This is a genomic window from Paenibacillus sp. VCA1 (assembly GCF_031583795.1).
In the GTDB taxonomy this organism is placed as follows: Bacteria; Bacillota; Bacilli; order Paenibacillales; family Paenibacillaceae; genus Paenibacillus_AQ; species Paenibacillus_AQ albilobatus.
Genome location: NZ_JAVLSX010000012.1, coordinates 1 through 115,343, shown reverse-complemented (window position 1 = coordinate 115,343; position 115,343 = coordinate 1). Strand labels below are relative to the sequence as shown.

Sequence of the window (115,343 nt, the reverse complement as noted above, 5' to 3'; positions counted from 1 at the left end):
TCGGCTTCGTAGACGGCGCCTTCCGTCAGCAGCCCGACGGTGCCCGCGCCCGAAAATTTCATTTTGATCGCATCTTTCGTGATCAGCATGTTTTTGATATGCAAAATCCGCGACTGCATTTCGATCCCCGAGCTGTAAAAGAAAATATTGCGGAAGTCGTACAGCAAATCGCTGCCTTCCCGAAGCTCCACGGTTTTGACGGCAAACCCGGAAGGCAGGGCGGCGGTAAACTCGCATGGTCCGCAGAAATCCGCCTGAATCAGCTTCTTTTTGCGGTACATGCCCTTCATGTTCATCAAACGGTCGCTGCGGCCGTCGGAAGGCCCCCGGTACGTAATGATTTGCTCGGGATGAAGAAAATGCGCGGTCTCGCCCGGGTTTAGGGAAAAATCGACGGCTTGGCCGATTCCGCCTCCGGACTCCCGAATGTCGATATTCAAAAACCTTTCCCCTTTCTGGCTCGAAAATAACGCTAACGCCGCAATTTGCGGTTGGAGCGCCGCATGAAAAACCGCAGCACGCGGATCCCGATAAAATAACCGGCCACCAGCAAAACGACGGTGATCAGCATATTTTTGAATTTGCGGGCTTTGGCGTCCTTGCGGTCGCTTTCATCCTTCAATTGGTTTACCGTTTGGGCCAGCTCGCGGTTTTGCTCCAAAAGCTTCGCATTCTGTTCCTCGTACGCTTTTGCGCTTTGCTTGGCCCGGTCGAGCTCGTCCAACGTCTGCTCGTAGCTTTTCTTCAGCTCGTTCACTTCGCCGGGCAGCCCGGAAAACTTCTCCACGCCATTATAAAAGTCCTCAAAATAGTTTGCGCTTGCGGCGGACCCGGCCGGAAACGGGGCGCAGGCAAGGCAAAAAAAGATTACGGCCGTACGCAGCAAAGCGGCGTCCATCCGCCACTGTCGTTTTTTCATCATTACACCACCTGATGCATAAAATGGAACGAGCCCGGTTGTTTCGCTTTCGCCTCCGGACGTTTATATCGTTTCTAGGGGTTCTGCTCATCTCCGCGATTACGGCTGTACGAAGCTTGTACATGTTTGCACATAGACAGCGGACGTCCTCCAAGGAGCGCAGGCGCTGCGAGAATGCCGGGACGAAAGATTACGCAAAACGTTAAGGAGTGGATTAGCTATGGAAAAAGAACATCAATACAAAAAAATGCTCATCACGGTCAACGGAAAACCGGTCGGCAGGGAACTGTGGATCGACAAAATCACCTACGCGAAGGCAACGATGCACGAACAACCCGAAAAACCTTGCAGTCAGGGGCCTGAGACAGCCTGAGCGCCGCGTCATGCGACAGCCTGATCCGACCTTTTTTTCATCATATCATATCCGTACGTAAAAGTCCGAAATCCGGTGGGTTTCGGGCTTTTTTGCCGTTTTTGCGGAATTGGGCCGAAAGTGTGAAGTTTGCTGCGCATCCGCTAAAATTATATTTTTATTTCAACCCATAATTACACATTTCGACATTTATTTTTGTGTAGTTCTTATATACTATAATGGGTATTGGGTAGGTCTTTTTGCGCATTTGAGCAAGGATGGGGGGGAATTAAAAAATCGCCAAAAATGTTCGCCGGCTGTTGAAATTATGCTAACATGAAAGAAATATATCGCACGAACATACGTTCCATGACATCTTAATGTCAACCAAACTTGGTACGATATAAAGATGACATGTAAAGGGGTGAAATCCATGCATTCAGGTATTCAGGAAAATTTCACATGGAACCGCGGTCATATTCTTGCAAGCGGCTCCAATAAAGTCACTTTGTTGGTTGAATGGTTCGGGGGATCCTTCCGCCAATCAAGAAGAAGAAATACGCCCAAACTGATCGCCCAAGACGTGCAGCTGCACTTATGGCTTGAACCGCAAGTTACCTTGGTCCGGATCCACGGAGCGAAGGCTATGACAAACCTGGGTCAATCACTAATGATTCCTCTTGGTGATCTGTATGATGGCGTGAAGCAGTTTCTGGCCATCGAGCTTGCTCTTCAGCCCCAAGGTGCCGGCATGCATGGCGTTTTGTCTGCTCAATGGAAATTCAAAGAAAGAAACAAGGAGCGCATTAAGGAACTTCCTGTGAAGGAATTATATATGAACTACACGTACCATACCGGATTGTTACAGGAGCCGGAAAGCTTTCATGTCAGAAAACACGTCATGCTGCTGGAAACCCAGAGCATTTTGAAGGAAGCGATCCGCTTGTTCGAGCATGGTGACATTGAACGCGGAGAATGGCTGCTGCGCCGGAAAGGAGACGAGATGCTGATCGAAGCGGCGCGCCATACGGACGAACGGTTGCTGGAGGAGGCGGACATGCTTTACCAGCTCAGCGAACATTACGTCGGGACTTACCGGAGCCAAAAGGTTCTTATCGTTAAAAATGGCTAGTCCCGGTTTTGAAGGAGCCGGCCTGCGGTTCATGTCAGTGGCCGCAAGCGGATCTAGGTTTTTCTGGCAGGATTCACTCGCTGCAAGTCGAATGGACTACATTACGCAAATGGATATGAGTCTAATTTACTATACGAGCTAGGAGAATCCAGATGACAGACAGATTGATTCGATTAATGCGCATCATCACTCTCGTCCAAGCCAAACCGGGTATTTTGGCCAGGGAGCTGGCGGAACGATGCAGCACCACCGAACGGACCATTTATCGCGATATGGAAGCGTTAAGCGCCATGCATATACCTATCACGCATCTCGGATACGGAAAAGGATATCGGTTTATCGGCAGTTTTGCCTTATATCCATTCGATTGGACCGCGGAGGAAGTTCAAGCTTTTACGGCCTTGGGCAAGGCGATGCCTCAGGTCAAGCCTTTGCTCCCCGACGGTTTTGAAGGGGCCTACGAAAAGGTGATGGCGGCCCATAACAAGCAACGGACGGAACACCTGGAAACCGAACTTCAGGAAAGGGAAAATCCATGGATCAAATGGGCCGAAAAAGCGGAAGCGGAGGAACAGTCGGAGTACCTGATCCCGATTTTGCTGGCGACGCTGTCGCAGCAAATCATTCAGGCGGAATATTATGTTCCGGAGCGGAACGAGCTCTTGTTCGGCAAAATCGATCCGTATATCCTTGTCCCTTGGCAGCACCGATTTTACTTGGTCGGACGCAACCATAATACCGGAAAACTGTATACCTACAGGTTAAAATATTTTGCGAGGGTCGTCGTGCTGGATGACGTCTTTATTAAAGTACATACCAACATGCAGCAAGAAAATCATCAACATTTCCGAGGAAATGAAGAAAAGGAACCGGTTGAATTTAAGATAAGGCTTACCCCTGCGGCGATCCCAAAATATAAGGAGAAGGAATCGATCAATCCTCTTGCGCAGACGAAGGATCGGGACGGGAGCGTCGTGATGGATGTCACCGTCGAGGACGTTCCGTGTTTTATGAGCTGGCTGTCCCAATTCGGAGCCGACGCGGAGATTATCGAGCCCGAGCATTATCGGGATGTGATGAAACGTGAATTAATCAAATGGCTTGCGGTATATAGCTGAATGACGATGATTGGCTTTTTCGTTCCCTTAAATCGGAGACATGCCGGCATATAACCGGTAACCGGCTGACATGCTGGCCGTGTCTCTGGCTGACTCCCTCCATCCCCATGCTCCTGCAAGGGCCTGCTCAATGCCCCCGATCGTCTTTTTCGCATCTTCTCCCTAACATGTAGAATGAGTCGATATGAAGAAATACGGTTTGTTTTTTTGAAAATGCGTCGATTGGATTGAGGTTGTATTTTATAGCCCGGGAAATGATCGTTTTGTCCTTTAGCATCATGCAGCGTTGACTTGGGAAAAGTTGCTGCCTTGTTTTCCTTTTAATGGTTGTATATGTTAATATTTATAAAGGGAAGCGAGCAATACATTGGAGTACATAACTACTTTATATATCGTTAAACCAGGGAGGGAGAAATTTGCGTTTTTTCAGTTCCGGAAAATCGCCGGAGGAGATGGAAGCTGAAAGCAAACAAAGCTTGAATTTGCGCATCAACATGTTTTTTTTCAGCACGTTTATCATTTTTTGCGTCGTCATCGTCCGGCTGGCCGTCATTCAATTCGTGGAAGCGCCGACGTTGACCGAAAAAGAAGCGAACCAAAACACGAAAAACATTCCGCTTCCGCCGGACCGAGGGAACATCCGCGATGTCTCCGGGGTCAAGCTGGCTTATTCCAAGCCGGTTCAATCACTGTATATCACGCTGATGAAGGATTACAACAACAACACGGACAAAGGGAAGAAAAACCGTCCGGAAATCGAGGATATCGCCAAACGGATGGCGGCGGCGTTCAAGCAGTTCGGAAATCCCGGCGACAAGCCGATGACCGCGGGGGACGTGATCGAGGCGATGGACCTCGAATCCAAACGGGACAGCGGCTATACGCCGCGGCGCATTAAAATGGACCTCAATAAAAAAGAGATTCAATATTTTATGGAGCATAAATCGGAGTTTCCGGGCATCGAAATCATCGAAGAAACGATGCGCCTGTACGATCCGGATACGGTGGCCGTGCAAACCGTGGGTTACGTCAAATCGTTCAAGCGGACGGAAAGCCTGAAGGCCTATGATAAAGCGCGGCAGGAGAGCAAGGACGGCACGAAGCCGGACGAAACGTATACGAAGGATGAGCTTGTCGGCTTCGACGGCATCGAGTTTTCCTTTCAGGACGAGTTGAGAGGGAAAAACGGCTACAAGGTGGTGTCGGTCAGCTCCGCCAACATTCCGGAAGAGGTGGTCGACATCGTGCCGCCGGTCAAAGGAAACGACGTGTGGCTAACGATTAATAAAGAGGTTCAGCTGAAAACGGAACAGGCGATCAAGGACCAGCTGGAATGGCTGCATACCCATTCGGTGTCCGGCAAAACGCATCCCGAAGCCGTGACCGGCTATGCGGTGGCCATGGAGGTTGACACCGGCAACGTTGTGGCGATGGCCAGCATTCCCGATTACGACACGAATATATGGAAAACCGGGGCGGCATCTACTGCGGACTTTAATAAATTGAACAATAATTATCAAAATGGGGCCATTACTCCACTGGACTCCGGTAAGTCGAAGCATAAATTCGATTCGGCCGTGCTTCTCGGTTCCACCATCAAACCGCTGAGCGTGCTGGTCGGGTTAAACGAAAAGCTGTTTACCACGACGACCCCTTACAACGACACGGGAGAAGCCTTTTTCGGAAAAGAGGGCCATCAGGCGCGGGTGCAAAATTCCCAAGGGCACGCCTACGGCTATTTGCGTACGCCTGCCGAAGCCATCGAGCATTCCTCCAACGTGTTTATGGTCGATATGGTGGGCAATGCCCTGTATAAAAAATACGGCAAAAAAGGCATCGACGTATGGAACGGGTATATGGAGGATTTCGGGCTGGGCGTCGCGACGGGCATCGATCTACCCAAAGAATATCTGGGAAAAAAAGAATACGGCACTTCGGAAAACATCCCCAAGACCGTCGGCAGCGCCCAAGCCGCGCTTGTCTATGCTTCTTTCGGTCAAGGCGGAAAATATACGCCGCTGCAGCTGGCGCAATATACCGTGATGCTGGCGAACGACGGGGAGCGCATCAAGCCGCAAATCGTCAGCAAAATTACGGACGCAAACGGCAAAGTCGTGAAACAGAGTAAACGCGAAGTGCTTAGTCGGGTGCAGTTCAATCCTTCGTATTGGAAGCTGGTCCGCAGAGGGATGAACACGAACGTCAGCGAAGCTTTTGCCGGATTCCCGTACGATTTTGCCCGAAAAACCGGCACCTCGCAGCAGGATTCGAAAGACGGGCTTTTAGACAACGGTGTGTTTATCGCCTATGCCCCGCGCAACAATCCGAAGCTGGCGGTAGCAGTCGTCGTTCCGGAGGGCGGATTCGGCTCGCAAAGCGCCGCGCCGATCGCCCGCAAAATATTCGATGCGTATGACGAGGAGTACGGCCTCGACGGCGTGCCGAAAAAGCAGCTCAAAAACCAGGCGGGCACGGATTCCGCGGATAACGTGGGTATTGGGCAAAATAACAAAAAACAGCAATAAGCCCGAAAGAACGGCAGCTTGGATGAAAACTCCAGGCTGCTTTTTTTCGTAAAGGCGCACTTGATCCCAAAAAGCAACCCTTGCCGGATAAGCAACCCGGCTTTGAATCGTCCATTTCCGCCCTTTGGAAGACGCCGTGTCGCCTGACGTACCGGCCCGTTTCTGTCGAACGATAGGGAAAGATGCCGAGCACCCTCGATCTGTGCTAAAATATGAAATGTCATTTTCATAGAAGGACGTTTCGAAGTCCGTACCGATCATGTTTTAGAGAGAGGAGGGAGGCCGGTGACCGAATTTGCACCGGACAATCCGGAACAGGAGGAGACAAAAAAGAAAGGGAATTTGAACTTAAGGATCAACCTGTTTTTCTTCAGCACGTTTATCATTTTTTGCGTCATCATCATCAGGCTTGCCATCCTGCAGTTCGTCGAAGGGCCGACGTTGACGGAGAAGGAGTCCAGCAACATCGTCAAGGACGTACCGCTTCCGCCGATCCGGGGCACCATTTACGATGCGGCAGGCGTGCCGCTGGCCTACTCGACTCCGACGCAGTCGCTTTATATTACGCTGATGAAGGATTACAGCCAAAAGAACGGCAGCAAAAACCGTCCCGAAGCGGAGCAGCTTGCGCAGCGCCTTTTGGACGTATTCGATAAATACGGCGATTCCGACAAAAAGATGACCAAGCAGGAGATCATCGAAGCGATGGACCTCGATTACAAAAAGTATGCGGGGTATTCGCCGCGCCGGATCAAAATGGATTTGAGCCAAAAGGAAATCGCCTACTTCAGCGAACATAAATCCGAATTTCCGGGGATTTCGATCGAGGAAGAAAGCGTCCGCCACTACGACCCGGACACGGTTGCGGTTCAAACCGTCGGATACATTCGTACGTTCAGCGGTTCGAAAACCTTGAGCAAGTACAAGGGGATCGACGAAGAGCAGCGCAGCGGCGACGTTACGACCGATCCGGGCCTGATTTATACGGAGCCCGAATTCGTCGGCTTCGACGGGCTGGAGCTGATGTACCAGGACGAGCTCCGCGGCAAAAACGGCTACAAAAAAGTACCGATCAATCCGCGCAACATGCCGGAAGGCGTCGACGAAGTCGTTCCGCCGGTCAAAGGGAACAACGTTTACAGCACGATCAACAAGCAGGTCCAGATTGCCACGGAGCAGGCGATCATGGATCAGTTGAGCTGGCTGCATACCCATCCGGTTTCCGGAAGAACCCATCCGGATGCGACGACAGGATTTGCCGTCGCAATGGAAGTGAAGACGGGGAACGTCGTCGCCATGGCAAGCATGCCGGATTACGATCCAAACATCTGGCAGACGGGAAGCGTTACGCCGGATAATTGGAAGAAAATCCAAAACATTTACCAGAACGGCACGATCCGTTCGTTTAACCCGGGAAAAAAGGGCGACCATCCGGAATCGGTCGTCCTGCTCGGTTCGACCCAGAAGCCGCTCAGCGTGCTGCTTGGCTTGAACGAGGGTTTGATTACGACAAATACGTATTATCAGGATAAAGGTGCGGCCTACTTCGGCAAGGAAGGCCATCAGACGCGCGTGCAAAATGCCGGAGGCCACGTGTACGGCGGGATGGACCCGGCGCGCGCGATCGAAAAGTCCTCCAACGCCTTTATGGTCGATATGATCGGCAAAAGGCTTTACGACAAATACAAGGACAAGAGTATCGGAGTTTGGGACGAGTATATGACCAAATTCGGGCTTGGCGTCTTGACGGGGAGCGGCCTGCCGGGCGAATGGAAAGGGCGCAAGGAGTATACGAACGTCAAACAGGCGGGAAGTACCCAGTCCGCGATGGCGTATGCGTCGTTCGGGCAGCAGGGGAAATATACGACCTTGCAGCTGGCGCAATACACGGTAATGCTGGCGAACGAAGGCAAACGGCTGAAACCGCAGCTGGTCAGCAAAATTACCGACGAGAAGGGCAATGTCGTCAAAACCTTCAAGCCCGAAGTGCTGAATACGGTAAACTTCCCGAAATCCTACTGGAATGAAATCCGCCGCGGCATGAAGAGTGACGTCTCAGCCTTCGGTGATTTCCCTTACGATTTTGCCCGGAAGACGGGTACCTCGACGCAGCAAGTCGGACACAAGCTCGTCGATAACGGCGTATTTATCGCTTATGCACCACGCGATAATCCGGTTTTGGCGGTCGCCGTCATGATTCCGGAAGGCGGCTTCGGCTCGCAGAGCGCCGCGCCGATCGCACGGAAAATATTCGACGCGTACGACCAGGTTTACGGCCTCGACGGCGTGCCGAAAGGAAATGCCAACAACCAGTCGGCAAACGGAACGACCGGAACGAACGGCAGCAACTGATTCACGGTTCTGATCTTTATGCAATCATCGTATCATTGATCTCTTTTAAGGACAGGTTCGGGGCAGCCCGGGCCTGTCCTTTTACGTGCCTGGCCCGCGCAGCCCTTCGACCGGCACTACAACAGAGCCTGAAGCTCCCGGATAGGCGGTCCAAAAAACTCTTTTGTGGCCCTCCGCTGCTTTATGGTAAAATGTCCGTATGTGTGTGAATCGTGAAAATGCGTACAAGAAGGAGGAGCGATATGGACACGAAATATAAGATGCTTGCGCTCGATATGGACGGGACGCTGTTGACAAGCAATCAGACCATTTCCCCGGACACGTCCAAATGGATCCAGCGGGCGAAAGACGAAGGGGTTCACGTATGCCTTTCCACGGGAAGAGGCTTCGAAAGCGCGCTTCCGTACGGCGAGGAGCTGGGGCTTTCGACGCCCATGATCACGGTTAACGGCAGCGAAGTTTGGCGCGCCCCGCATGAGCTGCACCAGCGCTCGCTGATGGATCCGCAGCTTATTTCCGACATGCGCGCCATCGCGCTTGCCGAGGATTGCTGGTATTGGGCTTACTCCGTGGACAAAGTCTATAACAAAGACGTCTGGACGGATTCCATCGAAGAAAAGGAATGGCTCAAATTCGGCTTCCATACGGAGGACGACGAAGCGCGGCACCGGATTTTGATGCAGCTGCAGGAAATGGGCGGCCTGGAAATCACGAACTCATCCCCCCATAATCTCGAAATAAACCCGCAGGGGATCAACAAAGCTTCGGGGATTCGAACCGTATGCGGTCTGCTGGGCCTGGAGATGAACGAAGTGATCGCCGTCGGGGACAGCATGAACGATCTGGCCGCGATTCAGGCGGCAGGCGTTGGCGTCGCCATGGGAAATGCACAGGAGGTCGTCCGTGAAGCCGCCGATTATGTCACGTCAAGCAATGATCGGGACGGCATTGCGGAAGTAATCCGGAAATTTATCTTTCAAATGTAACCATATATATTGTACCCGGAAGCGGCCGGAATCGAATTTTGCAAAATCCTGATTTAAAAAGGAGATCAAGTCATGGCTGTACTCGGATGGATTCTCATCATCGCGTTGTTCGCCGTCGGGATGGCCGGGACGATCGTTCCCGTGCTGCCCGGCGCCATCGCCATTTTCGCAGCCTTTTTCGTTTACGGATGGTTTTTTACGTTCGGGCATTTTGGCGCGTGGTTCTGGATTATCGAAACGCTGATTATCGTCGTGCTGTTTGTCGCCGACTATGCCGTTGGCGCCTGGGGGACGAAAAAATACGGGGGCGGGAAGCTGTCCGTTATTCTAAGCACGATCGGCGCCATCATCGGACCGTTTGTCATTCCGGCGTTCGGCCTTGTCATCGGGCCGTTTCTCGGCGCGTTCGTAGGCGAGCTGATCGACGGATCTTCGGTATCGAAATCGGCCAAGGTCGGGTTCGGCACGCTGGTGGGGTTGTTCAGCAGCATGGTCATGAAAATCATTTTGCAGATCGTCATGATCATCGTGTTTTTTATTTGGATTGCGTGGAACTAAACCCGGAAGCGAACGGTTTCGTTCGCCGAGAGTCCGATCATGCCTAATTTACACCGGGATATGGCGAATCCCGTTACATCTGCTCCATGGGGAATGCTCGCTGGGGGAAAGAAGGGGAAAGAAGTTTGGCTAAAAAGGAATCGTTTATCAAAGGTACGCTGATCCTTGCCGCCGCCGCATTGGTGGCGAGGGTATTGGGGCTTGTGCAAAGGGTGCCCCTGGATCATCTGTTTGACGATGTCGGCAAAGCATCATTCACCATTGCGAACAACGTCTATCTGATGCTGCTCACCGTGGCGACGGCGGGAATTCCGAGCACGTTGAGCAAAATGGTGTCGGAACGTTACGCCTTGAAACGGCCGGGCGAAGCCCGCCAGGTATACCATGCCGCGCTGCTCTTCGCAGGTTTCGCCGGCGTGATCATAACGGTGCTGCTTTACATTTTAGCTCCGTATTACGCAACGTACGTATCCAAAGTGCCGGATGCGGCGCTGTCGATCCGCGCTCTTGCGCCTGCGCTGCTTCTGTTTCCGGCCATCGCCATGATGCGCGGCTATTTTCAGGGGCGGAACAATATGACCGCAGGGGGCATCTCGCAGATCGTCGAGCAGTTTGCCCGCGTCGGCGCAGCGATCATCATCGCCTATATTTTGCTGAAATCGGGCTATGACGGAAGTTGGGTGGCCGCAGGGGCCTCCTTCGGGGGCGTGCTCGGAAGCATCGGGGCGTTTGCCATCATGCTCTATTACACGGTAAAAACGCGCCAGCAGGACAAAGCGCTTATGCTTCAGGAGGGCGACGGCGTCAAGCTGCCGCTGATGAGGATTTATAAAGATATTTTCACGTTATCCATTCCGATCGTTTTATCGTCGCTTACGGTGCCTGCCGTGAACTTCATCGACTCGTCGATCGTGAACCCGCTCTTGATCGGGCAAATCGGGGAAGCCAAAGCGACGCAGGTGCTCGGGATTCTCGGGCAGCGCGCCCAAAGCATCGCCGGCATCCCGCCGATTTTGGCGATCGCGCTCAGCACGTCGCTGATTCCGGTCATCTCGGCGGCGTTCGCCCGGAAAGACCAGGAGCATTTGCAGCAGCAAATGACGCTGGCACTACGCATTTCCATTTTGACGGGAATGCCGATCGTCATCGCGCTTTGCGTTGCCGCCTATTCCATTAACGGGCTTCTTTTCAGCAGCCTTGACGGCAGCTGGATCATCATGCTGCTGACGTTCGGGACGATTTTCCAAATTACGATGATGACCACCAACTCGATCCTGCTTGGCGTCAACAAAGCGAAGCTGTCGATGGTCAACGTCATGATCGGGATCTTGGTGAAGCTGGCCGGAAGCTTCGCGCTTGCGTTCGTGTTCGGGATCTACGGCATCATCGCCGCCACCGGGCTTTGTTTCCTGGTGATTACGCTGCTCAACCTTCGGTATCTGAAAGTGATCGTGCCGTTCTCCATTCTCGGCAAACGTTGGACGGGCTTCCTGATCGCCGTCATCCTGACCGCCGCGGTCGGCTACGGCCTGAACGAAGCGGGAATTCAGCTGACCCGCATCCTGCCGGACCGCCTGGCGTTTCTGATTACATGCATCATCGTCGGGGGAGCGGTCGTCGTTTTATACCTCGTGCTGCTGATCATGCTCGGCGTGCTGCGCCAACACGAGCTGGCAAGCTATCCGCGCAAATTGCAGCGGCTGCTCCGGCCGCTGATGCGCCTGCAGCCCGCCAAGTACAAATCCGCCGATTCAGAGAGACAATAAAAGCGGCGGAGTCCATGCGCCTCGGTTAAGGCTGCCGCGGAGCGGCGTCGGAAACCGCCGCATGGACCGCACGATTCGCATCATGCGTCAGCGCCGCCTTTTGAACGGCAAACCGGTGCGCATGGGACATTTCGATGAGCACCGGCCTTTTGGGCCGGTTCAGGTGATCGAGGGCGTCTTTCGTTTTGAACCAGTCGTAACGCGTGATCGGCTCGTAGGGCATATCCTGCCATACCTCGTTCAGGGTCGGGCTGTACAGCCGCTTGTCCGGGGGAAGCCATTCCCGCTTCAGCAGCTCTGCACTTTCCTCCGGAGAGTTCAGGGCTGTTTTTTTGTCGTTCGTAAACAGTCTCGGCCAATATTCCTGCCTGGAACCAAGGTGCTCCGTCCGGGCCGCAAACGCCTCGACCCCCGCGAGCACGTCCTTGTAACCGAACAGCATGGCGTATAACGCTTTGCCGAATTCGATCCGTTCGTCAAGATCGGCAAAATGCTCCAAAACGAGGCCGACCATGCCGCGGCAGCCCGCTTCGCCGCCCTTTGCCGCCTCTTCCGTGCATGACCCCGCAGGAGGGGGAACCGCCGCCACATTCCCGTCCTCCGTACCCGCTTGGAATTCGCCCAGCAGCGGAAAAACGACCTGATTCATTTGAAAGAAGCTGTTCATCGCAAAAAAGGGATGATTCAAAACCCGTTTCTGAAAGTAACTGTTTTGGACAACCCTGCCTTCGATGTAGTTTTGCTCGTTGATAATGAGGCCTACGGCCAAAAGCGCGCTGTCGCGCTCGATCCAAAACCGTTCCCAGATCGGGCGCATGAAAACCGAAACGCGGAATTCGGGCAGCAGGTAAAACAAGCTTCTCCCGAGCTTGCGGCTGTGGACGTACAGCAGCAGCTGCGGATAAGCATCAAGAAAGATAAGGGCGTTGCTGCGTTCGAGCATCTGGTAAATATCCTCTTGAAGCTGCGCCGGGGCCACGTCCGAAAACAGCCCGCCCTTCAGATCGGTCATATTCCACCCGGCATTGCGGGATACCATGTGGGCAAGGAAAGACCAATGCAGTTCCGGATTGTCCCGGTAGCAATCGTAATACGCCTTCGTCCGGGTAATGTTGCTGAGGCTTGCTTCGAGGGCGGCTTCCCGGATCGTCCGGACGATTTCCCGGTCTTCCGGCGATAGCGGGACAGGGCCTTCTTCCTTCCCGAAAGCGCCGCCGTGCATCCGGTTCCGGTCCGCGAGCAGCCGCTTGAGCTGATCGCGGATGCTGTGGGCCGCCGACTCCCGCCAGCCAAGCGGTCTGCGTTCTTTAATCAGATCCTGCGACGCCTTCCAGCAGACGTATTTTCCTTTTACCGCTTCGGCGGCCGTTTGCGGCAGCGTTTTGGCCAGGCGGATGAATCCGCGGAACGTATGCCCTTCCTCTTTTTCCGACACGCTTGCATCCTCCTTTCTTTATGAAATGGGCTTATTTTCAGTATGGCTCAAAAATTTGACTTCCACTCCATATTTTGATTCACTAAGGGTAGGATTTTGCAAAATCCGGAAGAATAAACGAACCAACGTTCAGAGAGGACTGATTATAGATGCAAAAAATTACGTCCGAAGCCGAATTTCAGGTGGCCATCCAATCCCCGCGTTTGACGGTTGCCGTGTTCAAAGCCGATTGGTGCGTGGACTGCAAATTCATGGACCCGTTTATGCCCGACGTAGAGAAAAAATTCGAAGGCGATATAACGCTGGTCGAAGTGGATGTCGATAAAGTCGAAGACGTCAGCCAAGAGCTGAACATTCTCGGCATTCCGAGCTTCGTCGCGTTTACCGACGGCCGCGAGCTCGTGCGCCTTGTCAACAAGCTGCGCAAATCCCGCGAGGAAATCGAAGGTTTCCTGCAGCGGGCGCTGGACGTATACCGCACGATCCATAAGTAACCTCGTCCATGGCACCGCTTTTGCACTTTAAGCAGAAGCGGTGCAGATTTTTCTGGAGCGCGCCCGGAATACGATTACTTTTGCGTTTTGTCACAAAATGGCTATATTTCGCGTCGCTTTATCAGGTATAATAGACGAGATTGGTAATATACGGGCGCTTCTGAAACAAGATGGAGCGTTTTTACTTTGATCTGCAGGTGAGAATTTTGAATACAAAACAATTAAAATGGCTTAGCTACCTGACCTTTGTCGTCATGTTTTTCGCAACGTTCGGCGGGACGGTTGTCACCAAAACCGACTCTGGGCTGGGATGCGGCCACGAATGGCCATTATGCCGCGGGCAATTTATTCCCGCCCATACGATCGCTTCGTTGATCGAATATTCCCACCGTCTGGTCAGCGGCTTGGCAGGACTTACAGCGGTGGCGGTCGTCGTGGCGTTTTGGCTTTACGCCAAAAATCGCAAGGATCTGCGCGTCTACTCCGTGCTGACGCTCGTTTTTGTCATCGTTCAAGCGCTGATGGGGGCGCTCGCGGTCATTTATGACCAATCGTCCGCCGTGTTAGCGCTTCATTTCGGATTTTCGCTGATCGCATTCGCCGGCTCGCTGATGCTTGCGCTTGGGGCCCGAAAGATGGACCGGGAAAAACAAACGAGCTTCCGCGAGAATCAGCCCTCGGTTTCGCCGGGATTCCGCAGTTTCGTATGGTCGGTCACCATTTATTCCTATATCGTGGTTTACATAGGGGCTTACGTAAGCCATACCAGTTCGGCCGGCGGCTGTTCCGGTTGGCCGCTTTGCAACGGGCAGCTGATTCCGTCCATGACGGGCAGCATAGCCATCGCGTTTATCCACCGGCTGGCGGCATTGGTGCTGCTGATCGCCGTCGTGACGATGGCCGTTTTTGCGTATAAGCTGCACCGCGGCAGCAAGGAGCTGCGTTCGCTTGGGGTCGCCGCCGCCGTTCTGTGCGTCCTGCAGGTGTTCAGCGGGGCGGGCATCGTATATACGCTCAGCAAACCCGAGGTGTATATTTTTGCGGCGCTGCTTCACAACCTGCTCATTTCCTCTTTGTTTGGCGTCCTTTGTTACTTGAGCGTTCGGGTGTGGCAGCTTGGGAAAGAACCCGTCGAACAGCTGCAGCCTGCCTCAAACGTGTAAATCATAAGCTTAAAGCAAAGTCCGCGAACGGGGGTTCGGGGACTTTGTTTGATCCTGTGATGGAGACATGCCGTTTAACGAAATTTTTTGCGGGGAGAGAAGCCCATGCTGCGAACACTGCTTGGAGAAATGCCGCGCCAAAATAGCGGTCTGCTTGGGGAAGCCATGGATGCGATGCACCGGACGATCGGGCGTCTTCAAAGGGAAATGGATAAAAACGATGACCCGAGCCATGATTTCCGCAAGCTGGACATCTGGACACGCGGACTTGTTTCCTCGCTGGACGAGCTGGAACAAAGCTGGTTTGCGGCCTCCTTTTTCCGCAGGTCGGTCAAGGCCGGATACGTGGATGACATGAGCGCCGAGGAGCAGACGGAATACGCAAGGTACGTTTATTTTTACAAAAACGGCTTTATCCGCGTCTTTTCGGTTTTGGATAAGCTCGGCACGGTATTAAACGAGCTGTTTGAGCTGGATACGGCAAAAGTTAAAGAGCATTATTCTTATTTCACCGTCCTTCGGCGGCTGCGGGAGCTGGGGCGGCATCCCGAGCTTGAAGGCGAGCTGGCCGCCGTCAAAAACGATTACCGGGATTGCTTGAACGTTTTGCGCAAGCGCCGGAACGCCGAAATTCATTATATGAACGCCGAGATGCAGGACGACCTGTGGCAAAGGCATCAAGGCCTGCACGCCAAGGTGGAGCTGGAGGATTTGGACCAGCATCTGAACGATCTGAAGCAGGGGCTCGACATGGTATGCAAATCTTTGATCGCCGTCTACCGGTATGCGGGGAGACTGAAGTCCTAAAATCCAACAAATTTCCTTTTGACAAGCAGCGGAAAAGTGATTATACTGAAACACGTGAAAAAATAATATTGTTTGCATACATTTTTTTCTTATCGAGAGAGGCGGAGGGACAGGCCCGATGAAGCCCGGCAACCGATTTGAGAAGCGGCCGTAAGGCCCATTTTCGAATGACATGGTGCTAATTCCTACAACTGCAGGCATTCGCTGCAGGTTGGCAGATGAGAAGAGGAAGCGACTTCGAATAGAAGAGCCCTTTTTGATTCGGTCAAGAGGGCTTTTTATTTTGTCTATTTATGTCAGAACGGCAGTTCATGATAGATACGAAACAAGGTTCAAGCTTCAAGAAAGCAAGGAAGGAGAGCTTCGGATTGATAGAATTGAAACAAGTAACCAAAAGATACGGCAAGGGCGCAAAAACGACGGAAGCTCTATCCGGTTTGAACCTCTCCATTAAAAAAGGAGAGATATACGGTGTCATCGGCCACTCTGGCGCCGGCAAAAGCACGCTGATCCGCTGCATGAACCTGCTGGAACGCCCTACCTCCGGCGAAGTATGGGTCGACGGCGTCGATTTGACGAAGCTCGGCAAACAGCAGCTGCAGACGAAGCGCCGGGAGATCGGCATGATTTTTCAGCATTTCAACCTGCTGAGCTCGGCGACCGTATACGACAACATCGCGTTTCCGCTGCGGCTGGCCCATGTGGATAAAGCGAAAATCGCAAGCAAGGTAGGCGAGCTTCTCCAACTGGTCGGGCTGGAAGCCCACCGCGACAAATATCCGGCGCAGCTGTCCGGCGGCCAGAAGCAGCGGGTCGGCATTGCGCGCGCGCTGGCCAGCGATCCCCAAGTGCTGCTGTGCGACGAAGCGACATCTGCCCTGGACCCGCAGACGACGGATTCGATCCTGAAGCTGCTGCTCGACATCAACCAAAAATTCAACCTGACCATCGTCCTGATCACGCATGAAATGCATGTGATCCAAAGCATCTGCGACCGGGTCGCCGTCATCCACCAGGGAGGCATCGTGGAAGAGGGAGCCGTGGCCGAAGTGTTCCTGAAGCCGCAGCATCCCGTGACCCGCGAGTTTATTCTCGGCGAGGCGGGAGAATCCGCGCAGCTTGCGCTGCAGGCGCCGCATGACGGGTCGTCCAAGCTTTGCAAGCTCACGTTCCTCGGCGAAAAGACGTATGATTCGATTTTATCCCGGACGGCAAGGGAAACCGGCGTCGATTTCGCGATTTTGCAGGGAACGATTTCGAAGATCAAGGACATCCCTTACGGCCAGCTGATCGTCCGTCTCGAAGGGGAACCGGGGAATATCGGGCAAACGATCCAAAAAGTCCGGGACGAAGGCTTGGATGTGGAGGTGTATGACTGATGCTCGGTTTTGATTTTTCGCAGCTGGATTGGAAGGAAATCGGCGTGGCCAGCGCGGATACGCTGAAAATGCTCGTTTCCTCCGCCGTGTTTACGTTTATTCTCGGCCTGCCGCTAGGCGTGCTGCTGTACCAGACCTCGCGTTCGAACACCGGCTGGGTGCGCGTCGTATACAACGTCTTGTCGATCATCGTCAACATTTTGCGGTCCGTGCCGTTTATCATCCTGATTGTCGCCTTGATCCCGTTTACGACATCGATCGTGGGCGTTTCCTACGGGGTGCTCGGTACGATTCCGCCGCTGGTGATCGCGGCCGCGCCGTTTTTTGCGAGGCTGGTGGAAACCTCGCTGCGCGAGGTGGACCGGGGCGTGCTCGAAGCCGCGCAGTCGATGGGCGCTTCCACCTGGCAGATCATCCTGAAGGTGCTGCTGCCGGAAGCGAGACCGGGCCTGCTTGCAGGCATTACGATTACGGTTGTCACGCTGGTTTCCTATACGGCGATGTCCGGCATGGTCGGCGGCGGCGGGCTCGGCGATCTTGCGATCCGTTACGGTTATTACCGTTACGAGAAGGAAGTCATGATCATTTCCGTGTTGTTCATGATCATTTTGGTGCAGGTGCTGCAGATGGCCGGCGACCGGCTTGTCAAACATTTTACGCGTAAATAACGCAATAACGGCAATGCCATCCGTTCATCGGATGTTGAAGGAAGCGCCCGGACCGCATGTTTTTTCCGTCTAAGAAAACAACATGCGCGGTGCCTTCCAATAATAAAACTTATTAAGTCGATCAATTAAAGGGGGATTTACAATGAAAAAAGGATTGTTTGCATTACTCAGTCTCATTCTCGTGGTGGCGCTTGCCGCTTGCGGAAGCAAAAATGCCGAGGACAAACCGGCGGCAGGCGGGGAGAACAAAGGCACGGAAGCAGCGACGCCCGTTACTTTGACGGTGGGAGCAACGGCCGTACCGCATGCGGAAATTTTGAAGCATATCCAGCCAGCGCTTGAAAAAGAAGGCGTAAAGCTTGAAATCAAGGAATTTTCCGATTACGTGCAGCCCAACGTCCAAACGTTCCAAAAGCAGCTCGACGCGAACTTCTTCCAGCATAAACCATACCTCGACGACGAAAACAAAACCCGCAACATGGATCTCGTACCGGTTGTAGCCGTACACGTGGAGCCGCTTGGCGCTTATTCCAAAAAGGTAAAATCCGTTGACGAGCTGAAAGACGGCGCCGTGGTCGGCATTCCGAACGACAAAACGAACGGCGGCCGCGCGCTGAGCCTGCTGGCGAAAAACGGTCTCATCAAACTGAAACAAGACAACATGATTCAAGCGACCGTCAAAGACATCGTTGAAAATCCGAAAAACATCAAAATCAAAGAGCTTGACGCCGCCATGCTTCCACGTCAATTGGATCAATTCGATCTGGCGGTCATCAACACGAACTACGCGCTGGATTCCGGCATCGATCCGGTGAAAGAGGCTTTGTTCATGGAGGACAAAGACAATCCTTACGCGAACATCCTTGTGGCCCGCCCGGACAACAAAGACTCCGACGCGATCAAAAAACTGGCCGCGGCGCTGACTTCCGACGACGTAAAAAAATTCATCGAAGACAAATACAAAGGCGCTGTTATTCCGGCGTTCTAAGCCAAAAAAAGCACAAACTTCGAATCCGCGTGGGCGACGCCGCCTGCGCGGATTTTTCTGTCTTATGCTCCCAGACTTTTGCATAAATCCCGAACTCTTACGCGCCTAAGTTGCTGGGATGCCGCCAAATCTTCTATACTAGAGGAAAGGGAATACATAAGGAATCGATGTAATACGGTTATATACATGAGGATTTGCAAAATCCGGATCTATAAAGTTTGCAGTCATTCCCGATGCCGATGGAGGAGGAGCAATGTTAAAGGATAAAATCGCCTTGATAACCGGAAGCGCGAAAGGGCTTGGAAAAATGACGGCGCTGACGCTGGCCGAGCAGGGCTGCGACATCGCGCTCAATTACGTCCACAGCCGGGAGGAGGCCGAGGAGCTCAAGCAGCGAATCGAAGAGCTTGGGGTACGGTGCATCGCCGTTCAAGCGGATATTTCGGATGCGGCGCAGATCGAGGAACTGGTGCGGCAGGTGGAATCCCGGCTCGGCAGCGCGGATATCGTCGTCAACAACGCCGGGCCGTTTATCCGCCAGCGGAGATTGTTTGCCGATTACACGAAGGAAGAAATCCTGTCGCTCGTCCAGGGGAATCTGGTCGGCACGATGCTGCTCGATCATCTGGTGCTGCCGGCCATGCGGCATAAAAGATGGGGAAGGATCATCCATTTCGGTTACGGGCATGCGGCGGAAGCGAGGGCTTGGCCGCACCGGGCGGTATATGCCGCGGCGAAAACGGGCCTGGTTTCGTTCACGAAAACGTTGGCGGTGGAAGAAGCGCCGTTCGGGATTACGGTGAACATGGTTTGCCCCGGCGATATTCGCGGCGACAACAAGGAGAAGACGATCGCGGAGGTATCCGGGCTCACCGACGGGGAAACGCCCCGGGGAAGACCGGGAAGCGGGGAGGACATTGCCCGCGTCATCCGGTATTTATGCCATGAGGACTCCGATTTTATTACGGGCAACATCATGGACGTCTCGGGGGGGCTGGACCCGATCCGTCCTTGGATCGAACCGGCCGGCCCCAAGCTGTAGCAACGCAAAAAAGAGTCCTGCGCTTCCGAAGGAAGGCAGGACTCTTGCACTTGCAAGTTATAAAATGGGATTAGAATACTTGAATAACGTCGTTGATTCCGTCGACTTCCTCAACGAGTGCACGTTCAATCCCGGCTTTGAGTGTAATGGTGGAGCTTGGGCAGCTTCCGCATGCACCCATCAATTTCAATTTCACGATGCCGTCTTCCACGTCAACCAGTTCCACGTCACCGCCATCGCGCTGAAGGAACGGACGAAGCTTATCCAGCACTTCCGCTACCTCGTCGTACATGGTGCTTTGTGCGTTTTCGCTCATTAGTTTCAACTCCTTTCCTATAATGATTATTATATTACAAAACGAGCCAAAATAAAATGGCTATATCTGCGCGCAAAAACAACGGCATTGATCTTTTCTTCTTTCACCGCTAAACTAAGGGAAGTTCTTTGGATCGCGCGCCTTCTTTGAAGGCGAGCCGACAGACGTCTTTTTGTTAAAATTGGGAGGACATCCCGAGATTCATTCATAAAGCAGGTGATCATAAGTGAGACCCATTATCGAATTTTGCACGAACAACATGCATTTCGGTACCGATGAAGTGATGGAAAAGCTGGAGGAAAATCCGGACTATGATGTGATAGAATACGGCTGCTTAAGCAATTGCGGCCAATGCGCCATGATGCCGTTCGCCATGGTCAACGGCGAAATCGTCGATGCCGACAGCGCGGACGAGCTGTACGAGGCCATCATGGCCAAAATAAAAGAGCTCGAGGCTTGGGACAGCCTCGAGCTGGATTAGCCGAAATGGCGTTTGGACAACCAGAGTACTCCGCTCTTCAAGATGCGGGGTACTCTTCCTTTTACGGAGGTTTTCCCCATCAATCCGAAGCCGGCTTTGCTGCCGAGCGAACCGAGCGTGCCTTTCAGGCGGATTTTATGGATCTTCGGCGTGTCTCCCCGCCAGAGGGCATGGATCACTTCCGCGACCTGCTCGGCTTGGGCGCCGGCGGCCTGTGCGCTTGGCGCAAACGGAATGCTCGCGCAGTCGCCGATCACGAACACTTCGGGATAATCGGGAAGCTGCGAATATTCGTTGATCAGCAGGCGCCCGCCGCGATCCTTCGGCAGATCGAGATCCTGCACGACCTTCACCGGCTGAATGCCCCCGGTCCATACTGCCGCGTCGGTATAAATCGCCTCGTCCCCGTTGTACACGGCGCCTTCTTCGACACGGCAAACCGAGATGTGGGAGCGCGTGTTGACGTCATGATCCCGGAACCACTGCTCCACGTATGCGGACAGCGTGGAAGGGAAGGCGGAAAGTACGCGGCTGCCCCGGTCCAGAATCGTAATGTTCAGGTCGGGACGGCTTTCGCGAAGCTCCGCCGCCGTTTCGACGCCGCTTAAGCCTCCGCCGATAATGTGAACCTGGCCGTACGGCTTGATATCGTTCAAGCGCTGATACGTTTTGCGGGTGCTGGAAAAGGTCTGGATGCTGCTCGTGAACTCTTCCGCGCCCGGAATGCCGTGGTAACGGTCGGTGCAGCCAAGGGCGATGACAAGATAATCGTATTCGATCGGCTCATCCTGTTCCATGTGAACAAGCTTCTTTTCCAGATCGATGGACGTTACCTCGCCATATCTTTTCGTTAACTGGCTATGGTGAGGAAACGGAATCCGCAAATCGAAATCCGAAGCCGTTCCCGCCGCAAGCGCGTAATATTCCGTTTTGATTCCTTGGAACGGCATCCGGTCGACCAGCACGATTTCAACGTCCGCCGGAAGATTTCCGTTCACCAGGCCTTGAATCATCGCGAGACCGCCATAACCTCCGCCTAGAATGACAAATTTTCTCATCTAGTCCGTCTTTCCTTTCTCTGCATCGGGTTTTAATGGATGAAGCGAATACCTTTGACGGGCCTACTCATATACTTTGATTTCGTTGTAGAATGTATCCCGTTCCACCGGAATTCGTCCTGCCCCTTTGATCAGCCAGACCAGTTCGTTGCGTGTCAGGCCTTCGGGCGTAAGGGCTCCCGCCGCATGGCTGATGCGCTCTTTCAGGATCGTGCCGTGCACGTCGGAGGCGCCGAAGGAAAGGGATACCTGCGTCAGCTGCGGACCGATGTTGATGAAGTAGGCTTTGATGTGATCGAAATTATCGAGCATCAGACGGCTGATGGCGATGGTTTTCAAGTCCTCGTAAGCGGAGTTGCGGCGCATGATGCCGGCGTTTTTGTTTCTAGGCTGCATGGACAGCGGGATGAAGACAAGGAAGCCGTTCGTTTCATCCTGAAGCTCGCGGATCTGCATCATATGGCGCACGCGGTCCTCATGCGTTTCGATGGCCCCGTACAGCATCGTCGTGTGGGTTTTCATGCCGAGGTTATGCGCCGTTCTATGCACTTCAAGGTAACGGTCGACGTTTGCTTTTTCGACCTTCATCTTTTTGCGGTATTCGTCCGACAAAATTTCGGCTCCGCCGCCTGTCAGCGACTTCAGCCCGGCCTTTTGCAGCTCTTTCAGCACTTCCTCGATGTTAAGCCCGCTGATCCGGGTGTAAAAATCGATTTCCGCCGCGGTGTATGCTTTCAGCGTCACGTCCGGGAAACGGTCGGTCAGCGCCTGCAGGGAATCGACGTAATATTGGAACGGCACGTGGTTGTTATGGCCGCCGACGATATGGAATTCGCGAACGCCCGGATGGATGTGCTGCTCCACGTATTCGATCATTTCCTGGCCGCTCAGCGTATAAGCGCCTTCGTCGCCGAGGTCTTTGCGGAAATTGCAAAACGCGCATCTGGCTTCGCACACATTGGTGAAATAAAGGCTCATATTTTCAATAAAATAAACCTTTTTTCCGTTTTTGCGCAGATTAACCTCATTCGCCAGCTGGCCGAGCGTCAACAGGTCATCCGTTTCATAAAGAAAGACGCCGTCCTCAAGGTTCAAACGCTCTCCGTGGCGCACTTTTTCGGCGATTTCTGCCATTCTCTTGCTGTCATTCGATGTTGCGATCATGGACATATCCATTCCTCCTGTTCATTTGATGGGGGGCGGCTTTGCGTACGAAAACACAAAAAAACCGCTCGTCGGAAGGTGTCCGGCTTCATTCAATCAAGTCTTGAAATAACGGCTTGTTAATGCGCTCGAAAGGAGCAAAGGCCGGTTAAGTATGGGCGGCAGATCTGCTTGCCTGTCGTCGTTGATGTCGTTCTTTTTTGTGAAAAAAATAACAAAAAAATATGGCAGACCATTGTCCTGCGGGTGACAAAATTCCGACAAATGCCTTTCCCCTGTCACCCACCCTATTATAAACCGCACTTTCAGGCTCCGCAATACGGTAGGGAGGAAAAAAAAGGTCGGTATTTCCTGGGATGGCGGCGGCGGTCACTTGAGAGGATAGGTTTTGTGGAGTATACTGAGCTTAAGTAAGCGACGGCTTACGAAGCCAGTTTTGCTATGAAGAACGATCAAAGGAGCAATGCTCCGCAAAACTTTTAGGAGGGTGACTTATGATTCAAATCAGCGATTCCGCTTCCGATAAGCTTAAAGAAATGCTCGAAGAGCAGGAGATTCCGAACATGTTCCTTCGCCTGGGCGTCCAGGAGGGCGGCTGCAGCGGTTTTTCCTATGCGATGGGCTTTGACGACGAAGAAACGGAAAACGACGTATACATGAACGTAAACGACCTGAAGGTCGTCATCGATAAACAAAGCCTGCCCCTCATCAACGGGCTTGAAATCGATTATGAGGATGCAGGCATGAGCGGCGGCTTCACGATGCACAATCCGAACGCCACGGCTACCTGCGGCTGCGGAGCTTCGTTCCGCACGGCGACGCACGCAGGCAAACCGGCTCCGGAAGAATGCTGACGACCGCTAAGGCCATTCGTTCAAAAGGGCCCGCACCGCTTCGTAAGAAGCATGGCGCGAGCCCTTTTTGATTGCGTTCCTTGCGCGTTGCTCGTAATTATCGTGCCGGTCTTCAGGACGCCGGGATAATAAAGGTATGGTTGACCATAAACACGATCATGGCTGCTGCGAGGATGGAGAAAACGATGCAGCCCGCTCCCAGCCCCTTGCGCTTATCCTTAATGAACTTGAATCCGATGGCAAAAATGCCGACGGTAACGGCAACCAGCGAAATCGACATGCCGATCATGGCGATCCAATACAATATTCTAAAAAATTCAGCCACGGTGTGAGCTTCCTCCCTTTGTCACATTCAAATCCAATTATATCCGATAAAACCATAGACGCCAATAGAACTATTATAGCTCTTTGCGGCCTGCTTTACTCCGCATCCCCCCTTTTTCCCTCCATATTTACCGTTCATGTACAAACATACAAGAGAGAACGGCTTTCTCCGAGTATGCTAAAAGATACTAGTTGAGAAAGGAGGCGGTACAGGTGGGGGGAAGACAGCTGGCTAGCAAGTGGTTGAAAACTGAAGCACTGCTGACAGATCCTGAAGTGGCCCCTTATATACCGCAAACCAAAGGACTAAATAAGGAAAATCTGTACGGGATGCTCGAATCCTATGGATTTGTCGTCGTGAAACCGATCGTAGGTGGCGGCGGATACGGCGTGATCAAAATAACCCGGTCCGGTGGGGGCTACAGCATTACCCACTCTTTCAAGACGGGCCGTTACGGATCGTTTGACGCGATGTATCAAGCGCTGCTCCGGACCAAGGTTAAAAGAAAATATTTGATCCAACAGGGCGTCCATCTAGCGAGCATTCAAGGCCGCCCGATTGATTACCGCGTGAAATATGTCAAATCGGGGGATCGTTGGGAGTTTCGGGCTATGGTAGGCCGATTGGCGCGACAAGGGCTGTTCGTCACGAATCTTTGCAAGGGAGGGCGTTTGTTGTCCTGCAGGGAGGGGCTTCGCAGATCGCTCCCACACATCTCTTCGGCGGCTAAAAAAAGCGAAATGCGCCATCTGACGCGCAAATGCACGGCCATTTTGGAGAGCCATTTCCCGGGCATCGGTTCGCTCGGATTCGATTACGGGCTGGATCGTAACGGGAAAATTTGGATCTTTGAAGTCAATACGCGCCCGCAGTAACCGAAGCTATGAAACACATTTTCTGGTTTGATAGATTATGATTTTGCAAAATCCTCATTTTAAAAAAATAAATTTTGTTTTGTTGACAATTTTCCTTCCTGTGTATAAGTGTTATCCCCAAAATCCACTGCATTTTTATTGGTATTACGACACTTGCTAACAAATTATACACAGGATTTCCACAACAACCTGTGGATATTGCGAACGCTTGTTCCGATGTGGAATGTTTGATATGATAGATTCGAGGAAAATAAAGGAAAGGATGTGAAGGGAATGGCTATCTTGACGGATGAAATGCTTCTAGATTCTTATCATGCAGCCGTTGAATTGATGCTCGACCGGGACTTTATTACCCTGCTTCTGGCGGAGATCCATAAACGGAATCTTGAAGCCGATCCGCCGGGCATCGTTCACTAGGTCGGAAGAATCCAATGCACATCCATCGTTTTTTCCTTGAAAATGCAGCATAGTTGTACCATTTGACGGCGTTATGGAGGTGTAAATTCCATTATCGAGATACATAAAGCCGACATCAAAAATTAGGGTACCCTTACGGAGTTGCAGTTCAATTCCCGGTAAGGATACCCTTTTTTGTGCGGCTTATATCATATAAAATGACGGTTACAGCTTCATGTTGCTGCTGTGTCCCGGAGACAGCTTGGCGTCCGGATCGATGTAAACCTTGGCGTTGTTGACGGCTGTCGGCGCTTCACCGAAACCGACGGCGATCAGTTTGATTTTGCCCGGATACGTCGTGATGTCGCCCGCGGCGAAAATGCCCGGGATGTTCGTTTCCATTCTCGAATCGACGACGATCGAGTTGGATTCGATCTGGATGCCCCATTCGGCGATCGGACCGAGGGTCGAAACGAAACCGAAATTGACGATAACGTCATCGACTTCGATGTCCTGCGTTTCCTTCGTTTTGACATGGGTGAGCGTCACTTTCGTAATGGCTTCTTCCCCGTGCAGCGCCGTGATTTCCGTTGGCGTTACGACGCGAACTTTGGATTTCATCAAATTTTCGACGCTGTGCTCATGCGCGCGGAATTTGTCGCGGCGGTGGACAAGCGTCACTTCCTCAGCGATCGGCTCCAGCATAAGCGCCCAGTCGACGGCAGAGTCGCCGCCGCCGGTCAGAAGCACCTTTTTGCCTTTGAACTGCTGCAGGTCGTTAACGAAGTAGTGCAGGTTCGTTTTCTCGAATTTTTCGGCGCCTTCGACTTCAAGCCGGCGCGGCTGGAACGCCCCGACCCCTGCCGTAATGATGACGGCTTTGGCGTGGTATTCCCCTTTGTCGGTCGTCACGACGAAATGGCGTTCGTCCTTTTTAACGACGGAAGTGACTTTCTCCTCCAGTCGTACGTTGGTCTGGAAGAGCTCCATCTGCTTGGACAGGTTGTCCACCAGCTCCTGGGCGGTCACTTTCGGAAAACCGGCGACGTCATAAATGTACTTTTCCGGGTAAAGGGCCGTCAACTGTCCGCCAAGCTGCGGCATGCTTTCGATCAGCGTGACGGAAGCTTGGCGCATGCCGCAATAAAAGGAAGCGAACATCCCTGTAGGACCTCCTCCAATGATGAGCAGGTCGGATATTTCAACACCATCGGTATGTGTTGTCATCGTTTATATTGCACCTCCAGGTTTTGATAAAGGTTTTTAGAAATCTATGAATATCGGACTGAATCGTCTTCATGGCGGATGATCGGCATCCCCGACGCGCAAAAAGCGCTTAAAATGCAACCTGCCTTCCTCGAAACGCTTCAATCGACGCTTTCCTATTATAATATAATCCAGCCTCGGCTGGAAAGTGAATTCGTCCACATCGGCAGGGCCGGATGCAGAATGGCGGAAATGGTAACAGCAGCTTGATAATGCCCGTGAAACACGGCTTCCGGCGCGGATTTCAGGCCCAAATAAGACTTGATCTTTTGCCTGAAACTAGCTATCATTTCAATTGTGCATTACCATCTTTTTGTCGAATTTCGGACAAATTTTGCCTTCTTTTTCTGCTTTTATAATTGACCGCTGACTAACGCATGCCGCAGCTGTCGGAATGCACTCGGATCCGCGTCTCGCCGTTTGCCGGGACCCGCATTGATCCTGATTATAAAAGTGTATAATTTCACAATAAGTTTTGTAATGTCTCACAAATATATAAACATACAATGAAGGATTTGGAAGGAGCAAGATGATGAGCAACATTCCCAAGATCGTAATCCTTGGCGCGGGATACGCAGGTATTTTGACAGCACAGCGGCTCCAGAAGGAATTAAATTATAACGAAGCCGACGTTACGCTCGTGAACCGTCACGACTACCATTATATTACGACCCATTTGCATATGCCTGCCGCAGGCACGGACAGCGTTGAAAATACGCGTGTTCCGATTTCGAAGCTGATCGATGAATTCAAAATCGACCTGGTCAAATCTTCCGTGCAGGAAATCCGTCCGCATGAAAAAAAGGTCATCCTGGAAGACGGCACCCTTTCGTACGATTATTTGGTCATTTCCTTAGGCGGCGAATCCGAAACCTTCGGCATTCCGGGCTTGGCCGATTATGCGATGACGATCCGCAGCATCAACTCGGTCCGCCTCATCCGCAAGCATATTGAATACCAGTTTGCGCTCTACAAAAACGAAAGGCATCCGCAGGAGCGCCTGAACTTCGTCGTCGGCGGAGCCGGCTTCAGCGGGATCGAATTCGTCGCGGAGCTTGCGGACCGGATTCCGGCGCTGTGCAAGGAATACGACGTCGACCCGAGCAAGGTCAACATCTACAATGTGGAGGCTTCGCCGACCGCGCTTCCGGGATTTGCGCCGGAGCTGGTCGAATACGCGATGGACGTGCTGAAAAGAAAAGGGGTTACGTTCAAGCTGGGCGTCGCCATCCAGGAATGTACGCCGGACGGCGTTCTGCTGGCGACCGGCGAAGAAATCAAAGCCGCTACCGTCGTTTGGACCGGAGGCATCCGCGGCAACCATATGATCGAAGCGGCGGGTTTCGAAACGGCCCGCGGCCGCGTCAAGGTGGATGAATACCTGCATGCTCCGGGACACGACAACATTTATATTATCGGCGACAATGCTCTCGTCTTTAATCCGGAAGGACGGCCTTACCCGCCGACCGCCCAAATCGCCATGCAGCAGGGCGTCTGCTGCGCGCATAACATCGTGGCGGCCATCCGCAACCAGCAGCCGAGAAAATTCGCGTTCCAGAACAAAGGCACCGTCGCTTCCCTAGGCAAGGGCGAAGGCATCGCGATCGTCGGCGACAAACAATACAAAGGCTGGAAGGCGGCGCAGCTGAAAAAACTCGTCGACATGCGCTATCTGTTTATCATCGGCGGCATTCCGCTGGTTCTAAGGAAAGGCAAGTTCCTGTAGAATGCGCCACTGCAGTGTGCAGGTCCGTTCATTGTTGACGAGGGATGAGCTGGACCGTTATAACGCATTGATGGAGGTCGGAGGGTATTTGGAGGATCAAAATCGTTACGATCTGGCGTACACGGTACAAAAGGAAATCGACATTTTGATTCTGCCGGCCATCGAAAGGCTGAAAGAAAAAAGCCGGGACCGCGACCGGGCCACGGCCGAGTTTTTGGAATCGCTCAAAAACGGCGAAGAAGCGTCCGATTGACGGCTTTCATCGCACCCAAAAAAACATGCCCTCCGGCAACGGAAGGCATGTTTTTTTACGGGCTATTTTACACTTTCAGCATTTCTTCAAAGGTTTCCGGCGTCAGCAGAGGTCCGACAAAGAAGCTGCCGAATTCCCCGAAGCGCGCGCTCACTTCGTCAAAACGCATTTCGTACACGAGTTTCTTGAACTGAAGCGCATCGTCGGCGAACAAAGTAACGCCCCATTCCCAGTCGTCGAAGCCGACGGAGCCGGTAATGATCTGCTTTACTTTGCCGGCATAGGAGCGGCCGATCAGTCCGTGGCTGCGCATCATGTTGCGGCGCTCTTCCATGTCGAGCATGTACCAGTTGTCGCTGAGGTCGCGTTTTTTGTTCATCGGGTAGAAGCAGATATATTTCGTTTTCGGAAGGATCGGTTTCAGCCGCGCCACGACATGCGGATTTTCCATCGGGTCGCCGCCGCCTTCTCCCGCCAGGTAGTTGCTCAGCTCCACGACGCTGACGTAAGAATACGATTTGGTCGTAAAGCGGGCGAACAACGTTTTATTAAATGCGGTTTCCACCGCGTTGAGTTCTTCCAGCGTTTCACGCAGATGCATCAGGACAAAATCGGCTTTTTGCCCCACAATGCTGTAGACCGCCGTACTGCCTTGTTTGGCGGATTCGATCTCGGACCATTCTTTCAAAAATTCCTGCAGTTCGTCGAGCGCCATGGCGCGTTCCTCGTCGTCCGCGGATTTCCAGGCCGTCCAGTTGATGGAACGAAAATCGTGAAGAGCGTACCAGCCTTCTAAAGTGGATGCTGCTTCGTTCATTTATCGATCACTCCCAAGTTTAGTTGCTTTTGCACCTTCTCCCCATTGTATCCCAATCGCAAGGGAAAGAGCAAATGAAGTCACAATCTATTCACTTAATGTTCGTTGCTTCGTGACATTTTTTCTAGTAAACTAACTACATAAAATAAGAAGCGTTTTCTGCACTTTACTTCAGGCAAAACATGAGCGGGTCATAGAGAAGAAGAGGTGAACAGGTTAGCATGCAGTTTATCCCTGTATTGGTGCTGATGGTTTTATTTTTTATGATGATGTTCGGAATCGGCTTCATCTTAAATATGCTTATGAAAACCACTTGGTTTCCATCCTATTTGTTTATTATTGTCATTTTGCCGATCGTGGTTTATTCGCTGTGGGACCGGGGAGACACGTCGTTTCTCAATTATTTGGGCTCCTTCCGGCTCGTCGATTATTTGACGGGGGTGGCCGGGCTTGTCGGGGCGGTCGTCAGCGGCGTTTCGATTCAGAAGCTGCGCAAAAGCGGATTTAAAATGTTTTGAGGAACAACGTAAAGTGGGACGGCTCTCCGGAAGGAGGGCTGTTTTTCTTATAATATCAGAAAGTAGGAGCCGTTGCTTCCTGATATTGGATGGAAAACTACCTTTAAAAGCGGCCTGTCTTCTGTGAAAGTACGTCGATAGACGTTTTTCTTAACATAATATCGATTATAAATTCCGGGGCTCCCCGCAAAGTACCTGATTCAGCTTCAAAGCCAAGACCCGACTTTGTGGGGGATTTTAAGGGTCCATGAACAGCGCTTGGCTTCTTAAGCCTTACAACCGACGAAAAAACTTCCGCTTGGTGCGGTCTATCTTCATTGAAGGTACGTGGATGTCCGCTATGGTTTAGTTCAAAGGATGAGACGATCATCCCGAACGAACAGGCAGCCTTATGATCTTAAGTAGCTTCCGTTAAAAAGGAGAGGGTAGGTTGAAGGGGAAATCCTGTCTTGCATGGTTTGCGGCGTTTGTGGTCGTTTGCGGTTTTTTTCCCGGGATCGGGAAGGCTGCGCCGCAGGAGGTGCCTCTGCGTGCCGCGGTCGAGGCTTTGGGAGGGAGCGTGTTGTGGATCCACGAGGAGAAGGCGGCAACGGCCGTATTGGGGACCCGCAAATGGAAAATAACGCTCGGCAGCGCACGGTCCGATGCAGATGGCCGGCAAGTCGACCTTCCGAAGCCGGCGGCGATGGATCAGGAACACCGGCTGTATGTCCCTTTGGCGTCTTTTCGCGAGGCGCTTGGCGTTGCGCTGGAGCTGCGCGCCGGAAGCTGGGACATAGGGAAAGGGGATGCGGCAGGCCTTGGCATGCGGTGGATGCGTCTGCTGCAGCTGGAAAAATACGAAGAGGCGCGGGGGATGATGAATCCGAGCCTGGCCGAGCTGTATCCGGCCGATGTCCTGGAGCGTTACAAAAGCCATATCGAGGAAAATTACGGCTCCTGGACATTGACCAAGGCGGACGCCCGCGAAAACCGGGTTCACCGGAATGCGGTCCTTTCCTACCAAACCCCGCGCGGCAAAAGCTTCCGGATGGAGCTCCGTTTCGGCCGCGACGGCCGGCTCGACGACCTGGCGCTGCTTCCGAGCGATTCCGGTCTGTACAGGCCGCCTGCATATGACGATCCTGGCCGATACGTAACGGAGCAAGTGATGGTCGGAACCGAAAGCCTTCCTCTTCCCGGGTCGTTAACCCTGCCTGCGAAAGCCGAAGGAAAAGTGCCTGCCGTCGTTCTCGTTCACGGCTCGGGTCCGAACGATGAAGACGAGTCGTCCGGAGGCGGCAAAATGTTCAGGGACATCGCCGTCGGGCTCGCCCGCGAGGGGATCGCGGTTCTGCGTTACGCTAAACGAACATATGAATATCCCAACCGATCGCTGACGCCTGACTTCACGGTCCGGGAGGAAACGATCGAGGACTGCCTTACGGCGGTCAAGCTGCTGCGGCAGGACAAGCGGATCGATCCGGGCCGGATTTATGTGCTCGGACACAGCCAAGGCGGCATGCTGGTGCCGAAAATGATCGAAGAAGATCAAGAAGGCGCGATTGCCGGCGCGATGCTGCTGTCCGCTCCCTCCGGGGCGCTTGAGGATCTGATGCTTGCGCAGTACGAGGGCATCGTCAAGCGGGCGGTCGAGGCGGGAGAAGCCGGCGCCGACCTCGAACGCAAACAAGCGAATGCGGACATGTGGCGGCAGGCGGTGGACATGCTTCACGACGACCGGTACTCCAAGGCGCATATGCCTGCGGATTTCCCGCTGCCCCATGCGTACTGGTGGTACGATATCAGACAGTACAGCGGTCCGATGATCGCCCGCGGCCAGCATGTGCCGCTCCTGATCCTTCAGGGAGGCAATGACGTGCAGGTTCCCCCTTCCAGCATCAAGGTATGGAAGCAGGCCCTTGGCGGAAGAACGGACGTCAGCTGCAAATTATATCCCGGGCTGAACCATATGTACGCTTTATACGACCGGCCATCGACGGGAGAAGAATACCGTTTGGCGTCGAACGTCCCCGAATTCGTCATCCGGGATCTGGCAGACTGGATTCATTTGGGGATAAAATAATCGTCGAAATATATCGGAGCGGGGATTCCTTTTATGATAGAATAGAGAAAGTCTACGTTACGATGGGAGGAGCCAAATTATGCACATGAAGAGCCTGCTGCATTTTACGGAAAATCACAGGTTTTGCGTCTATCGTGATTTTTGCCTGAGCAGTCTGGACAGCAGGATGCTGAGCTCGGTGTATCAGCCCATGGTCGGAGCCTTTGCCATCAGTTTGTACCATCTGCTCTTTCAGCAGATTCCTATAGAAAAATTGGGTTATTCCCCGCTCGAGCAGCAGCGGCGGCTGTTTTTGACTTTGGGGCTCGAACCCAGCGAAAAAGGCCGCAGGTATCTGATCGAGCAGGCCTCGCTGCTGGAAGCGGTGGGACTGCTTCAAACCTGCCGCATGTACATGCCCGAGCACGAGGATTATGTCTATGAATACGAGCTCCAGCAGCCTTTGTCGCCGGCCGAGTTTTTTAACACCCAGCATTTGACGCTGCTGCTCCGGGACAAAATCGGCAAATTCGCCGTGCTGGCTCTCCGCGAGGAGCTTTGGGCCCGGGAGCCGGAGGAATTGGCGGGACCCCGGGGAGGGCATAAGGAAAATATTTCGCTCGCTTTTTATGACATATTCGAGCTGAACACGCATGTGATCGATTACGAACTCGAGCAGGCGCTTTCCGAAGTGTCTTCGGCAAGGCAGCCCGGCGTTCGGGTTGCGGCAAACGAAGACGCGCTGAACTATGCCGACATCATACTCCGTTTTCCGAAGGATTCGGTCAATCGCGCCCATGTCGAGAAGCTTCGCTTTAACCACGAGCAGATGGGGATTATCAATTACGTCGTGCATAAATACGACTTGAGCGTGCAGGATCTTTGCCGCCTGCTGGACGAAGACGGGGCGTTTACCCCCGACGGCAGCGTGGCGCTCGATGAACTGCAGCGGCGGGCAAACCTGCATTTTCGCCAGGACAAGCGGCGTCAGGAGCAGCGGGAGGTGTATGCCGGCAAGGTGGTTTCGCTCAGGCTGCCTGAAGATTCGGCCGACCCGGCTCCGATGGAGCATGCCGTCGAAATGGAGTATTACCTGGACGTGCCGGTCCAATTCCAGTCCAAATGCGACATTCACCAGTACAACATGATGCTCCGCAACGAACCGTACACGCGGCTGCTCAAGACGTTTTTTCCGGGTTCGGTGCCGGACAACTTTTTTGATATTTTCGAAAAAATCGACCACAGCTACAAGCTGCCGGGAGAAGTCATCAACGTCCTTATCCATTATTTGATGTCTTTGCTGACGTCGGGCGGCAACGAGCAGCGCATCAACCGGAACTTCGTCGAGGCGATCGCTTCCAACATGCTGCTGAAGCAGGTCAACACGTACGAGAAGGCCGTTCAATACATCCGCGACCAGTCCAAGGTGAAAGGCAAGCAGGCGGCGGCTTCCGGAGGCGGAAGATCCCGTACATACGGCAGCAAGTCCGCCCGGGTCAAACCCGACATCCCGATCGCCCAGGAAAGCGGGGCCGCAAACGCCGTGAGCGAAGAAGAGTTTGAAGAAATGCTCCGGATGGCGGCCGAAATGCAGGCGAGCAAAAAGAAGGGAATGTAGGCCGGAATGGTTGTGAACGGAACTATTTTCGACAGAAAGGGGGCGTTTTAAGGTTTGGAATCGTTAGGTCAACTGCTTAAGCAAATGAACGGTCCGTCGTTTCTGAAAAAATCGCAGGCGATTTTCGAGGAGCTGCTGCACGATCCGGTCGTCCGGGAGCTTCGCGCCGAACATCCGGAGATGGATGAAGACAAGCTTCGCGCCAATTTGCCTCGCCTGTACCAATACGTCCACGACCAGCGCAACTGCCGGAACTGTCCGGGCCTCGACCGATGCCCCAATGATTTCGAGGGACATTACTCCAAGCTGGAGATGGCCGAACAGAACGGGAAGCTGGAAATCGTCGAGCGCAAGGCTCCTTGCTCCCTGCAAATCGCCAAGCATAACGAAGAGCGAATCCGGAAGCGGATCCGCAGCTTTTACGTCGACGAACGGGCGCTTGAGGAAGGGTACAACGAAGTGGAAATCATGGGAAAAGACCGTCTGCGCGCGCCGGCGGTATCCCAGGTTTTCCGTTACATCCGCGAGGTGAAGGATAACGGGCTTCAGCCGAAAGGGCTGTATCTGTTCGGTTCCTTCGGAACGGGAAAAACGTTTCTGATGAGCTATCTCCTTCATGAGCTGGCGATCGCGGGTTATACCGGCGTCATCGTCTACATGCCTGAATTCATGGAGGACCTGAAGTCGATGCTTCAGGACAGCCAGAAGCTCAAGGAGACGGTGGAGGTCATGAAAAACTGCGACCTGCTCATTTTAGACGACATCGGAGCGGAAAATTTGAGCCCGTGGGTACGCGACCATGTGCTCGGCGCCATTCTCAATTACCGGATGAACCGCAAACCGACCTTTTACACATCCAATTATGATCTTGCCAGCCTGGAGAAGCATCTCAGCTTTACGAGCAAGGACGGGGAGGAACTGTACAAAGGGCAGCGGCTGATGGACCGCATTTCGCCTTTTGTCGACGTCGTGCACCTGCATGGCGAAAACCAGCGGCGGAACCGCTCCTGAAGCAACCCGAGCGAATAGAAAAAAGCCTGACCTTCTGCCGGTGCGGCATAATAGGCCAGGCTTTTTCGTTTCAGCTCGCTTACCGAGCGTGTTAGCCGGAAATCACGAACTTGATGATGACCATAATCGCGAAGATGAGGATCATGAACAAAGACATGCCCCCGAAGCCATTCATCAGATCCATCAAGTCATTGCGCGGCTCTTCATTGACGTGTTCCCGCGGGTCGTTAGCGTGCACGTTTGCATCCATAATACAATGCCTCCTCAGGATGGTTTCACTTTATGTAAATGAGCATGGTCATTGACACGTAAAACCTGAGTTTAACCTTAGTATACCCAAAGTCCAAAGAATTTGTAAAGAATATATGGCGAATACTTTAGGGCACAATAAGTTGGATCATACGGCAGGGGATGACCACAGGAAGATCTGTAATTAAGGATTTTACATTTCTAAAAAAAGTGTGGTATACTGAAACTGTCCGCAAAGACATTTCAGTTGGGATTTTCCACAAATCCTCAAGATTTATGAAAATTCAGCTTTTTATAAGGAGGAGAAATATTATGGCTATTGTAAACGTCACTGACCAATCCTTTAATGCTGAAATTGAAGGCCAAGGTACAGTATTGGTTGATTTCTGGGCGCCTTGGTGCGGCCCTTGCAAAATGATCGCTCCGATTCTGGACGAACTCTCCAACGAAATGGGAGACGCCGTCAAAATCGCCAAATTGAACGTGGATGAAAATCCGGAAACGGCATCCCGTTTCGGCGTGATGAGCATCCCTACGCTGATCTTCTTTAAAGACGGCCAGCCGGTTGACAAAGTGGTAGGATTGAATTCGAAGGAAAACCTGAAGAACATCATTTCCAAACATCAATAATCCACATATTGACGCTCAACCATATGATGCGCCTCCGGACCCTCCGGGGGCGCTTTGCTGCGTTTACGAAAGCCGCTTTTTAAGCCTTGCCGGGTTCCTCCCATAAAAATGCGCTTTGGATTTTGGCGGATTCCCCATATAATAATAAAAGTTATATTTTCGAATCATTTTATATCGTATATCGTGATTCTTCCTGGATCTTTGAAGAAAGGGGGAGAGGGGAGACATGGAAGAAAAAAAGGCCGAAACGTCGGCCGAGCTGGAAAAAGCGCAGGAAAACATCCGCAACAAGCTGGCGCTGCTGCCGGATTTGCCCGGATGTTACCTGATGAAAAACGCGGACGGCAAAATCATTTACGTCGGCAAAGCCAAAGTGCTGAAAAACCGGGTCCGTTCCTATTTCACCGGGAGCCATAACGGAAAAACGCAGCGGCTTGTGGCGGATATCCGCGATTTCGAATATATCGTCACCGGCAGCAACATCGAGGCGCTCATTTTGGAATGCAACCTGATCAAAATGCATCAACCTAAATACAACGTGCTGCTGAAGGACGACAAAACGTTCCCGTACATCAAAATTACGAACGAGGCGCATCCCCGGCTAGAAGTCACGCGGCGCGTGTTGAAGGATAAGGCGAAATATTTTGGCCCCTATCCGAACGCCTATGCCGCACAGCAGACCAAAAAGCTGCTTGACCGCATGTATCCGCTTCGCAAATGCGGCGTAATGCCGAAGGAGGTATGTCTTTATTACCATATGGGACAATGCCTCGCGCCTTGCGAAAAGGAGGTCGACCCTTCGGAATACGAGCGGATTACGCAAGAAATCCAGTCGTTCCTGGGCGGCGGGCATGAGGAGATCAAAAAAGAGCTCCAGCGGAAGATGGAGGAAGCGGCCGAAGAGCTGTATTTCGAGCGGGCCAAGGAGCTCCGCGACCAAATCATGAACATCGACGCCATCATGGAAAAGCAGAAAATTACGACGTCCGACGCGAAGGACCGTGACGTGCTTGGTTTCGCCGTAGACAAAGGCTGGATGTGCGTGCAAATTTTGTACATGCGCCAAGGGAAAATGGTTCAGCGCCACGCGACCGCTTTTCCGTTTTACGGGGAGGCGTACAGCGACTTTGTGTCGTTCGTGACGCAGTATTACAGCGACAACCCGGCGCTGCCGCAGGAAATATTGCTGCCCGACTCGGAAAAAAATCCGGAGGAATCGAGTCCTGAAACGGAAGAAACGGAAAACCGGGACGCGCTGGATGCGCAGAGCGCCGCGGCGTCGCTGCAGGAGTGGCTTGGCGTCAAGGTTCTCGTGCCCCAGCGCGGCAAAAAGCGGGAAATGGTCGGCATGGCCGTCGAAAACGCGAAGGTGTCGCTTGACGAAAAATTCAGGCTGATCGAGCGGGACGAGGAAAGAACGCTCAAAGCCGCCGCCAATTTGGGCCAATACATCGGCATCGAAAATCTTCACCGCATCGAGGCGTTCGACAACTCCAACATTCAGGGAACCAACCCGGTGTCGGCCATGGTGGTCTTTATCGACGGAAAACCGGATAAAAAAGAGTACCGAAAATATAAAGTCCGCACCGTTCAAGGACCGGACGACTACGAAACGATGCGCGAGGTCATCCGCCGCCGTTATGAGCGTGTCTTGAAGGAAAACCTGGAAATGCCTGATCTCATCGTCGTGGACGGCGGCAAAGGCCAAATTTCCGCCGCGGTCGACGTGCTGGAAAACGAGCTGGGTTTGTTCATCCCGGTATGCGGGCTGGTCAAAGACGTGAAGCACAGAACGGCGCAGCTGATGGTGGGCGACCCGCCCGAGCCCGTCGACCTGCCGCGCGACAGCCAGGAGTTTTATTTGCTGCAGCGGATTCAGGACGAGGTTCACCGCTTTGCGATTACGTTCCACCGCGAGCAGCGGGGCAAATCGATGGTCGCGTCGAAGCTCGATTCGATTCCGGGCATCGGCGAGAAGCGGCGCAAGCTGCTGCTGAAGCATTTTGGATCGCTGAAAAAAATAAAAGAGGCCAGCATCGAAGATTTCCGGCCTCTTTCCATTGGAGACAAGCTTGCAAGGCAAATCCTTGAAGCCCTTCAGGATGAGGAGCCATGATCAATGGCTCCTTTTTTTTGACGTTTATTTCGGGGATCCCCGCAAAGTAACTCGATGAGCTTCGAAGCCAAGGCCTCACTTTACGGGATTAAAAACTCATGAGTTTATTGCCAGCCGGGTTGCGGCGATGGGGCCGAAGAACCTTTTGTTTTTCTTGAATTGTACAGATAAACAATGTAAGCGACCACCGCGGGCATGATAATCGTTACGATTCCCGCTAGAATGTCCGGGACGTCTGCAAGGGCGAACAGGCTGAAGCTCATCAGGACGCTGTCGAAAACGACGTGGCTGAACATGACGGCAATGTATCCGTGCTTCAGGAAAATAAAGCTGAACAACAGTCCGATCACCGTCAGCTCGATCGGCCGCGTCGAAATCGGGTAAATCGGGTACAGCGTATGCCCAAAAGCCCAGATGAGCGTCGGGATCAAGCAGGCGATGAACGTATTGCGCAGCAGTTTTTTCAGCATCGGAATCCCGAACAACCGGTAGACCGCCTCCTCGGAAATGCCCGCCATCCACGCCATGATCGGGAGAAGCCACGGATAAAGCATGTTGTACGGCGACTGCGTGGCATCGGTCGTGGACCAGCTGTGGATTGTTTTGTCGAGCACGATGTAAATGACCGATTGCACGCCCATCAAAATAAACGCCCACAAATAGCCGGTAAACATGCTGTGCAGCACGAATGGGCCGTACCCCGGTTCTTTGGCTCTCGCCCAGGCGTTCCAGCCGGCTTTGCGCCATAAACCGTCCCCGCCGACAAGCGAGAAGTACAGCAGGGCGGCCATCACCAGGTTAAAAAAGGTTTGAAAAGCGAGCATCAAAGTAAGGCCGAGGCCCGAAACCCCTTCCCCTTGAAATACGGGCAGCATGTTGTACGTGCTGAACGTGGATACGGCAAAATAAAACACGCTCAAAAAGATGCCCCGTTTAAAGGAGGTGTGATGCCGGGTCAGCGCGCTGTAGACGATGGCGAGCACGCCAAGCACGAACGTCAGCAGTCCGTACCCCAGGATGGTCAGCCAACGCGCCAAGGAGGTCTGCTTGTTGACGTAGTCCGCATGCGTTTTTGGCACGCTGAAGGTTTGATCGAAGGAGCGGATCGCGCCTTCCTCGAACGTAAATTTGATTTGAAGGCTGGAACGGCCGATGGCCCGGTCAGGATCCGTATAAACGAGCCCGATTTCGTTATCTTTGGTCGACAGCTCCAATTTTCCCGGATCGTAGCCCATCTGCTGCAGCCACGGCTGGGCAAGCTCTTCCTTTTTCGCCAAGGACAGGTCGCCCTCGACAATTTTCAGCTTGGTTTCGCGTTTTGCTTCATTGGGATCGGCCATCACGGCCGCATAATTGGAATAACGCGGCGTTACGGAAAAGGCGACGACCTTGCCCGAATTCATATGTACGTCGATGTTGGCATAACCTTCGTTTGTAAGCTCGGCCAACCGAACGCGGAACACGTCGTACGGATAATTTTTTTCGAAGGTTTTGTTGTATTCGCCGAGCAGTTTTTCCCTCGACAAGTAGCCGTAAAAATCGGAGTTCGACTGATACGTGATCACTGCCGGTTTGCTCTGGTCCACCTGCAAATGAAGCGTATTTTGCATGAAGGCCTCGGCGGCGTTGTGGGCTTGATCCTTGCTGATGACCTTCATATTTTGCTGCTCCAGCGTTTCCGAGGCGGTCGAGGGAAGAATCTGGAACAAGACGAATAAAACGAGTCCGATGACCGCGGATACGCCCAGCCATTTGTAATTGACTTTGAGACGCAGCGGTTGTCCGACGGGATTCATGAAATGCCCCCTTTGATTAAAATTCTGATGATACATACCTAGTATAAACGTAAACATAGCATACGATGTCCCCTAAAAGCCAGTTTTAAGCCTCATCCGTCATGAAAAATTAATGAAAATCAAGGAAAGGGTTTGTAAACGCAAGAGAAAGGCAGACTTTTATGAGATTTGTGATGCAATCAGGCCGTATTCCCACGTATTTATTCAAATTATGGCTTTGTGATGTAAAACATTTAGGATTATAATCTTTGAAGCAAATGAATAATCCGTACGCCGAATTTCGATATGAAAACGGGGGAACCATTATTTTGGGGTGAATTTCGCTTTTTTCCAAAAGCGAATAGGGCAACCTGTGCATGCCCGAATCCGTCAGCTAACCTCGTAGGCGTTATGCAGCAGGAACCAAACCGAAAGGCATTGGATTTCCGATGCTTTTTTTCTTTTGACTTTTTTAATGAGGTGACTATGTTGGCAGCTAAAATCAAGTGGTTTCGACTGGCTCCCCCGCAAATTCTTGTTCTGGGGTTTGCCTGCATCATTTTCATCGGGGCCATCCTTCTCACCTTGCCGATTTCGAACACAACGGGCAAGCCGCTTCGATTCATCGATGCGTTGTTTACGGCGACGTCGGCAACTTGCGTTACCGGTTTGGTTGTCAAGGATACGGGAACGTTTTTCAGCACCTTCGGACAAGTCGTCATCATGCTCCTGATCCAGGTGGGCGGTCTCGGCTTCATGACGATGGCGACCTTGTTTTCCCTCGTGCTCAAGCGGAAAATTTCGCTGCGCGACCGCCTGATCCTTCAGGAAGCGATGAACCAGAACACGATGGAAGGCATCGTGCGCCTGATCCGCAAGGTGCTTATTTTCTCGCTCGTGATCGAAGGCTGCGGGGCCTTGTTGTTCGCCATCCGCTGGTCCTTCGACATGCCGGTCGGCCGGGCGATCTACTTCGGCATTTTTCACGGGGTGTCGATGTTCAACAACGCCGGTTTCGACCTGTTCGGGCACTTCAACAGCTTGACCGGGTATGTCTACGATCCGCTTGTGAACATCGTCGTGATGTTTTTGATCGTTTCCGGCGGGATCGGCTTCATCGTCATGTCCGACGTCGTCGATTTCCGAAAAAACCGGAAGCTTTCGCTTCACACCAAAATCGTGCTTTCCATGACCGGGGCGCTGATCCTCGTCGGGGCGGTCGTCATTTTCATTTTCGAATTCTCGAACCCGAAAACGCTTGGCTCGTTGAACTGGGGCGGCAAAATTCTCGCTTCGTTTTTTCAGTCGGTGACGCCGCGTACGGCAGGGGCAAACACGCTTGATCTGGCGAGCATGCGGCAGGCCTCCCAATTTTTTATGGTGATTCTGATGTTTATCGGGGCTTCGCCGGGCTCCACCGGGGGCGGGATCAAAACGACGACCTTTACCATTCTGGTCGGCGCCGTCATCGCCATGATCCGAGGGCGCGACGATATCGTGCTTTATCGGTACCGTCTGGCCCAGGACCGCATTTTTAAGGCGTTGACGATCACCTTCATGGCCCTCTTCCTGGTGGTCGGGGTGTCCATGGTGCTTTCAACGACGGAGGACAGCAACTTTTTGACGATTTTGTACGAAACCACATCGGCCTTCGGAACGGTCGGGCTATCGCTTGGACTCACGCAGCATTTGACTTTGGTCGGTAAAATCCTCATCTGCCTGACGATGTTTGCCGGACGGCTCGGTCCGCTCACCCTGGCGTATGCGCTCGGCCCTAAAAAGGGCAAGGAGCTGTATCGCCATCCGGAAGGCAAAATTATTATCGGATAGGCAAGGATTTTGCAAAATGCTGAATATATAGATTGAATTAAAGAAAGTCACATCTTTGAAACGGATATTATATTCCCTGTGGATCAAGGAATGACAAGTAATAACTTTAATTCATGCTATATAGGTAAAAAGAAAACAGAAATTGATTAAGTAAGGAGTATCAGGAGAGAATGAAAACACAGCAGTTTGTCGTCATCGGTCTGGGGCGTTTCGGCTCAAGCCTAGCACTGGAGCTTATCGATTTGGGGTATGAGGTGCTCGGAATCGACAAAAACGAAGAAGTCGTCAGCGACATGAGCGAATATTTGACGCATGCGGTCGTGGCGGACGCCACGGACGAGGAGGTGCTCAAGTCGCTCGGCATCCGCAATTTCGACTGCGGCATCGTCGCCATCGGCGACGATATCCAGATGAGCATTCTGGCTGCGATTTTGCTGAAGGATTTGGGCGTGCGCACCGTCGTGGCCAAAGCGATTTCGGTCCTTCACGGCCGCGCGCTGGAGAAACTGGGCGTCGACCGGGTTATTTTCCCGGAAAAAGACATGGGCATCCGCGTCGCCCACCAGCTCGTGACGCCGAACCTGCTCGACTACATCGAGATTTCCAAAGAATACAGCATCGTCGAAATGAAGGTGCCTGAAACGCTCGACTGCAAAACGTTAAGCGAGATCAACACCCGGGCCAAATTCGGCTGCAGCATCGTGGCGATTCATCGCCAAGGAAAGGTGATCGTGGCCCCGACGGCGATGGACCAGCTTCGGGCCGGCGACATCATGGTCATCATCGGCGCCAACGACAACATCGACCGCTTCGAAAGCGAAGCCGTCAATGCAGACTAGGATGTGAGTAGGTACATTGGAAACCCAGACGACGGAAATCATTCATCATATTTTAATCCTGCTGCTCTTTATCATTACCGTCGGGATGCTGGCCGGAAGGCTGGCGTCCTGGCTTCGTTTGCCCGACGTCGCCGTGTTTATCGTCGCCGGCATGGTGCTTGGAAGAGGGCTGCATCTAATCAACGCCGAAAGCAGCTCGCTCATCAATCAGCTCATTTTGACGGCGGGCTCCGCTCTGATTTTGTTTGACGGCGGCCGGAACCTGAGTCTCGGCGGGCTGAAAAAGGTCTGGATTACCCTGTCACTGCTAAGTGTTCCGGGCGTAATCATCACGACGGGCATCGTGGGCGCGGCGGTGCATTTTTTGTTCGGGCTCGATTGGATTTTTTCTTTTCTCGCGGCCGCCGTCATTGCTTCGACCGACCCGGCCTCCATCATCCCCGTCTTTAAACAGGTGAAGATCAAAAAGCGGGTACGGGAGACGGTCGAAAGCGAATCGGCCTTTAACGACGCGACCGGATCCATCCTTACGTTTGCGCTGCTGGCTGCGGTGACGGGCGGAACATCGCTGCACATCGGCGGCATGGCTTGGGACTTCGTCAAAACGGCCGCCGGCGGCATCGCCGTCGGAGCAGTCGTTTCGGTCGTCCTGACCTATCTGGTGGCGCATTTCCGCCTCGGCGTGCTGAAGGATTACACGACGATCGCGATGATCGTCGTTGCACTTTCTTCCTATTTAATAGGGGACATGCTCCATGTCAGCGGATTTATGGCTACGTTCGTCGCCGGACTGATCTGGGGCAACGCCGATGCGATGGGATTGTCGATGGACGACAAGCTGGAGGAAACCGGGGCGTTTGCCGACAATACGAGCATCATGATGCGGATGCTCATCTTTATTTTGCTTGGCAGCCAAGTGAACTTCCAAACGCTCGGGGACTATTTCTGGCCTAGCCTGGCGGCGGTGCTTGTGCTGATGTTCGTGGCCCGGCCGGTGACGATCCTGCTCTGCGCGCTGCCTGACCGGAAGGTGAAATGGTCCTGGCGCGAGCTGCTGTTTATGATGTGGGTGCGCGAAACCGGGGTGATTCCGGCGGCGTTGTCCGGCATGATCGCCGGTCTCGGCGTGGCGCATGCGGGAACGATTTCGGCGATGACGTTTATGGCGATCATGCTGACGATTTTGGTTCAGGCGAGCACGACCGGGCTTGTCGCCCGCAAATTGGGCCTTGAAGTCAAACCGGGCGCCAATCCGGCTGCCGAATGAACGACAAGGACGGCATCAACCGTTTGGAAAGCTGTCATATTGGTTAAAAAAAGCTGCCTCCGGCTGCAGCGTAGCTGCGGCCGGAGGCAGCTTTTTGTTTTTCAAGATGCTGTTGTCAGCGTCAACCCGAAAGCAAGCTTTAACGGGGATATTGCGATTCGCGGAACATGGATTTGACTTTCGGCCGATGCCGGAAAGCTGGAGTTAGCGTGCTTAAACCGGGAAACAGGCTGCTGTGCTTACGAATGATGATGCTGCCGGGCAAGCTGGCCAAAGATCGATTTGGTTTCTTCCACCCAACGCTTGGCGCCGGCGCTGAGCCCGCCACTGTCCGGATAAATAAGCGAGGTTGTGCGCCGGGTTTCTTTTAGGGCGGGAATATGGATCGTGGCGAGGTCGTTATCGTCGAGCAGCTGGCTCCGCAAATACGACTTCGGCAGCAGCGCGGCGGCTTTGCAGGCGGGAAGCAGACGGACGATCGCTTCGAACGAGTCCATCTCCATCCGGATGTCCGGCACGACGCCGGCGCGGTGAAAAAGATCGTCCGTAAGTTTACGGTACCACGTTCCGGTTGAAAATATAATCATAGGCAGGCCATGCAGCATTTCCATCCCTACGTCGTCCTTTTCGAGAAGCGGGTGGCTTTTCGGGAGAACGAGCTCCAGATGGTCGTCGAACAATGCGGTACAACGCAGTCCGGGTTCCTCGATGGCCGAGGCCACGATGCCTGCGTCGACTTTTTTGTCGCGCACGGCGGAGACGATCTCATGCGTTTTGCCCGTGATCAGCTTCAGTTCCGCCGTCGGGTGTTTTTCCATGAAAGCGGTCACGAGCGGCGGCAGGGTCGTCTGCAGGGTGGTGAGGCTTGCGCCGAGCGTAACGGAGATTTGGTCGTCTCCTTTATATTTGGCGATCAGCTGCATAAATTTCAATTTCTGCTGCCGCTGCTCCAAAGCGAAATTGTAGGCGGTTTGCCCGAAGGCGGTAAGCTCCAGCCTTTTGCCGCGCCGGTTGAACAGGCTGACGCCCAGCTCGTCCTCGAGCTTCGTAATTTTTCGGGACAGGGCGGGCTGCGACAAATTCAGAATTCGGGATGCTTTGTTCAAGCTGGACTGTTCGACAATCGTCGCAAAGACGTCCAAGTCCTCGAACATCCGATTCACCTTCCTTACCGTGGAATGAAGATCAGCGTTTATACATATGCATAAAAATTATAATGATTAATAATTATATTGCAATTCCATTATAAGATAAAAAAGAGTAACATGAAAAGTGCCACAAGTTGTTCACACTTTTGCGTGCGAACTTCTGTGAAATGTCGGAAAATGAAAAATTGAAAACGTTATAATGTGAGAAAGGGGCACGTCAATCTATGAATGGTTATTATTCCAGAAAGCTGCATTCGCTTCTTGGAGTCATTCCGCTCGGCTTGTTTTTCATCGAGCATGCGCTGACGAACTTCGGCGCGTTCGAAGGAGGGCTCGCGCGTTTTAACGCGGGCGTCAAGCTGATCAACGATCTTCCGCTTCTCTGGCTGCTCGAGTGGGGGCTGATCTACCTTCCGCTGATTTACCACGGCGTGTTCGGTTTGTATATCGCTTACCAAGCCAAGCCGAATAACGGGCGCTTCCAGTATTCGCGCAACTGGCGTTACCTGTTCCAGCGCATTACGGGCGTGATCACGTTCGTGTACATCATTTGGCACGTGTACGAAACCCGTATCCAATTGGCGCTCGGCAACATTACCCATGAACAGCTGGGAAGCACGATGCACGACATCTTCGTTCAGCCGGGACTGTTCATCCTGTACTTGATCGGCGTCGTATCCGCGTCGTACCACTTCGCCAACGGTCTCTGGTCTTTCTTCGTCAGCTGGGGCATCACGGTCGGACCGCGCGCGCAGCGCGTATCGTCTTACATCTGCATGACGCTGTTCGTCCTCGTGAGCGTGATGCTCGTGTTGTCCATGATCGCGTTCCGCGGAGCGGAATTCCAGCAAGCAACCGCATGGCTTGATACCGTAAAGTCAGTTCTTAGTTAAGGAGAGTGAGCAAAAATGGCAGCAAACAACATCATTATCGTGGGCGGCGGCCTGGCCGGCTTGATGGCGACCATCAAAGCGGCGGAAGCGGGCGTCCATGTTCACCTGTTTTCGCTTGTTCCCGTTAAAAGATCGCACTCCGTGTGCGCGCAGGGCGGAATTAACGGAGCCGTCAATACCAAAGGGGAAGGCGACTCCCCATGGATCCATTTTGACGATACCGTCTACGGCGGGGACTTCCTTGCCAACCAGCCGCCGGTCAAAGCGATGTGCGAAGCGGCTCCGGGCATCATTCACCTGATGGACCGGATGGGGGTCATGTTTAACCGGACTCCCGAAGGTTTGCTTGATTTCCGCCGTTTCGGCGGAACGAAACACCACCGTACGGCATACGCGGGCGCAACCACCGGCCAGCAGCTGCTGTATGCGCTGGATGAGCAGGTGCGCCGGCATGAGACGGCGGGGCTCGTCACGAAACACGAGAACTGGGAGTTCCTTCAAGCCGTCATCGATGACGAAGGCGTGTGCCGCGGCATTGTTGCGCAGGACCTTCGTTCGATGGAGATCCATACGTTTGCGGCCGACGCGGTTATTCTGGCCAGCGGCGGTCCCGGCATCATTTTCGGCAAAACGACCAACTCGGTCATCAACACAGGGACAGCCGCAAGCGCCGTGTACCAGCAGGGCGTACATTACGCGAACGGGGAATTCATCCAAATCCACCCGACGGCCATTCCGGGGGATGACAAGCTGCGCCTGATGTCCGAATCCGCCCGCGGCGAAGGCGGACGGATCTGGACGTACAAGGACGGCAAACCTTGGTATTTCCTTGAAGAGAAATATCCGGCTTACGGCAACCTTGTTCCGCGGGATATCGCAACGCGCGAAATTTTCGACGTGTGCGTCAACCAGGGGCTTGGCGTCAACGGCGAAAATACGGTTTACCTCGACCTGTCGCATAAAGATCCGAAGGAGCTGGACGTCAAGCTTGGCGGCATCATTGAAATCTATGAAAAATTCGTCGGCGACGATCCTCGCAAAATCCCGATGAAAATTTTCCCTGCCGTGCACTATTCCATGGGCGGCATGTGGGTCGACTATAACCAAATGACCAACATTCCTGGCCTGTTTGCGGCCGGCGAATGCGATTACCAATACCATGGCGCCAACCGCCTGGGCGCGAACTCGCTCGTTTCCGCGATTTTTGGCGGCATGGTGGCCGGCCCGAAAGCGGTCGAATATATCAAAGGTTTGAAGAAGTCCGCGGCGGACGTGTCCTCCACCGTATTCGACCGGTACAAAAAACAGCAGGACGACAAATACGAAAACATCCTCAAAATGGACGGAAACGAAAACGCCTATGTGCTGCATAAAGAGTTGGGCGAATGGATGACGGCGAACATGACCGTGGTTCGTTACAACGACAAGCTGGAAAAAACGATCGGCAAAATCAAAGAGCTGAAGCAGCGGTACAAAAACATCAACATCAACGACAAATCGCGCTGGAACAACCCGGGAGCGTCCTTTACCCGCCAGCTGTGGAACATGCTTGAGCTGGCCGAAGCGATGACGCTTGGAGCGCTGCTGCGCAACGAAAGCCGCGGCGCGCATTACAAGCCGGAATTCCCGGACCGCAACGACGAAGAGTTCCTGAAAACGACCAAAGCGACGTGGACGCCGGACGGACCGGAAATTTCCTACGAGGCGGTAGACGTGTCGCTCATCCCGCCGCGGATTCGCGACTATTCCAAAGACAAGTAAGAAGGGGGATTTGACATGGCGGAACAAACTGCTTCTACCAAAAAAGTGAAGTTTATCATTACCCGTCAGGACAGCCCGGAATCGGCGTCGTACGTCGAGGAATTCGAGCTTCCTTATCGCCCGGGAATGAACGTAATCAGCGCGCTGATGGAAATTCAGCGCAACCCTCAAAATACCAAAGGCGAAAAAGTCGCCCCGGTATGCTGGGAATCCAACTGTCTCGAAGAGGTTTGCGGCGCCTGCTCCATGGTGATCAACGGCAAACCTCGCCAAGCTTGCGCGGCGCTGGTCGATAAGCTGGAGCAGCCGATCCGCGTGCAGCCGATGCGGACGTTCCCGGTCGTACGCGACCTGGTCATCGACCGCAGCCGGATGTTCAACGCTTTGAAACGCGTTAAAGCCTGGATTCCGATCGACGGCACGTACGATCTGGGTCCCGGACCGCGCATGGCCGAGAAAAAACGCCAATGGGCATACGAGCTGTCCAAGTGCATGACTTGCGGCGTTTGTCTCGAAGCCTGCCCGAACGTCAACGACAAGTCCGACTTTATCGGGCCTGCGGCGATTTCCCAGGTTCGTTTGTTCAACGCCCATCCGACGGGCGAAATGAACGCGGACGAACGGCTGGACGCCTTGATGGACGACGGCGGCATCGAAGGCTGCGGCAACTCGCAGAACTGCGTGCGCTCTTGTCCGAAGGGCATTCCGCTTACTACGTCCATCGCGGAAATCAACAAGCAGACAACCAAGCATTTGTTCAAAAAATGGCTTAGCGTGTAACGCGAAGCTGGAGATGCAAGCCCCACCGTCTTTGCAGGAAGCTGCAGGACGGCGGGGCTTTTTAACGTGATGGAATGATTTATTAGTTACGATCATTAACTTTATGCAACCCTTCTCTTATTCAGAGGAGGGTTATATGTTTTATAAGGCGCGCCAAAAGATAAAGCTTGGTCGAGTTTTTTCTTTTGTTCAGTTCGGCTGGCAATGGGAAAAGGCTTCCTCTCCCCGGGAAGATGTGTGACGCAACTCCTGCCGCGGGGTAATGCAAATTAAGCAACCTTTCGGCAAGCAAAAGCTTACGGCTTTGAGAGCGGGAGGAAGGTGCAGCGCCGGACCCGGATCCGTGGCGGGCGGGAGGTGTTCGATTATGACATGGTGGATGTGGCTTTTGAATGTGGCTGGCCTGTTGGCGCTGATGGCCGTTTTTTACAGGCTGGAGAAAAAATGGACGAGCAAGGCGGTGCTGCTGGCGCCGGTCATCATCTATGTGCTCGTGTCGCTGGAGGATTTGTTCGGTTTGATCGACCTGATGAACATCGTGCCGGGCAGCGGGGGGATGAGGGCGCTCATATTGCTGTTTTGCCTGGCCTCCGTCATTTTTTACGTGCTCTACATTTTTAACGGAATTGCCGAATCCGCGCTGAAAAAAAGGAGGTCCTACATGAAGACGCTGCTGATTCGAATCAGCGCGGCGGCATTGATGTGCATTTGCTTTTTTACCATTATTTATACGTCCATATACAAGCTGTTCGGGCAGGAAGCCTTCGACGGGGAAAATATCGGCAGCGATCTCGTGAACCAGCTCATTTCCTTTCTTTATTTCAGCGTGGCGACCTTCGCAACCGTCGGGTACGGCGACATTTCCCCCGCCGACAGCACGGCCAGGCTGGCGGTTATTATGGAAATTTGCTTCAGCTTCATTACCGTGGCTTATGCCTTGTCGATGCTGACCGAATTCCGGCGGATTTTCAGCCCGAGTCCCGACGACAAGCTGCCGGAGGAGTTGTAGGGAGCGATTTAGCCATTAAGGCTTCATCAGCTTGCGCAGCAGCTTGAGCCCGTTTTTGGAAGACGGGTAGCGGAACGTGATGTCAAAACGATTGGTCTGCTTCAGCACGCTTTTGTAATGCGTAAAGGTGTCGAAGCTGCCCTTTCCGTGATACGCGCCCATGCCGCTTTCGCCGACGCCGCCAAACGGCAGGTACGGCGTGGCGATATGCATGAGCGTGTCGTTGACGCAGCCGCCGCCGTAGGAGATGCTGCCGACAACCTTCTCCTGGGTGCCGGGCTGCTGCGTGAACAGGTACAGCGCAAGCGGCTTGGGACGGCCGTTAACCATGTCCACGGCTTCCTGAATGTCGTCGTATTCCAGCATCGGCAAAATCGGGCCGAAAATTTCTTCCTGCATGACGGGCATATCCCACGTGACCTGATCGAGAAGCGTAGGTTCGATTTGCAGGCGCTCCGGCGCCGTTTTGCCGCCGGCGGCGATGCTGCCGTCCTGCAGAAAGGAAGCAAGCCTCTTAAAATGCTTCTCGGAGACGATGCGGCCGTAAGACGGGTTGGACAACGGATCGGCCCCGTAGAGCTCGCGGATGGCTTCCCGCAGATGCGAGACCAGCTCTTTTTTGATGCTGCGGTGCACGAGCAAATAATCCGGGGCGATGCAGGTTTGGCCGGCGTTCGTAAATTTGCCGAAAACGATGCGCCGCGCCGCAAGCTTCAGCTTCGCATCCTGATGTACGATGCAGGGGCTTTTGCCCCCGAGCTCCAGCGTCAGCGGAATGAGCTGCTTGGCTGCGGCCTGCATGACGATTTTGCCGACGTTGACGCTGCCCGTAAAAAAGATGTAGTCCACCGGCTGGGTGAGCAGCTCCTGGCTTGCTTCCGGACCGCCTTGTACCACGGCCACGTATTCCTCGTCGAAAATGCCGCCGAGAAGTTCGGCCAGCAGCGACGACATGGCGGGGGTCAGCTCGGAAGGTTTCAACAAGACGGTGTTTCCGGCCGCCAATGCCCCGATCAGCGGGGATACGGCCAGCTGGTACGGATAATTCCACGGGGCTATGATGAGCGCCGTGCCGTAAGGCTCGGCAATGACCCGGCCTTTGCTGCCGATATGGGTTAACGCGGTTTTGACCTTTTTGGGCGCCATCCAGCGGCGCAGATGTTTGATCGCAAAAGCCAGCTCCGCGTAGACAATGCCGATTTCCGTGGAGAAGGCTTCGAATTCGCTTTTATTCAAATCTTTTTTCAGCGCGTCCATTATGTTACTCTCGTTCGCGGCCAGCGCCTCCCTCAGCTTGTTGAGCTGGCGCAGGCGGTAGTCGTAAGAGCGGGTCTGGCCGCTGTTGTAAAAATGTTTTTGTTTCTGAATCAGGTTTGACATGGTATCGTTAGACATAGGGATTCATCCTTTCCCGTTCATCTGATGATTCGATCGAAACGAAATATGAAGCCGCAAGTTTTTCTTATCATATCAGAAAGAATAAACTACAGAGCTATTGCTTCCTGATATTGCAAGAAAAACGACCTTTAAACGCGGTCTGTCTTCTTAGAGGTTACGTCGATAGACGCTTTTCTTATCATATCATCGATAGACGTTTTTCTTTATTTTTATTATACAGGGAGTAACCAGCCGATGAAAAACAGCCGAAAATCCGGCAGGATGACGCGAAGGGCGTTTTTGAAACGCTCGGGAGCGGCCATTTTGGGCGCCGGCATGCTGGCCGGGGGGTACGCCTGGCTATGGGAACCAAGGCAGCTTGACGTCGTTCGGCAGTCCTTCCGCTGTCCCAGGCTCCCCGTCGTTTTTGACGGTTTGACCATCGCGTTGTTCAGCGACCTGCACCTCGGGTTTCATACGCATGAAAGCGATATGGCAAGGTTGGCCGAGGCGATCGAAAGCGAGTCGCCCGACCTTGTCCTGTTTACCGGGGATGCCGTGGATTCCCGCACGGAGGCCATGCGCGACTATCTTCCGCTGCTGGCTTCCATGAACGGGGCGCTGGGGAAATTCGCGATTCTTGGCAACCACGACTATTTGGGCGATGCGGATCGGATCGCGGATATGCTGGGAATTTCGGGATTTCATGTGCTGCGGAACGCGCATGGCCTTGTCAAACGCCAAGGGGAGGCGATCGCCATCGTTGGCCTGGAGGACGGGATTATGGGCTCGCCCGACCCCGTTCAAGGATTAAGCGGCGTTCCTCACGGACTGTTTACGTTATTGATGATGCATGAACCCGATTACGCGGACACGGCCGCGGGTTATCCGTTTGATATGCAGTTGTCCGGACACAGCCACGGGGGGCAGGTTCGTCTTCCGTTGCTCGGAGCCGTGCTGACCCCGCCCGGATCGAGGCGTTATATAATGGGAACCTATGCGATCGGGGAACGTTCTATGCCGCTCTACGTCAATCGGGGCATCGGCGAAACCCATTTGCCTATCCGTTTCCTGTGCAAACCGGAACTGACGATTATCACGCTGAGATCAGGCAAAGCCTGAATTGCCCCATGATCCGAAAAAGGAGAGGATCCGGAAATGATTGCGGAAAAATTTCATTTTTCGCCCGTGTTGGCGGGAGAAAGCCTCACGCTCCGGCAGATCGAGAAAAAAGATGCCCCCGCGTTGCTGGCGATCCTCTCCGATCCGCTGGTGGCGAAATACGTCACGCAAGGGTCGATGTTCAGCTTCGGGCGTTCCCGCCGCGTGGCGGCGGAGCTTTTGAACGACGGCCGCCCGGATTCGAAGCATTACGGGATATGGATTCCGGAGTCGGACGTTCCCGTCGGGGTCGTGTCCTTGCAAAACTGGAGGCAGGAGCAAAAAGACGCCATGATCGGCTACATGATCGACCGCAGGTTTTGGCGGCGGGGACTGGCGACGGAAGCCGTGGCCGTGCTGCTGCAATATGTTTTTTGCGGACTGCGGCTGCGGCGGGTCGAAGGCCGGTGTCATGCCGTTAATGCCGCCTCGGAACGCGTCATGCAAAAAAACGGCATGGTGCTGGAACGAACGTTTATCCATAAGCGGATGTTTTTTGCGGGACCGCTTGAGATGAAAATATACAGCCTTACGGACCGGCAATTTGAAGCCTGTCGTTCGGGCGTTCAACGCGAGGGTAAGGACTGAAAGGAGATTAAGTGCAGCAAGTGAAGGCAGAAACATGGTTTAAACATCCGGCAGGCATTTTGATCAGCTCGGCGGGGGCCACCCTGCTATGGGGAAGCGCGCTGCCTGTCATCAAAATAAGCTACGAGCATTTTCGGATCGATTCGAAAAACGTATTCGGGGAGTGGGTGTTCGCGGGTTACCGTTTTGCGCTGGCGGGGCTTCTGCTGATGCTGCTGGCGATGCTGATGGGACACGCCCGCGGCCAGGGCCGCAAGCCGCTTTCGTTGCCCCGTCTCGTTCGTCTAGGCTTGATCCAGACATTTTTGCAGTACCTCGTGTTGTATGCGGGACTCAGCTACAGCTCGGGCATCGAGGGCTCCATTTTGGTAGGCTCCACGTCGCTTTTTCAAATTTTGTCCGCCCGGCTCATGGACAAGTCGGAATCGTTGAATCCGGCCAAATGGTTTGGCCTGCTGCTCGGCTTTTTCGGCATTTTGGTCATGGGATTCGCACAGCAGGGCGTGCAGTTCCATTTCGGCATCGGAGCGGTCCTGCTGCTGGCTTCGGCCGCTTTCGGCGGATTCGGCAACGTGCTTTTCCGCAAGGAAAGCGCAGGCGAATCCGTCATTGCGCTGACGGGAAAACAGATGCTGATCGGGGGCTTGGCGCTATTGGCCGTCGGAGCCGTCCGGAGCGGGGTTGCGCCGTTCCATTTCGACGCCAAAGGATGGCTGCTGCTTCTTTACCTTTCCGTGCTTTCGGCCGCAGGATTTGCGCTGTGGAACACGGTCATGAAATATAACGCGGTCGGAAAAGTATCCTTATATTTGTTCCTGATTCCGGTTTTCGGCGTTCTGCTGTCGGCGGTGCTGCTGGACGAACGCGTGTCGGCCTGGATCGGGCTGTCGCTTGGGCTGGTCGTTGCCGGCATCATTATCGTGAACCGCTCCGGTCAAGCGGGAAAAAGGAAAGCTGCCCGCGCCGAAAGCGCTGAAAGAGAAATGTAACGGGGGACCTGTTTTGTAACATAATTGAAATATTGCTGTTATGCGTCTCTAACAGAGACGGGGTACACTTATTGCATGACCCCCTTTTTGAAAATATAAATGATGTTTTGAGGACCCGCTCGTGACGGGTCCATTTTTTTTTGTTTTGGACGGAAAAGGCTACAGCGGCACGCTGATTTTTTCCTTGTTTTTAAAATAGACCCATTCCTTGAAGCCGATCTCTTTCAGGCGCGCGGCGACCTGATTCAGCTCATCCGCAACCCGGGAAGGCTTATGCGCGTCCGAGCCGAACGTGACGTCGACGCCGAAATGGCAGGCGCGCTCCAGAATCGAATCCGACGGATACCAGCCGCCGCTCAGCTTGGTTTTGCCCGAAGTGTTGATTTCGATCGCCACCCCGTGTTCCGCAATGACCTGCAGCGTTTCGTCCATCATGCGTTCCGCGGGAATATCGGAAAATGCGGGATAATTCCCTTTCATGGCGTCGATGTGGCCCAAAAATTGAAACAAGCCGCTTCGCGCCGAATCCTGGATCAGCCGGTAGTATTCTTCCTTTACTTCGATTTGCTGCTTATCGTTTAATTTTTTCCAACGGTTTTTGTTGAAAATGCTGACGCCGCCGACGCTATGCACCGACCCGATAATGTAGTCGAACGGATAATTGGACAGCACCTTGCGGTAGGTTTCGAAGTGTTCGGGAAAATAATCCGACTCGATGCCAAGCAGCACGTCGATTTTGCCCGCATACTCTTTTTTCAGCTGCAGCACCTCTTCGACGTAGTTCGCGATTTCGGATTTTCCCATGGCGATAGCCGGAAACGCCTGCTCCGCTTTTTCCCCGAAATAAGGGGTGTGGTCGGAGATGCCGATCGCTTGCAAGCCGGCGGAAACGGCGGCCTCCACATAATCGCGGATCGTTCCGTCCGCATGCCCGCAGCGGAAATGGTGGGTATGAAGATCGAATTTCATCGTATGTTCTCCCTTCGCTTGAAATTGGCGTCCGAACTTATTCGGAGCTGATGAACTGGGTTTCGGGCATGCCCTTTAAGTCGCTTAGAAACTGCTGCATGGCGGAATTGAGATATTTTCCGGATTTGTAAATCAATCCGACCGGATGGCTGACCTCAAGCTCCCTGAGCGGGATGATTTTGAGGGTGCCGTGACGCAGCTCGCTGGCAACCGATTGCTTGGACATAATGGCGGCGCCAAGGTCGATTTCGACCATCCGTTTGATTTCCTCGCTGCTTGACAGCTCCATGACCACGTTAGGGACAATGCCGTGTTTTTTGAATATTTCGTCGCTGAACCGTCTGCCGACCGTATCCTGCGACAGCAGAATGAGCGGCGTGTCCTGAAGGACGTCCGTCGATACCGTCGTTTTGCGGGCAAGGGGGTGCCTTGGAGAGACGATCAGCTCGAAAGTGTCGTAGTACAGGACGGACGTAATCAAATTGGGGTTGCGTTCAATCAAATAACCGATGCCGACATCGATTTGGCCGTTTTCAACGCTCGTATAAATTTGGGAGGAGGCCATCGATTGGATCGACGTTTTGATAAGAGGGAACTGGTTTTGAAAATAGGAAAGCACCCTCGGCAGGATTTGGATCGCGATGGAGGTCGTCGTGCCAAGAACGATATGTCCCTGCGGGATTTGATCCAGATCGGACAATCGCTGCTTCAGCTCTTCCACAACGGCCAGAATCCGCTCGGCGTGTTCAAGGAACACCTGCCCGCGGTCGGTGAGCGTAACCGGCTGATTTCGGTCGACCAGAACGGTTTTGAACTCATCCTCCAGGCTTTTGATTTGGGCGGATACCGCAGGCTGGGTCAAATTGAGCAGTTCTCCGGCTTTGCGGAAACTCATCGTCTTTGAGATGGTAATCAGTGTCTCCAGTTGACTGATGTTCATGCAGTTCCTCCTTAGACTTTATTTGTACCCTGAACGGAGCTTCGACCAAAGTGTATATCCTTTAATTATATGGGATTCCGAAAGCGTCGGCAATGCCGCGCGGGCGCGGGTTCCGGGCTTGCAGCCAAACGTGGGCGGTTCTCTCAAAACAAAAAAATGAGCATGCAAATTTCGTCATGGTATTCAAAATTATGCCTAAAGGACCGATATACATATCAGGATTCGGGCTCGCGATTTCTTAAATAGGAAAAAGGAATTAATCATAAGGGCAATTATACCCTAGTTATTCAAGCGAATGTGAATTTTTGGTGATTTATTGAGTGGTTTCACGTATAATTGGTTCAAACGGAAATGGGACTTTTGGAGCGTAGTGCTGCCATCTAGCTGGAAGGGGTGTTTTACATTAATGAAAGCGGAGGTTATTAATCCTTTTCTGGAATCCGCGCGGCTTGTCATTGAGCAGGTGATACAGGTATCCCCTTCGACGGGAAACCTTGGGGTAAAGACGGTCGAATTCATTCAGGACCATATTTGGATTCAAATCGGAATGACCGGACAGTTGAACGGAAATATTATGTTCGGCATTCATGAGAGCGTTGCGCTCCGGATGGTTTCCGTCATGATGGGCGGATATGTTTTGACGGAAATGGACGAGATGGGGCAAAGCGCGATTTCCGAGCTCGGAAACATGATTAGCGGCAATGCGAGCACGATCTTGTCCAATCAGGGCGTCAGCGTCGACATTACGCCGCCGAAGGTGGTCAAAAGCGAGCATGTGATTTCGGCTTCTCCGCAGAAAGCGCTCAGCATCCCGCTGTTAATGGACGGAATCGGGGAACTTGACATCCAGGTCATGATTTCATAGGAAAAATTCTTTTTACCTGCAGCGATTTCCTCCAAACGGCTGTTTCTGCTATCTTTAGAAGAAAGGCAAAAACGGGAGCGCGGCGGCGAACCGCCACGCGCATCGCTTAGGAGGATCTGGAAACCATGTTGAAGGATAAAGTCGTGTTGATTACAGGGGCTTCAAGCGGAATCGGCCTGTTGACGGCGCAAATGCTCAGCGAAAAGGGGGCCGTCCCGGTTTTGGCGGCGCGCTCCGAAAGCAAGCTGGCCGAAGCCTCCGGCCGGATCGCCGGAAAACACGGGATTCGGGTGCTCGACGTGACCAGCGAAGAAGAGGTCAGGCAGACCGTAGAAGAAACGATACGGGACTTCGGAGGAATCGACATTTTATTGAACAACGCGGGGTACGGCAAATTCGAAGCGGCTACGGACATGCCTTCCGAAGAATTCGGGCGGATGATGGACGTGAACTATATGGGGACCGTGCGCTGCACGAAGGCGGTGCTTCCCCATATGCTTGAACGCCGCAGCGGGTTGATCGTCAACGTCGCGTCCATGGCCGGCAAAATCGGCACCGCCAAGTCGACTGCCTACACGGCGACCAAACACGCGGTGCTCGGATTCAGCAACGCCTTGCGGCAGGAGCTGCGCGGCACGGGAGTCGCGGTGTCCACCGTCAATCCGGGCCCGATCGATACGCCTTTTTTTGATATCGCCGATCCTTCGGGAGGATACGTAAGCAGCGTAAAATGGCTGATGATGAAACCGGAACATGTCGCGCGCAAGATGGTGCGGCTGATGGAAACGGGCAAGGAAGAGCTGAACCTGCCGCTCAAGGCTGCCGCGGCCATGCGATTGTACCAGCTGTTCCCGCGCCTGTCCGACAGGCTTACATACCGCATGATGAATAAAAAATGACAGGCCGGCTCGGGAAAGAGCCGGCTTTTTTGGATCTATAGAGCATTTTATGATTTCCGGTGTCCCCGCCAAGCATCTGAATCGGCTTTGAAGCCATAGCCTTACTTTTCGGGGGAATTATATGCCGCCGGTCCGGTCTGAAATTAATTTTTTGGTGCGGAGGCTCTTTTATCATATAATGGATAGGAATGACTTAGATAAAAGGATGGAATATAATGAACGCAACTTCGTTTACAGCGCTGGGCATTGAACAGTCATTGATAAACAGCCTTTCGGAATACGGAATCACGGAACCGACTCCGGTGCAGGCGGAGGCCATTCCCGCCATTTTGCGGGGAGCGGACGTGCTGGCCCGTTCGCAGACGGGGACCGGCAAAACGTTGGCCTACCTGCTGCCGATCCTGCAGGGCATCGACGCCGGCCGGAAAGCGGCGCAAAAGCTGGTGATCGCCCCGACGCAGGAGCTCGCCATGCAGATCGTCAGGGAAGGCGAAAAATACGGACAAGACCGCGGCATCGGCGTGCTTGGACTGATCGGCGGTGCCGCCCTGAAGCGCCAGGTGGAAAAGCTGAAGCAGCATCCCCAGCTTCTCGTCGGCACGCCGGGAAGGATCCGTGAGCTGATCGAAATCCGCAAGCTGAAGATGCATGAAGTGAATACGATCGTCGTGGATGAAGTGGATCAGGTGTTTCAGCTTGGCGGCGCGGCGGACGTGGATCGCATACTGCGCAGCGCCCTTCGGGACCGTCAGCTCGTGTTTTTGTCGGCGACCGTCAGCCCGGAGACGGCGGCGCTGGTCAAACGCGAGATGAACGCTCCGGTCGAGATCGGCATCGATCCGGACCAATCTACGGCCAAAGGCCTCGAGCATTTTTATTTTGCGGGCGAAGAAAGGGATAAAGTGGAGACGCTGCGCCGCGTCCTCCGCCACTTTAATCCGAAAAAAGCGATTGTGTTCGTCAATCAGACGGAAACGATCGCGGAAGTACAGGCGAAATTGAATTATTTGGGCATTTCGGCGGAGGCGCTGTATGCGGACGCGGATAAGCTGAGCCGCAGCAGGGTGCTGTCCGGGTTCCGCGGCGGCAAGTTCAAAGTGCTGGTTGCGAGCGACGTGGCCGCCCGCGGTCTCGATATCGAAGAGCTCGAGATGGTCGTGAACTATGATCCGCCGGCGGATGCCGAGCATTACGTGCACCGTGCGGGACGTACCGGACGCATGGGTCGAAGCGGCCTGGTTCTCTCCATTGTAACGTACCGGCAAATTTTCATCATGAACAAATTTGCGAAGGAGCTCGGCATTCCGCTGGAAGAGCGCCGGCTGTACGGCGGCAAGGTGTTGAAGCCGGGGGCGGCGCCCGGGGGGCGGGGACAGTCCGGCACCAGGAACTCTGCGGACAAGGGACCGAATGCCAAAATCGCTGCGGATGCTTCAGGCAACGGCTCAACAAGAGACGCAGCGGTCAGGGAGGAGACGCGCAGGCCGTCCGGACCGGGCAAAAGCAAAAGCGAACCTGCCCGCGGCGGCAAGCCGCCGGCTCGAAACGACAGCCAGCGGGAGCGCGACCGGAAAAACAAAGGGGCTCCCAAATGGCTGAAGGACAAAAAACGCCCTTGACGTAAAAAGCGGTATTCGGCATTTCATGGAGGTGTTGCAATGAACGGAAATACGGTATTGGATATTCAAGGCTTAAGCGGGGGCTACAGCATAAACCGCCCCGTGCTTCACGACATATCCTTTCAGGTTAACCCGGGCGAAATGGTCGGTTTGATCGGTTTGAACGGCGCCGGAAAAAGCACGACCATGAAGCATATTCTCGGGCTCATGAACCCCCAGAAGGGGGAGATTCGGGTACGTGGGAAAAAGCGGGAGGAGGATGCGGAAACGTATCACGGCTCCTTGGCTTTCGTCCCGGAATCCCCGCTTTTGTACGACGAGATGACCGTCCGCGAGCATCTCGAATTTACGGCGAGAGCTTATAACGTTCCGCGCAGCGATTACGAGGAACGTGCGGACAGGCTGTCCCGCATTTTCCGGATGCAGGACAAAATGGACAGCCTGTCCACGCATTTGTCCAAAGGGATGCGGCAGAAAGTCATGATCATGTGCGCTTTCGTGGCCCGGCCGTCGCTGTATATCATCGACGAGCCGTTTCTCGGGCTTGATCCGCTCGGCATCCGGTCTTTGCTGGATTTTATGGTTGAATTGAAGGAAGGGGGCTCGTCCATTCTGCTGAGCTCCCATATCCTTTCGACGATCGAGAACTACTGCGACCGGTTTGTCGTGCTGCATCAGGGAAGCGTCATCGCGCAAGGGCCGCTGGAAGCGATCGAAGCGCAGGCGGGAACGGCCGGGGCAGGGCTTGAAGAAATGTTCTATACCCTCGTGCAAGGCAGGGATTGACAATGGACCTGATGAAATTAAGGGCGGAACGCCGCAGCCGCTTCTGGGGAAAAGAAGTGCTGCCGTACCTCGGTTACGTTTTCCAAAGCGGTGTGGCGGTGCTTTTCATGTTTGCGCTGATCGCCTTTTCGGCATGGTATACGGCTTTCGTTCAGCATATTCCTGCCGGACTGCCGATCCGCTGGATCATGCTGGTTTTGTTGGTGCCTTTGACGGTAAACAGCAGCTTTAGAACCTACCTGGTTCCGGCGGACAGCGTTTTCCTGCTGCCCCAGGAATCCCGGATGGCAAGCTATTTCAAAGGAAGCTGGATCGGCGGCGTCGTTTACAAACTGCTGGTTTTAGCCATCATCTTTCTTACTTTGTGGCCGCTATACGTTCGCAGCGATGTCAATCCGAAGCCCTTTTGGCTGTTCCTGATCGTTCTGGTTGCGCTGAAGCTGCTGGCCAGCTACGGCTGCTGGAAAGAGCTGCGGATGGTTTCACGGAAGGCCGCGTTCGCGTACAGGCTGCTGCGTTACGTCGCGCTTGCGCTCTCCGTGGCCGCTTGGATGTGGCAGCCGGCGGGGCGCAGCTTGATCTTTATCGCGCTGCTTGCGGTCACGTATCTCGCCGCGCTGCGCATCCCGGCCAAACATCCCGTGGCATGGGAGAGGCTGATTGCCCAAGAAAAAGTACAGGTCGGACGCGTGCTGATGATCTTGGGCTGGTTCGTCAATGTCCCGGGCAGGGAGCAGCGCGTTTATGCGCGAAAATGGCTTTCCTGGGCCGGAAACGGCATCCCGTGGAAACCGGAAACGGCGTACCGGTACCTGCTCGTCAAAAGCTTCGTGCGCAGCGACATTTTGGGCATCGTGCTTAGGGTCGGCATATTGGCGGCGTTTTTGGCATGGTGGCAGCGGGGCGGCATCGTCGGCTCCGTCATCTATTTGTTTTTCGTATTTTTGGCAGGGGTTCAGCTGTCGTCGCTGCTGCGCTTTCACAGCGAATCCTTTTGGCTTCACGTATATCCGATCGCGCCCGGCAGCCGCAGAAGCAATGCGGTCAAGCTCGCGTTTCAAATTCAGCTGCTGTTTGCGGCCGTAACCTGGCTTCCGCTGCTTGGAGCGGGGCCCGGCCGTTTCGGCGCCGTCTTTATGACGCTGGCGGGCGGGATCGTCCTCTGTTTGCTGTTCCGTTTTTTTGCCGACAGAAAAAAAGCGTCCGACGATGAAGACGAAGATTGACGGAATTTCACATCGAAATAAAAAGGCATAGGGCCGGGAGAATCCCGGCCCTATGCCTTTTCGTAATTTTATGCTTGATCCAAGGATGCGAGATCAGATCCAGAAAGAACGGGTGATGATGACCAGAAGGATGAAGAGAACAAGGATTGCACCCGTGTTATGAAACAACCCGTGACAACCGTATCCGTACGCGCCTCTTACTTCTTCGCTCATTGTTCATTCCCCTTTACATTGGATTGTTTTGACTTACACCGTATCATATGTCTAGGGGGATATCCGTGCTTGGGCAATCACCCGTTCCGGGATAAAAAACAATTCCCTGGATCATGGACCGTTATGATAAACGCGTTGCTATTTCCGCAAATCGAGTATTCCCTTGTGCACCAGATCAAACAGATCTTCGAGGTATTCTTCCTCGATGCAGGAAAACGCGATGCGAAGGTCATGCTCGCCGAGCGCGATCGTTCCGACACCGTATTGATGAAGGATGTGCGTGCGCAGCTCTTCCGCGGATACATCCTTCAGCTTCAGGCACATGAAGTAACCCGAATTGAACGGATAATAGTCCCACGCGTCCCCGTATTTTCCGCTGTCGAGCAGCGTTTTGACTTTATTGGCGCGGCCTTTCATGATTTGGAATTTTTCTTCCTTCTGCGCCTGAAATTCCGGCGATTTAAGCGCATCGAGCACAAACGTCTGCGAAGGATGGGAGCAGCTGGAAACGGTGGCGCGGATGATGCCGAGCGTTTTTTGCTCCAGCGCATTCAGCACGTCTTTGTTTTCGGAAGCATAGGTGATAAACCCGACGCGGAAGCCCCACACGAATTCTTCCTTGGTGGCGCCGTCGACTTTGACGGCGAGGACCCGCGGATGAAGACCGGCCAGCTTGCCGAACAACGACTCCTTCAGGGAATCTTCAAAAAAGAGCCCGAAATAAGCGTCGTCCGTGACCACGACCACGTTGATGCCTTCTTCCGCCGCTTCCTTGACGGCCGCAACGATTTCTTCCCCTTCTTTAAGCCCCGGGGTGTATCCCGTCGGGTTGTTCGGGAAGTTGAGGATCACGATCGCTTTGCCTTTGTCCTTTTGCGCAAGCAGCGCCTCGCGCAGGCCTTGGCTGTTGAACGTCATTTCGTCCGTAAAGAGCGGATAATTGACGATGTCCGCGTGGCGGCGGATGCCGAAGGTCAGCTCATAGTTCTCCCAGTTTTTGTCCGGGAAAATGACGGCGTCCCCTTCATCGACGAACAGGTCGGCAACGATGCTGAGGCCGTGCGTCAGCGCGTTGGTCACGATCGGATTGCTGACCGATTTCCCTTCCAGGGAAGGATTTTCTTCCTTCATTTTGGCAAGCCAGGCGGCCCGAAGTTCGGGTTTGCCGGCAGGAGGAGCGTAAGGATAAAGATCCTTCGGCTGATAGGCGGACAGCTTGCTTTGGATGACGTCCAAATGCATCGGAATGCCGCCTTCCGTCGCGATGCCGATCGTCGCGTTGTATTTTTTGGCATGGCCGGCGGCTTCGGCGGATTGGCTCAAAATGCCTTCCTTCGGAAAATAGATTTCTTTTCCCAGCGTGGACAGCATGTCGTGCACATGCGGATTGCCGGATTTGATGCTTTCGTTCAATTGTTCAGCAGGTCGGTTTACCATGTCTTCCATCCTTCCAAATCGGTTGTAATGTCGGAAATGAAGCGGGATTTCCATGTAAGGTTTCCGTATTAACTGCCTAACATTATATCATTTGCAGCAGGAGCCGTCACGGCAAAAGGAGCTTTTTATACCGGGCGGTCATTCATTTATTTCCGAATTTCTGCCCGGCGTCCCCCTTTTCTTTTTGGGTTCGGCCGGAGCGCTGACGCGGATCAGTTCGGCTGTTTCAAGGTCGCGACTGCCGCCCCGGGACGAAAGCCCGCAAAGCACCCGGTTCCTTTCGTCATCCGCCAGGTTTTGCCCGAATTTGAATTTGGCGGTAACCAGGTCCGGTACGATCTTGACGACGGCCACGTTGCGCAGCCGCGGGGCGTAGGCCGGGTTGGCGGGATCGATCGGATCATAGCCGCCTTCCGGTTGGAGTTTTTTCATCAGCAGCGTGAACACCGCCGCTTTCTCTTGCACATCCGTTACAATTTCTGCCCGGCCGCTTGCCGTGACGCTTTTGAAATAAGTCGTTGCCGGACAGGCCAGGTTCGGGTCGGTGAAATAGGAAGGGATGACCGCATATTCATCGGCCACGCTGAAGCTGACCGCCGGATTCGCTTTTAGGTGGTCTATTTTTTCGCCGATCCGGCTGCCGTGAAAATAAAAGATGCCCTGATCGTACACGAAATTGAGCGGCGTAACCCGCGGGCGCCCGTCTTCCGAGACGGTGCCGAGAAAGCCGAAGCTCATCCCGGACAAGAACGCATCGATTTCCTTTTCCTCGGTAACGGTGAATTCATTTCTTCTCATTTTATTTTCCCCCACTATCTTTTTTGCCGTTTTGCATGACGTCCGATGTTCGGTCCGCAAAAGCTTTTTGTCAGCATAACGGACGCATTGACAACAAAAAAGATCCAATTTAGATTAAATTTTATAGTCCAATGTTGCACGTTGTTTAGAAAAGAGGCTGACAGGATGGAATTGACGCTCCATATGCAGGCATATCTCGACCAATACCGGTTCAAATATCTGGCGCTTTACCATGCTTTGCGGGAGGCCATTCAGGACGGGCGTTTGCCGGGCGGCATGAAGCTGCCGTCGACCCGGGAGCTGGCGGAACAGTACGGGTTGTCGCGCGGGGCGGTCGCCCAAAGCTACGACATGCTGATGGCGGAAGGATACGTTCATGCCGAAACGGGCAGGGGAACCTTTGTTACTGACGCAGGCTATTCCCCCCGGCAGGCGGAGAACATAAAGGAATCGCCGATCAGGCTCTCGAGATGGGGCGATCGTCTGCTTCACCTCCCGGCTGCGCCTTTGGAGCAGGCAAAACGGGCGGACATCAGCTTTATCAATCAGCCGCTTGAAATGAGCCGGTTTCCGTATGAAGAATGGCGGAGCGCGCTTTCCCATGCAGGGGGGCCAAAAGGAACCGGACTGCAGCACAAAGCGCCGCCGGAAGGCGACGGGCAGCTGCGTGAGGCGATCGCTTCCCATTTGCGCGTGACGCGGGGCATCATGGCCCGTCCGGAGCATGTCGTTCTATTTAACGGTTCGATGCAGGCCATCGTGCTGCTGTTTCAGCTGCTGATGAATGAAGGAGAGGCGGCAGTCGTGGAAAATCCGGGGTTTCACGGCATCCGTAGGGCGATTGGAGCCTGCGGCGGCAGAGTCATTCCCGCAGCGGTCGACCGCCAAGGAGTACGGCCGCAGGAATGGGACGCGGGGATTCTGTTCGTGACGCCGAGCAGGCAGTATCCGACGGGAGCCGTACTCAGCCTGCAGCGGCGGAGACAGCTTCTCGAGTGGGCGGAGCGGCATGATGCGGTCATCATCGAAGACGATTATGACAGCGAATTCCGTTTTGGAGGACGTCCGATCGAGCCGCTGAAGACGCTTGACACTCAGGAACGCGTCATTTATATCGGCTCCTTCTCCCAGACGATGTTCCCCGGGCTGAGGCTCGGGTATGCGGTCCTGCCGGAAGGGCTGGTTGCGGCTGCCGTACGCGCCAAATCGCTGTATGAGCCGATGTCGCCGGGGCTGCTGGAACAGCGGGCGTTAGCCAGGTTTATGGCCAAGGGCAGCTATAGGCGTCATTTGCGCAGGCTGACCCGGCTGTACGGGGCGAGACACCGCCAATTCTGGAACTGGATGCACGAAATGGCCGGCGGGCTTTTCGAGCTGATGCCCGGCGACGCAGGATTGCACGTGTATGCGAACTGGCTGAAATCGCCGGAGGAGTTCGGGGCGTTCTGCGAAGCCGCAAACCGAAGAGGCGTTTATTTCCGCGATGCCCAGGCGTACTGGATGGACCAGGGGCCGCCGGCCGCCTGTTTCGGGTTCGCCCATCTGACGGAGGAGAAGATGGAGGAAGGCATCCGCAGACTTGCGCTTGCATGGCAGGATGTGCAAAAATTCTCGTGAAGGGGTATCATGGAGATAGATTTTTGAAAAACACCGCCGGCATGCGGCTCTCGCTTATGGAAAATACGGCGATCAACGTTTTTCTTGTAAAGTAAATATCCTAAGGGGGAATGACGACATGCTGCACGCGTCGCCGTCTTCTTTTCAAATACTGCCCTCGCTGGCGAAAATCGTATGCGAGCCGGGATGGAAATGGCAGAAACGCGAAAAAGCGTTGGAAAACTACGATTTATTTTATGTATGGAGCGGCGAAGGGACGGTGATCCGGAACGACGAGCCGTTTGAGGTCGGCAAAGGCAGCTGCTTTTTGTTCAGGCCGGGGGACCATACGAGCGCGACCCATAATCCGCAAAAGCCGCTTGTGTTAACCTACAGCCACTTCAGGATCAACGAGCCGGTAAGCGACATTCCGCAGCCTTATCGAAGGCTCACGGATACCGTCGATTTCGAATATATGCTGTCCCGGTACGTCAGGTTGTTTTTGGTGAATACGTTCGCCGCGCAGGAGGAAGGGCAGCTCATCCTGAAGCAGCTCATGATCCATCTGCTGCGGCATGACCGCGAGCAGCCGGAGGAGAAGAAGGTAAGCAACCAGCTAACCGAGGTCATCCACGAAATCGCGAATTACGTTCAGCAGCATCCCGGCAAACCCCATCGGGTCGAAGATCTTGCCGCCCGTGCGGGTTTGTCGCCGCGCTATTTTTCGATCAAGTTCAAGGAGCTGATCGGGACGCCGGTGCAATCCTATATCATCCGGACGCGGATCGAACGCGCGCAGCATCTGCTGCTTCACGCGGGCATGAACGTGACGGAGGTGGCGGATGCCCTCGGGTACCGCGATATCTTTTTCTTCAGCAGGCAGTTCAAGCAATATACGGGGAAAAAACCTTCCGAAATCCGTTGAATCCTATTTTCCGGACCCATAGGGATTTCCGAAGGGACAGGCTTCGTAGCGGGTGAAGACAAAGCAATAGTAAAATGGCGGGCAGTCATGAGGACTGCGCCGCCGTTTTTTATAATATCAGCATGTATAAATTACAGAGCCATTTCTTCCTGATATTGCAAGAAAAACTACCTTTAAGCGCGGTCTGTCTTCTTAGGAAGTACGTCGATAGACGTTTTTCTTATATGAAGGCCAGTAAAGGCAAAACCCGCTTCGGTCCGAAAGGGCATTGCGATAATATTTCGAATTCGAAGCGCCCGGTATGCTATGCTAGCAGTATGGGATGTTGCTTGCATCTTGACCAGGCAAAACAGAAAATGAAGGGGGCGGTATCTATGAACGAAGCTTTTCAGGCGGATACGGAAGACAGCAGAAGACTATTGCTCGTTCAGGCGGAAGCGGCTTTAACGGCTGCTCTCGAGCAATACGACATTCATGAAAAAGAGCTGGATTTCATCCAGGTATCGGAGCATGTGACCTATAAAATCGAAGACGAAACGGGAAGGCGGTATTTGCTCCGCGTCCATCCCGGATCGGCGTCTTCAGCCGAAACCGTTTCGGAAATGGAGTGGCTTGCCTATTTGGCCGAAGAAGAAGGCATCGGGGCGCCGTTAGGCGTCAAAAACCGCGAAGGCTCTTACGTAACCGAGGTGGAGACGGGACGGGGGCAAAGCTGGAAGGTTTCGGTGCTGCGCTGGGTGGAAGGCGATCATCGGGAAGGAAACTTCACCGAAAGCCAGCTTCTGCAAATGGGCGGGTTGTTGGCCCGGATGCACCGGGCAGCGCGGAAATTTCAGGTTCCGGAAGGTTTTGTCCGTCCGGTCTGGGATGAGCAGGCGTTCGCCCAAGAAGCGGCCAGGCTCAAACAGCATTACCGGAGCTTTCTGACGCCGGACGAACACGGCGTGTATGAGCAGGCCGCGGCCAAGGTGACGGCCCATATGGCGGGAATGCCAAGGGATGACGAACGTTTTGGCATCATCCACGGCGATTTTCATGAGGGAAATCTCGTTTTCAAGGACGGGGAGCCTTATCCGATCGATTTCGGACGCTGCGGCTACGGTTATTTTTTGTACGATTTGGCGCAGGCATTTATCGGCCTCTACCCGATGCAGCGGCAGGTGTTTCTTGAAGGATACGAGCGTTTGCTGCCCGTTTCCGGCGAGCCGGACGACATCCGCGTGCTTGAAACCTTTTTTATCAAATCGCTGATCGAAAACCAAAGCTATCATGCCCCGCATCCATGGGAAGCGGCCGAGCTGCGGGAGAGCAAGCCTTATTCATTGGCGCTCCTTCGCCATTATTTGGACCGGAAGCCGTTTCTGTTTCAAGCGATTCCCGTATAAGGCGGTGGAATAGTGAACACATGGCAAGGGAACCCGGTCGCTCTCGTGACCGGAAGCTCAAGCGGCTTCGGCCTGCTGATCTCGGTCGAGCTTGCAAGACGGGGGTTCGACGTCATTGCGGGCATCCGGAGGATGGAGGCGGAAGCCGTAGTGATGGAAGCGGCTGCGCAAGCGGGCGTACAAGGGAAAATCCATTGCATTCGACTGGACGTCACCGAGAACGACGACGTCACAGAGGCGGCTGCGCTCATATTCAGGCGGCACGGGCGTCTGGACGTGCTGGTTAATAATGCCGGAACGGCATACGGAGGTTTTGTGGAGGAGGTTCCCGCCCGGATTTGGCAGGAGCAGATGGAAACCAATTTTCACGGGATGGTGCGCGTGACGCAGGCCGTGCTGCCGATCATGCGGGAGCACGGCAATGGGCGCATTATTCAGATCAGCAGCATCAGCGGCCGCGTCGGATTTCCCGGATATGCCCCTTACGCGTCTTCCAAGTTTGCTTTGGAAGGGTTCAGCGAATGCCTTGCGCTTGAGGCAAGGCCGTTTGGAATCGATGTCGTGCTGGTAGAGCCCGGAGCCTACGGCACCCCGATTTGGGACAAGGGCTTCACGCAAATGAGCGCGGCGAAGGGGTCGCCCTATCAATCCATGCTGGAAAAGGTGCTGGCGTTTTCACAAAAAAGCGTACGACAAGGAGGCGACCCGAGAGAGGTTGCCAAACTCGTTGCGCATATTGCCTGCATGAAACGTCCGGCGTTCCGGTACGCGCTTCCGCGCAGTACCCGGCTGACGCTTCATGCCAAAGCGCTGCTGCCGGGGCGCTTGTTCCAAAACATCATCGCTTCGGTGCTCAAGCGGCCGTGACAGCGGTTATGGGTTGTTGGAGCGGGGCGCCGGGGCATGCAGCGTGCCGAGAAGCTGGCCCATTCGCACCTGGTCTCCGGGCTTCAGGTCCGCCCGCGGCGTAAAGGTTCCGTCCTGGGTGAGGAGCACGACCGTCGACCCGAATTCGAAGTAGGCCAGATCGTCGCCGTTGTTCCAGCGGGACACGCTTTCGTCGTTGTACCGGATGCTGCTTACGTTCATGGCGCCTACCTTAACGACGGCCACCTCTCCGTATTCCCCGGCGATGTAGGTAATCAGCCGCTCGTTGCGGCACAGCACCGTTTTCATTCGGGTCATGCCGAACTCGTTGACCGGATAGGCGCGGCCTTTAATATGCTCGCTTTCCGTACGCACGCCCGTAATAGGGGAATGGATGCGGTGGTAATCGGTCGGGCTTAAATACAGCACAAAAAAATAACCGTGCTTGTAGAGCTCCAAATGCGGAGAAAAATGAAGCAGCTCCGCCACGGAATAATCCTGGCCTTTTACGTTCAAAATCGTTCCCGCGCTGATGTCGCCCATCGCGGTGATTTTGGCATCCACCGGGCTCGTCAGTACGTTCGGGCCTTCATCCACCGGGCGCATGCCCGGCTTCAGCCGGCGCGAAAAAAACTCGTTCAGCGTCCGGTATTCGTGAATTTCTTTTTCGGCCTCGTGAGCCGGAATTTGATAGCTTTTTATGAATAAAGGGATGACGCTTTTGCTGAGCCTGCTGTGGGAAAAGCGTCCCATCAATGCGGAAAGCCACTTTCTTGAGGAGAGCTCCGTCATCAGCCTTAACCATTCTTTTGCCATGCTATTTCTCCCTTCGGATGATGCTAAGTCGATTTATAGAGTTAACGTTCGCGGCCGCCTTTTGGTTTCATCGGATTTAGCGGCCGGATCCGAATGCCGCAGCATACTATTTTTGGAACACTCTGAAATATATTGACATAGAATAGCGGTTAAATCAATCAATAACGACCAAAATGGGGGGCGATCGGCGGAAGCAACGGGACTGCCGGAAGCCTAAATATTTCAGGATTTTGCAAAATTCGATTCCTCCCGCTCCCTGGTCCAATATATCGGCGAACGAAAACGTTTCGCTCTATATATTGCCGGTTGAAAGTCGCTCTTTGGATTTTTGTCTCATCCTTATTTAAATTTTTTTGTTGCCAATCGATTCGGAATTGGTGTATTTTGGAACCAGGATACGGATGATGCGCTTTTGTGTTTTTATGAAATGCGATCCGTTACATATGGGATGCGGGAGCTTGAGTGAATCAGGCTGAGATTGCAGCTGTATCCGCTGCTGACCGGGAATCTGATCTGGATAATGCCAGCGTAGAGAATTCGCGATGAAGCCCTTTTCGGGCTTATTTAACCGTCTCTCTTTGCGATCCAGGGCGGTTTTTTTCGTGCCTGTTCATGCAAATTCCCGCCGATTCAAAAACAAAAGAGGGGGAAACAGGATGGATCATGTTTTGCTTGCGGAAAAAAGGAAGGGGCTGCGGCTGAGCGACCTGCTGGTCACGGTGCTTCTGTCGCTTGTGCTTGGCGTCGTGTATCATTTTTGGAGTTCGGTGTATGACTTGTTTAAGCCGCTGTTTTTTCAGGCGGATGAGCTGGTTTACGGCGTCTGGTTTTTGGCTCCGACGCTCGCCATGCTGCTGATCCGCAAACCAGGCGTCGCCATTTTGGCAGAGGTTGCGGCGGCTCATGTGGAAATATTGTTCGGCAGCGAATGGGGCATTCAGCTGGTGCTGTACAGCATCGTGCAGGGGCTTGCCGCGGAGCTTGTTTTTGCCGTGATGCGCTACCGCAGCTTCAAGATGGGAACGGCGGCGTTTGCGGGAGCGGCGGCGGCGCTTGGTTCATTCGCGGTCGACATTTATTTCGGCTACGTGACGGACTATACGCTCGGCATGATGCTGTTCAAATATGCGCTGCGGATCGTCAGCTCCGCGGTTTTGGCGGGATATTTGGCGTTTGCCCTGGCTAAGGCGCTGGAAGCGACCGGCGTGACGCAGCTTCTGCGGCCCGTGACCAAAAAAGATTACGAAGCGCTTGAACATGATTGAACATCGCGAGACGTTTGAAACGGAGACCGTCGCGGGCGTAAGCATGCTTAGGCTGAAATTTCCGGGCGAGCAAACTTTTGTGTTTAAGGATTTGTCCCTTTCGGTTCGCCGCGGCGAAAAGGTGCTGCTGCTCGGCCCGAGCGGCTGCGGCAAATCGACGCTGCTGCAGGTGCTGGGAGGGCTCATTCCGCACGTAATCGAGGTTCCGCTCAAAGCGGACGGCATCGTGGCGCCGCAGTCCGGAGGATACGTTTTTCAGGACCCGGATACCCAGTTTTGCATGCCGTATGTCGATGAAGAGCTGGCGTTTGTTTTGGAAAACCGCGGTATCCGGCGTGAGCGGATGCTTCCCGAAATGCGGCGGGTTCTTGCGGCGGTCGGCCTGAACCCCGATCAGCTGCATGTGCCGGTAGACAGCCTGTCCCAGGGCATGAAGCAGCGGTTGGCGCTGGCATCCGTGCTGCTGCTTGAACCTGACGTTATTTTTCTGGATGAACCGTCCGCTTTGCTGGATCCCGAAGGAAGGAAACAAATGTGGGAGGCCGTCTGGGAATCGGCGGAAGGACGTACCTTAATCGTCGTGGAGCACCGGATTGAGGAGATCGCGGACCGGATGGACCGGATCATATTGTTTGCTCCGGACGGAGGCGTCATCGGCGACGGCAGCCCCGAATGGATATTCCGTACTTTCCGGCGTGAACTGCGGCAATACGGCATATGGTATCCGGGCGTGTGGGAGGACTTTTTTCGGATGCTTGAAACGAGGCGGGACGAAGCGGAAAAAACCGTTGTGCCTGAAAATCCGGCTCCGCTTCTCTCGCTGCGGCAATTCACGGGATTCCGCGCCGGCCGGCCTGTAGTTCATGCAGAGTCGGCGCAGATTTATCCCGGCGATTTTATCGCCATTGTCGGCCCGAACGGCGCCGGAAAAAGCTCGTTTTTGCTGAGTCTGATGTCGCTGCTGCCGATCCGCGGGGAGTATCAGCTGTGCGGAGAAGCGATGCCGGAAACGGAGGGCGCCTCCAGGAGGGAAAGAAAAAAGGCTCATCCCCCTTCGGACCGGATCGGATACGTGTTTCAAAATCCTGAATTTCAGTTTGTTGCGGACACGGTGCTGGAGGAGGCGGCTTTTTCCTTGAAGACGGGCAGATTGACGTGCGACGAGAACAGGCTGGCCGAAGAGAAAGCGCGCGATTTTCTGCGTTTTTTCCATTTGGAAGGGCTTGAATGCCGCCATCCGTACCAGCTTTCCACCGGCCAGAAACGGAGGCTCAGCATGGCTGCGGCCGTTATGCGGGGGCAACCGATCCTTTTGCTGGATGAACCGACCTTTGGACAGGATGCGCGCAATACGTTTGCGATACTCGATTACTGCCTGAATATGCAGGAAAAAGGGGCCGCCATCGTGATGGTAACCCATGAAGAGGACATCGCCCGGCAGGTGGCCACGAGGGTATGGGAGGTACGGAACGGCGCGGTGATCGAACGACCTGCGGTCGAATCCAAGCGGACGGAAAGGCGGGTGGGCACATGATCGAGCTTCTGACGCCTACCCGACAAACGGTTTTGGCTCGCGCCAATCCCGCCGTAAAACTCGCCGTGTTTATTGTGTTGTTTTTGGTTACGGTAATGACGCGGGACATTGATTTTGCGGTTTATCAGGCTGCGGCTTATACCGCACTTTTGTTTATGCTCGGCGGGTATCCGGCCCGGAAAACGCTGCTGCTTGTCCTGCCGTTTGGCCTGCTGTTTGTATCCTCCTCCGCGACGATGATCCTGTTCGGTAAGGGCGATACGTTATGGTGGCAATGGGGAATGCTGCGCGTTACGGCAGAAAGCTTCTACCGCGGGCTGCACCTGGGTTTCCGCTCGATCGCGTTTGCGGCGGAGGGGTTGCTGTTTGCCGGCACGACCCCTTCCGTCAAACTTTTTTACGCGCTGATGCAAAATTTCAGGCTCGCTCCGCGGTTTGCATACAGCTTTATGGCTTCGATCCGGCTGCTGCCGATGGTATGGGAGGAGTTTCTCATCCGCAGGCAGGCGCTTCAGGTTCGCGGCGTTAAGGTGAAAGGACGCGGTCTTCGGGGTGTGGCGGAGCATGTCCGGCTGTACGCCGTACCGCTTCTGTCGCAAGGCATCCGCCGTGCCCACCGGGTTGCCGTCGCGATGGAAGCGAAGCGCTTTAACGGTGGAGGCGGTAGAACCTACTACTACCCATCCAACGTTTCCTGGGCGGACGGAGCGGCCATCCTGATGCTTGTTTTCGCTCTATGCGCCGCTTATGCCGCCGCGGCCGTTTTCCCGTGGTTCGGCATCGCGGATGTCCGCTACCATTCCTAAAAATGACGGAAGACAACGGGCATCAGCTGCCGAGGAGGAAGCGGGCATAGGCCATAGGCTTGCGGTACGTTTCCTTCCAAATCTCGTTTAGTCCGGCCTTGCGGAAGCCGTAACGCTGGTCGCGCCCGTTGCATTCGATGAAATAAGGTTTCCCCGTTTTCGCAAGGCCGATGTCGAGCCCGAAATCGGCGGCCATGGGGAGATGCTGCCCCAATTTTTCGGCGATCCGGAGCGCGAGATGACGGACTTCCGACAGGATCGCTTCCGGCGACAAGCGAGGAAGGCTTTCGCTCAGGACGGTTTCCGCGGGAAAAGCTTTTCCTCCCTGCGCCATATTGGACACAAAGGTGCGGGAGGGGGCGGCCTTGGCGTATATGCCCGTTATTTCCCATTGCCCGCTGATGCCCCGCTGCACGGTGACGCGCAAATCATACGGCCGGTCCTTGTATTCCGCCAGGGCGATGCGCTCCTGGACGAGATACGGAACGCGGCCTACTCGGTTTCGCAGAGCCTGGGGCAGCTTGTTTTGGCGAAGGGTTACCGTTTTCCAGCCATAATACCTGCCGCTTGGCGAATAAGTCAGCTTCCAGGCCGTTCCCGTGCGGCGAAGCCGCCATATGCCGCGGCCGACGCTGCCGGTGCAGGGCTTCATAACCAAATCGTTGTAATGCCGCATCATGTCCGCGATGGACAAAGGTGCGGCTATTTGCGTTTTCGGGAGATGAGTCGCAAGCAGCGGGTCTTGTTTCAGCAGCTGGTGGATCTCATCTTTGCCGTATCGGTTAAAAGCGTTGAAAATAAGGTAACCTTGGCTGAGCAGCCGTTCGATTTTGTGACGGGAGCCCACGTCCATATAAATGGCCCGGTTATGAATGACGCGCGGAATCGGCATGCGCTCGAGCGTCCAGGCATGCCCCTTAAGCACGTAGGCGCTGCACTGTCCGCTGTCCAAGTCAAGATCCTGAAGCTGGACGTAGCAGGGGATCAACCCATAAATGCGAGCGGCCTCCTCATAGTTGGAAAGGGACTCCTGCCCGGTTCTTCCCTGCGGAATCCCCCGGTGCATGGCCGCATTCAACAGAATTCCGACATAAGAAAACCACACATTTCATCCCTCCTGTTCCCGATATAGTCATGGCGCAAACCGCTGTCCATGCCGAATGTTCCCTTGTCAAACGCCGTACAATTACGCTTCGGGGGTTGGTATAGTTTATGCCGCTGTTTTCGTGTAAGCAAGGGGCGTTTGTCCATCCATGTCCCGCCTATTTTTGCCCCTTGGTTCCGCCGGTTTGTCACCGTTCCCCCCAGCAACTGTATAGGCTGGAAATGAAACGGGTTCTCTTTGGAACACGCATTATTTTTTTCTTTCGGATCAAGTACTTTAAAACCTTGGGCGAGGTGGTAGCCGAAAGATGCAGAAGCAAAAAGCCGCAGTGGTGACGCCGGGTTCGTTTTATATCCCGTCGGGCCGGAGCAGTTCGGTCGAACGGGTGGTGGAACAAATGGTCCCTTTGGTTCCCGACGGTTTCGACATACGGATTTACGGGGGTCGCGAGCCGGGCCGCCCGGTTATCGGGGCGATCGACGGCGGGATCCCCGTGCATCGCCTTCCGGATGGAGCGCGGTATGCTCCAAGCGTCGTCGCGGCCCTTCAGGCGTGGAAGCCCGGGGTGATCGACGTACAAAACCGTCCCGCTTTGGCCGGCAGAATCAAGGAGGTTTTGCCGGAAAGCAAAGTGGTATCGTCCATCCATTCCCTCACCTATATTTCGCCGCCGTACATGGGACAAGAGACCGCCGGCCGGATTTTGCGGCAGTTGGACCGGCTCGTCGTCAACAGCAAGTATTTGAAGCTTGAAATCGCCGCACGTCATCCCGCGCTCCGGGAAATGATCAGTGTCAATCCGCTTGGCGTCAAATTGGCGGATTTTACGCCGCGCTGGAGTCCGGCCTCCGAGGCGCTGCGGGAATCCAAGCTGAAGGACAGGGGATGGCAGGGAAGGCGGATCGTCATGTATGCCGGGAGGCTGCTGCCGATCAAGGGAGTACATCATCTGCTTTCCTCCCTGCCGGAGCTGGTGCGTGCCGTTCCGGGCGTGATGGTGCTGATCGTCGGAAGCCCTTATTACCGCTCGGGTCGTCCCCATTCGTATGAACGATACCTTCACGAACTGGCAAAACCTTTTCCCGATCATGTTACCTTCATTCCTTTCGTCCCGTATCCGGCTGTTTCGTATTGGTATCATTTGGCCGACGTTGTCGTCGTCCCATCCGCGGAGGGTGAATCTTTCGGTTTGGTGAACGTGGAGGCGATGGCGTCGGCGGTTCCGGTCGTCGCTTCCGATGCGGGGGGCATACCGGAAATCGTGGAGGACGGAAAAACCGGAATCGTGCTGCCGCAGTCTTCTTTGGGATCCGCGCTCGGACCTGCGATCATCCGCCCTTCTGAACGAAAAACGGCTGCGGCAATCGTTAGGGGAGGCGGGGCGGCTGCGGGCAGCCCGCTGTTTCAACTGGCAGCAGACGGCCGCGAGATGGCACGGGATGATGCAAAAGCTCGCTTCGCTGTGACAAAGGCCTAGTCCGCCGCATATGATGCCAAAGGATGATACGGCCAGGAAGGGAGCGAGGGGTTTTGAAAAAGAAGGGTAAAAAACAACCCGACAGAAACGTCAGCCGCCTTTATTTCGTTGATAATCCGGATATGCACGAATTAGATATGATTGCAAAAGAAAAAGCGGAATCAGCGATAAAAAATCAGAAAATACCTGCCCAGATCAAATCGGTAGCCGCAAACGCAATGCCGGAGCCGCCGATCGCTGAACAGCAGGAGTCAAACGTGGCCGTGCAGCCGGAGAAAGACGTCGACGTGCAGCCCGAATCGCCGTTTACCGTGCAGCCGAAGGCAGCGATTGAGGAAGCGGTTGGGGAAGCAGGGCAAGAAATGGTTGCCGTCACGGAAACGTTAACGGTAACGGAGGAAAAGGAGGAAAAGGAGGAATGTCCTCTTGAGCCGCAGGAGACGGCTCAGGAACGGATCGAGGAAAAGAAGCTGCCGGATGCTTCGCAGCCTTTCATTTATACGGAAGATTTAAGCGACGGTGCCATCGTCACTTCCAAAATCGCCTTCGGCGCGGTCGATTCGTCCAGATTAAAATCCGGTGCAGTAGACGGGAAAGCGATCGCAGATTATGCCGTGACCCATGTTCATTTGGCGGAAGGCTCGGTAACGGCCTCCAAAATCGCCGCATTTTCGGTCATGGAAGAACATTTGGCGGACGGCGCGTTCAGCGGAAGCAAGATCAGGGACCACTCGATCGGTGGGGAAAAACTCCGCGCCGGAAGCATATCTTCCGATAAGCTTCAGGATCGGGCGATCGCCTCGGAAAAGATCGCCGACGGCTCCATCAAATCGCGTCATTTGTCAGAACTCGTCATTACCAGCGAGTTGATACAGGAAGAAGCGATCATTGAAAGCAAAATTGCCGGCTCAAGCATCCAACCCCGCCATCTTGCGAGCGGCGCGGTGGATACGTCGAAGCTGGCGGATGGAGCGGTGACGGCTTCGAAAATCCGCAACGGCGGCATTACCGGGGAAAAAATCAAAGAGCGCACGCTCGGAGGCACCCACATTCGCGAGGGATCGCTGACGGGAGAACTGCTGGCTGAAGGCACGATCGGAAGCGGGCAAATCGCCCCCGGCAGCATCGGTCCCGTTCAGCTGGCCGAAGGATCCATTACGACGAGCCATATCCAGCAAGGCGCCGTCAACGGTAAAAGCATAGCGCCGTCAGCCGTCAGCAGTATCCATTATGCGGAAGGAAGCATCGACGGCTCGCATATCGGAGAGGGCGAAATTACCGCTCTTCACATCGCTGACCGCAGCATCGGTTCCTCCAAGCTGGAGGAGCAATCCGTCAGCACGGCCCATATCGTCGATCAGGCCGTCACATCATCCAAAATCGCCGATCAAAGCATACTGCCGAGCAAAATCGCGAGCGAAGCGGTCCAATCCCGTCATTTGGCTCAAGGAGCCGTGCAGGAAGCGCAGATTGCGCCGGGGGCGGTTGCCGGAGGGCACATTCGCCAGGGAGCCGTCAGTCGGGCCCATTTGGCAGACAACAGCATAGAGTCGAGGCATTTGCAGCAGGCCTCCGTTCAACGCATCCATATCGGAGAAGATGCTGTAGAACAAAAACACATTATGGAAAAAGCGGTTGGAGAAGAGCAGCTGCAGTCCGCTTCCGTTACGGCGGAGAAGCTGGCCGATGGGAGCGTTACCGCCAGCAAGCTGGCCCAAAGTTCCGTAGGAGGGGCATCCGTAGCGGCGGACGGCATCGGGGCCGAGCATATTCGCGCAGGGGCGGTTGGCGGCCGGCATCTTGCGAGGCTGAGCGTGGAATCCGGCGCCATTGCGGATGAAGCCGTTCAATCCCGCCACATCGAAGCAGGGGCAATTTCGGCCGTGCATCTGCAGCCCGGCATCGTCGGCACGGATATCCTCGGAAAAGATTCGGTCACTTCCGACCGTATCGCGGCCGGCAGCCTCCAGTCGAGACATCTGAATCCGGCGATCGTGACCCATGTCCATCTCGCCGATCATGCGGTAACCTCACTAAAACTGTCGCCTGAAAGCATCGCAACGGATAAAATTCAGGATTTGGCCATCACGGCCGACAAGCTGGCGGATGGCAGCATCCTTTCCTCTAAAATCCGGCAAGGAGCCGTCAGCGGAGGACATTTGGCTGAAAACAGCGTGGAATCGAAACATCTGCAGCAGGCTTCCGTTCAGGGCAGCCATCTAGCAGAACATGCCGTGGAACAAAAACACCTTGCTAAAGGAATCGTCGGGGCGGTGCAACTTCAGCCCGCTTCCGTTACCGCAGAGAAGCTGGCGGATGGGAGCGTTACCGCAAGCAAGCTGGCGCCGCGTTCCGTCGGAGGGGAAACCGTCACAGCGGAAAGCATAAGCAGCGAACATATCCGTACAGGGGCAGTCGACAGCCGGCATCTCGCCGAACAGAGCGTAGGATCGGGCGCCATTGCGGATGAAGTCATACGATCCCGCCATATCGGCGCAGGGGCTATTTCATCCGAGCATTTGCAGCCTGGAATCGTCGGCACGGATATCCTTAAAACGGATTCGGTCACTTCGGACCGCTTGGCGGCAGGCAGCGTTCAAACGAAACATCTGAACCCGGCCATCGTGACCCATGTTCATCTCGCCGATCAAGCGGTAACTTCGCTCAAGCTGTCTCCTGAAAGCGTCGCAACCGACAAAATTCAGGATTTGGCCGTTACGTCAGGCAAGCTGGCAGACGGCAGCGTCCTTTCTTCCAAAATCGCAAAAGGTGCGGTCGGCAGGGAACATGTGGCCGAGGGAGCGGTCCATTCCTCGGCAATCGAGGATGGCGCGGTCGGGTTCCGGCATATGGCGCCGGGTGCCGTAGGCTCTGAGCAGTTGCGGCCGGGAATCGTGCAGGAAAGCCATCTTAGCGCCGGAGCCGTCGGCACGGAAGCGATCAAAAGCGGCTCCGTCACCTCGTGGCATCTGGCCGCCGAGTCGGTAGGAAGCGTGAATCTGCAGCAGGAGGCGGTCCGCTCAATCCATCTTCATGAAAAAAGCGTTCAGGAAAGACATATCGCCCCGGATGCAATCGTTTCTCGCCATTTGGCTGCGAAATCGGTCGGTGCGGAGCAACTGCAGAAAGGTTGCATCGGCGCGGAACACCTGAACGAAGGTTCCATATTTGGCGGGGCCATTCAGGACGGCGCCATCACGCGAAGCAAGCTTGCTTTCGAATCGGTCGGCAGCCATCAGCTGACGGCGGATGCGGTTACCGCCGCTCATCTTCAGGCAGGTGCCGTACAAGAGCAGCATTTGGCGAGTGAAGCCGTACATTCCGCCCATTTGGCTGCGGATAGCATCGACGACCGCCATCTTCGGGACGGAATCATAGCGAAACGGCATTTGGCCAACGGAGCTGTCTCTGCGGAAGCATTGCAGGAAGAATCCGTAACGGCAGATAAAATTGCGCCGGGTTCGATCGGAAATAAGCATATCCTTCCGGAATCCGTAGCTTCGGATCAGCTGAAGGAACACTCGGTTCAAAAACGGCATCTCGCTCCGGGCGCAGTGGACTATATGCATTTGGCCGCCGAATCGGTCGGCGAAGACCAGCTGCAAACCGGCATTGTCGGGGAACGGCATCTTGTCAGCGGGGCCGTAAGCACGGAAGCGTTGGGCCCGCAGTCGGTAACATCCGATAAACTTGCGGAGTCTTCGGTGGGCAGCGTCCATATTCAGGCCGGCGCGATCGGAGCCCGTCACCTCGCTCCAGGCGCCTTGCACGGCGAAGCTATTCAGGACGGTTCGATCCAATCGGCCAAAATCGCCCCCGGCGCGATTCTGGGCACGCACATTCAGCCGGAAACGGTCCGTTCGCTTCATCTGCAGTCCGAGAGCATCCAAGATTGGCATTTGCAGCAAGAAGCGGTGGGCAGTCGCCATCTACAAGCAGGCGCCGTACAGGAGCAGCATTTGGCCGACGAAGCCGTACATTCCGCCCATTTGGCTGCGGAAGCGGTGGGCAGCCGCCACCTTCAAGACGGAATCATCACGGAACGGCATCTGGCCGGCGGAGCGGTGAGCACCGAAGCTTTGTGCCGGGAGGCGGTAACCGCCGATAAGCTGGCGGAATCCTCGGTGGGCGGCAGCCATCTTCAATCCGGCGCGGTCGAAGCCCGTCACCTCGTTCCCGGAGCCGTCCATGAAGAAGTACTCCGCGACGGTGCCGTCCATGCGGCCAAGGTAGCCCCCAACGCGATCGGCAGCACGCATATTCAGCCGCAATCGATCCTTCCGCTCCATTTGCAGGCCGAGAGCATCCAGGGGGATCATTTGCAGCCGGAAGCGGTGGGCAGCCGTCACCTTCAAGACGGAATCATCACGGAGCGGCATCTGGCCGACGGAGCGGTGAGCACGGAAGCTCTGGGCCAGGGGGCGGTAACCGCCGGTAAACTGGCGGAAGCCTCGGTCGGCGGCAGCCATATCCAGTCCGGTTCAATCGGAGCCCGTCACCTCGTTCCCGGAGCCGTCCATGAAGAAGCGCTCCGCGACGGTGCCGTTCATGCGGCCAAAGTGGCGCCAAGCGCGATCGGCAGCACCCATTTGGCGGATGAAGCCGTGCATTCCGCCCACTTGGCCGCAGAGGCCGTCGGCAGCGGACATCTTCAAGACGGAAGCGTAACAGATCGCCATCTGGCTAGCGGCGCCGTATCGGGAGAGGCTTTGCAGGCGGAAGCCGTGACGGCGGATAAAATAGCCCCCGGCTCGATCCGAAGCGAGCATCTGCTTCCGGAATCCGTATCTTCGGCCCAGCTTCAGGAAGAGTCGGTTCAAACATGGCATCTGGCCCCGGGCGCGGTAGACCATTTGCATTTGGCGCCCGAATCGGTCGGCGAAGACCAGCTGCAGCCGGGCATCGTCGGAGAACGGCATCTGGCCGGCGGAGCGGTGAGCACCGAAGCTTTGGGCCGGGAGGCGGTAACCGCCGATAAGCTGGCGGAATCCTCGGTGGGCGGCAGCCATATCCAGTCCGGCGCGGTCGAAGCCCGTCACCTCGTTCCCGGAGCCGTCCATGCAGAAGCGCTCCGCGACGGTGCCGTACAAGAGGCCAAAGTGGCCCCCAATGCGATCGGCAGCGCGCATATTCAGCCGCAGTCGATCCTTCCCATGCATCTGCAAGCCGAGAGCATCCAGGAATGGCATTTGCAGCCGGAAGCGGTAGGCGGCAGCCACCTTCAAGACGGAAGCATCACGGAGCGGCATCTGGCCAGCGGAGCGGTGAGCACGGAAGCCTTGGGCCAGGAAGCGGTAACCGCCGATAAGCTGGCGGAATCCTCGGTGGGCGGTAGCCATATCCAGTCCGGCGCGGTCGAAGCCCGTCACCTCGTTCCCGGAGCGGTCCATGAAGAAGCGCTCCGCGACGGTGCCGTTCATGCGGCGAAAGTGGCGCCAAACGCGATCGGCAGCACGCATATTCAGCCGCAATCGATCCTGCCGCATCATCTGCAGGCCGAAAGCATCCAGGAATGGCATTTGCAGCCGGATCTGGTAGGCAGCTATCACCTTCAAGCAGGCGCCGTACAAGAGCAGCATTTGGCGGATGAAGCCGTGCATTCCGCCCATTTGGCCGCAGAGGCCGTCGGCAGCGGACATCTTCAAGACGGAAGCGTAACAGAGCGCCATCTGGCTAGCGGCGCCGTATCGGGAGAGGCTTTGCAGGCGGAAGCCGTGACGGCGGATAAAATAGCCCCCGGCTCGATCCGAAGCGAGCATCTGCTTCCGGAATCCGTATCTTCGGCCCAGCTTCAGGAACAGTCGGTGCAAACATGGCATCTGGCCCCCGGGGCGGTAGACCATTTGCATTTGGCGCCCGAATCGGTCGGCGAAGACCAGCTGCAGCCGGGCATCGTCGGAGAACGGCATCTGGCCGGCGGAGCGGTAAGCACCGAAGCTTTGGGCCGGGAGGCGGTAACCGCCGATAAGCTGGCGGAATCCTCGGTGGGCGGCAGCCATATCCAGTCCGGCGCGGTCGAAGCCCGTCACCTCGTTCCCGGAGCCGTCCATGCAGAAGCACTCCGCGACGGTGCCGTACAAGAGGCCAAAGTGGCCCCCAATGCGATCGGCAGCGCGCATATTCAACCGCAGTCGATCCTTCCCATGCATCTGCAAGCCGAGAGCATCCAGGAATGGCATTTGCAGCCGGAAGCGGTAGGCGGCAGCCACCTTCAAGACGGAAGCATCACGGAGCGGCATTTGGCCAGCGGAGCGGTAAGCACGGAAGCCTTGGGCCAGGAAGCGGTAACCGCCGATAAGCTGGCGGAATTCTCGGTAGGCAGCAGCCATATCCAGTCCGGCGCGATCGGAGCCCGTCACCTCGTTCCCGGAGCCGTCCATGGAGAAGCGCTCCGCGACGGTGCCGTCCATGCGGCAAAAGTGGCCCCCAACGCGATCGGCAGCACGCATATTCAGCCGCAATCGATCCTGCCGCATCATCTGCAGGCCGAAAGCATCCAGGAATGGCATTTGCAGCCTGGAGCCGTCGGCGGGCAGCATATTCAAAACCAATCCGTGGAAGGGAGACATTTGGCCGATCAATCGGTGACGATATCCCATCTGGCATTTGCACCGGTAAGAAGCGCCTCGCGCCAGCCGACCGTACAGCAGTGCGGGATGACCGCTTTCCGCATCGGAGAAGGAGAAACGCAGGTCGAAGTTCCGATTCTGCTGCAAGAGCCGTACCCGGGCAACCAATACGTCATCGTGGCCATGTGCAACCATCCCGATTTTTATGCCGTCCTCAAAACCCAGAGGGAGGATATAGCGTTCATTGAAGTGGTAAGACGCCAAAACGGTGCCGAAACGTTCGGTTTCCTCTCTTGGATTGCCGTTGGCATCGCTCTGACGTAACCGTTCTAAAGCAGGAGTTATCTTCATACGAGCCGGATCAAGGCCGATCACGCCTTGGTCCGGCTCTTTTTGTTGTCCGGGACTCGGGCAGCCGGCGATCCGATAAGCGGCGGAAGCCGAAGCGACATGCACAAACGCCGCTTCCGCTCATCCGACAGCCGCATACGATACTCAAGGAATATCCGTCGACTCGGAACAGGGGGGGAATTATGGCCCGCATGCGCAAGCCATTTCGAAACATGCGAACATCAAGACATCCAAGGCGCGGAGATCGCAATCGCGGCCCGGCAAAATTTTTAATGCGGAGGACAGGCGGGTGCCCGGTCGTATCGGTCATTATTCCCGCAATGAACGAGGAAAGGACGGTCGGCCATGTGATTCGGGCTGCCCGGCAGGTTCATGAATCCAGCGAAGTCATCGTCGTGGCTAATGGCTGTACCGACCGTACGGAAAAGATCGCGGCAGCGATGGGGGCGCGCGTGCTCCACTACGACGAGCCGCTCGGGCATGACGCCGGCCGGACCATAGGTGCCGAGGCCGCTTTGGGTCAAGTGCTGCTGTTCGTCGATGCCGATATGAAAATCGGCAGCGCGGATCTGAAGCCGTTCGTATCCGCAGTACTGAACGGAACCGACGTCGCGCTTAACCGTTACAACGGGCCGGTCCGCCGCCGCCAGCCGCATCCTGTCGTTTTAGCCAAGCATGCGCTTAATACGTTTTTGCACCGCTCCGATTTGTCAGGGGCCTCGATGACCTCCGTTCCGCATGCGATCAGCCGCAAAGCGGCGGATTGCATCGGCGCCGGCCTTCTTTCCGTCCCCCCGCTTGCCCAAGCGATCGCCGTTCGTTCCGGTTTGAACGTCGCAGCCGTTCACGAAGTCCCGGTTGGCAAGCTGAACCGGCGCAGGGTGAAGCATAACGGAACGGATTTGCTGCAGCAGGTCGTGATCGACGACCATTTGCGGGCGATGGAATGGTATTTATCCGATACGGATCCAAGAGCCGGGTTCAGCGATTTGTTCCGGGACAGAAACAGGGTGGGAAGGTGAGAAGGAATGAGCGCCACAAAAAGGGGACGCGGCACAAAGCACGGGCATAGCCACCGGCGGATCCGCCGCGTGGGAAGGAAACGCCCGGCAATGAAAAGCCAACAACGTTCATCCGTTTCTCGAGGCGGCGTCAGGAGTGATCCTTGGCTGCGCCGCGCGACCAGCGCCGGATGGAAGGCCGGAGAGGCCGCGCGCCCGGATGCCGGAGCGTCGCGGACGCATCTTTCCGGGCTTCAGCAATCCTTTGTGGACTGGATGAACGCAAGCATACAGCAAAGGCCGGGTTATGCCCGGATGAAACGATTGTCGGAAGCTTACGTGCAGGGTTACTCTCTGGCTTCGGGGAGCAAAGAGAACGGCATACCGCTTCTGCTGAAGGGAAGCGCGGCCGCCGTCGTTTGCGTGAGCAATGAAGAAGGCACCATCCATGCGGTGCTCGGCGAGCTGGAACGGCTGCCGCTCCGGCAAATCATCGTCGTACTGAACGGATGTACGGACCTCAGCTACTCGCTCGTTCGGGAGCACCGCTCGGTGACGGCCGTTTATTATCCGGAGCCGCTCGGGCACGATGTGGGCAGAAGCATCGGCGCCAAGTTAGCCGAAGCGGACATCGTGTTGTTCTGCGACGGGGATTTGGCCATTGCCGCCGAAGACTTGGCGCCCTTTTTATATGCGGCGGACGGAGGTTGCGACGTCGCTTTGAACGATCTGAACGGTTTTCTGCCGCTGTTTGCCGCCCAGGATGAAGTGACGCGTTGCAAAAGCTTCTTGAATGCATCGCTTTCCCGGAGCGATCTGGGCGCAAACTCCATGACGGCCGTGCCGCATGCCTTATCCGGCCGCTTTATCCGGGAAACGGATCCGGGCCTTTTGTCCGTGCCGCCGAAAGCGCAAGCCGTGGCCGTGCTTGAGGGTTACCGGGTAGAGGCGGTGCACGCCGTCGACGTCTTTACGGGCAACCGGAAGCGAAAAGGGAACACGGGCAAGGGAAACAGCGTCGCCGCCATGATTGTCGGCGATCATGCGGAAGCGATAGGCGAAATATTGAAACGCAGGGGAATTTCGGCCATGCGAACCTCCTTGTCCCGCAAGGACATCGCGATGCGGAGGAATGCGGTATGAACGGGCAAGCAGCGCTGACCAGCATCATTATCCCGACGTTTAACGGGCTGCCGTTGCTCGCGTCATGCATCGAATCCATCCGCCGATATACCGACGTTCCTTACGAAATCGTCGTCGTGGACAATGCTTCCACCGACGGCACGGATGAGTATTGCGCGAGGGAAGGCATCGTTTTCGCATCCCTGCCGGGAAACGAGGGATTTCCCAAAGCTTGCAATGTCGGATTTAAGGTGGCGCGGGGAGATTATCTCCTGCTGCTTAACAATGACGTGACCGTGACGAAAAACTGGCTCGGCAATTTGCTGGCGGCCGCAGAGAGCAGCCCGGACGTCGGACTGGTCGGGCCGGTGACCAACGCCGCGAGCGGAATCCAAAAGGTGGAGCTGTCCTTCCGGGACCTGCCGGAATTCCAGCGGATCGCCGCCGCCAATAACCGTTCGGATCCCGCGCGGTGGCTCGAAGTGAAGCGATTGATCGGCATGTGCATGCTGTTGAAAAGGGCGGCGCTGAACCGTATCGGCTTTTTCGACGAAGCGTTTTCCCCAGGCCACTACGAGGATGACGATTACTGCCACCGGGCCCGGCTGGCGGGCTATCGCCTGCTGCTATGCAGGGACGTGCTCGTCTATCACCGGGGAAGCGCCAGCTTCAGTCGGTCGGAGCCGGAAAAGCTGCAGGCCTTGATCGACAGAAATCACCGTTTATTTATGGAAAAGTGGCATTTTGATCCTCGACAGTTTATCGAAGAGCATAAAAAGTGAACCCGAAGGAGGAGAAGTGCAGTGAAAGGCGTCGTTTTGGCAGGCGGGACAGGAACGAGATTGTATCCGCTGACCCGGCTGATCAACAAGCATTTGCTTCCTGTAGGGAAGTACCCGATGATCCTGTACGGGATCGAAAGGCTTCGCCAGGCGGAGATTACCGATATTTTGATGGTGATCGGCAAGCAGTCCGCCGGCTTGTATACCGACTTTTTGGGCAGCGGCAAGGAATTCGGCGTCAATCTTACCTACCGGATTCAGGAAGAGGCGGGCGGCATCGCCGAAGCGCTCGAGTTGGCACGGGGATTTGTAGCCGAAGGGGAACGGTTCGTCGTGCTGCTCGGCGACAATTTGTTCATGGATGATTTGAAGCCTTTCGCCGACAGCTTTGTTCGCCAGCCTGAAGGAACGGCCAAAGTGCTCCTGAAGCAGGTGAAGGATGCGCGGCGTTACGGCGTTCCCGTCTTCGACGGGAAAAAACAGGGACGGATCGCCAAAATCGAAGAAAAGCCGGCGGTTCCCAAGTCCTCTTATTGCGTTACCGGAATATACATGTACGATACCGCCGTATTCGACATCATTTCGCAGATCCATCCCTCGGAACGCGGCGAGCTTGAAATTACGGATGTGAATAACATGTATGCGGCGGAAGGAAGACTCGAATACGACATCCTCGAAAAATGGTGGAGCGACGCAGGCACCTTCGAATCGCTGCACGAAGCCGGCCGGCGCATGAAGGGAGTGATCCCATGACACGGCTATTTCGTCACACGGCAGCCTTCGTTCCGTTACGGAAGAAGGCTGCCGTTGTCAGTAGCCCCAAAAAGGCAAAGCAGGCAATCGGCGGCGGAATTTTATCCGGGCTGCGTTCGGCAAGACGCGGGGAACGGAGACGCAAGCCGTGGAGAAAAACGCAGTCCAGCCGCCGGAGACGCGTGACCGGATTCCCCGGAACGGCAGCGCCGTACCGTCGGAAGACCTCTAGGGAAGAACCGGCGGAAATCCGGGATTTGGCCGCTGAGAGCAGGGAAGAGACGGCCTATGCAAAGGGATACGACGAGGGATACAGGACGGGAGCCGCGGCCGGGGCGGAAGAGGAAGTGGCTTCACTGCTCCCGCCTTATACGATTTTGCCCGACGTATCCGCCAAAGAGGTGATGCAGGCGGGGCTGCAGGGGTATTTGCACCGGCTTAAACCGCTGATGAAGCCGGAAGAGGTCTATCGCCGCCTGGAGCAATCATTGGCGGCCGGGCAACCGCTGTCGGTAGTCCGGCTGGGGGACGGCGAGCTGCTCGCTTTGGCGCATGACGCCGTGCTTCCGCTGGAGCAATCATTGGCGGCCGGGCCGTTCCTTCCAACCGCCGGCATCACCCTTCCCGACCACGATGCGCGGGAACGGCTGGTTGAAGCGGTCCGTGGAGCGGACGTCATCGGAATCCCGACATCGCGGCTGCCTACGTATCAAGGGCTGCTGTTCCCGGTTCTTCGCCATTTCGGCATCAGCCACGAAACGCTTAATTTTACCGTGTCGACCATAAATTACGCGCTCCACGAGCAAAAACTGCTTCAGCAGCTGCTGCAGGGGCGTCAAGTGCTCGTCATCGGCAACAAGGCGGTGCCCTTGGCGAACGTTCTTTCCGCTTCGGGGGTGCATGTCGCCGGGGCGATTGCCCCCGTCAACGGGTTCGGGGACATATCGCGCGTGCTTGCGGAGGCGGCGAGCCATGCGTTTGACATCGCATTGGTTGCCGGCGGCATTCCGGCGGTGGTCATTTGCAGGAACATTGCTGCGGAGCTTGGGAAAGTGGCGCTTGATTTCGGCCATTTGGCCGATAAGCTCATTTCTGGCGAGCTGACCTACGACTAGAACGGATCGCGACGGGCAGGACGCATGTCCTTCGCTTCCGGCGAACGAACAGCATACATGCAAGGAGGGTTGCGCATGAAAAGATCAGGAAACGGCCGCGGGCAGGATGCCGCCATGCGTTACAGGGCCGGGTTCGAACGCGGGTATGAACAGGGGCTTGCGAGGGGCAGCGAAACGTTCGGACAGCCGTTCCACGGCACGAGCATCGTTATTCCAAGCTATAATCAGGCGGATTATCTGGCGCGCTGCATCGAAAGCATCGAACATCACACGGCCGAACCTTACGAAATCATCGTCGTGGACAATGGCTCGACCGACGGGACAGAGGACTATCTGGAAAAAAGGATCGGACAGCTTCGATACAGGCGACTGGAAACGAACCGAGGATTTGCCGGCGGCGTCAATCACGGACTGATGATGGCCAAAGGCGATACCATCGTCATTTTGAATAACGACACGCTTGTGACAAACGGCTGGCTCACCCATATGCTGCGCTGCCTGCACAGCGATTCCCGGATCGGGGCTGTCGGGCCGGTTACGAATTATATCAGCGGCGAGCAGCAGATCGAGGTGCCCTACGAAACGGTGGAGCAAATGTGGAATTACGCGGATGCCTACAGCCGACCGGACCCATCCAAATGGAAGCAGACCGACAGGCTCGTCGGATTTTGCCTTCTGTTCCGAAGGGAGCTGCTGGAGCGGGTCGGTTATTTCGATGAAGGCTTCCGCATCGGGAATTACGAGGATGACGACTGGATCATCCGAATCCGTCTCTGCGGCCTGAAGCTGATTATTGCAGGGGACGCGTTTATCCATCATTTCGGCAGCGTCAGCATGAAAAGCCTGAGAAATGAAGAGTTCCAGACCGTTGAAGGACATAATGGGCAATATTATGCGGGAAAATGGGGCAATCCATACGCCTGGGTTGACCAGGCGCGGCAGCTGGGGTTTCGCGGCGGAACGGGCGGTGCGGATGTCGCCTTGTCCGGAACCCCCGCCGATCTGTTCCCTACCCAAGTGCTGGTTCAAGATCAAGGAGGGCGGCAGTACGTTCTCCATGAAGGGAGGAAATACCCGTGCAGCGGCCTGGAAGAAATGACCGGAATTCCACCCGTGGTGCTGTCCAGGCTTGATCTTCGCAGCATCCCGACGGCGGAGGCGGTTCGATCGGAGCAGGATATGCTGTCCCTGCTCCTGCCCGCCCCCGGCGGGCTGATCGACGGGCAAATCGTGAGCGGCGGCGACGGGATCGCCTATCAATATTGCAAAGGGGCGGTCCGGCCGTTTGTCTCCGATTATGCGTTGAAACGATGGAACCTGAAAGAAAGGGGCATCGTCCATATTCCGCCCGAGCAGCTGCGTTCCATCCCGCGCGGATTACCGCTGATTGCTCCTCCGGTGCTTGAGAACCCCGTGCTGTAATAATTTATTTCCAGCCCCGGGTTAGGCGTAACTGTATGTGGGCGGCCGGCATAGGATATAACAGGCAGAAGCGGATCAGGAGGGGCGGGCCTTCGCGGCTTTTCGCGCAACATTCTACAGGAGGAGTCGACCATGCAGAATAAAATTGATGAAATGTTAAGTCATATGTCTCATTCCCATCAACAGATCGCGAGAGTTCTGGATGCCGAACGGCAGACGGCCGTCCGGCTGTCCCAGATTATCCACGACCTGCCGGACGAGAATCCCGAATTTGACGGCATCAGCGGATTAATCGAGAACTCCGGGCAAATCAATAAAAGCATCATTGCCTATCTGGGGAGTATCGCGGATCTTCAGGAAGCGCTCGCGGAGACTCTGAATCATGTCGTGAAAGAGCTGGGCAGCCATGAGGAAGAGTAATTGGAGATATGATATGGGAGAGTGCTGCAGATGAGCAGGGAACAGGCTTTTTTGCATATGCTGGACGCCGCATCCAAAATTCAGTGGAACATTGCGATGATTTTGGAGGCCAAAGCCGTCGAGGCCGAGAAAGTCCGGAACTGGGCGATCAATCATTTAACGGCCGACGCCTTTGAGACGCATGATCATCAGCTTAACGAACCGCTGCAAATCCACGGTCAAATCGTCGAACTGCTCGAAGGTTTGACCAAACTCCAAAACGGGCTTTGCAGCAACTTGAAAGCCGTTATCGTTCAGGATGAAGGAGGCCTCGGGGAAGATGACGGCATGTTCGGCTCAGGTTTCGATCTGGGAGACATGGAAAAATGAGTCTTTTCGTTAGAGAACAGGAAGCCAAGCTGGAGCTGATCGCCTCCATCGCGCGCAGCCAGCAGGCGCTTGCCCGGATTCTCGGCAGCATCGCGGATATTTCCTCCCATTCGGAATTGTCCGCCCGAAGTTTGAGCGAAAATATCCGTCTCCTGACGCAGCATCAAGCCGTCATGTGCGAGATGCTGCAGGGTATCACATTATGCCAACCCCGCAGCGGTACTCCTGCGCCGCCCTGGTTAAACGCATCCCGACTGCCGCATGCATGATGACCGAACAGGAGGAATAACGGATGAAGACCAAGAAACGTGTTTCCCGGTCGGCAACATCCGGCACCCGGAGGCGAAAGCTTCGGATTGCCCGGAAGACCCGAGTGAAAAAAACGAGAAAGTTGCGTTCGAACAAAACAAGGCCGCGCCGTCTTGCCAAAGGCAGAAAAAGACGGCCTTCACGGCTTGGGGCCGTTCGCAGGAAGCGCAAGCGCCAGTGGGTTCAGCCCGTTCTTCCGGCTCCGGTTGAGCAGGACTCGCCGCCGGAAGTTCCCCAATCGCCGGATATCGCTTATAACGAGGGATACGACGAAGCGTATAATGAAGGATTTAATGCCGGGTTTGCCAAAGGTTACGAGGATGGGCATCAGCTCGCCTATCAATCGAAATAAGGATTTGGCGGACATCATGAAATAAATAGGCAGGGATATCGGAACAGTCAAGCCTTCGCTCCATGGACTCATGGAGTTGAAGGCTTTTATTATTTTCGGATCCGAAAAAGGGGCACCAAAGCTTCAAAACTAGCTTTTACGGAAAATGGAGGGAAGCGGGACTCGCGCCCGCAAAACGTGATATGCGCCAATTTACCGCCCGAAAGGCAGCCGTCCATGATGCAAGTGTCTCTTCCGCATATATTTATCATTATAGATTGATATAAGCCTTCGGCATATGCCAAGCCGGCTTATGTCAGCTACAAAAAGGAAACATTCCGCCTGCGGGCGTGCGCCGGAATATCCTAAAGAGGTTTCCTTTAAATTACGACAGGCAGGGTGAAAGCTGTGGAAACAAAGGCACAACAAAACGAAAGCTACCGGCATGGCTACTCGGACGGCTACAGGTTCGGCGTCTGTCAAGCCGTTGAACAACGCGTGCCCCTGATGCAGCCCCATCTTCGGGATATAAAAATACTTTACGTCCCCCAAGGCTTCGAAGCCATCGACCAGGGAGTAACGGCGGCACTCCGGAGCCTGGTCAAGGAACTTATCGTCGGGGAAGCCCCCAAAATGCTGGAGCTGGCGGCCAAGGAGCGGCCCGATCTCGTGCTAGTCATGAACGGGCTGCACGTATTTCCCGACAATCATCTGGAAGATGTGGCGAGAATTCGTGGAATGGGGATCAAAACAGCCATTTGGTTCGTGGACGATCCGTATTTTACGGAGGACACGGCGCGGATGTGCACAAGTTACGATACCGTGTTTACCCATGAACTCGGCTGCGTCCCGTTTTACCGCGGGCTCGGCGCGGCCAGCGTGCATTATTTGCCCCTTGCGGTCAATACCGGCATGTTCAAACCGCAGCGTCCCGGACCAGGGCATCTGTACGACATTTGCTTTATCGGCAACGCGTTTTGGAACCGGGTCGCCATCTTCGACGAGATGGCACCTTTTTTGGAAAACAAAAACGTGCTCATCGCCGGAGGGTTCTGGGAAAGGCTGCGGGAAACCCGGATACTCGGACGTTTCCTGCACATCGGTTTCATTCCCCCGGAAGAAACCGTGAATTATTACAACGGGGCGAAAATCGTCATCAATATCCACCGCCCGGATGAGTATGGGCAGGATAACCGGAACAGCCACGGCATCCGCGCCAAATCCATCAATCCGCGCACGTACGAAATCAGCGCCTGCGGCACGCTGCAAATTACGGACATCCGCGAAGATACGCATTCGCAATACCGTCCGGGGTACGACATTGAAACCTTCGGCTCGGTCAAAGAGCTGCAGGATAAAATCGCCTATTACCTGGAGCATGATGACGAACGTTTGAAGCTGGCATGGCGCGGATTATGGACGACGCGCAAAGAGCATTCCTTCGTCTCGAGACTAAACACGATGCTGGATCTAATTCCATGAAGATTTTCGGGAAATCCAAGGCATCGGGTACGAAAAGTTATTCGTCTTAAAATCCAAAAATATAAAAGAGGAGCGGGCTGCCACATGTCAATCATTAAACATCCAAAAGCTCATCACTACCAACCAAGTCCGGCCGAGGAAGCGCGGGCACGCGGGCGCGAAGCCGGATATCGGGGAGGGTATGAGGAAGGGTATTTGAAAGGACGCGCCGACTATATCGTCAAAAGCCACGCGGAATCGTTCCCCTTCCGGCAGCTTCATGTGCTGTATGTCGCTTCAGGGAAGGGATTCCCGTATTCCCCGATGGATGAGGCCATTTCGGAGACGCTGCGCAGCATGGTTGCCCAGCTGACGGTCATTGAACCCGGGCAGCCGATCAACGAAGTCGCCTACCAAGTGATGCCGGACCTTGTGCTCGTGCTGGACGGCATGTTCGTCCCAAACGAGCAGCTGGACGATATTCGACGGCAGGGGATCAAAACCGCCGTTTGGCTGACGGATGACCCGTATTACACGGATATGACGACGGAGAACGTCGGCCATTACGATTATGTATTCACGCTGGAATCCAACTGCATTCCGTATTACCAACAACTTGGCTGCCGGCAGGTCCATCATTTGCCCTTTGCGGCGTTTCCGGAGTATTTCAAGCCAACCAAAACGCCGGCGGCTCAGCGCAGGGATGTGAGCTTTATCGGATCGGCTTACTGGAACCGGGTCGAATACCTGAGTCCGATCATGGACCGGCTCATGCAGCACAACACGATGATCAACGGAATTTGGTGGGACCGCCTGCCGAATTATGCCGCATACCAGGATCGGATCGAAGTCAACAAATGGATGGGACCCGTGGAAACGGCGGAAGCCTACAACTGCTCGAAAATCGTTATCAATCTTCACCGTTCCCACGAAGACGATTCCGTCAACAACAATACCGTCAAAATTCCCGCAGCATCCCCGAATCCGCGCACGTTCGAAATTTCCGCCTGCGCGACGCTTCAGCTGAGCGACGCCCGAAGCGACCTTGCGAAGTTATATACGCCAGGCAAAGAAATCGAAACGTACACCTCGCCGCAAGAGCTGCTGGATAAAATCGAATATTACCTCAGCCACGAACAAGAACGCAGGGAGATTGCCTTGAACGCCCTTGACCGCACGCTAAGGGAGCACACCTACGGCCACCGCCTGAACCAACTGCTGTCCGTCGTCTTCCCGTAAGAAAGGTTCCTTCGACATTTGGACATCTGGAGGGGAACATATGTCGTGCCGGTACAGATTCACTTCTAATATATTGTATTACTTGGGTGAAAGGAGGTGCGAATCGTACCCTGTGCTTTTAGCCAGCGGTCCTCATTTTCCATGAATACGTACAAACCTAAGATCATGTTGTTCTCCCATGTCTGCAATACCGGAAGCATCACGGGGGCCGAGAAGCTCCTGCTGTTGTTTTGCCTTCAGATCACGCCTTATTTCGAATGTATCCTGGTCGCCCCGCAGGAAGGCAAACTGACTGCCTCGGCCCGAAAACAAGGCATGAAGGTACGAATCCAATCCTACCCCCTGCTGTTTGGGATGTATCAGCCCGGTGAGCAGCTGGAGCAAGAGGCGGAGGCTCTCCGCCATCACGCCGATTTTGGAGCGGTCGTACGCTGTATCGCCGAAACGGCCCCGGATATCGTGCTGACGAACACGATCGTAAACGTCATGCCCGCCGTCGCGGCCAAATTGCTGGGCATACCCGTTTTGTGGAAGATCACCGAAACGATGCAAACAACCGCCCATACGTCTGCCGCAATTGCGGTGGTGGAGAAATACAGCGACTGCCTGATCGCCATTTCGGAGGTGTCGGCCCGCGTTTTCCGCGGGGCTGTCTCCCGGCCGATCACGCTGCTGCCCCCGTCTTCGGACGATGCGCTTCTTCAACCTTCGCAAAAGCTCATCCGGAACGGATACCGCAAAATACTCCGCCTTAAGGATTCCCATGTATGTATTGGCTACATTTCTTCCTTTATCCATCCCGAAAAGGGGCTGCTCGAATTCATCCGCATGGCGGCGATCCTGGCCGCCTCCTTCCCGAACTGCCGTTTCGTCATGATCGGCAAACCTTCCGACCAGTCTTATTACGACCGCTGCGTCGATGAGGTCAACGCTTCCGGCCACCGAAACTCTTTCCGTTTCATTCCTTTTGTGGAATCGGTGCAATCGGCTTACAGCGCAATGGATATCCTTGTCGTTCCAAGCATGGTGCAGGAAGGGTTCGGCATGACGGCGCTTGAAGGCATGCTTTGCGGCAAGCCGGTCGTCGCCTTCGATTCCGGCGGTCTCGGCGAGTTGATGAACAATACGGGGAACGCCAGTTTCACGGTTCCGACGGGCGACTACGCAGCGCTTGCGGCTAAAGTATCCGAACTTTTGAATCATCCGGAGCTTCTGCAATATACGGGCAGCATGAACGCAAGCGCGGCAAGGAACGCATACGGATTGGAAGCCTACCGCCAGCGTATTCACGTCTTTGTCCAAGGCCTGCAGCACGGCTGTCCCGACTGGATGAGCGGGGCCATTTCCCAAAGGGTGGCCGCCTCCGGGGTCCCGCAGATCGATCCCGCGATCCACCCGGAAAATTCGAAACCCGCGGGCAAAAAAAGGCCGGTTAGACGAAGAAAGCTACAACGCAGAAGAGCGAGAAGACCGGGAAGACCGGCAGCCACGGTCCGACGCCGCCGATTGAAAAGAAAGGCAGGAGCAGGCAAGCGTTCCAAACGTCGCTCCCAATCCATTAAACGAAAGTAGGAGACGGACGCTATGAGAATCATGACGATTTTGGGCACAAGGCCCGAAATTATCCGGCTCAGCCTCATCCTTCCCAAGCTGGACCGGTATGCGTCGCGGCATGTGCTGGTGCATACCGGGCAAAATTTTGCAGAAAGGCTGAGCGGTATTTTTTTTAAGCAGATGGGCTTGCGCTCACCCGATTACGTTTTGCAGGACTCGGCCGCTTCGCTGGGTGAACAGCTATCGTCGATGTTCCTTCAAATGGAGCGGATTTTGGAAAAGGAAAAACCCGATAAAATACTGCTGCTCGGCGATACCAACAGCGCGCTTTGCGCGGTGCTTGCCGAAAGGCTCGGATATCCCGTGGTCCATATGGAAGCAGGCAACCGTTGCTTTGATCTGAGTGTGCCCGAAGAGAAAAACCGGCGTGTCATCGATGCGATCTCTTCGATCAATATGCCGTATACGGAGCAAAGCAAAAAGCATTTGCTTGCCGAGGGCTTCCCCAGCGCGCGTATCGTGCTGACGGGAAATCCGATTTACGAAGTGATGAAGCATTACGAAGATTCGATTGAAGCAAGCAACATTTTGAACAGCCTCTCCCTAAAGCCGAAGGAGTACTTTCTGGTCACGGCACACCGCGCCGAAAACGTGGATCATCCGGAACGGCTGCAGCAGATCGTCAAGGGACTGAACAAAATCGCCGAAACCTACGGGCGCCGGCTGATCTGCAGCATCCATCCGCGAACGGCCTCCCGCATTGCTGGGCTGAACGATATGGCGAACCACCCGCTGGTGGAATTTCACCAGCCGTTCGGATTTTTCGATTTCGTCAAGCTGGAACGGTATGCCGTCTGCGCATTAACGGACAGCGGAACGGTTCAGGAAGAATGCTGCATCATGCAGGTTCCGACCGTAACGATGCGGCATACGACGGAACGCCCGGAAACCGTGGATTGCGGCAGCAACATCGTATCCGGTCTGGAAGCCGGCCAGATCGCTCGTGCGGCGGACCTGATGATCAGCTTGAACCGGGAATGGGTTTGCCCCGAAGGGTATTTGGCGGCAAACGTCTCGGATAAGGTAGTTAAATTTCTGCTTGGAGGGAAAGTGCATGTTTGAAAATAAACGAATTTTGGTGACTGGGGGGACAGGATCCTGGGGGTATGAACTGGTTGCCCAACTGCTGAAGAAAGGTCCCGGGGAGGTGATCGTGTTCTCCCGCAACGAGTCCTCGCAAGTGTCGATGAGCCGGACGTTCGAAGATAAGCGGCTGAGCTTTCGGATCGGGGACATCCGCGACAAGGAGGCGCTAACCGCCGTTTGCCATGGCGTAGACTACGTGTTCCATCTCGCTGCGTTGAAGCATGTTCCGGTGTGCGAGGATCAGCCGTACGAAGCGCTCAAAACCAACGTCATCGGCACCCAAAACGTGATTGAGGCATCGATCGACAACAAGGTGAAAAAGGTATTTTACATTTCGACCGACAAGGCGGCCAATCCTTCGAATTTTTACGGCATGACGAAAGCCATCGGCGAAAAGCTGATCGTATACGCCAATTTGTTGAACAGCGACACCCGCTTTGTCACGGTTCGAGGCGGCAACGTGCTTGGGACGAACGGCTCCGTGGTGCATGTGTTTAAGGACCAGATTCGAAACAAGGGCCAGGTGTTCATTACGGACATGGAAATGACGCGGTTTTTCCTGACGCTGCGGGACGCGATCAAGCTGCTGTTCAAAGCCGCGGAGGAAAGCCATGGCGGGGAAATCTTCGTCATGACGATGCCTGCATGCCGAATCGTGGACTTGGCGGAAGTGCTGATCGAGGCCTCCGGCAAGAAAAACGTCGGCATCGTGGAATCCGGCGTCCGTCCCGGCGAGAAAATCCATGAAATTTTGATGAGCGATTATGAAAGCATGTCGACGGTGGTTTACGACGAAGAATACCTCGTTATTTTGCCGACGCTTCATATGCCCGAGCTGAAGGAGCGTTACAAGCACTGCAAGCCCGTCGAGTTCAGCAGCTTTAGCTCCAATCACCATCTGATGAACAAAGAGGAGATCAAAAACATTCTCCAGCTTGGAGGGTTTCTGTAATGAAGCTGCTTATCCTTGGAGGAAACGGAATGGCGGGCCATATGCTGGTTCAATATTTTCGGCGTCAAGAACAACATCAGGTTTTCTACACCACCCGGGAACCGCGAAGTCCCGGGGGGCTCTACCTTGACGCCACGGAGCCATGCATGGTCGAAAAGCTGATGGACATCGTCAGACCCGACGTCGTGATCAATGGGATCGGCGTGCTGAACCATTACGCCGAAGAAGACCGGATCAACGCGTACCAGATCAACGGTTTTTTGCCCCATCGGCTTCGCCAGGCGGCGGACCGGCTTGGCGCCCGCCTGATTCATATCAGCACCGATTGCGTATTCGAAGGCACCCGCGGCGGGTATACGGAGGAGGACCGGCCGGACGGAACAAGCATGTACGCGTTGACCAAAGCGCTGGGCGAAGTCCGGGCGCAGGGACATTTGACGATACGGACATCGATCATCGGTCCGGAGATCCGCAACCACGGGATCGGACTTATGCATTGGTTCATGTCGCAAAAGGGCGCGGTTACCGGTTACCGCAACGTCATGTGGAACGGCGTGACGACTTTGGAACTGGCCAAAGCGATGGACCGCCTGATGGATTCTTCCGTGTCGGGACTGATCCATCTGGCCCATCCGGTGCCGATCTGCAAACATGACCTGCTCTTGTTGTTCCAGGAAATATGGGATATGAAGGACGTCATCGTCATGCCCGTCGATCAACCGGTTCAGGACCGTACGCTGGTATCTACCCGCACGGATATCGATTATGCGGTCCCGCATTATCGAGAGATGCTGAAGGAGTTGAAGATATGGATGAACGAGCTTCCCTCCCCAAGCGCGTCATTATGATCACAGGAGCTTCGGGGTTTACCGGCGGCCATGCCTGCCGGTATTTCGCGGGGCTCGGGATGGAGGTCGCCGGGATCGTGCGGCAAAGCAAGACGCTCCCTGCGATCGACGGGGTTCGGTATTATTGCTGCGACCTCATGGATAAACGGCGGGTCGAGGAGCTTGTCCGGGCTATTGCCCCGGATTACGTCCTTCACCTGGGAGGGAAAAATTCGGTCCCCGAATCCTGGACGAACCCGCTGCTTTACATGGAGACCAATGTGCTCCCGACGCTGTATTTGCTGAATGCCCTGCGGCCTCTCCCTGCCTGTCGAGTGCTGGTTGCCGGAACGAAAGCCGTGTTCAGGCTTACCCCTCCTTACCGCCCGCCGCATCCCTACAGCCTGAGCAAAAGCTTGCAAAAGGCCGCGGTCATGTCCTGGAGCGAGCTTTTCGGGCAGGCGATCATGCTGGCGGAACCGTCGAACCTGATCGGCCCCGGACCGTCGACGGGCTTTTGCGCTTTATTGGGCCGCCATATCGCGGCAACGGAAAGGGGAGAAGCAACCGGGGCCTTTCGCATTTCCTCGCGTGCCACCCGGCGGGACTTTCTTGACGTCAGGGACGCGGTCCGGGCCTACGGCATGATGCTTGAACAGGGAACGCCAGGGGGAATTTATTCCGTCTCCTCAGGCAAAGAACATACCCTGGAGGAAATCGCGACGTTATTTATCCATGCTGCGGGCACCCCTGTTGCCGTCGATTGGGGGAGTGATGAGGATTCCGCCAAAGACGAGGCACGGCAAAACGCACCCGGTTCGGGAGTGCCGGGTTGGGAACCCGTCATCCCTCTGATGACATCCATTTCGGACATTCTCCAATATTTCCGTACCGGAGGGGGGGCATCCATATGAGACCGCTGGTATCGATCGTCATTCCTTTTTATAACGATCCATACGTGGATCAGGCGGTGCAAAGCGCCCTGATGCAAACCTATTCGCCGCTTGAAATCATCGTCGTCGACGACGGTTCGACGATGCATGCCGACAGGCTGCATCCCTATAGGAGCCATATCCATTACCTAGGAAAAGCCAACGGCGGAACCGCGAGCGCTTTAAATCACGGAATTCGCCATTCTTCCGGGCAATATATCGCATGGCTAAGCTCGGACGACGTTTTTTATCCCGGTAAAATAGACCGCCAAATCCATTTTATGTTGGACCGTGGCGCTTGGATTTCCCATACGAATTTCAATTATATCGACGCGCGCAGCCAGGTCGTCCAGCTCCGCGCAGGCATGACGGACCGGGGACCGGTCGATTTTTACCGCAGTTTCCTTGGAGGAAATCCGGTTAACGGCTGTACGGTCATGATGAAAAAAGAAATGTTCTGTTATGTCGGGCTGTTCGATGAATCCCTGCCGTACACGCATGATCTGGAGTTTTGGGCCCGCATCATCCAGGCCAGAATTCCATTTCCGTATCTCGATGAAGCGCTGACCGGTTACCGCTGGCATGAGGGAATGGGAACGCTTCGGCACCGACACATGATCGAACGGGAATATGCTTTTACGCAGGACCGCGTTCAGCAAGCCATGACTCCATTGATTAACCTGTTGAGATAGCAGTGTTTTAGAAAGCTTAAAGCCCTTCTAACCTTTTCATTTTGTATGAATGGACTGGAAAGTTCGTCCATACGGAGTCTAGCATCCCAGCATATTCTATGGATGAAAGGAGGGAAAATTCCTAATGCCAAAACGCTTAATAGATAGCCAGATTTCCCAAAACGTCTCGACCGCAGGAGCAGTGGCGATTCCCGCGAGCCCCACTCCCGCTTTGTTCGGTACGCTTGGTTTGGATGTCGCTGCAGCAGGACCGAACCTTTCCGTCCACTTCACAGCAACCGTTACGCTGAGCGCAACCATTGCCATCCTTGTTCCAATAACGGTAACGATATTCCGGGTGGTTGGGGGAGTCTCCACTCTCATCTATTCCGCTACGGAAACCATGCCGGTCGGTACGCTTCTGTTGACGACGGATGTCATTACCGTAACTGGGATCGACCTATTGACGACAAACCCCGGCTTCGTCGTCTACCAAGCCTTCGTCAGCATTCCCGGAGGGCTTGCGGTCATTCCGGACCGGGTGGGACCCGAAAGCTTTGAAGCCGTGGCGTACTCCGACTAATTTCAGAGAATCGCCGGCTCCATCGCAAAATCACCGGAGTTATTCCGGTGATTTTTTTTGTCTTAAAAGGCTGAACATTTCGGTGCAAGGGGTTCAAGCGTCGTGTCCGGCCACTCTCTTTTTCAATATAGTATAGTGTCAGCGCAGTCCATATTAAACGATCAATGAATCCGGCTTCGACCGCCGGATCCCATGGGAAGGAGAAGGGATGAAGATACTGCTTGCAACATACTGGCTGATTCCCCATGTCGGCGGAGTATGGAAGTACATGACGCAAATCCAGCAGCGGCTGGAAGCGATGGGACATCAGGTGGATCTGCTCGGGAACAGCCCGGACTATTCCAGATTCCATATCGTCAACCGCGGCCGCGAGATTTCCAAAGAGTGGATTCGCCCCTTTGTGAGAACCAAGCTTGCCAGGGAGTACGCCCCCCAGCTGCATGCGGATCCGCTCATTCATTTTTACGAAGAAGACCGGTACATGATGGAGCTTTCCGCGGCTTATTTTGGTCTGGATCAATATGACGTCATTCACACCCAGGATATTTTTGCGGCACGGGCCATGGCCCGTGTAAAGCCGGCTCATGTTCCGCTGATCGCCCAGGTTCACGGCTCCGTGTCCGAAGAACTCCATAACCATTTTCGGCTGAATCCCCACTTGGGCATCCAGGAACATTCGCCTGCATGGAAATATTTTCAGTCCATTGAATATTACGGAGCTTCGTCCGGAAATGTCACGGTCACCTCGACCCAATGGCAGAAAAGATTGCTCCTCGCCCTGGGTGTTCCGGAGCAGAGGATCAACGTCTTTCAGTACGGTTTGGATACCCAGCAATTTTGGCAGCAAGCAAGGTCCGGAACGAATGTCGCACGTCCAGGGGACAAAAAGGTCATCATTTGCCCGGCCAGGTTGTCGTTCGTCAAAGGGATCGACGTGTTGATTGCGGCGCTGGGCATTCTGAAAAGCATGCGTCCGCAGGATTGGGTATGCTGGATCGTCGGCGACGGCGAAAAAAGGGACGAACTGCGAAACCAGGCAATGGCATTGTCTTTGCAAAACGACGTGCTGTTTTTCGGCGAGCGCCATGATATCCCTGCTCTGCTTACGCAGTCGGATATTTTTGTCCATTCCTGCATCCAGGATAACCAGCCTTTTTCGGTTATGGAGGCGCAAATCGCCGGCCTGCCGGCATGTGTCTCGAATGCGGGGGGGCTGCCGGAAATGGTGGAGCATGGCGTGACCGGGCTCGTCTCTCCGGTCAAAGATCCGCTGACGCTGGCACAGCACCTGAATATGCTGCTAACAAACGACGAATACCGGCGCATCGTGGGCCTAAACGCGGCGCGTTGGGCACAGGAGCATTGGTCGCTCGACCAGATGATTGACAGACTTTTGAATGAATACGCAAGGGCGGCTTCGGGGGCCTGATTTCGCCACAATGAATTCACAGAAGATGGGAGGGGGAGTCCATGTCGGAGCCTTATATGGTCATCGGCGATTTATATAACCGGATTTTCGCGTCGCAGTCGTCGCATATCGACCTGCTTGTGAACTATGCGGTATGGAACCGGATTTTCGAGAAGCTGCCGAAAGAATATTTGCTTCCCGATTTGGAGGTTTTGACCTTTTAACGAAAACGAACGGGAACCCGTGAAGAAAAAGCCGCCCGCCGGGCAGTCCGAGACTGCTCGACCGGGCGGCTTTCATGTTTTCAATTACTTGTCAGATGAATGCCGTTTAAGATTTGGCTCCACAAATGGTCGTTCCCCATCCATTTATCCGCATCGGGCATTAAAATGGAGCAGACCTTGTCGAGCGGCCAGTCGAGTTCGACAATGCCGCTGACGGAGGTATGGTTGATCAACAGCACCCGGAAATCATGTCTTACAAGACCCGATAATACCTCCTGCAGCTCTTTTGCTTGCTCGAACGACCCTTCCGTCCGGATAAACAATATGTTGCGGCTGGTATGCGCCTTCTCCAAAAAACGCTGCACGCGCCGGTCATATTTTGCCTTTACGGTCGGATAGGCTTCAAGATTGGGCGGGAAATTGTTATGGGTAAAAAAGTCGTGGTTGGATTGAAAATCGTAATAAGTGTCGCGTACCAAGTATAACTGATCGCTTACCTTTTTTTCGACATAAAGATTGTTGTATTCCATGAAATGGGCAAAACGGTTTCTCAAAAGCCGGTTCACTTGGGACAAATCGTAGGTAGCCATCCAGTCGAGGGGCCCGGCGTACGGGCGCAATTCGAATTTTTCAAGTTTCATCGCGGCCAAACATAAGTCTCCCAAGCTGAATATCGCATCATACGATCCTTTGAGATCGGCGACTCTCATCGTAAATCCTTCCTTTCTTGGCTAAATTGCGAATCGCAATATAGTAGATGCGAGAGTCTGCGCTTTGGATTGTATTCCCGTTTATCCCCGCAATATTAGGTTTGCGGCGGGTACGATAAGCCCTTCCCCTTGCCATTCAAAAACATACGATAGGATAAGACTTGATTTCAGGAGGAAAGGTTATGTCTATCTTACGGCTCGAAGCCGCCCCTTTAACCCCGATTGATTCCAGATACATCCAATATGTCGATCTTGAGATTTTGAATACCGGTATGGAAGGTTTTGAGATGCTAGCGCATGTATACGGGGAACAGGGACTGCAATATATTCAGCTCATTCACCTGCATCCCGGCAGCGCCGTCCCTCTTCACCATATGATGACGGAGCATAAACCTTTTCAGCTGGTGCTGGTGACGAATGTCAACGATTTTGCCCATACGGCGGTCACTGTCAGGGCCTGCAATCAAGGTCAATTGATCGCTGTATTCACGCAGGAAAACATGATTCGTACATTGTGACGATTACCGCGAAAAGGAGGAACGTGCCATGAACGTGCTGTTTGTGTTTTACGTGCCAAGCGGCGGCATGGATACGCTGAACCGGCTGCGGTGCAAGGCGCTGGCCAGATACGGAATTCAAGCTTCCTGCCTTTATTTCCATTGGGGAGCGGGAGTGCAGAACAACGACGGGGTACCGGTGTACATTACAAATGAGAACGAAGAAATCCGAAGAATTCTGGACGCAGGAAAATTCGACGTGATCGTCGTCACGACAGACCATAAAAGCTTTCCCCGGTTCAGGCAGCTCGGTTACACGGGAAAGCTTGTGCTGGAAATTCAAGGCTACGGCGCCCAGGAAAACGCCCGCCGGCAGTTGACGGAGGCCGTCCCATACGTCTACAGCTATGCAAATGCGCTCCTGAACCCCAGCACCCCGCATATTACCGCATTGTTCCGCGAACTGTTTCCCGGCATTCCCCAGTACAATTTCCCGAATATGTTTGACGCCGACACCTTTACTTACCGTCCGGGACCCCAGCCGGAACAGCCGATTATCGCCTGGATTGGACGCATGGAAGACAACAAAAACTGGCGGGAATTTCTCCATATCGGCCACCAGTTATCCTATTACGTTCCCAACCTGAAGCTGTGGATCTTCGATGATCCCAACCTGTCCATTCCCCATGAACGCGAGCAGTTCGAATATATGATCGGTCAATTGGGACTCCATTCGCGTTTGACGATCCGTTCGAATGTGGCGAATACCGAGATGCAGCATTATTATTCGGCGATTGGCGACTCCGGCGGTTTTTTGTGCAATACATCAAAGGTCGAAGGCGGCCCGCTGTCGGTCCTGGAAGCGATGAGCTGCCGTTGCCCGGTGCTGGCGACCAACTCCGACGGGGTGGCGATCGCCATCCGTCACAACGAAACCGGTAAAAACTACACGGTCGGCAATATCGGGCAGGCGGTACAGGAAGGGCTGGATTTGTTGTTCAATGCACCGTTGAGGGAAAGCATCCGGACCAATGCGCAGCAACGGCTGCAAACGGTGTTTAACCCGCATAATTACTGCGTCAGCTTTATTGATATGCTGTATCACATTTGAATGGAGGAAGGTCGTCATGATGCAAAAAAATAAAACCAGGGTGGGAGCAGCTGAAGGTTCTTTCACGCCGTTTACGGTCGGCCCCGACGAGATTGTCCTGACCGGAATTACGTTGGAAGGAATCGCGGACGGGGACCGCGTCGTTTTGGACATCGACGTAACCTGGCTGAAGCCCATGTGCGACCTCGGGGAGCTTGAGCTGATCTTGAGAAGAGACGCTCCTACCGGGACCGTGATCTATTGGACCATGGAGACCTGTTTTGCCAGAGCCCGCGTGAGGGAAGAATGCATCGTGCGGGGGGAAGGCGGCATGCGTCATTTTTTTCTGACGACCCGTTCGAGTGAACACAAGGCCATGCTCGCCGCTTATTATTTGGAAGGAACGGTGTATGCCGGAACATGATATCGATACGGATCAGGCCGACGCCGACTGTTTTTTTAACGGGTTCGGCCTTTTTCGTGCCCTTACCGGAAAAAGCTCTGGTACGTCCGTTTCAACCCTTCGCCGATACGATAGGCCGGCTGCCAATTCAGATGAGTCAAGGCTCGCGTATTGGACAAACGGCTGTGGCGGATGTCCCCGGCCCGATCTTCACGGTGGATGCACTGGATGTTGCTTCCATGATTTTCGCGAAGCAGCTCAACGAGCCGATTGACGGACGTCGCTTCGCCTGTGCTGACGTGAAAGATTTGACGCGCTCCGGCTGTTTGTGAAGCCGCCAACGCCGAAGCGACGTCTTCGACGTATATAAAATCCCGCGTCTGTTCCCCGTCCCCGTTTATCGTCAGGGGGACGCCCTGCCGAAGCTGGTTCAGGAAGATCGCCACGACGCCGCCTTCTCCTTTGGACGTCTGCCCGGGGCCATACACGTTGGCGAACCGCAAAACGGTCCAATCCAGGTCGAACAGCTCGCCGTAAAGGCGAATCACATGCTCTGCCGCATATTTGGACAATCCGTAAAAGGAGATGGGAACGGTGGAATCATGTTCCTCCAGCAGATCCTTTTCCAAGTTGCCGTACACGCCGGACGTGGAAGCAAACACGAATTTGCGCACGCCGCCTTGGCGGCTGGCTTCGAGTATATTAAGCGTGCCCAGCACATTGATGTCCATGTCTTCCCGCGGATACCGGATGGAATGCTGTACGTCCGCCTGTGCCGCCAAATGAAAAACGGTGTCGGGGCGAAGCGAAACGATGGTATCAAAGGCCGAGGCCGTTCGGATGTCTTCCTGGTGCAGCACGGCGTCCGGGTGAAGATTGGCTGCTTTGCCGACAGACAGATCGTCGATGACATGGACGCCGTGTCCTTTTTCGATCAGATGTTTGACGAGATGCGAACCGATAAAACCGGCTCCTCCTGTCACCACCACCGTATTCATGCCATTACCTCCCGAAGGCTAAAGTCATGAAATATCGTATGTGGCGTTTCCCCGGTTGGCATTAGGCTGCGTCCCAAATTTAACGATTTGAATGCATCGGTAGTAACAATCGCCTAATCGGGTAATATGTGAATAGGAACCTTTACTTGGTTTATGTTTAGCAGGGAGGGAACGTTCATGAAAAAAGGCCTGCCGGCACTCGTTTTTTTAGTCGTTTTGCTGCTTGTCGTTTGCATTGCGTATTTCGTCCGTCCTTACCAAACCGATGCGCCGGGAAAAAAAGAAAACCGAACGTCGTCGCCAGGAGCTGGGCAAGCAGAGCCGGTTTGGGTGAATAAAAAAGATGTCATTACGGTCGAATGGGACGGCAAAAGAACTTCATGGCTGCTTCGGCGAACAAGCCGGACGAAAGACGCCGAAAGCGGATGGACATTAAACGGCAAACCGGTAGCGCAGGCGGAGGCGGATACGATTTTATCGCAAATGAATTCGCTATTGGCCAAAGGCGCCGAGGGAAAACGGCCGGCATCTTCTTTAAAAAATAAAGCGATCGATTCCAACGTAACGGTGACAAGCGGCCCTGATGCTGAAGAAAAAGTATACCTCATTTCAAATGAAACGGCCGATCCAAGCATATTTTGGATCATTCCGTCCGAAGGATCTTATGTTTATCCGATATCTGAAAAAGATATGAACTTGCTGGAAAAAACGATAGACCAATTAAAGGCTTCATCCCCACCAAAATAAGCGCAGAAAAGGCCCCTGATGCCAAATCCTTTCAGCATAGCACCATGAGCGCACGGTCATCCTAAATGATGTTACTTCATTAATTTCATAACGGGGGATGAACTCATGATGCGATCCAAAGTAATCAGTCTTTCCGTATCCGCTGCACTTCTCGCCAGCGTTGTCGGCGTGACCGGTTGTACGACGAGAGAGCCTGCCAACACGAACGTCCGAACCAAAAACGTTCATGACGGGCGCATGCTGAATACGCGGGACGGCAGACTGAACGTCAACTCGCTGCGAGACGGCAACCGGTTCTCGACGTACAATACCGACGGAAATTACGGCATGCACACCGCAAGACATGACCTGACCAACGTGACTTCTTCCCAGGAAATCGCAGACAAGGTGGCAGCCATGAAAGAAGTGCGCACGGCCAACGTGCTTAAGGCTGGCAACAGCGCTTACGTGGCTGTATCCCTTGAGCATGGGGCGCAAGCCAATACGTCCACGACAGGCACGCACGGCCGATTCCGCAGCAACAGCTTCGGAACGATGAACACCGGTACCGGCAGCAACAGCAGCTTTAACAACAGCTCCGCAGGCGTTACGAACCGCGGAATGACAGGCATGGGCACGGGCACGGCAGGTACGGACGGCATGACGGGTTTGGGCACGGGTACGACAGGTACGGGGCTTGACGGCCATTACCGCGGTTATACGACAGGTACCGGCGTACCGATCACGAGAGGCAACGGTTTTAATGCAACCACTCCGGGAACGGCAGGCACGAGCCATACCTATTCCCAAAACTATAACGTAACCTCCGACGTGAAAGACAAAATTACCAGTGTCGTCAAAAAAGCCGACCCGAACATCACAAACGTGTATGTATCCGCTAATCCTGATTTTGTCCAACACGTCAGCAATTATGCAACCAACGTTAAAAGCGGTCATCCGGTCAGCGGCATGGTATCCCAGCTTTCCAGCATGATCGAACGCATTTTCCCGACCCACACGACTACGACGGATCACCGCGTGACTCCAATGGGCACGACGCCAACCGCTCCGCTTGGCAAAACGCCTGCAGGCAGACACATCATGACCCAGTAAAAAGCAAACGGAAAGCAGCTTTCGCATCAATTGCGGGCTGCTTTTCGGTTTATTTTTGTTTTAAAAGCCCCGTATCGTTTCTTTTTTTCAAAAGCCGTTTGATCGTAAACCCGAACAATGCGCAGCAAGTAAGAGCGGCGAAAGTATCCGCAATGGGTTCCGCTATAATGATTCCATCGGTTTTCGGCTGAATGAACGCCGGCAGTGCGTAAACGAGAGGAATCAGCAAAATGATTTTACGCAAGACGGCGATAAAAATGGAAACCTTCGCTTGACCCAATGCGATAAACATTTGCTGGAAAGCCAATTGAACGCCGTAAATGCACGTACCCAGGAAAAATATTTTCATAAGCGAAACCGTCAGAGCGATCAAATCGGCATTGTTCGTAAAAATCATCACGGGAAGCTGAGGCATAAAAATGGCTACGGCCCACATCGACAAACCGAAAATCGCGCAAAAAAAGCTGCAGTACATCATGGTGGATTTGACCCGCGCAAAATCGCCGGACCCGAAATTATAACCGACAATCGGCTGTGCTCCTTGCGCAAAGCTTTGCAATAACAGCGTGAAAATTTGCATCAGACTGCTCATGATCCCCATGGCCGCAACGTACAGATCTCCGCCGTATTTGGCAAGGGAGGTGTTGAAGACGATTTGGACCAGGCTTTCGGTCGACTGCATGATAAAAGGCGAAAGTCCCAAAGCAAGCACGCTTTTGGCTACGTTAAAGTCGATGCGCATATGTTTGACCCGCAGACGAAGATGGGTTCGTTTTGAGGTAAGGAACCACAGCACCCAGATCGCCGAGATTGCCTGCGAAATGACCGTCGCAAGCGCAGCGCCTTTTACGCCCATATCCATACCGAAAATCAAAATGGGGTCAAGGATGGTATTGACGGCTGCCCCTGCGCATACCGTGACCATGGCCGTTTTGGCAAATCCCTGCGCTGCGATGAATTGGTTTAAACCTAACGATATCAGCACGGTTACCGTACCGATCAGGTAGATTCCCATATAATCGTCAGCATAAGGCAAAGTGTCCGGACTTGCACCGAACAAGGCGAGCAGCGGGGACTTAAAAGCAAGAAATGATAGCGTTAGGAGCGCCGAAACGATCAGCAGCATCAGAAAACTGGCGCCAAGCAGCGCTTCGGCCTTTTTGTGGTTTCCTTCCCCCATCCGAATGGAAGCAAGCGGTGCGCCGCCAAAACCGATCAGAGCGGCGAAGGCGGAAATGATCATGATGATCGGAAATCCTACCCCGATACCAGTTAAGGCTTGCGTACCTGTACCTGGCATCCTTCCGATAAACATGCGGTCCACCACATTGTAGAGGGCGTTGATAACCTGCGCTGCGATGGCAGGGGCGGCAAGAGAGAGAATCAGTTTGGGTATTTTCTCGTTGGCGAACCGGCGGCTCATCGGATTGTTCATTTTACATCCATCCTTGCATTGGTTTTGTTTATTTGAAAATCATAACATAGGATAAACGGTCATAAAATACGCTTTTTAACGCACTTCAATGGCTCTTTATATGTTCGTAAATGGTTGGTTAATAGGGAGGTACTCGAAAAGGGTTAAAATGCTTTAAAAACGATTTTAGAGGGGGTTTGCTACTGCGCTTTTTGGGCATTTGAAGACGCGTTATTCGGGGAGGAAGACATAAAAAAATGACGCCGATGAACCAGCGTCATTTTTTCCAATGATGAAGTTTAATTAAAATACCTGGCGTCCGCGTACCCATACGCCTTGAATGTTCAAGCTTTCGTCCAGCATCAGCACGTCGGCCTGCTTGCCGGCTTCAAGCGTTCCGGTCCGGTCCTCGATGCGAAGCCGTTTCGCCGGGTTGTAGCTGGCGATGCGCGAGGCATGCTCGACGGTTAATCCGACCGTTTCCACAAGGTAACGGAAACCTTTGATCATCGTGAGCGTGCTGCCCGACAAGCTGTTCGATTCGCCTTTCAAGATCGCAATGCCGTCCTTCACTTCCACGGGAAGGTCGCCGATCGTATAATCGCCGTCCGGCATGCCCGCTGCGGACATCGCGTCGGTGATCAAAATGAGATTGTCGTTCGTTTTTACCTTCGTCAAAATCGAAATGCATGCCGGATGCACATGAATGCCGTCGGCGATGATTTCCGCATGGATCCGATCGTCGCTGAGGACGGCTCCGGCCGTGCCCGGCTTCCGGTGATGGATCGGCGTCATGGCGTTGAACGTATGAACCGCTTGACGAAGGCCGGCTTCTACCGCGGCTTCGACTTCTTCATAAGTGGCGTCGGTGTGGCCAAGCGCGGCATTGATGCCGTGTTCGCTCATCCAGCGAATCGCCTCGAGCGCGCCTTCCCGTTCGGGAGCAAGCGTCACCTGCTTGATCAGACCCGGATATTGGGCTTCCCAGCCTTCAAGCCACTCCACGTTCGGATGGACGATATGCTCCGGATTTTGCGCGCCGGGCCATTTCGGGCTAATAAAAGGGCCTTCCAGGTGAACCCCTTCAAGGATGGTATACGGCATGTTTTGCTGTCTGTATTCGTGAACTTCCTTCAGCACTTTGTCGATGGATGCCTTGGGAGCCGTCATCGTGGTGGCGAGCATCGCGGTAGTCCCTTGCGAACAATGGAAGGAGGTGATTTTATCAAGCTCCTCCTTGCCGGAATACATAAAGTCCTCGCCGCTGCCTCCGTGAACATGGATATCGATGAAACCCGGCACGATGTATCCGTCCGTCTTTTTGCCGGGATTCAGGTTATGCAGATGGTCCGGCAAATGCTGAACCTCGCCCGCATAAAGGATGGTGCCGTCATGGATGGCGATGACGCCGTCCTCGATGACATGTCCCGGAACGACAACTTTCCCGTACAACAATTGTCCTGAAACTTCGCTCATTATATTAACCTCCCTGCTCCTTGATCCAGCAATACGACGACATTCGGATGGCATTGCAGAAGCGATGCCGGACATTGGGACGTGATCGGGCCTGTTAAAGCGCGTTTGACGATTTCGGCTTTGTCTTCTCCCCGAACCAGCAGCATGATTTGTTTTGCTTTCAAAATGCTTCCGACGCCCATCGTGATCGCTTGCGTCGGCACATCGTCCAGGGAAGGGAAGAAGCGCGCATTGGCCGTACGCGTTTTTTCCTGAAGCTCAACGACGTGGGTGCCTCCGATCAGGCTTTCGTCCGGTTCGTTAAAACCGATGTGGCCGTTATGCCCAATGCCGAGAATTTGAAGATCGACCGGCCCGTTTGCTTCGAGCATGGCGTCGTATTTTTGGCATTCCGCTTCAAGATCGGCGGCATTGCCGTCAGGCACATGCGTATTTTCGATTTTAATATCGATATGATTAAAAAGCTTCTCATTCATGAAGCTGCGATAGCTCTCCGGATGGCCTTCGGGAAGCCCGACGTATTCGTCCAGATTGTAGCTGGATGCTTTCGCGAAGCTTACCAGGCCCTTCTGATTCATTTCAATCAGGCGCTGGTAGATGCCGATCGGCGAACTGCCCGTCGCCAGTCCGAGTACGGCCCTTGGTTTCGTATGCAGCAGGCTTGCGATGAGACCGGCTCCGGTCGCGTTGAAGTCGGCTTCATGTTGGAAAGTGTAGATGTTCATGATTTATTAATGACCTCCTTTTGATTTGCGGTAGTTTCGGACGTTTTGATAGGATTGCTCCAGCTTGGGAACATATTGTCCGAACTGCTCGCTGCTCATGCCCATAAAAAGAATATCAATGATGTGAAGCTGGGCGATCCTTGAAGCCATATCCCCCCTGCGCATCCCTTCCTCGAGGGAAGAAACGAACAGCGGAATATCCGCCATGGACGCCAGCGTGTTGCTGCCGTAAGAAGTGAGGGTGATCGTCGCCGCCCCGCTGTCTTTGGCGCAGGACAACGCGTTGATCGTTTCCTCGGTTTCCCCGGAATAGGAAATGGCGATGGCCACGTCCCGGTCCGTAAGGGTCGAAGCTGAAGTGATCTGCATATGGGGATCGGCGAAAGCGGTGCAATGTTTTCCGATCCGGATGAGCTTCTGGTAAAAATCGAGCGCTACGACCGACGACGTCGCTACTCCGTACAAATCGATCCGCTGCGCGTCGCACAGCAGCCGGATGGCTTGCGAGAGCCTGTTCATATCCAGCAGCTGCGTCGTATCCCGGATGGAAGTCAAGTGGTTGGCCTCCATCGCCTCCACTATTTTAGATAACGGATTGTTGGCGACGATATCCTGGTACGATGATGCCTGGTTCCGTTCCTTCATTCCCGTATGGGCGATTTCCGCGGATAGTTTCACTTTCAAATCCGGGTAGCCCTTGAGGTGGAACACTTTGCAAAAGCGGGTGACCGTGGCCGGACTGGTTCCGCATTGCTCGGCCAGCTCTTTGATCCCCATATGCACGACTTCGGCCGGGGAAGAAAGAATGAAATCGGCGATCCGGCGTTCCTGCGGAGACAGTTTTTCTTTTTCCTGGGCCAGCGCATATAAGAACGGTGCCACGAAAGAACCTCCTTTTGCTCGTTTTCATGAATGAAAATAATTTTAATTATTGTGATTGATTACAAGAAAATAATTTTTATGACTACTATCATCATAGGCCAAAAGTCTTTCGGTGACAAGGGGGATTCGGGATATTTTACGCTGATTTTACAAATAAAAAATACACCCGCGTTCATGCAGAACACGGGTGTAAAAAGGGACATATGTTTCGTTATTGAACGTTATCGACGCTTGCGCGGGATTTTTTTGATTTGCCGATTTCCTGCCGCAGCACCTGCCATAGGATGTAGGCCAAAATGACCATCTGCGGGATAAACGTTTCCCATGTCGGATACATGCCGAGCCACGACACGGAAGGCAGCAACGATTCCGAATGGGCTCCCAGGGTGCCGGCCACCTGCAGCGAATGAATGCTGTCTCCAAGGAACCGGAAAACGAGGTAATAAATCAGCAGCGTTGCGACCAGGAAAAAGGCCCGAAGCGGAAGGGATGCGCTAAGCACGATGATCGCATAACCCAATACGGCGAGAATGGCCAGCGCAATGGCGACGCCGAGGATGAGCTGAAGAATCGGCATCGACGGGGCCATGCCGACGTAAAAGATCGTCGTTTCGGCGCCTTCTCTTAAGATGGCCAGCAGGGCTACGAAAAATAGCGACCACAGGCTGCCTTTGGCCAGCGCCTGGTCCATTTGCTTGCCGACATACCGGTTCCAGGCTTTGGTGTTCGATTTGTTGTGCAGCCATTGCCCAACCGTAATCATCATGACCACGGCGACCAAACCCGTAATCCCTTCGATCAGCTCGCGCGCGCTGCCGGAGGCGGCTTTTGAGATCGTGTAGGTCAGGACGACGGCGAGCAGGAGCGACAATGTAAGTCCCGTTCCCGCGCCAGACCAAATATATTTCCGTCCCTCGCGGTGGCCGCTGCGTTTCAGGTAAGAGAGCAGCGCAGCGATGACGAGAATGGCCTCGAGCCCTTCGCGCAGCAGCACGAGCGCGGCATCCCAGGCGGTATAGTGGTGGCTTCCGGCGATCGGGGTCAGGGAAGACTGCATTTCTTCGATAAGATGGAGCGCATCCTGGCTGCGCGGAGGCGTTGATAGCAGATAACCGGACACCTCGGACATCTGATTTTCCACTTTCGTATACAAAGCCGGGGACGATACCCGAACCTCTCCTTCCACGGCAGGCCATGACGCAATGAATTGGTTCATGCTGTCCGCTGCCTGGGCGGTTTGGCCGTCCGCGGTCTGCTGACGGGCCGTCTCCAGGACGCCCAGCAGATCGGACAACGAATGGATGCTTCCGTTTTCGCTCCCGGTCTGCGACGCTTTTCCGTTCTTGTAATCCGTCAATAACGAAACCAGCTTTTTCATTTGCTGCACGGCCTGGTCCTCGCGGACGGGGTCTGCTTGTAGGGCGATGCGCACCAGGCTGATTTGGGTCTCAAGCTGTCCGTAAACGGCGAAGTTGTCGCTCCGGATCGGCGTTTCGCTTTTCGGCCATGCATCGACGATATGCTGGTAGCTCGATTTGGCTGTGGCCCAATCCTTTTTCTCCATGGCGGCGAGGCTTGCTTCGGCAAAAGGAAGCAGCTTCGCGGCGGATTCCGTCCCGCCCGAAGCTTGGTTGCCGCCTTGCTGCTGCCCGGAAGCGGCATCGACGTACGCATCGACGGCTTTGGCGAGCGCCGATAACGCTTGTTTGGCCCCGGCGTCTTCCTGCCGGAGCTTCGAATCGGCTTCGGCGAGCGCCGCGTCGACCCGTGCCGCCTGGTCGGCCAGATTATTGCCGCCGCTAGGCTTCACGGCGGCCCACTCGGTTTTGAACTGTTCCAAATCATTTGCGGCTTCTTTCCACTGCTGTTGCCCGGCTTCGACCAACGCGCTGCCGACGGCGGGAAGGAGCGGATCCAGGGAGGAAGCTTGATCGGTTTCGGCAAATGCCGGAGCCGCGGTCAGATGCAACACGATCAGGATGGCGAGCGCCAGAATGGCCGGCATGCCGGGTTTGCTTCGTCTGCTGTTGCGTGTCTGGCCGGATTGGCTGATCGACATCATAGGCTCTATTCTCCTTCAATCTCGAATAATGGCGGTGCCGGGAGGGCTTTTCCGCGATAAGGCTTAAAACAAGGTGTCACCGATGTACCCGCCCTTGGCTGCTCCGGGGAAGCAGGCAAACGCGGCGCTGCCTACGTGCAAAATGTATTCGTTTAAACGGTCGCTTTTCGCCAGCTTTTGCTGCAAGGCGACAAATTGCTTGAACAAGTCCCGCTGATAGCCGATGAACAGCAATCCTGCGTCCAACTGACCGGTTTTCATGTCCATACCTCCGGAATAGGAGTAGGAGCGGCGGAGAATCTGGACGGAACCGTCCCCGCGCGCCAGCGCGACATGGGAATCCCGGGGGATGTACGCATTGCCGTGTTCGTCCTTGGCGTTCAGATCCACCGGATCGAATTCGTTTTTCGCGCCAAGCGGAGCTCCGCTTGCGCGATAGCGGCCAAACGTATCCTCCTGATCTTTCAAGGAGGAGCGGTCCCATACCTCGATGCGCATCCGGATCCGGCGGACGGCCATATAACTTCCGCCGGCCATCCATGAGGCGCCGTCGCCGTTTTGCGCCCAGACGATCCTGTTCATTTCCTTATCGTTTGTCACTTGAGGGTTGGCCGTTCCGTCCTTGAAGCCGAGCAGGTTGCGCGGAGTGCTTCCGGTCGGATCGGCTTGGTTCGTCCGCTGGAAGCCTTCCTGCACCCAGCGCAGAACCGCTTTTCCGCGCGCGATCCTTGCCAGGTTGCGCACGGCATGGAAGGCGACCTGCATATCGTCCGCGCATACCTGCACGCCGATGTCGCCTCCGCACCACTCGGGTTCGAGCTGGTCTCCGTTGAATGCAGGGAGTTCCTTGAAGGTAGGTGGCTTTTTGGAGGCAAGGCCGAATCGTTCGTCAAACAGCGAAGGGCCCGCGCCGAAGGTAATCGTAAGCCGGGAAGGGCTCAGTCCCGCCGATTCGCCGGTATCGGTCGGCGGAAGGTTGTAATTGCCGCTTTCCTCGCCGACCGGCATGCCTTCGGCCATGGCCGCGGCTGCCGCCGTCCAGGCCTGGAACAGCTTTTTCAGCGATTGGGCGCCGCTAGCGGTGACGTCAAAGGCCGCAAAGCAGATGAAATTTTGCGCAGGCGTGATGATGCCGGCCTGATGCGTTCCGTAAAAGGGGATGCGGTCCCCTTCCGCGGATACGGACTTGGCGGCTTCGGTCTTGTGTTTGGTTTCCGTCGTAAGCAGGGTGCCGATCGCGCCGCCCCCGAGAAGAAGCCCAAGACCTCCGGTACCCGCCAAACGAAGGACGTCGCGGCGGGTCATCGGTTTTTTAAGTATGGAATTGTCGTTTGGCTGCTGATTCTGTTCCGGCATACGTTACACTCCCAAAATTTTGCCCATATTGGACAGCGGTTCGGCCAATGCGTCCAGGTTTTGGCTGAGCTTGCGGATTTCGTCCTGCTTCAGCTCGGTGTAATCGACGTAACCGTCGCCTTTTTTGAACGCATCCAGCTCTTTTTTCAGGTCCGTGAAGCGGTCCTCGATTTCTTTTTGAAGATCCGCGTCTTTTTTCGCCAGTTCGGGCTTCAGGATTTCATAAATTTTTTGCGCCCCTTCGACATTGGCGGCAAAATCGTAAAGATCGGTATGCGAATAAAGTTCTTCCTCGCCGGTGACTTTGGAGGAGGACACTTCGTTCAGCAGCTCCACAGCGCCGGTTACCATCAGGCTGGCATCGAGGTCGATCGTTTCGATTTTGGCCCGCAGCAGTTGGGCGTCCTTCAGCAGCTGGTCGGCGAATCCTTCCGCTCCGGCCGTCGTTTTGTCTTCCCAGAGCGCTTTTTCGATCCGGTGGAAACCGCGCCAATCGGCGGCGTCAACGTCATTCACGCGCGCGTCGATGTTCGGGTCCAAATCCCCCAGCGCTTCGGCTACGGGCTCAATCCGTTCGTAGTACGCACGCGCGGGAGCGTAAAGCTTTTTCGCCTCTTCCAGCTTGCCGCCTTTGACCGCGTCCGTGAATTTTTCCGTTTCCTTGACAAAAAGATCGCATTGTTCGATCGCAAAGGTACGGTATTGCTCCACGCTGGCGGAGAAGTCGGCCGCAGGAGCCGTTTTCGTTTCGGCGGTTGCAGGCGGGGTGGGATTGGTGGACGCGGCATCGGCGCCCGCGTTTTCTTTTTGCCCGCATCCGCTGAAGAGAAGGGAGGCGGCGAGAATGCCGGTAGGGAGAATAACTTTGTACTTCAAGAAAAGCAGCTCCTTTATCTCGGGATTTTGCAAAATTCGATTCCGGCCGCTCCCGTGTACAATATTTAGACGAACGAAACCGTTTCGCCCTATATATTGCTGATTGAAAGTCGCTCCTTGGATTTTCGCAAAATCCTCATATGTAAGATTCGATGTTCAACTGATAAATGATAATGATTCTCAGTTTCATGCATGAAATAATAATAAAGAGGCGCTAGGCCGATGTCAATATCTATTTTTGGACGGCATCCCGCAGGGGATAAAAAAACGCCCCGACTGCATAAACGCAGTCAGGGAGCGGCATGAATAGCCGTTTATCGGCGAAGATGAACCCATAGCCCGGCCAGCATCCGGTACGGGATGTACAGCCCGAGAAAAGAACCGGAAACCAGAAACCACGGGTTTAGCAGCAAATCATGGACGTTGGTCGTCAGGACAGTCTGGTGGACGATGTTCCGGTATAGCGCCGCCGCGACGATGGAGCCCGATATATAAAATGAAATCACGGCCAGCAGATGCCAAATCCACCGGACGGTACGGCTTAATGCGGCCAAGGCCGCCATGACGAACGGAACAACGATAAAACCGGCGATCAGCCAGATCAGCAAGCGCAGCACCCCCTCGGAACTATTTTCGGTATGTGCGGAAAGATTTAAACTTGGGGGGAGGGCCGTGAAAGGAAGATCCTTCCTCCGCGTCGAAGTAAGGAGCGAGAGGGGGGATGCCTCACGGGAGACATCATTGCTCTTCATTTTTCGGGTTGTTTTAAAATGAATGCTGGAGGTATGACATGAATCGGGTAAAGATTCTCGAAAGCGACACTTCGCTTGGACTTGAAAGGGAGATCAACGAATTTTTAAGCGATCCGTCCGTTGAAAATCCTGCAATCCACTACACCGTGGGTTCGAAGCCGGACAAAGTCAACCGGAACATCCAAGTTCCGTTGTACACGGTAATGATTTATTATTCGCAAGCCTAAATCCGAAAACAAGCCGCTCGGCATTGAAGTGACCCCCAAAAGCTAGACACGGTTATTTCATCAAGCAGCTTTCTCAAAATGAGTTCGGTACTGTACCGGACTCATTTTGATTTTTGCTTTTAACCGTTTGGTATTGTAGTATTCAATAT

109 protein-coding genes and 3 riboswitches (1 of these 112 running past the window's edge) are annotated in these 115,343 nt (G+C 54.4%); of the genes, 78 read left to right on the top strand and 31 right to left on the bottom strand.

Annotated features, from left to right (window positions below):
- Together RJP21_RS24485 and RJP21_RS24480 are read right to left on the bottom strand one after the other, a co-directional pair.
- On the bottom strand, nt 1-440 hold the 5' portion of the coding sequence (locus tag RJP21_RS24485; protein ID WP_397386274.1) for an AIM24 family protein. Its footprint begins 262 nt before the window's first position; 440 of the gene's 702 nt are visible here — the first part of the coding sequence; its start codon is at nt 438-440; the stop codon falls past the left edge of the window.
- A 32-nt stretch (nt 441-472) separates the two neighbouring features.
- A complete protein-coding gene (locus RJP21_RS24480; RefSeq protein ID WP_310861625.1) occupies nt 473-919 on the bottom strand; it encodes a hypothetical protein in 447 nt (148 codons plus the stop codon).
- A 220-nt stretch (nt 920-1,139) separates the two neighbouring features.
- On the opposite strand from RJP21_RS24480, the gene RJP21_RS24475 reads away from it, so the two are divergent.
- The 8 genes from RJP21_RS24475 (at nt 1,140) to RJP21_RS24440 (ending at nt 11,708) form a co-directional block, all read left to right on the top strand.
- Nucleotides 1,140-1,292 (top strand): hypothetical protein, encoded by a 153-nt coding sequence (locus RJP21_RS24475; protein ID WP_160043769.1) that lies wholly within the window; start codon nt 1,140-1,142, stop codon nt 1,290-1,292.
- A 412-nt stretch (nt 1,293-1,704) separates the two neighbouring features.
- Nucleotides 1,705-2,403: a hypothetical protein gene (locus tag RJP21_RS24470; protein ID WP_310861624.1), complete on the top strand. Its 699-nt coding sequence runs from the start codon at nt 1,705-1,707 to the stop codon at nt 2,401-2,403.
- 152 nt (nt 2,404-2,555) lie between these two features.
- Nucleotides 2,556-3,521 carry a helix-turn-helix transcriptional regulator gene (locus RJP21_RS24465; RefSeq protein WP_310861623.1) on the top strand — a complete coding sequence of 322 codons (966 nt, stop codon included), beginning with the start codon at nt 2,556-2,558 and terminating at the stop codon, nt 3,519-3,521.
- Nucleotides 3,522-3,973: 452 nt separating this feature from the next.
- Nucleotides 3,974-6,046: a peptidoglycan D,D-transpeptidase FtsI family protein gene (locus RJP21_RS24460; protein WP_310861675.1), complete on the top strand. Its 2,073-nt coding sequence runs from the start codon at nt 3,974-3,976 to the stop codon at nt 6,044-6,046.
- A 285-nt stretch (nt 6,047-6,331) separates the two neighbouring features.
- A complete protein-coding gene (locus RJP21_RS24455) occupies nt 6,332-8,398 on the top strand; it encodes a peptidoglycan D,D-transpeptidase FtsI family protein (RefSeq protein ID WP_397386273.1) in 2,067 nt (688 codons plus the stop codon).
- A gap of 242 nt (nt 8,399-8,640) precedes the next feature.
- Nucleotides 8,641-9,384, top strand: a complete 744-nt coding sequence (locus tag RJP21_RS24450; RefSeq protein WP_160043773.1) for a Cof-type HAD-IIB family hydrolase — start codon at nt 8,641-8,643, stop codon at nt 9,382-9,384.
- Nucleotides 9,385-9,456: 72 nt separating this feature from the next.
- On the top strand, nt 9,457-9,942 hold the full coding sequence (locus RJP21_RS24445; RefSeq protein ID WP_160043774.1) for a DUF456 domain-containing protein: 486 nt from the start codon (nt 9,457-9,459) through the stop codon (nt 9,940-9,942).
- A 125-nt stretch (nt 9,943-10,067) separates the two neighbouring features.
- Nucleotides 10,068-11,708, top strand: coding sequence for a putative polysaccharide biosynthesis protein (locus RJP21_RS24440; protein WP_310861622.1), 1,641 nt, complete (start codon nt 10,068-10,070; stop codon nt 11,706-11,708).
- Nucleotides 11,709-11,733: 25 nt separating this feature from the next.
- On the opposite strand, the gene RJP21_RS24435 is transcribed toward RJP21_RS24440, so the two are convergent.
- On the bottom strand, nt 11,734-13,143 hold the full coding sequence (locus RJP21_RS24435; protein WP_310861621.1) for a DUF2515 family protein: 1,410 nt from the start codon (nt 13,141-13,143) through the stop codon (nt 11,734-11,736).
- 149 nt (nt 13,144-13,292) lie between these two features.
- On the opposite strand from RJP21_RS24435, the gene RJP21_RS24430 reads away from it, so the two are divergent.
- The 7 genes from RJP21_RS24430 (at nt 13,293) to RJP21_RS24400 (ending at nt 19,684) form a co-directional block, all read left to right on the top strand.
- On the top strand, nt 13,293-13,637 hold the full coding sequence (locus tag RJP21_RS24430) for a thioredoxin family protein (protein ID WP_160043778.1): 345 nt from the start codon (nt 13,293-13,295) through the stop codon (nt 13,635-13,637).
- Nucleotides 13,638-13,834: 197 nt separating this feature from the next.
- Complete coding sequence (locus RJP21_RS24425) at nt 13,835-14,800, top strand: COX15/CtaA family protein (protein WP_397386278.1); 966 nt, start codon at nt 13,835-13,837, stop codon at nt 14,798-14,800.
- Between the two features lie 105 nt (nt 14,801-14,905).
- On the top strand, nt 14,906-15,607 hold the full coding sequence (locus tag RJP21_RS24420; RefSeq protein ID WP_310861619.1) for a Cthe_2314 family HEPN domain-containing protein: 702 nt from the start codon (nt 14,906-14,908) through the stop codon (nt 15,605-15,607).
- Nucleotides 15,608-15,693: 86 nt separating this feature from the next.
- A riboswitch (SAM riboswitch) is annotated at nt 15,694-15,832 on the top strand.
- Nucleotides 15,833-15,975: 143 nt separating this feature from the next.
- On the top strand, nt 15,976-16,986 hold the full coding sequence (locus tag RJP21_RS24415; RefSeq protein ID WP_160043783.1) for a methionine ABC transporter ATP-binding protein: 1,011 nt from the start codon (nt 15,976-15,978) through the stop codon (nt 16,984-16,986).
- The gene (locus RJP21_RS24410) at nt 16,986-17,654 is read left to right on the top strand and encodes a methionine ABC transporter permease (RefSeq protein WP_310861618.1); all 669 of its coding nucleotides are present in this window, start codon (nt 16,986-16,988) and stop codon (nt 17,652-17,654) included. Before RJP21_RS24415 ends, RJP21_RS24410 begins: the two co-directional genes overlap by 1 nt.
- A 142-nt stretch (nt 17,655-17,796) precedes the next feature.
- The gene (locus tag RJP21_RS24405; protein WP_160043786.1) at nt 17,797-18,642 is read left to right on the top strand and encodes a MetQ/NlpA family ABC transporter substrate-binding protein; all 846 of its coding nucleotides are present in this window, start codon (nt 17,797-17,799) and stop codon (nt 18,640-18,642) included.
- Nucleotides 18,643-18,895: 253 nt separating this feature from the next.
- Nucleotides 18,896-19,684 (top strand): SDR family oxidoreductase, encoded by a 789-nt coding sequence (locus RJP21_RS24400; protein ID WP_310861617.1) that lies wholly within the window; start codon nt 18,896-18,898, stop codon nt 19,682-19,684.
- Between the two features lie 70 nt (nt 19,685-19,754).
- Here RJP21_RS24400 and RJP21_RS24395 read toward each other — a convergent pair whose 3' ends face one another.
- Entirely contained in the window at nt 19,755-20,000 is a 246-nt protein-coding gene (locus tag RJP21_RS24395) for a NifU family protein (protein WP_036710886.1), read from the bottom strand.
- Between the two features lie 226 nt (nt 20,001-20,226).
- Here RJP21_RS24395 and RJP21_RS24390 point away from each other — a divergent pair, with 226 nt between their 5' ends.
- A complete protein-coding gene (locus RJP21_RS24390; RefSeq protein ID WP_036710884.1) occupies nt 20,227-20,481 on the top strand; it encodes a YuzB family protein in 255 nt (84 codons plus the stop codon).
- On the opposite strand, the gene RJP21_RS24385 is transcribed toward RJP21_RS24390, so the two are convergent.
- Entirely contained in the window at nt 20,478-21,539 is a 1,062-nt protein-coding gene (locus RJP21_RS24385) for an NAD(P)/FAD-dependent oxidoreductase (protein WP_310861616.1), read from the bottom strand. The two genes, RJP21_RS24390 and RJP21_RS24385, sit on opposite strands and share 4 nt — an antisense overlap.
- 63 nt (nt 21,540-21,602) lie before the next feature.
- Nucleotides 21,603-22,709 (bottom strand): aminofutalosine synthase MqnE, encoded by a 1,107-nt coding sequence (gene mqnE / locus RJP21_RS24380; RefSeq protein ID WP_310861615.1) that lies wholly within the window; start codon nt 22,707-22,709, stop codon nt 21,603-21,605.
- Between the two features lie 488 nt (nt 22,710-23,197).
- Here mqnE and RJP21_RS24375 point away from each other — a divergent pair, with 488 nt between their 5' ends.
- Entirely contained in the window at nt 23,198-23,557 is a 360-nt protein-coding gene (locus RJP21_RS24375; RefSeq protein WP_160043792.1) for a HesB/IscA family protein, read from the top strand.
- A gap of 112 nt (nt 23,558-23,669) precedes the next feature.
- Here RJP21_RS24375 and RJP21_RS24370 read toward each other — a convergent pair whose 3' ends face one another.
- The gene (locus RJP21_RS24370) at nt 23,670-23,882 is read right to left on the bottom strand and encodes a hypothetical protein (RefSeq protein WP_160043794.1); all 213 of its coding nucleotides are present in this window, start codon (nt 23,880-23,882) and stop codon (nt 23,670-23,672) included.
- Nucleotides 23,883-24,094: 212 nt separating this feature from the next.
- Here RJP21_RS24370 and RJP21_RS24365 point away from each other — a divergent pair, with 212 nt between their 5' ends.
- Both RJP21_RS24365 and sda read left to right on the top strand, forming a co-directional pair.
- Nucleotides 24,095-24,757: a YheC/YheD family protein gene (locus RJP21_RS24365; RefSeq protein ID WP_310861614.1), complete on the top strand. Its 663-nt coding sequence runs from the start codon at nt 24,095-24,097 to the stop codon at nt 24,755-24,757.
- 273 nt (nt 24,758-25,030) lie between these two features.
- The gene (gene sda / locus RJP21_RS24360; RefSeq protein WP_156124595.1) at nt 25,031-25,174 is read left to right on the top strand and encodes a sporulation histidine kinase inhibitor Sda; all 144 of its coding nucleotides are present in this window, start codon (nt 25,031-25,033) and stop codon (nt 25,172-25,174) included.
- A gap of 204 nt (nt 25,175-25,378) precedes the next feature.
- On the opposite strand, the gene RJP21_RS24355 is transcribed toward sda, so the two are convergent.
- Nucleotides 25,379-26,380, bottom strand: coding sequence for an NAD(P)/FAD-dependent oxidoreductase (locus RJP21_RS24355; RefSeq protein ID WP_310861613.1), 1,002 nt, complete (start codon nt 26,378-26,380; stop codon nt 25,379-25,381).
- Nucleotides 26,381-26,951: 571 nt separating this feature from the next.
- Between RJP21_RS24355 and RJP21_RS24350 the strand changes: the two genes are divergently transcribed.
- Complete coding sequence (locus RJP21_RS24350; protein WP_160043893.1) at nt 26,952-28,145, top strand: NAD(P)/FAD-dependent oxidoreductase; 1,194 nt, start codon at nt 26,952-26,954, stop codon at nt 28,143-28,145.
- 1 nt (nt 28,146) lies between these two features.
- Nucleotides 28,147-28,398, top strand: coding sequence for a hypothetical protein (locus RJP21_RS24345; RefSeq protein WP_310861612.1), 252 nt, complete (start codon nt 28,147-28,149; stop codon nt 28,396-28,398).
- Nucleotides 28,399-28,465: 67 nt separating this feature from the next.
- Here the strand turns inward: RJP21_RS24345 and hemQ are convergent, their stop codons facing one another.
- Complete coding sequence (hemQ, locus tag RJP21_RS24340) at nt 28,466-29,215, bottom strand: hydrogen peroxide-dependent heme synthase (protein WP_160043799.1); 750 nt, start codon at nt 29,213-29,215, stop codon at nt 28,466-28,468.
- Between the two features lie 221 nt (nt 29,216-29,436).
- Here hemQ and RJP21_RS24335 point away from each other — a divergent pair, with 221 nt between their 5' ends.
- The 4 genes from RJP21_RS24335 to dnaI all read left to right on the top strand — a co-directional run bounded on the left by RJP21_RS24335 (nt 29,437) and on the right by dnaI (nt 34,406).
- Nucleotides 29,437-29,733 (top strand): YuiB family protein, encoded by a 297-nt coding sequence (locus RJP21_RS24335; RefSeq protein ID WP_310861611.1) that lies wholly within the window; start codon nt 29,437-29,439, stop codon nt 29,731-29,733.
- A 430-nt stretch (nt 29,734-30,163) separates the two neighbouring features.
- The gene (locus tag RJP21_RS24330; RefSeq protein WP_310861610.1) at nt 30,164-31,798 is read left to right on the top strand and encodes an alpha/beta hydrolase family protein; all 1,635 of its coding nucleotides are present in this window, start codon (nt 30,164-30,166) and stop codon (nt 31,796-31,798) included.
- A gap of 79 nt (nt 31,799-31,877) precedes the next feature.
- Entirely contained in the window at nt 31,878-33,395 is a 1,518-nt protein-coding gene (locus tag RJP21_RS24325) for a replication initiation and membrane attachment family protein (protein WP_310861609.1), read from the top strand.
- 54 nt (nt 33,396-33,449) lie between these two features.
- A complete protein-coding gene (gene dnaI, locus RJP21_RS24320) occupies nt 33,450-34,406 on the top strand; it encodes a primosomal protein DnaI (protein WP_310861608.1) in 957 nt (318 codons plus the stop codon).
- 91 nt (nt 34,407-34,497) lie between these two features.
- On the opposite strand, the gene RJP21_RS24315 is transcribed toward dnaI, so the two are convergent.
- The gene (locus RJP21_RS24315) at nt 34,498-34,656 is read right to left on the bottom strand and encodes a YqzM family protein (protein ID WP_160043807.1); all 159 of its coding nucleotides are present in this window, start codon (nt 34,654-34,656) and stop codon (nt 34,498-34,500) included.
- Between the two features lie 311 nt (nt 34,657-34,967).
- Here RJP21_RS24315 and trxA point away from each other — a divergent pair, with 311 nt between their 5' ends.
- On the top strand, nt 34,968-35,285 hold the full coding sequence (gene trxA, locus RJP21_RS24310; protein ID WP_160043809.1) for a thioredoxin: 318 nt from the start codon (nt 34,968-34,970) through the stop codon (nt 35,283-35,285).
- 226 nt (nt 35,286-35,511) lie between these two features.
- Nucleotides 35,512-37,401, top strand: a complete 1,890-nt coding sequence (uvrC, locus tag RJP21_RS24305) for an excinuclease ABC subunit UvrC (RefSeq protein WP_310861607.1) — start codon at nt 35,512-35,514, stop codon at nt 37,399-37,401.
- A 104-nt stretch (nt 37,402-37,505) separates the two neighbouring features.
- Here the strand turns inward: uvrC and RJP21_RS24300 are convergent, their stop codons facing one another.
- A complete protein-coding gene (locus tag RJP21_RS24300) occupies nt 37,506-39,197 on the bottom strand; it encodes a CPBP family intramembrane glutamic endopeptidase (RefSeq protein WP_310861606.1) in 1,692 nt (563 codons plus the stop codon).
- A gap of 261 nt (nt 39,198-39,458) precedes the next feature.
- Nucleotides 39,459-39,600, top strand: a riboswitch (cyclic di-AMP (ydaO/yuaA leader).
- A 62-nt stretch (nt 39,601-39,662) separates the two neighbouring features.
- Here RJP21_RS24300 and RJP21_RS24295 point away from each other — a divergent pair.
- From RJP21_RS24295 to RJP21_RS24285, 3 genes are all read left to right on the top strand, one after another.
- Nucleotides 39,663-41,006 (top strand): TrkH family potassium uptake protein, encoded by a 1,344-nt coding sequence (locus RJP21_RS24295; protein WP_310861605.1) that lies wholly within the window; start codon nt 39,663-39,665, stop codon nt 41,004-41,006.
- A 170-nt stretch (nt 41,007-41,176) separates the two neighbouring features.
- A complete protein-coding gene (locus RJP21_RS24290) occupies nt 41,177-41,845 on the top strand; it encodes a potassium channel family protein (RefSeq protein ID WP_310861604.1) in 669 nt (222 codons plus the stop codon).
- 16 nt (nt 41,846-41,861) lie between these two features.
- Nucleotides 41,862-43,112, top strand: coding sequence for a cation:proton antiporter (locus RJP21_RS24285; protein WP_310861603.1), 1,251 nt, complete (start codon nt 41,862-41,864; stop codon nt 43,110-43,112).
- Between the two features lie 239 nt (nt 43,113-43,351).
- Here the strand turns inward: RJP21_RS24285 and RJP21_RS24280 are convergent, their stop codons facing one another.
- A complete protein-coding gene (locus RJP21_RS24280; RefSeq protein WP_160043817.1) occupies nt 43,352-44,266 on the bottom strand; it encodes a LysR family transcriptional regulator in 915 nt (304 codons plus the stop codon).
- Between the two features lie 218 nt (nt 44,267-44,484).
- On the opposite strand from RJP21_RS24280, the gene RJP21_RS24275 reads away from it, so the two are divergent.
- The 4 genes from RJP21_RS24275 (at nt 44,485) to RJP21_RS24260 (ending at nt 48,703) form a co-directional block, all read left to right on the top strand.
- On the top strand, nt 44,485-45,153 hold the full coding sequence (locus RJP21_RS24275) for a succinate dehydrogenase cytochrome b558 subunit (protein WP_310861602.1): 669 nt from the start codon (nt 44,485-44,487) through the stop codon (nt 45,151-45,153).
- Between the two features lie 15 nt (nt 45,154-45,168).
- Nucleotides 45,169-46,914, top strand: coding sequence for a succinate dehydrogenase flavoprotein subunit (gene sdhA / locus RJP21_RS24270; RefSeq protein WP_310861601.1), 1,746 nt, complete (start codon nt 45,169-45,171; stop codon nt 46,912-46,914).
- A 15-nt stretch (nt 46,915-46,929) separates the two neighbouring features.
- The gene (gene sdhB / locus RJP21_RS24265; protein WP_310861600.1) at nt 46,930-47,694 is read left to right on the top strand and encodes a succinate dehydrogenase iron-sulfur subunit; all 765 of its coding nucleotides are present in this window, start codon (nt 46,930-46,932) and stop codon (nt 47,692-47,694) included.
- 367 nt (nt 47,695-48,061) lie between these two features.
- A complete protein-coding gene (locus RJP21_RS24260) occupies nt 48,062-48,703 on the top strand; it encodes a potassium channel family protein (RefSeq protein WP_160043821.1) in 642 nt (213 codons plus the stop codon).
- A 15-nt stretch (nt 48,704-48,718) separates the two neighbouring features.
- On the opposite strand, the gene RJP21_RS24255 is transcribed toward RJP21_RS24260, so the two are convergent.
- Nucleotides 48,719-50,098: an aldehyde dehydrogenase gene (locus tag RJP21_RS24255; RefSeq protein WP_310861599.1), complete on the bottom strand. Its 1,380-nt coding sequence runs from the start codon at nt 50,096-50,098 to the stop codon at nt 48,719-48,721.
- Between the two features lie 237 nt (nt 50,099-50,335).
- On the opposite strand from RJP21_RS24255, the gene RJP21_RS24250 reads away from it, so the two are divergent.
- From RJP21_RS24250 to RJP21_RS24240, 3 genes are read left to right on the top strand one after another with little or no spacing between them, the layout of a single operon-like run.
- A complete protein-coding gene (locus tag RJP21_RS24250) occupies nt 50,336-51,202 on the top strand; it encodes a metallophosphoesterase (RefSeq protein WP_310861598.1) in 867 nt (288 codons plus the stop codon).
- Nucleotides 51,203-51,238: 36 nt separating this feature from the next.
- Nucleotides 51,239-51,829, top strand: coding sequence for a GNAT family N-acetyltransferase (locus RJP21_RS24245; protein ID WP_310861597.1), 591 nt, complete (start codon nt 51,239-51,241; stop codon nt 51,827-51,829).
- Nucleotides 51,830-51,840: 11 nt separating this feature from the next.
- The gene (locus RJP21_RS24240; RefSeq protein WP_310861596.1) at nt 51,841-52,818 is read left to right on the top strand and encodes a DMT family transporter; all 978 of its coding nucleotides are present in this window, start codon (nt 51,841-51,843) and stop codon (nt 52,816-52,818) included.
- A 159-nt stretch (nt 52,819-52,977) separates the two neighbouring features.
- On the opposite strand, the gene RJP21_RS24235 is transcribed toward RJP21_RS24240, so the two are convergent.
- On the bottom strand, nt 52,978-53,787 hold the full coding sequence (locus RJP21_RS24235; RefSeq protein ID WP_310861595.1) for a histidinol-phosphatase: 810 nt from the start codon (nt 53,785-53,787) through the stop codon (nt 52,978-52,980).
- Nucleotides 53,788-53,824: 37 nt separating this feature from the next.
- Nucleotides 53,825-54,727, bottom strand: coding sequence for a LysR family transcriptional regulator (locus RJP21_RS24230; RefSeq protein ID WP_160043825.1), 903 nt, complete (start codon nt 54,725-54,727; stop codon nt 53,825-53,827).
- A gap of 406 nt (nt 54,728-55,133) precedes the next feature.
- On the opposite strand from RJP21_RS24230, the gene RJP21_RS24225 reads away from it, so the two are divergent.
- The 5 genes from RJP21_RS24225 to RJP21_RS24205 all read left to right on the top strand — a co-directional run bounded on the left by RJP21_RS24225 (nt 55,134) and on the right by RJP21_RS24205 (nt 60,122).
- On the top strand, nt 55,134-55,592 hold the full coding sequence (locus tag RJP21_RS24225; RefSeq protein WP_310861594.1) for a chemotaxis protein CheX: 459 nt from the start codon (nt 55,134-55,136) through the stop codon (nt 55,590-55,592).
- Between the two features lie 125 nt (nt 55,593-55,717).
- Nucleotides 55,718-56,491, top strand: a complete 774-nt coding sequence (locus tag RJP21_RS24220; RefSeq protein ID WP_160043828.1) for an SDR family NAD(P)-dependent oxidoreductase — start codon at nt 55,718-55,720, stop codon at nt 56,489-56,491.
- 215 nt (nt 56,492-56,706) lie between these two features.
- The gene (locus RJP21_RS24215) at nt 56,707-58,110 is read left to right on the top strand and encodes a DEAD/DEAH box helicase (protein WP_310861593.1); all 1,404 of its coding nucleotides are present in this window, start codon (nt 56,707-56,709) and stop codon (nt 58,108-58,110) included.
- A gap of 39 nt (nt 58,111-58,149) precedes the next feature.
- Nucleotides 58,150-58,896: an ABC transporter ATP-binding protein gene (locus RJP21_RS24210; RefSeq protein ID WP_160043831.1), complete on the top strand. Its 747-nt coding sequence runs from the start codon at nt 58,150-58,152 to the stop codon at nt 58,894-58,896.
- Between the two features lie 2 nt (nt 58,897-58,898).
- On the top strand, nt 58,899-60,122 hold the full coding sequence (locus RJP21_RS24205) for an ABC transporter permease (protein WP_310861592.1): 1,224 nt from the start codon (nt 58,899-58,901) through the stop codon (nt 60,120-60,122).
- Between the two features lie 93 nt (nt 60,123-60,215).
- Here the strand turns inward: RJP21_RS24205 and RJP21_RS24200 are convergent, their stop codons facing one another.
- From RJP21_RS24200 to RJP21_RS24190, 3 genes are all read right to left on the bottom strand, one after another.
- Complete coding sequence (locus RJP21_RS24200; protein ID WP_212958675.1) at nt 60,216-60,335, bottom strand: YjcZ family sporulation protein; 120 nt, start codon at nt 60,333-60,335, stop codon at nt 60,216-60,218.
- A 138-nt stretch (nt 60,336-60,473) separates the two neighbouring features.
- Nucleotides 60,474-61,772: an aminotransferase class I/II-fold pyridoxal phosphate-dependent enzyme gene (locus tag RJP21_RS24195; protein WP_310861591.1), complete on the bottom strand. Its 1,299-nt coding sequence runs from the start codon at nt 61,770-61,772 to the stop codon at nt 60,474-60,476.
- A 138-nt stretch (nt 61,773-61,910) separates the two neighbouring features.
- The gene (locus tag RJP21_RS24190) at nt 61,911-62,570 is read right to left on the bottom strand and encodes a pyridoxamine 5'-phosphate oxidase family protein (protein WP_310861590.1); all 660 of its coding nucleotides are present in this window, start codon (nt 62,568-62,570) and stop codon (nt 61,911-61,913) included.
- A gap of 165 nt (nt 62,571-62,735) precedes the next feature.
- Between RJP21_RS24190 and pdxR the strand changes: the two genes are divergently transcribed.
- From pdxR to RJP21_RS24170, 4 genes are all read left to right on the top strand, one after another.
- Nucleotides 62,736-64,187 carry a MocR-like pyridoxine biosynthesis transcription factor PdxR gene (pdxR, locus tag RJP21_RS24185; protein ID WP_310861589.1) on the top strand — a complete coding sequence of 484 codons (1,452 nt, stop codon included), beginning with the start codon at nt 62,736-62,738 and terminating at the stop codon, nt 64,185-64,187.
- 118 nt (nt 64,188-64,305) lie between these two features.
- Nucleotides 64,306-65,091 (top strand): AraC family transcriptional regulator, encoded by a 786-nt coding sequence (locus tag RJP21_RS24180; protein WP_160043840.1) that lies wholly within the window; start codon nt 64,306-64,308, stop codon nt 65,089-65,091.
- 374 nt (nt 65,092-65,465) lie between these two features.
- Nucleotides 65,466-66,476 (top strand): phosphotransferase enzyme family protein, encoded by a 1,011-nt coding sequence (locus RJP21_RS24175; protein ID WP_310861588.1) that lies wholly within the window; start codon nt 65,466-65,468, stop codon nt 66,474-66,476.
- 12 nt (nt 66,477-66,488) lie between these two features.
- Nucleotides 66,489-67,343, top strand: coding sequence for an SDR family oxidoreductase (locus tag RJP21_RS24170; protein ID WP_310861587.1), 855 nt, complete (start codon nt 66,489-66,491; stop codon nt 67,341-67,343).
- Nucleotides 67,344-67,349: 6 nt separating this feature from the next.
- Here RJP21_RS24170 and asd read toward each other — a convergent pair whose 3' ends face one another.
- The gene (gene asd / locus RJP21_RS24165) at nt 67,350-68,159 is read right to left on the bottom strand and encodes an archaetidylserine decarboxylase (RefSeq protein ID WP_160043843.1); all 810 of its coding nucleotides are present in this window, start codon (nt 68,157-68,159) and stop codon (nt 67,350-67,352) included.
- Between the two features lie 440 nt (nt 68,160-68,599).
- Nucleotides 68,600-68,711, top strand: a riboswitch (TPP riboswitch).
- A 104-nt stretch (nt 68,712-68,815) separates the two neighbouring features.
- On the opposite strand from asd, the gene RJP21_RS24160 reads away from it, so the two are divergent.
- Genes RJP21_RS24160 through RJP21_RS24150 form a run of 3 tightly spaced genes read left to right on the top strand, consistent with a single transcriptional unit; the run spans nt 68,816 to nt 71,764 of the window.
- Nucleotides 68,816-69,424: an ECF transporter S component gene (locus RJP21_RS24160; protein ID WP_310861586.1), complete on the top strand. Its 609-nt coding sequence runs from the start codon at nt 68,816-68,818 to the stop codon at nt 69,422-69,424.
- Entirely contained in the window at nt 69,417-70,958 is a 1,542-nt protein-coding gene (locus tag RJP21_RS24155; protein ID WP_310861585.1) for an ABC transporter ATP-binding protein, read from the top strand. The genes RJP21_RS24160 and RJP21_RS24155 overlap by 8 nt, the downstream gene beginning before the upstream one ends.
- Nucleotides 70,958-71,764, top strand: a complete 807-nt coding sequence (locus tag RJP21_RS24150; RefSeq protein ID WP_397386277.1) for an energy-coupling factor transporter transmembrane component T family protein — start codon at nt 70,958-70,960, stop codon at nt 71,762-71,764. Before RJP21_RS24155 ends, RJP21_RS24150 begins: the two co-directional genes overlap by 1 nt.
- Before the next feature lie 22 nt (nt 71,765-71,786).
- Here RJP21_RS24150 and RJP21_RS24145 read toward each other — a convergent pair whose 3' ends face one another.
- Complete coding sequence (locus RJP21_RS24145) at nt 71,787-72,869, bottom strand: YheC/YheD family endospore coat-associated protein (RefSeq protein ID WP_310861583.1); 1,083 nt, start codon at nt 72,867-72,869, stop codon at nt 71,787-71,789.
- A 307-nt stretch (nt 72,870-73,176) separates the two neighbouring features.
- On the opposite strand from RJP21_RS24145, the gene RJP21_RS24140 reads away from it, so the two are divergent.
- The 23 genes from RJP21_RS24140 to RJP21_RS24030 all read left to right on the top strand — a co-directional run bounded on the left by RJP21_RS24140 (nt 73,177) and on the right by RJP21_RS24030 (nt 99,887).
- Nucleotides 73,177-74,346: a glycosyltransferase family 4 protein gene (locus tag RJP21_RS24140; RefSeq protein WP_310861582.1), complete on the top strand. Its 1,170-nt coding sequence runs from the start codon at nt 73,177-73,179 to the stop codon at nt 74,344-74,346.
- A 53-nt stretch (nt 74,347-74,399) separates the two neighbouring features.
- On the top strand, nt 74,400-81,239 hold the full coding sequence (locus RJP21_RS24135; protein ID WP_310861581.1) for a WIAG-tail domain: 6,840 nt from the start codon (nt 74,400-74,402) through the stop codon (nt 81,237-81,239).
- Between the two features lie 299 nt (nt 81,240-81,538).
- Entirely contained in the window at nt 81,539-82,288 is a 750-nt protein-coding gene (locus RJP21_RS24130) for a glycosyltransferase family 2 protein (protein WP_310861580.1), read from the top strand.
- A 90-nt stretch (nt 82,289-82,378) separates the two neighbouring features.
- Entirely contained in the window at nt 82,379-83,410 is a 1,032-nt protein-coding gene (locus RJP21_RS24125; RefSeq protein WP_310861579.1) for a glycosyltransferase family 2 protein, read from the top strand.
- Complete coding sequence (locus RJP21_RS24120; RefSeq protein ID WP_310861578.1) at nt 83,407-84,171, top strand: glycosyltransferase family 2 protein; 765 nt, start codon at nt 83,407-83,409, stop codon at nt 84,169-84,171. The genes RJP21_RS24125 and RJP21_RS24120 overlap by 4 nt, the downstream gene beginning before the upstream one ends.
- 21 nt (nt 84,172-84,192) lie before the next feature.
- Nucleotides 84,193-84,924 carry a sugar phosphate nucleotidyltransferase gene (locus tag RJP21_RS24115; protein ID WP_310861577.1) on the top strand — a complete coding sequence of 244 codons (732 nt, stop codon included), beginning with the start codon at nt 84,193-84,195 and terminating at the stop codon, nt 84,922-84,924.
- The gene (locus RJP21_RS24110; RefSeq protein WP_310861576.1) at nt 84,921-86,039 is read left to right on the top strand and encodes a GT-D fold domain-containing protein; all 1,119 of its coding nucleotides are present in this window, start codon (nt 84,921-84,923) and stop codon (nt 86,037-86,039) included. The genes RJP21_RS24115 and RJP21_RS24110 overlap by 4 nt, the downstream gene beginning before the upstream one ends.
- A 75-nt stretch (nt 86,040-86,114) precedes the next feature.
- A complete protein-coding gene (locus tag RJP21_RS24105) occupies nt 86,115-87,461 on the top strand; it encodes a glycosyltransferase family 2 protein (RefSeq protein WP_310861575.1) in 1,347 nt (448 codons plus the stop codon).
- Nucleotides 87,462-87,593: 132 nt separating this feature from the next.
- A complete protein-coding gene (locus RJP21_RS24100) occupies nt 87,594-87,881 on the top strand; it encodes a nucleoside-diphosphate sugar epimerase (RefSeq protein ID WP_160043852.1) in 288 nt (95 codons plus the stop codon).
- A 30-nt stretch (nt 87,882-87,911) separates the two neighbouring features.
- Entirely contained in the window at nt 87,912-88,250 is a 339-nt protein-coding gene (locus tag RJP21_RS24095) for an alpha-helical endospore appendage domain-containing protein (RefSeq protein WP_310861574.1), read from the top strand.
- On the top strand, nt 88,247-88,519 hold the full coding sequence (locus RJP21_RS24090) for a hypothetical protein (RefSeq protein WP_310861573.1): 273 nt from the start codon (nt 88,247-88,249) through the stop codon (nt 88,517-88,519). Before RJP21_RS24095 ends, RJP21_RS24090 begins: the two co-directional genes overlap by 4 nt.
- Before the next feature lie 23 nt (nt 88,520-88,542).
- Complete coding sequence (locus RJP21_RS24085) at nt 88,543-88,911, top strand: FliH/SctL family protein (RefSeq protein ID WP_310861572.1); 369 nt, start codon at nt 88,543-88,545, stop codon at nt 88,909-88,911.
- A gap of 387 nt (nt 88,912-89,298) precedes the next feature.
- Entirely contained in the window at nt 89,299-90,372 is a 1,074-nt protein-coding gene (locus RJP21_RS24080; RefSeq protein WP_397386272.1) for a CgeB family protein, read from the top strand.
- 84 nt (nt 90,373-90,456) lie between these two features.
- Nucleotides 90,457-91,590, top strand: a complete 1,134-nt coding sequence (locus tag RJP21_RS24075) for a glycosyltransferase family protein (RefSeq protein WP_310861570.1) — start codon at nt 90,457-90,459, stop codon at nt 91,588-91,590.
- Between the two features lie 141 nt (nt 91,591-91,731).
- Entirely contained in the window at nt 91,732-93,162 is a 1,431-nt protein-coding gene (locus RJP21_RS24070; protein ID WP_310861569.1) for a glycosyltransferase family 4 protein, read from the top strand.
- A gap of 12 nt (nt 93,163-93,174) precedes the next feature.
- Nucleotides 93,175-94,266, top strand: a complete 1,092-nt coding sequence (gene wecB, locus RJP21_RS24065; RefSeq protein ID WP_310861568.1) for a non-hydrolyzing UDP-N-acetylglucosamine 2-epimerase — start codon at nt 93,175-93,177, stop codon at nt 94,264-94,266.
- On the top strand, nt 94,259-95,242 hold the full coding sequence (locus tag RJP21_RS24060; protein WP_310861567.1) for a polysaccharide biosynthesis protein: 984 nt from the start codon (nt 94,259-94,261) through the stop codon (nt 95,240-95,242). Before wecB ends, RJP21_RS24060 begins: the two co-directional genes overlap by 8 nt.
- Nucleotides 95,242-96,090: an SDR family oxidoreductase gene (locus RJP21_RS24055; RefSeq protein WP_310861566.1), complete on the top strand. Its 849-nt coding sequence runs from the start codon at nt 95,242-95,244 to the stop codon at nt 96,088-96,090. The genes RJP21_RS24060 and RJP21_RS24055 overlap by 1 nt, the downstream gene beginning before the upstream one ends.
- A complete protein-coding gene (locus RJP21_RS24050; RefSeq protein ID WP_310861565.1) occupies nt 96,051-96,983 on the top strand; it encodes an NAD-dependent epimerase/dehydratase family protein in 933 nt (310 codons plus the stop codon). The genes RJP21_RS24055 and RJP21_RS24050 overlap by 40 nt, the downstream gene beginning before the upstream one ends.
- A complete protein-coding gene (locus RJP21_RS24045; protein ID WP_212958669.1) occupies nt 96,980-97,693 on the top strand; it encodes a glycosyltransferase in 714 nt (237 codons plus the stop codon). The genes RJP21_RS24050 and RJP21_RS24045 overlap by 4 nt, the downstream gene beginning before the upstream one ends.
- Nucleotides 97,694-97,817: 124 nt before the next feature.
- On the top strand, nt 97,818-98,255 hold the full coding sequence (locus tag RJP21_RS24040; RefSeq protein WP_310861564.1) for a hypothetical protein: 438 nt from the start codon (nt 97,818-97,820) through the stop codon (nt 98,253-98,255).
- Nucleotides 98,256-98,463: 208 nt separating this feature from the next.
- Nucleotides 98,464-99,684, top strand: a complete 1,221-nt coding sequence (locus RJP21_RS24035) for a glycosyltransferase family 4 protein (RefSeq protein ID WP_310861563.1) — start codon at nt 98,464-98,466, stop codon at nt 99,682-99,684.
- A 41-nt stretch (nt 99,685-99,725) separates the two neighbouring features.
- A complete protein-coding gene (locus tag RJP21_RS24030) occupies nt 99,726-99,887 on the top strand; it encodes a hypothetical protein (RefSeq protein ID WP_310861562.1) in 162 nt (53 codons plus the stop codon).
- 80 nt (nt 99,888-99,967) lie between these two features.
- On the opposite strand, the gene RJP21_RS24025 is transcribed toward RJP21_RS24030, so the two are convergent.
- Nucleotides 99,968-100,597 carry a DUF1796 family putative cysteine peptidase gene (locus RJP21_RS24025; RefSeq protein ID WP_310861561.1) on the bottom strand — a complete coding sequence of 210 codons (630 nt, stop codon included), beginning with the start codon at nt 100,595-100,597 and terminating at the stop codon, nt 99,968-99,970.
- Between the two features lie 182 nt (nt 100,598-100,779).
- Here RJP21_RS24025 and RJP21_RS24020 point away from each other — a divergent pair, with 182 nt between their 5' ends.
- From RJP21_RS24020 to RJP21_RS24010, 3 genes are read left to right on the top strand one after another with little or no spacing between them, the layout of a single operon-like run.
- Nucleotides 100,780-101,115, top strand: a complete 336-nt coding sequence (locus RJP21_RS24020; protein WP_310861560.1) for a hypothetical protein — start codon at nt 100,780-100,782, stop codon at nt 101,113-101,115.
- Nucleotides 101,116-101,143: 28 nt separating this feature from the next.
- Nucleotides 101,144-102,205 (top strand): glycosyltransferase family 4 protein, encoded by a 1,062-nt coding sequence (locus tag RJP21_RS24015; RefSeq protein WP_310861559.1) that lies wholly within the window; start codon nt 101,144-101,146, stop codon nt 102,203-102,205.
- Nucleotides 102,206-102,221: 16 nt separating this feature from the next.
- Nucleotides 102,222-102,608: a hypothetical protein gene (locus tag RJP21_RS24010; protein ID WP_310861558.1), complete on the top strand. Its 387-nt coding sequence runs from the start codon at nt 102,222-102,224 to the stop codon at nt 102,606-102,608.
- 62 nt (nt 102,609-102,670) lie between these two features.
- Here RJP21_RS24010 and RJP21_RS24005 read toward each other — a convergent pair whose 3' ends face one another.
- Complete coding sequence (locus RJP21_RS24005) at nt 102,671-103,585, bottom strand: NAD-dependent epimerase/dehydratase family protein (RefSeq protein ID WP_310861557.1); 915 nt, start codon at nt 103,583-103,585, stop codon at nt 102,671-102,673.
- A 177-nt stretch (nt 103,586-103,762) separates the two neighbouring features.
- Between RJP21_RS24005 and RJP21_RS24000 the strand changes: the two genes are divergently transcribed.
- Both RJP21_RS24000 and RJP21_RS23995 read left to right on the top strand, forming a co-directional pair.
- Nucleotides 103,763-104,332, top strand: coding sequence for a hypothetical protein (locus tag RJP21_RS24000; RefSeq protein ID WP_310861556.1), 570 nt, complete (start codon nt 103,763-103,765; stop codon nt 104,330-104,332).
- 105 nt (nt 104,333-104,437) lie between these two features.
- Complete coding sequence (locus tag RJP21_RS23995) at nt 104,438-105,424, top strand: YhcN/YlaJ family sporulation lipoprotein (protein WP_310861555.1); 987 nt, start codon at nt 104,438-104,440, stop codon at nt 105,422-105,424.
- A gap of 49 nt (nt 105,425-105,473) precedes the next feature.
- Here the strand turns inward: RJP21_RS23995 and RJP21_RS23990 are convergent, their stop codons facing one another.
- The 8 genes from RJP21_RS23990 to RJP21_RS23955 all read right to left on the bottom strand — a co-directional run bounded on the left by RJP21_RS23990 (nt 105,474) and on the right by RJP21_RS23955 (nt 114,823).
- Complete coding sequence (locus tag RJP21_RS23990; protein WP_310861554.1) at nt 105,474-106,859, bottom strand: MATE family efflux transporter; 1,386 nt, start codon at nt 106,857-106,859, stop codon at nt 105,474-105,476.
- 282 nt (nt 106,860-107,141) lie between these two features.
- Complete coding sequence (gene nagA, locus RJP21_RS23985) at nt 107,142-108,314, bottom strand: N-acetylglucosamine-6-phosphate deacetylase (protein WP_310861553.1); 1,173 nt, start codon at nt 108,312-108,314, stop codon at nt 107,142-107,144.
- Nucleotides 108,314-109,039 (bottom strand): glucosamine-6-phosphate deaminase, encoded by a 726-nt coding sequence (nagB, locus tag RJP21_RS23980; protein WP_310861552.1) that lies wholly within the window; start codon nt 109,037-109,039, stop codon nt 108,314-108,316. Before nagB ends, nagA begins: the two co-directional genes overlap by 1 nt.
- Before the next feature lie 6 nt (nt 109,040-109,045).
- The gene (locus RJP21_RS23975; RefSeq protein WP_160043875.1) at nt 109,046-109,921 is read right to left on the bottom strand and encodes a MurR/RpiR family transcriptional regulator; all 876 of its coding nucleotides are present in this window, start codon (nt 109,919-109,921) and stop codon (nt 109,046-109,048) included.
- Between the two features lie 211 nt (nt 109,922-110,132).
- Nucleotides 110,133-111,983 (bottom strand): FTR1 family iron permease, encoded by a 1,851-nt coding sequence (locus tag RJP21_RS23970; protein WP_310861551.1) that lies wholly within the window; start codon nt 111,981-111,983, stop codon nt 110,133-110,135.
- Nucleotides 111,984-112,046: 63 nt separating this feature from the next.
- Entirely contained in the window at nt 112,047-113,339 is a 1,293-nt protein-coding gene (gene efeB, locus RJP21_RS23965) for an iron uptake transporter deferrochelatase/peroxidase subunit (protein ID WP_310861550.1), read from the bottom strand.
- Between the two features lie 3 nt (nt 113,340-113,342).
- Nucleotides 113,343-114,215: an iron uptake system protein EfeO gene (efeO, locus tag RJP21_RS23960; protein WP_310861549.1), complete on the bottom strand. Its 873-nt coding sequence runs from the start codon at nt 114,213-114,215 to the stop codon at nt 113,343-113,345.
- Between the two features lie 314 nt (nt 114,216-114,529).
- The gene (locus RJP21_RS23955; RefSeq protein ID WP_310861548.1) at nt 114,530-114,823 is read right to left on the bottom strand and encodes a hypothetical protein; all 294 of its coding nucleotides are present in this window, start codon (nt 114,821-114,823) and stop codon (nt 114,530-114,532) included.
- A gap of 182 nt (nt 114,824-115,005) precedes the next feature.
- Here RJP21_RS23955 and RJP21_RS23950 point away from each other — a divergent pair, with 182 nt between their 5' ends.
- Nucleotides 115,006-115,194, top strand: a complete 189-nt coding sequence (locus tag RJP21_RS23950) for a hypothetical protein (RefSeq protein WP_160043879.1) — start codon at nt 115,006-115,008, stop codon at nt 115,192-115,194.
- 60 nt (nt 115,195-115,254) lie between these two features.
- On the opposite strand, the gene RJP21_RS23945 is transcribed toward RJP21_RS23950, so the two are convergent.
- Nucleotides 115,255-115,343, bottom strand: an 89-nt coding sequence (locus RJP21_RS23945; RefSeq protein ID WP_310861673.1) for an IS3 family transposase, incomplete at its 5' end; no start/stop codon positions are given.

Coding starts and splice junctions, on each gene's coding strand:
- RJP21_RS24480 (WP_310861625.1), bottom strand. CDS start 919: ATGAAAAAACGACAGTGGCGGATGGACGCCGCTTTGCTGCGTACGGCC.
- RJP21_RS24475 (WP_160043769.1), top strand. CDS start 1,140: ATGGAAAAAGAACATCAATACAAAAAAATGCTCATCACGGTCAACGGA.
- RJP21_RS24470 (WP_310861624.1), top strand. CDS start 1,705: ATGCATTCAGGTATTCAGGAAAATTTCACATGGAACCGCGGTCATATT.
- RJP21_RS24465 (WP_310861623.1), top strand. CDS start 2,556: ATGACAGACAGATTGATTCGATTAATGCGCATCATCACTCTCGTCCAA.
- RJP21_RS24460 (WP_310861675.1), top strand. CDS start 3,974: ATGGAAGCTGAAAGCAAACAAAGCTTGAATTTGCGCATCAACATGTTT.
- RJP21_RS24450 (WP_160043773.1), top strand. CDS start 8,641: ATGGACACGAAATATAAGATGCTTGCGCTCGATATGGACGGGACGCTG.
- RJP21_RS24445 (WP_160043774.1), top strand. CDS start 9,457: ATGGCTGTACTCGGATGGATTCTCATCATCGCGTTGTTCGCCGTCGGG.
- RJP21_RS24430 (WP_160043778.1), top strand. CDS start 13,293: ATGCAAAAAATTACGTCCGAAGCCGAATTTCAGGTGGCCATCCAATCC.
- RJP21_RS24420 (WP_310861619.1), top strand. CDS start 14,906: ATGCTGCGAACACTGCTTGGAGAAATGCCGCGCCAAAATAGCGGTCTG.
- RJP21_RS24410 (WP_310861618.1), top strand. CDS start 16,986: ATGCTCGGTTTTGATTTTTCGCAGCTGGATTGGAAGGAAATCGGCGTG.
- RJP21_RS24405 (WP_160043786.1), top strand. CDS start 17,797: ATGAAAAAAGGATTGTTTGCATTACTCAGTCTCATTCTCGTGGTGGCG.
- RJP21_RS24400 (WP_310861617.1), top strand. CDS start 18,896: ATGTTAAAGGATAAAATCGCCTTGATAACCGGAAGCGCGAAAGGGCTT.
- RJP21_RS24395 (WP_036710886.1), bottom strand. CDS start 20,000: ATGAGCGAAAACGCACAAAGCACCATGTACGACGAGGTAGCGGAAGTG.
- RJP21_RS24385 (WP_310861616.1), bottom strand. CDS start 21,539: ATGAGAAAATTTGTCATTCTAGGCGGAGGTTATGGCGGTCTCGCGATG.
- mqnE (WP_310861615.1), bottom strand. CDS start 22,709: ATGTCCATGATCGCAACATCGAATGACAGCAAGAGAATGGCAGAAATC.
- RJP21_RS24375 (WP_160043792.1), top strand. CDS start 23,198: ATGATTCAAATCAGCGATTCCGCTTCCGATAAGCTTAAAGAAATGCTC.
- sda (WP_156124595.1), top strand. CDS start 25,031: ATGGCTATCTTGACGGATGAAATGCTTCTAGATTCTTATCATGCAGCC.
- RJP21_RS24355 (WP_310861613.1), bottom strand. CDS start 26,380: ATGACAACACATACCGATGGTGTTGAAATATCCGACCTGCTCATCATT.
- RJP21_RS24350 (WP_160043893.1), top strand. CDS start 26,952: ATGAGCAACATTCCCAAGATCGTAATCCTTGGCGCGGGATACGCAGGT.
- RJP21_RS24345 (WP_310861612.1), top strand. CDS start 28,147: ATGCGCCACTGCAGTGTGCAGGTCCGTTCATTGTTGACGAGGGATGAG.
- hemQ (WP_160043799.1), bottom strand. CDS start 29,215: ATGAACGAAGCAGCATCCACTTTAGAAGGCTGGTACGCTCTTCACGAT.
- RJP21_RS24335 (WP_310861611.1), top strand. CDS start 29,437: ATGCAGTTTATCCCTGTATTGGTGCTGATGGTTTTATTTTTTATGATG.
- RJP21_RS24325 (WP_310861609.1), top strand. CDS start 31,878: ATGCACATGAAGAGCCTGCTGCATTTTACGGAAAATCACAGGTTTTGC.
- RJP21_RS24315 (WP_160043807.1), bottom strand. CDS start 34,656: ATGGATGCAAACGTGCACGCTAACGACCCGCGGGAACACGTCAATGAA.
- trxA (WP_160043809.1), top strand. CDS start 34,968: ATGGCTATTGTAAACGTCACTGACCAATCCTTTAATGCTGAAATTGAA.
- uvrC (WP_310861607.1), top strand. CDS start 35,512: ATGGAAGAAAAAAAGGCCGAAACGTCGGCCGAGCTGGAAAAAGCGCAG.
- RJP21_RS24300 (WP_310861606.1), bottom strand. CDS start 39,197: ATGAATCCCGTCGGACAACCGCTGCGTCTCAAAGTCAATTACAAATGG.
- RJP21_RS24295 (WP_310861605.1), top strand. CDS start 39,663: ATGTTGGCAGCTAAAATCAAGTGGTTTCGACTGGCTCCCCCGCAAATT.
- RJP21_RS24290 (WP_310861604.1), top strand. CDS start 41,177: ATGAAAACACAGCAGTTTGTCGTCATCGGTCTGGGGCGTTTCGGCTCA.
- RJP21_RS24280 (WP_160043817.1), bottom strand. CDS start 44,266: ATGTTCGAGGACTTGGACGTCTTTGCGACGATTGTCGAACAGTCCAGC.
- RJP21_RS24275 (WP_310861602.1), top strand. CDS start 44,485: ATGAATGGTTATTATTCCAGAAAGCTGCATTCGCTTCTTGGAGTCATT.
- sdhA (WP_310861601.1), top strand. CDS start 45,169: ATGGCAGCAAACAACATCATTATCGTGGGCGGCGGCCTGGCCGGCTTG.
- sdhB (WP_310861600.1), top strand. CDS start 46,930: ATGGCGGAACAAACTGCTTCTACCAAAAAAGTGAAGTTTATCATTACC.
- RJP21_RS24260 (WP_160043821.1), top strand. CDS start 48,062: ATGACATGGTGGATGTGGCTTTTGAATGTGGCTGGCCTGTTGGCGCTG.
- RJP21_RS24255 (WP_310861599.1), bottom strand. CDS start 50,098: ATGTCTAACGATACCATGTCAAACCTGATTCAGAAACAAAAACATTTT.
- RJP21_RS24250 (WP_310861598.1), top strand. CDS start 50,336: ATGAAAAACAGCCGAAAATCCGGCAGGATGACGCGAAGGGCGTTTTTG.
- RJP21_RS24245 (WP_310861597.1), top strand. CDS start 51,239: ATGATTGCGGAAAAATTTCATTTTTCGCCCGTGTTGGCGGGAGAAAGC.
- RJP21_RS24235 (WP_310861595.1), bottom strand. CDS start 53,787: ATGAAATTCGATCTTCATACCCACCATTTCCGCTGCGGGCATGCGGAC.
- RJP21_RS24230 (WP_160043825.1), bottom strand. CDS start 54,727: ATGAACATCAGTCAACTGGAGACACTGATTACCATCTCAAAGACGATG.
- RJP21_RS24225 (WP_310861594.1), top strand. CDS start 55,134: ATGAAAGCGGAGGTTATTAATCCTTTTCTGGAATCCGCGCGGCTTGTC.
- RJP21_RS24220 (WP_160043828.1), top strand. CDS start 55,718: ATGTTGAAGGATAAAGTCGTGTTGATTACAGGGGCTTCAAGCGGAATC.
- RJP21_RS24215 (WP_310861593.1), top strand. CDS start 56,707: ATGAACGCAACTTCGTTTACAGCGCTGGGCATTGAACAGTCATTGATA.
- RJP21_RS24210 (WP_160043831.1), top strand. CDS start 58,150: ATGAACGGAAATACGGTATTGGATATTCAAGGCTTAAGCGGGGGCTAC.
- RJP21_RS24205 (WP_310861592.1), top strand. CDS start 58,899: ATGGACCTGATGAAATTAAGGGCGGAACGCCGCAGCCGCTTCTGGGGA.
- RJP21_RS24200 (WP_212958675.1), bottom strand. CDS start 60,335: ATGAGCGAAGAAGTAAGAGGCGCGTACGGATACGGTTGTCACGGGTTG.
- RJP21_RS24195 (WP_310861591.1), bottom strand. CDS start 61,772: ATGGTAAACCGACCTGCTGAACAATTGAACGAAAGCATCAAATCCGGC.
- RJP21_RS24190 (WP_310861590.1), bottom strand. CDS start 62,570: ATGAGAAGAAATGAATTCACCGTTACCGAGGAAAAGGAAATCGATGCG.
- pdxR (WP_310861589.1), top strand. CDS start 62,736: ATGGAATTGACGCTCCATATGCAGGCATATCTCGACCAATACCGGTTC.
- RJP21_RS24180 (WP_160043840.1), top strand. CDS start 64,306: ATGCTGCACGCGTCGCCGTCTTCTTTTCAAATACTGCCCTCGCTGGCG.
- RJP21_RS24175 (WP_310861588.1), top strand. CDS start 65,466: ATGAACGAAGCTTTTCAGGCGGATACGGAAGACAGCAGAAGACTATTG.
- asd (WP_160043843.1), bottom strand. CDS start 68,159: ATGGCAAAAGAATGGTTAAGGCTGATGACGGAGCTCTCCTCAAGAAAG.
- RJP21_RS24160 (WP_310861586.1), top strand. CDS start 68,816: ATGGATCATGTTTTGCTTGCGGAAAAAAGGAAGGGGCTGCGGCTGAGC.
- RJP21_RS24155 (WP_310861585.1), top strand. CDS start 69,417: ATGATTGAACATCGCGAGACGTTTGAAACGGAGACCGTCGCGGGCGTA.
- RJP21_RS24140 (WP_310861582.1), top strand. CDS start 73,177: ATGCAGAAGCAAAAAGCCGCAGTGGTGACGCCGGGTTCGTTTTATATC.
- RJP21_RS24130 (WP_310861580.1), top strand. CDS start 81,539: ATGCGGAGGACAGGCGGGTGCCCGGTCGTATCGGTCATTATTCCCGCA.
- RJP21_RS24125 (WP_310861579.1), top strand. CDS start 82,379: ATGAAAAGCCAACAACGTTCATCCGTTTCTCGAGGCGGCGTCAGGAGT.
- RJP21_RS24120 (WP_310861578.1), top strand. CDS start 83,407: ATGAACGGGCAAGCAGCGCTGACCAGCATCATTATCCCGACGTTTAAC.
- RJP21_RS24110 (WP_310861576.1), top strand. CDS start 84,921: ATGACACGGCTATTTCGTCACACGGCAGCCTTCGTTCCGTTACGGAAG.
- RJP21_RS24105 (WP_310861575.1), top strand. CDS start 86,115: ATGAAAAGATCAGGAAACGGCCGCGGGCAGGATGCCGCCATGCGTTAC.
- RJP21_RS24100 (WP_160043852.1), top strand. CDS start 87,594: ATGCAGAATAAAATTGATGAAATGTTAAGTCATATGTCTCATTCCCAT.
- RJP21_RS24095 (WP_310861574.1), top strand. CDS start 87,912: ATGAGCAGGGAACAGGCTTTTTTGCATATGCTGGACGCCGCATCCAAA.
- RJP21_RS24090 (WP_310861573.1), top strand. CDS start 88,247: ATGAGTCTTTTCGTTAGAGAACAGGAAGCCAAGCTGGAGCTGATCGCC.
- RJP21_RS24085 (WP_310861572.1), top strand. CDS start 88,543: ATGAAGACCAAGAAACGTGTTTCCCGGTCGGCAACATCCGGCACCCGG.
- RJP21_RS24075 (WP_310861570.1), top strand. CDS start 90,457: ATGTCAATCATTAAACATCCAAAAGCTCATCACTACCAACCAAGTCCG.
- RJP21_RS24070 (WP_310861569.1), top strand. CDS start 91,732: ATGAATACGTACAAACCTAAGATCATGTTGTTCTCCCATGTCTGCAAT.
- wecB (WP_310861568.1), top strand. CDS start 93,175: ATGAGAATCATGACGATTTTGGGCACAAGGCCCGAAATTATCCGGCTC.
- RJP21_RS24060 (WP_310861567.1), top strand. CDS start 94,259: ATGTTTGAAAATAAACGAATTTTGGTGACTGGGGGGACAGGATCCTGG.
- RJP21_RS24055 (WP_310861566.1), top strand. CDS start 95,242: ATGAAGCTGCTTATCCTTGGAGGAAACGGAATGGCGGGCCATATGCTG.
- RJP21_RS24050 (WP_310861565.1), top strand. CDS start 96,051: ATGGATGAACGAGCTTCCCTCCCCAAGCGCGTCATTATGATCACAGGA.
- RJP21_RS24045 (WP_212958669.1), top strand. CDS start 96,980: ATGAGACCGCTGGTATCGATCGTCATTCCTTTTTATAACGATCCATAC.
- RJP21_RS24040 (WP_310861564.1), top strand. CDS start 97,818: ATGCCAAAACGCTTAATAGATAGCCAGATTTCCCAAAACGTCTCGACC.
- RJP21_RS24035 (WP_310861563.1), top strand. CDS start 98,464: ATGAAGATACTGCTTGCAACATACTGGCTGATTCCCCATGTCGGCGGA.
- RJP21_RS24030 (WP_310861562.1), top strand. CDS start 99,726: ATGTCGGAGCCTTATATGGTCATCGGCGATTTATATAACCGGATTTTC.
- RJP21_RS24025 (WP_310861561.1), bottom strand. CDS start 100,597: ATGAGAGTCGCCGATCTCAAAGGATCGTATGATGCGATATTCAGCTTG.
- RJP21_RS24020 (WP_310861560.1), top strand. CDS start 100,780: ATGTCTATCTTACGGCTCGAAGCCGCCCCTTTAACCCCGATTGATTCC.
- RJP21_RS24015 (WP_310861559.1), top strand. CDS start 101,144: ATGAACGTGCTGTTTGTGTTTTACGTGCCAAGCGGCGGCATGGATACG.
- RJP21_RS24010 (WP_310861558.1), top strand. CDS start 102,222: ATGATGCAAAAAAATAAAACCAGGGTGGGAGCAGCTGAAGGTTCTTTC.
- RJP21_RS24005 (WP_310861557.1), bottom strand. CDS start 103,585: ATGAATACGGTGGTGGTGACAGGAGGAGCCGGTTTTATCGGTTCGCAT.
- RJP21_RS24000 (WP_310861556.1), top strand. CDS start 103,763: ATGAAAAAAGGCCTGCCGGCACTCGTTTTTTTAGTCGTTTTGCTGCTT.
- RJP21_RS23995 (WP_310861555.1), top strand. CDS start 104,438: ATGATGCGATCCAAAGTAATCAGTCTTTCCGTATCCGCTGCACTTCTC.
- RJP21_RS23990 (WP_310861554.1), bottom strand. CDS start 106,859: ATGAACAATCCGATGAGCCGCCGGTTCGCCAACGAGAAAATACCCAAA.
- nagA (WP_310861553.1), bottom strand. CDS start 108,314: ATGAGCGAAGTTTCAGGACAATTGTTGTACGGGAAAGTTGTCGTTCCG.
- nagB (WP_310861552.1), bottom strand. CDS start 109,039: ATGAACATCTACACTTTCCAACATGAAGCCGACTTCAACGCGACCGGA.
- RJP21_RS23970 (WP_310861551.1), bottom strand. CDS start 111,983: ATGATGTCGATCAGCCAATCCGGCCAGACACGCAACAGCAGACGAAGC.
- efeB (WP_310861550.1), bottom strand. CDS start 113,339: ATGCCGGAACAGAATCAGCAGCCAAACGACAATTCCATACTTAAAAAA.
- RJP21_RS23950 (WP_160043879.1), top strand. CDS start 115,006: ATGAATCGGGTAAAGATTCTCGAAAGCGACACTTCGCTTGGACTTGAA.